Raw genomic sequence first — 114,453 nt, 5'->3', positions numbered from 1 at the left:
TGGGGAACGATGGAGTCGTTCCCCGGGCATCCTCCCCTTAATTATTCCGGATTCGTGCACTGATCCTACAGGCGACTCCATTTTTCCCCGCTCCGGGAATTTTCCACTACGACCTCCACGAAGCGCATACCGCGCAGACCGTCGTATACGGTGGGAAAATCGCGCTCGATGTCCGTGGGTTCGCGACCTCCCATACGGGCGCGCAGGGTGGCGGCGAAATTCTTGTAGATGTTGGCGAATGCCTCCAGGTAGCCTTCCGGGTGGCCGGGCGGCGGCACGCGCTGGGCAGCCAGGGCGGCGGGGTCCAGCTCACCCACGCCGGTGCGGTAGTGAATGGCGGGCTCTTCGTGCCGTTTGTAGATCAGGGTATTTGGTTCCTGCTGGTGCCATTCCAGTCCGCCGGTTTCGCCCCAAACGCGGATGTTTAGTCCGTTCTCCTCACCCACGGCGATCTGCGAGCAGTGCAGTACCCCTTTGGCCCCTTTCTCGAAGTGCAGGAGGATATTGGCGTCGTCGTCGAGGCGGCGGCCCTCCACATAGGAGGTGAGGTCGGCGCAGACCTCGGTAATTTTCAGCCCCGTAACGTATTCGGCCAGGTTTTCGGCGTGGGTGCCGATATCGCCCATGGCGCCGCCGAGACCGGATTTGCTGGGGTCGGTGCGCCAGCTGGCCTGTTTGTTGTCGGTTTCCTCCTTGGCGTTGGCGAGCCAGCCTTGGGGGTATTCCACTACGATCTTGCGGATCTTGCCCAGCTTGCCGTCGCGGATCATGGCCCGGGCCTGTTTGACCATCGGGTAGCCGGTATAATTATGGGTGAGGGCGAAGACCAGGCCGGACTTTTCCACCAGGTCGACGAGTTGGCGGGCCTCATCGACGTTGAAGGCGAGGGGTTTGTCACAAACCACGTGAAAACCGTTCTCTAGAGCGAGCTTGGCCGGGCCAAAATGGACGTGGTTGGGCGTCACGATGGTAATGAAGTCCATGCGCTCACCCTCCGGCAATTCCTTTTCGCGCAGGATCATTTCCTCGTAGGAGCCATAAACGCGGTCGGCGGGCAGAAAGAAATCTTCCCCCGACAGCCGCGATTTCTCCGGATCGGAGCTGAACGCGCCACAGACCAACTCGATCTGCTGATCGATCGCCGCCGCTATCCGGTGTACGCCGCCGATGAAGGCACCGCGGCCGCCACCTACCATTCCCATTCTTAATTTTCTAGCCATTTGTACTGATCATTTGCATGAGTGACAAGTATAGGGAAAAGATGTTCGTTGTCATCGGCGGCGGGGTTTCCCGGGGGGCGCTGCTCCGCGAGCTTCGCCTTGCGCCGTGACCCACCGTGTATGGCATTGTGCCGATGGCCCGGCACCTGCGGCCCCGCCCGTCTCAGCTGTGGGGAATAACGGATCGCCCAGACTACGGCCTTTCAATACACGATGAAGCCCCACCCGAGTGAACGGATGGGGCTTCACCTGGACTGTGGGAGGACAGCCGCTTACACGCTCACGGATGAATCTTCCGGGGTTTTTACCGAGCGGGCTTCCTGCTCGTCGGTCAGGTCGTAGACGATCGGCGTGGCGATGAAGATCGAGGAGTAAGTACCTACCATGATGCCTACCAGCAGGGCAAAGGAAAAGCCCTTGATGCTGGCACCACCGAAGAGGAAGAGCACGAACACCACGAGGATGGTGGTAAACGAGGTCATCATCGTACGGCTGATCGTACTGCTCACGGCGTTGTTGATCATTGTCCGCTTGTCCTGGCTGACGTGGTTGTTCAGGTACTCCCGGATGCGGTCGAAGACCACTACCGTGTCGTTGATGGAGTAACCGATCACGGTCAGCATGGCGGCGATAAAGGCCTGGTCGACTTCCATATTGAAACCGATCCATCCCCAGCAGGCGGCAAAGATGCCCATGGTGATGATGGTATCGTGGAAGAGGGCCACGACGGCTCCGGTCGAGAAGCGCTTGCCCTTGAAGCGGACGAGCAGGTACAGGAAGATACCCAGCAGGGCCAGGGTGCCGGCCCACAGAGCGGAACGTTTGATGTCGTCGGCGATGGTCGGTCCGACCTTGCTGACGCTGGTAATGTGGGTGCCGCCGTCGGCTTCAATGCTGCCGAACTGCTCGAGCGTCAGCCCGGAATCGCCGGTGGCTGCCACGACGCCTTCGTGGAGGGCGGCCAGCACCACGTCCTGCGGTTCCTGTCCGTCTACCTGGCCGGTTTCTTCCACCAGGTAGTTGGTAACGATGTTGTAGGTGTTGTCGCTGTCGACCGACTTGATCGTCGGGGTGCCATTCAGCGGGCCTTCCAGGGCGCTGCGCAGCTCCTGGGCCGTAACGTTTTTATCCAGGACGACGGTGTAGCTGTAGCCGCCTCTGAAATCCACGCCGAGGTCGAAACCCCGGACCACGATGGCGATCAGCGAAGCTACCACCAGCACGCTGCTGACGCCGTAGGCCATCTTGCGGAACTTGAGCCAGTCGACGTTCACGTCGGCAAAGAGGTTCTTGCTTGGGGAGGTCCAGAACGACATATCGCCCTTCTTCTCCACCCAGTAATCGACCATCAGGCGACCCACCAGAACGGCGGTGAAGACCGAAGCCAGTACACCTACGATCAGTACCACGGCGAATCCCTTGATGGGGCCGAGGCCGAACCAGGCGAGTACCGCGGCTACGATGATCGTGGTAACGTTGGCGTCAATGATGGTGGAATAGGAGTTGCTGAAGCCGTCGCGTACGGCATTGGCTACCGTCTTTCCAGCCCTCAGTTCCTCGCGGACCCGCTCGTAGATGATTACGTTAGCGTCGACCGCCATACCGATGGTAAGCAGGATACCGGCGATACCCGGGAGGGTCAGCACCGTGCCGAGGCTCGATAGGGTGCCGAAGATGAAGACCAGGTTGAGCAGCAGTGCTACGATGGACACTACGCCGGCCCCGCCGTAGTAGAAGAGCATGAAGCCCAGTACCAGCACGAATCCAATGATCAGCGCGGTCATGGAACTGCGGATGTTGGATTCGCCAAGCGAGGGGCCAACGATGCTTTCCTGAATAATCTCCGTGCGAGCGGGCAGGCGGCCTACTTGCAGGATATTGGCCAAGTCGGTCGCTTCCTGTACGGTGAAGTCGCCGGTGATGCTGGTGCTGCCGCCGGTGATGGGACCGTTAACCCGGGGTGCGGAGACTACCTGGCTGTCCAGCACGATGGCCACCTGACGGTTGCCGGCGTTGGCGGCCTCGGTGGTCATGCGGGCCCAGATGCGGCTGCCCTCGGAGTTCATACTGAGGTTGACGGCTACCTGACCGTTGGGGTCGGGGCCGGAACTGGCGCGGGTCACGTACTCACCCGTGAGGGGCGCTTCTCCGCCGCGCGGGACGGAGAGTTGGTACAGTTGGTACAGATCGCCGGGGGTGCCCGAAGCGTCCAGCTCCAAAGGCGCATCGGCCCAGCGGTAGATAGCGTTGCGGGGGAACAGGCGCGCCACTTCGGGGTCGCGGAGGTACTCCATCACCTGCTGCCGGTCGTTGCCCTGGGCGATACCCACTACGGCGGGACCGAAGTTGCCCTGGTTGGGGGTCAGGATGCTAAAGAGGGGGCCGGCCGTTTGCCGGGGCACTTCGCGCTCTTCGATGGAAGCAATGCTGTCGGTAAGCAGGTTGCCGTTTTCGTCGGTGGCGTAGATCGTGTCCAGTACGATCTCAGTGTCGGACAGTTCGGTGCTGTCGCCTCCCGCGGCGAGGGCCGCGCGGCGTTCCAGCAGCTGGTCGGCCTGGATGAGGGCGTTGACGGTAGCCTGGTCGATGTTAAGCACGTCGTAGAACTCCAGGTTGGCGGCGGCCTGCAGGAAGCTGCGGGCGCGCTCCGGGTTCTCTACGCCGGGCAGTTCGACGAGGATGAGGTCGCGTTCGGCGTCGAGGCTCACATTGGGCTGTACCACCCCGAGCTCGTCGATACGCCGGCGCAGCATGTCGTAGGTGAGGCGGACGGTCTCGTCGGCCTTTTCCCGCAGAATGCGGATTACCTCGGCGTCGCTGGTGTTGATGCCGATCTGGTCGCGCAGGGCGTCGTTGCGGCTGAAGATGGAGGCCAGCGACTTGTCGCCGGCGCGCTCGATCCACGCATCTCCGAAGAGGGAGATGAAATCGTCGTCGGCGTTTTGCTGAGCTTGGGAGGCTACATTGATGGCTTCTTCAAAGGTGGGGTCCTTGGTATTTCTGGCCAGGGTTCTCAGGAATTCCCGAAGGTCGACCTGGAGTACGACGGACATGCCGCCCTTGAGGTCGAGGCCGAGCGCGAGCTGCTGGGCCTTCAGGTCCTGGTAGGTGTACGATTTGATGAGCGGAAGCCGAAAGACTTCCTGTTCTGAAATGCTGTCCAGATAGGACGCGCGAGCAATGCGGTAAGCTTCTCCTGAGTCTTCGCCCGTGAGGTTCTGCGCGTAGTTGTCGGCATCGGCTTCCACGGCATTCGTGGGGATGACAAACATGTACTGCGCAACCGTCACGAAGATCATGACCACAAGGAAAAACTTAATAAGTCCCTTGCCTTGCATAGTAAAAAATTTAGGTTCCGGCGGTGCCGCCGTCGGAATCGGGCGGACCACCACGTTGAAGAAGAATGGTGGGAAAGAACTCCACGCCCGGGGCCTCCCAGACCCGGTTTCGTGAAGGGCCGCAAATATACGCCTCAACAAGGGAAAAAATGGTTCACCCCCCGACGAGGCTTTTATCGGATCGGGTTGCGTACGGACAAATACCGTTTCGGGCAGTGACCCGGATGCACTCATGCCGTCTACCTAGCGTTACACCCTTGAGCATAAAACTTTGATGATGCACCCAGCCACCCGGTATGATCGTCTTATCCGGCAATTTGTACTCCTCGCCTGTCTGCTGACCCTGACCCTAGGTGGCCTGCATGCCCAGTCTCCGCTGGACATCGGCTTCCATGTTTCCCCGCAACTGCGGTATGTCAGCTCCTCGGAAATTGAACCCGTGCCAACTACGGGAACCTACACCCGTGGCAAAGATGGATTATCTGTTGGTGCCGGGGTAGGGCTGTATTTGGAGTACGCCATAACGCCGTACTGGTTTGTGCGTAGTGGAGTTGACTTTTCTTATAAGCGCAACTACTACCAAGTTGAAAAGGTCGTTATTGAATCTGATACCATTTTAAAGGGACGGAATGCGATAATTTTTAGCAGCATTGAAATTCCTTTGTCGGTGGTGTACCGTTTTGATTACCTCAAGAACGGCGACAATTTCCTCATTGGCGTGGGCACTACCCTTAACCGGCGATTGAGCAATCCCCGGGCCTGGTCTACCTTCAACGGAAACGGCCGGGTCAAGAACAAGGTCGATTTTGCCCCGCAAACCGTCACGGTCTTTGCTGGCTACGAACGCGAGCTTTTCCCATACGTCTATACAAGCATTGAGCCCTATCTGACCTACGCGCCCACCAAATTCAATCTGGAGAGAGTTACGTCGGCAAAAGTTCAAATTGAGGCGGGCCTATCCCTCCGCTTCCGGCTCGATAACTGATACAACTCCGGCGGCCCAGTCCTGCCACTGAATCTTGCCCAGGCCCACCTTGCCGGCCAGGGCTACCGCTTCGTTCCGGACGCGGTCCAGCATCGCTGGATCGCTGTTGTTGGGCCGCTCATTGCGGCCGTGTACCTCCGCCTGGACGCATTGGCCCACCTTGCGGATCACGAAGGTGTTGCTCGCCCCCCGGGCGTAAAAATGCGCCACGGCCTCCTCGTCGCCCCGCGGGTCGGGACAGGGCTCGACGGTCATACTGGCGTAAGGTGCTTCGCCCTCTACTTCTTCCACACCGGTGATCCGCACCCAATCATAGCCGCCTCCGCTGGGACTGCCCGGCCCGGGCAGGTCGATACGTATGTAATCGCCGGGGCGCGGGGCCCTGTCCAGGGTGTCTCCACGGCCGTCGCAAAGCCGGAAGTCGGTGCGGATCGCCTTGTGTAGCGACCCCCATTCGTTGACCTTGAGCAGCCGGGATACCGCGAGCCGGTACGCCCCGTCGGCCGGGCCATCGTGGCAGTACATGCTCACCGTATCGTGGTGGGAGCCTTCCCGGCGGGGCGGGAATTTGGGACTATTCATGACGGGTAATTAAGTTGCCAGCATTTACCGGAGTACGAATACCGCCCCCGATGATGCCGGAACCGTGAGCCCAGCAGCGATGTTCTGCGCCGGTCCGTCGATGGGCGTGGCGGTGGTAGCTCCGGCGATCAATTCCCGGTAGCGCTCCGGATCCAGGGTGACGGGGGCGTCGTTTTTATTCAGGACCACCATCACGCGTTCGTTCTCGTCGTAGCGGCCGTAGACATAGGTGCCGTCCTCGGGCGCGTAATGAAGCGTGCGGCCGGTAGCGATCACGGGGTGGTCCTTGCGCCACTGCAGCAAGCGACGCAGGTGACCCTGTACCGCCACCTGGTCCGGGGAAAGGCCCGCGCCCGTAAAGGCGTTCACGCGGTCGCCGCCCCAACCGCCCGGCATGTCGCTGCGGATGACACCGTGGTCGCCGGGTGCCTCATCATTGTCGAGAAGCACTTCGCTGCCGTAGTAAAGTTGGGGGATGCCCCGCACGGTGAGGAGGTAGGTGAGGGCCATTCTGACGTGATCCACCCGGCCGGCGAGCTGGGTCGCCAGGCGGTCCATATCGTGGTTTTCGGCGAAGACCATGAGGTCGCGGGGCTCGGCGTACTGGTAATCGTTGGACAGGGCTTCGTACAGCTTGATCAGGCCGGAGTCCCAGCCCTCCTGTTCCTTGAAGGCACTCATGAGCGCGGCCTGCAGGGGAAAGTCCATCACGCTGGGCAGGCAGGAGACGTAACCGTCGGGATTTTCCTTCCCCCGCTGCCAATAAGCTACGGTGGCCGGGTTGTACGACCACTCCTCGCCGACGATAGAGAAGTTGGGGTATTCCTGCATGATCCGGCACGTCCAGCCGGTCAGGAAATCGGCGTCGGGGTAGGGGTAGGTGTCCTGCCGCACGCCACCCAGGCCCAGGGTCTCGATCCACCACAGGCTGTTCTGGATCAGGTAGCGGGCCAGGAAGGGGTTGCGCTGGTTGAGGTCGGGCATGGTGGAGACGAACCATCCGCCCGTCATGCGCTCGGCGTCTACGCGGGCGGCGTAGGGGTCCTGATGGATGCTCCGGCGGTGGTTGGTCATCTTGGGGTCGTCCTGGTAGTTGAGCCAGTTGTCGAAGGGCAGGTCGTCCATCCACCAGTGGCCGGAGCCGGAGTGGTTGACTACCTGGTCCATTATCAGCTTGATGCCGCGGGTCCGGGCGGCATCGGCCAGTTCCCGGTAATCGGCCAACGTGCCGAAGCGGGGGTCAACGGCGTAGTAGTCCGTAATGGCGTACCCGTGATAAGACCAGGCCGGCATATTGTTTTCCAGGACGGGGCTCGGCCAAATCGCGGTAAAGCCCATGGAGTCGATGTAGTCGAGGTGATCGGTGATGCCCCGCAGGTCACCGCCGTGGCGCGCAAACCCCGCGGCGCGGTCCAGGGCCGTTTCCCGGAGTGTGTCCACCAAGTCGTTCTCCGGGTCACCGTTGGCGAAGCGGTCCGGGGTGATCAGGTATATGACGTCGGAGGCATCGAAGCCTTCTACCTGGTCGGCTGGGCGTTCGCGTGGCCGCAGTTCATACGGCTGCTCGGCCACCGGCTGTCCGTCGCGGCGGAAGGTCAGGGTGACGGTTCCGGGTGTTGCATCCGGGCGAATGCTCAGGTCGGCAAAGAGGTAGTTGGGGCTGTCGGCGGGGTGCGTGCCCAGCAGAACCACGCCCGTACCGCTCACGCTGAGTTCCAGTGCACCCGCGTCCGCGCCATGAATGAGCAACTGCAGGGAAGTATCCTGCATCCCCGCCCACCAATTGGGGGGCTCGACGCGGAACGGCTGGGCCACGAGGGTGCCGAGGCCGGCAGAAAGGAAAACAGCAAAAAATAAGCGGGCGTTCATAGGCTTTGGATGTGGAGCGAATGTACGTCCGGGGCAGCGATACGACCCCGCTCCGCCACGGGGCTGCGCGCTTGCCTGGTCTTTAACCTGACCCAAATTTGACCTCCGCGGCACACTAGTATGGGGCGCGGCGATGTTGTAAGGGCCAGTTCTAGACTCCCCAAAACCAAATGTATGCGGACCAACCTGCTTCGGTCAAGCTGCCTTATGGTGGTCAGCCTCGCCTCCACTTTCCTCTGTTCGGCACTGTGGGCGCAGCAGCGCCTTGACGTGGGAGTACACCTGAGTCCGCACGTGCTGACGATTCACTCCGAAACGAAAACGCCCGTGCGGGAGGGCGGTCTGTCCTACACCGAAGGCGAAAATGGTGTGGAACTCGGATGGGCAGCCGGCGGCTACCTGGAATATGAGGTGGTATCGGGACTCTTCCTCCGCGCCGGCGTGGACGTATCGCGCAAGCGGTACCGCTATGCGGTGAATGCCCGCCGGGAAGACCCTTCCCTCGACGAGTCGGGCACCAACCGGGTAGTCTACATGGCCATCGAGCTTCCGGTTTCGGTCATTTACCGCTTCGATTACCTCCCGAACAACGACCGCTTCCTCGTGGGCGTCGGCGGGGTGGCCAACCGGTGGGTGGGTGATCCGCAGTTGGAAACGGCCTTTTATCGCGGCAGTTCCAATCGTCCGCCCCTCGATTACAACCGGCATTCCTTTACGGTCTTCGGCGGCTTTGAGCGCTTTTTATCCTCCCGCTTCGTCATGGGGATCGAGCCATTCGTGAGTTATTCTCCCTGGCCAACTGAATTTCGGCTCGAAACGCGTACCGACGCGGTGGCCGGACTCGAAGCCGGCGTTGCCCTGCGCCTGCGCTTCGATAACTGAGGGAATTTTCCTCCGCGAAAGTTGCCGGAGGGCGAACGGCGCGCGGGTGCCGTAAATCTTGGCAAGGCGGGCATCAGTGGTTTCCGGCCAATGGTGTAATTTCCCCCCATGAAGAACATTCTCCCCCTCCTATGCCTGCTGCTCTTCGTGAGTTGCAGCCGCCAGACCACCGACCTGTTCAACGGCGAAAGCCTCGCCGGATGGGAAGTCCACGGCACCGAGAAATGGTACGTCGATGACGGCGAATTGATCTGCGAAAGCGGGCCCGACGCGGAATACGGCTACCTGTCCACCGAGAAATTCTACGACGATTTCGAGCTTACCCTTGAATTCAAGCAGGAGGCCAACGGCAACAGCGGGGTGTTTATCCGCTCAACCTTCGATGGCACCAAGGTCAGCGGCTGGCAGGTCGAGGTAGCCCCCCCCGGCCACGATACCGGCGGCATATACGAATCCTACGGCCGCGGCTGGCTCATCAAGCCCGATAAGGCGAAGGATGACGTCCTGAAAATGGGCGACTGGAACAAACTCAAGATCCGCGCGGTAGGACCCAAGATCACCACCTGGCTGAACGGCGTCGAAATGGTCGAACTGGTGGACGAGAAGATCGGCGAAGGCGAAGGCGCCGTAGCCCTGCAGATCCACGACGGCGGCGGCATCAAGGTGCGGTGGCGTGACATCGAGATCAAGCCCCTGTAATGGCCGTCCGAATCCTCTCCATCCTCCCACTGATCCTGCTCCTGGGCTGTGCCACCCCCCGCACCGATGAAGCCCCCGTGCTCGGCGAGTGGGAAACCGTCGATACGGAAACCGAACCCGTAGCCCGGCACGAAGCGGCCTTCGTGGCCGTGGGCAACCGCTACTACCTCCTCGGAGGCCGCGGAATCCGCCCGGTGTCGATCTTTGATACCCGCACACGAACCTGGACGAAAGGCGCTCCGCCCCCGGTGGAGATTCACCATTTCCAGCCCGTGGTATACCAGGAAGAAATCTACCTCTTGGGCGCCATGACCGGCGGGTACCCCGGCGAGACGCCCCTGCCAAACGTCTACATCTACAATCCCGTAAGCGACGAGTGGCGCGAGGGCCACGAAATCCCCGAAGACCGTCGCCGCGGCGGGGCCGGTGCCGTGCTACACGACGGCATCATCTACCTGGTCTGCGGCATCCGCGACGGCCACCGGGGCGACCACAAGCAGTGGCTGGATGCCTACAACCCGGCCACCGGGGCGTGGACCCCCCTGCCCGACGCACCCCGCCCCCGCGATCACTTCCAGGCGGCGGTGGTGGACGGTAAGCTCTACGCCGCAGCGGGCCGCACAACGGTAGCCGCTACCAACCCCTTCGCCAATACCATCGGGCCGGTTGATGTATACGATTTTGAAGAGGAAGCCTGGACCACCCTGGAAACTGAAATTCCGACGCAGCGGGCGGGAACGGCGGCCATCGGTCTGGCCGACCGCCTCATCGTCATCGGCGGGGAATCCGACAGCCAGGAACCGGCGCACGCCGACGTAGAGGCGCTCGACGTCCAATCGGGTACCTGGAGCGCCCTGCCGCCGCTGGTACGTGGCCGTCACGGTACCGGGATCGTTCACGACGCCGACCACCTCTACATGGCCAGCGGCTGCGGACAGCGGGGCGGTGAACCCGAACTTTCGGATATGATACGGGCGCGGATTCGGTAAGCGTCTTTACAGGGCCACGGGTACGAAGTGCCACAGTCCCGCCGCCAGGGCGGCACCCAGCAGCGGCCCCACCACGGGTACCCAGGCGTAGGGCCAGTTGCTGTCGCCCTTGTGTTTGAGTGGCAGGACGGCGTGGGCGATCCGGGGGCCGAGATCACGGGCCGGATTGATGGCGTACCCGGTAGGACCGCCGAGCGACAGACCGATACCCAGCACCACCAGGGCCACCGGTAGGGCGTCGAGGGCACCCAGGCTGCCTGGGCTGTCGCCGATCTTCGGACCGGTGATGTACAGCACGGCGAAGACCAGCACGAAGGTGCCGATGGCCTCGGTCATCGTATTGGAAGAGGAGCGCGGGATGGCCGGGTCGGTGCTGAACGTAGCAAGGACAAGTCCGGAATCCTCCGTAACGCGGTAATGGTCGCGGTAGGCCAGCACGGCCACGCACTGACCGATGAAAGCACCGATGAGCTGGGCCACGAAATATCCGGGTACGAGGCCCCAGTCAAATTTGCCGGCGAGGGCCAGCCCCAGGGTAACCGCTGGGTTGAGGTGGGCCCCGGAAAGCGGGGCGGCGATGAATACGGCGGTGAAGACCGCGATGGCCCAGCCGAAAGTGATTACGATGAGGCCGCTGTCGTGCCCTTTCGTGCGGGTGAGTAGCACGTTGGCGACTACGCCGTTGCCGAGGAGGATAAGGATGGCGGTACCGATGATTTCACCGAGGTACGCAATGAGCTCTGTTGTCATGATCGCAGAAAACTAAGGTAAGTCTGTAGGCAAGCCGGCCGACACTTCGGCCGCCCCCCCATAATACGGACAATACCTTTTCTTTCTGCGCGCTACTGGCCCGGCAGGGAGTTCAGGGACCTACTTTCGGGGGCGTGGCTCCGGAATTACCGCCTTACCATCAATCGATTAGACCGGCAGGGAAAAGGGGGCAACCTAGATTTCTCCTTTCAGTTTTTTGTGGACCACCTCCATTTTGGAATTCACCTGCAGCTTGCGGTAAATATTTTTGATGTGATCGCGGACGGTTTCGATGCTGATGTCGAGACGTTCGCCGATCTCCCGGTAGCTGAGGTTGTCGACCAACCCCTGCACGATATCGAGCTGGCGGGTGGTGAGCTGATCGGCCGCGGATACGGTCGACTTCTTGCGTTGCTGGTTGTGGAAGGCCACTACCTGGCGCGCGATACTGGGACTCATGTAGCTGCCGCCGCGATTAACCGTATGTACGGCGTCGCGGATGATGCTCGGATTAACGCGCCGCTTCGAGATGTAACCGACGGCCCCGGCCTGCAGGGCACGGAAGATGTTGTCGCTTTCGTCGCTGTTGGTCAACATGATGATGTCCATCTCGGGCCACCGTTCCAGCAGCCGCGGAATTCCCGCTATCCCGTCCATGCCCGGCAGCATGATGTCCAGCAGCAACGTATTAAGCGGGCTGCTGGCCGGCAGGCGACTCAGGAATTGCTCCACGCTGGTCGTGGCCAGCTCAACGCGCACGTCGCGGTTGGCTTCAAAGCACTCTTCAATACTGGCGAGCATGATGGGCTCGTCTTCGATAATACCAAGGTGGATCATGGGAAAAGGCTTAGGTTTTGGGATGGGGCGGCTCCGGTTCCAATCGTCGGTTCCGGTAGGCAACAGCACCGCGGTAGACCAGCAGGCAGAAAATCAGTACGCCGATACCAAGGTAAACATAACTCAGTTCACCCACCTTCCCGTAAACGGCTGTGAATACGATGGTCACCAGAAAAAAAGTGGGAACCTCGTTCCAGAGCCGTAGTTGCCAGGCCGACAAAGGGCGCTCGCCGGCCTGCATCGGCAGCATAATCCGGCGCTTGGTGTAGAGTTGGTAGCCAACCAGGGCCACTACCGCAGACAGTTTTACGGCCAGCCAACCCGTCGTGCCGCTGACGAAGTAGCCGGGGTTGAGCACCACCATCAGCAAGCCACCTACCCAGGTGATCATCATGGCCGGATTCGTAATGATGCGGTACACCCGGTCTTCCATCCCGCTGTACTCCTCCTGCAGGATGGCCGCCCGCAGCTGGGCGTCGGCCGCCCCGGACCGGGCCACCGAATCCGTCTCGGCGTGGTTGACAAGCAAGCGGCCCAGAAAAAACAGCCCGGCAAACCAACTGACGAAGCCCACTACGTGGAGGGCCTTGGCGAACAGAATCAGATTCATGACGCTAAGGTAGGCCCACCCGATACCACCCATCCTCACCGGCCGGTCAAAAGAAGGGTTCGCGTGCCTAATAAGTTAAAGCAAAGAAAATTTGTTAAAAAATCGCACATTTTTCCCCCGGAGGCTATTTTAATGGTCGCATCGGACGATCCGCTGGCCGTCGTTTGGGTCTCTCGGGTCGTTCGGGCGCTTTACTGATACACTTCGCTCCGACAAGTGGCCAATATTTAAGGCTCTGACCGGGAGCTGTTTACCCGAGCACGCACACCTATTAAAATGAAATTTGACGACATTTGCGCCAAGCTATTCGTAGTTTTACTGCTGATAGCTCTCCTTTACGCCTGATTTGAATCGTCCCCCGACGCTTTCCATCGTTATCCCGGCCTTCAATGAAGGCCGAACCATCCATCGCATCCTTGACCGGGTGCGCGAGGTACAGTTGATCGGGGAACTTGCCAAGGAGGTTATCATCGTAAACGACTGCTCCACTGACGATACGGAGGAGGCCGTGCACCGCTATATCGCTTCGCACCCCAACTTGCCCATCCGCTACCACCGTCACCCCGTCAACCGGGGGAAAGGGGCGGCCCTGCACACCGGCATCGAGCAGGCTACCGGTGAGTACCTCATCGTACAGGATGCCGACCTGGAGTACGATCCCCGGGAGTACAACGAACTGCTTCAGCCAGTGCTTGACGGCTTCGCTGACGTGGTGTACGGCAGCCGCTTCCAGGGCAGTAAGCCCCACCGGATCCTCTTTTTCTGGCACACAATCGGCAACAAGTTCCTGACCACCCTCAGCAACGCCTTCAACAACCTCAACCTGACGGATATGGAAACCTGCTACAAGCTGTTCCGCACCGAAATGCTGCAGTCGCTGACCCTCCGGGAAGAGCGATTCGGCTTTGAGCCCGAAGTGACCGCCAAGATCAGCCGCGTTCCCGGCGTGCGCATCTACGAGGTGGGCATCAGCTACTACGGCCGCACCTACGCGGAGGGCAAGAAGATCGGATGGCGCGACGGAGTACGGGCCATCTACTGCATCGTGAAGTACGGTTTCTAGCCGCGGCACCCCCTAACCAAAAAAGGTCCGATCCATCGCGGAAGATGAATCGGACCTTTAACCTGAACAGTGGTTTTCAGACGCTAGTCCATCTCGAAGATGGTGGGATCCAGTTCTTCGTTCACGCTCAGTTCCTTGACTTCCAGGTCGATAGGAAAGGGTGCCATACCCTCCAGGCTGATCTTGCGGGGAAAAAGAATACCCTCGGTGGGCTGGTAATCGGAATAGGTCTGCGTCATCGTCTGCGGGCCCTGCTGGCGGACGGTCCGCAGTTTAAGCATGGTCGATGCGTCGTAGTATTCGCGGACGGTGCCGGCCGGCGTTTCTATGGCCAGTACAACGGCCCGCTTGCCGTCGATGGTTTCGGTCCCCTCAATGCTGATCTGGTCCAGACGGTCCAGGTAGTTACTTTCGGGGAAGATGACCGCCTGTTCGGCCATGGCCTGCACGGCCTCCTCGGGCAGGGGCATGTTCTGTCCCTGCTGCTTGACCTGCGCCTTACCGTCGGCGTAGCGCTGGTCGGCAACGGTCATGCCCATCATGTTCGTCTGGCTGCTCATGCGGCCGTCGTTGGTGGTGGTCATCGTCTGACGAATGACCTGACCCTGCACGTTGCCTTCCATAACCAAAGACACGTTCTGAAGGGCCTGTGCCTGTTCGCGTCCACCGATGGCCTCGAAGTATCCTTCGATAACTTGTTGCGGGGTGAGATCTGCCGGGGCGGACATCTCCGCTGCGTCCACGGGATTTCCGTTCACGTCAAAGTAGCGCACCTTGCCGTCGGTGGCGAAGCGGGCCAGCTTTTCCGCTTCCGACCGGTCGCCCACCACCACGATATGGGTGTTGGCGGGGGTGACGATGTCGCGGGCTACTTCGCTGATGTCGTTGATGCTGGTGTTCTGCACGACCTGGAGATACTCGGGGTAGAAATCGCGGTCTAGGTCGTAGCGAATGGTGTTCAGGGCGTAGCCCGCGATCCGCTGGGGGCTTTCCAGGGCGCGGCCGAAGGAACCCGCGATCTGCATTTGGGCGTTGGCCAGTTCGGCGGAATCCAGCGGCTCGCTGGCGATGCGGTTGAGCTCGTACATGAATTCCGTGATTGAGGAATCGGTCACCTCGTTACGCACGTTGGCGTAGGCCCGGAAGTTGCCCACCAGTGGGTCGTCGCTGATGCTGGAGTAGGCGCCGTAGGTGTAGCCTTTGTCTTCCCGCAGGTTGGCAAAGAGTCGGCCGTTGAAGCCGCTGCCCAGGGCGATGTTCAGCAGGTTGGCGCGGATGCTTTCCTTGGTTCCCGGTTCTAGTTCGATGGGGTGGGTCACGATGAGGTTCGACTGCACGGAGCCGGTACGGGGCACGAAATTGACCGTAACGCCCTCGGGCCGCTGCGGAGTAGGAAACTCGGGTACTGCCACCTCCTTGCGCTCCCAGTCGCTGAAATATTCGTTGGCCAGGCGGCGGGCTTCGTCGGGCGTCAGGTCGCCGACCATCACCAGATAGCTGCGGTTCGGCACGAAGTAATTCTCGTAGGCCGCCTTTACCACCTCCAGCGTGATGCTGTCGAGGGTAGCTTCCGTCATCAGTTCTCCGTACGGGTGGTTGGTGCCGTAGGTAATGGCCTGCCGCACCCGGCTGGCGATGGCTTCCGGGGTGCTCAGTTCCTGGGCCAGGGCGGCGCGGGTATCCTCCTTGACCTTGGCAAATTCACTTTCCGGAAATTCGGCGTTCAGGATTACGTCGGCCATCAGTTTCATCACCTCCTCCTTGTACTTGGTGATGGTGGAGGCGTAGGCACCCGTGCCGCTTGTGGCCAGGGTTGCACCGATGAAGTCGATGGCTTCGTCGATCTCCTCTTTGGTCATTTCAGTGGTGGCCCGGCGCAGCATGCTGCCCAACAACTGCTGGGTCCCGGCGTACTTACCCTCCAGGTGGGGGGGCACGTCGACGTAGAGTTGGTAGCTGACGCGGGGCAGTTTATGGTTTTCCACCAGCACGACCTTCAGGCCATTGTCCAGGGTGAAATCCTCAAAATCCCCCAACTTGATTTCGGGGGCGGGGCCGGGCTCCGGTGCCTGGGCACGGAAGTCGGCCTGGGCGGTGGCTTCCGGCTGAGGGGCGGGCGCGGGCGCGGGTGCCGGGGTTGGGGTGGTTGAAGCGGTAGTCTTTGGCGTGCCACAGGCGGTAACCAGTATCAAAAGGAGGGCCGCGAGGCTATAAAAGATGCGTTGCATGAATATCTTTTCTTTGGTGGGATAGGGGAGGTGAGGGGACCGCTAGCGGCTGGACGGCTGGGGCAGCCAGTACAGTACGACGCGGTTCTCCGGGGTGTAATACTCGCGGGCTACCCGGCGAATGTCTTCCTTGGTGACGTCGAGGTAGCGCTGGGTTTCGGTATTGATGAGGTTGGCGTCGCCCAGGAACATTTCGTTGTCGGCCAGGCTTTCGGCGATGCCGGCCACGCTGCCGTAACCCGCGATGGCGTCCACCTCGATCTGGTTGCGCAGTTTCTGCAGTTCACGGTCGGTGATCAGCTCGTTTTGCAGCCGCTCGATCTCCGCGTTGAAGGCTTGCTCCACCGGCTTCAGATCCGTGGTGCCGGGGCGGGCAATGGCGTAGGCGATGGCCAGTCCGGGATCCTGGTTGGAGGCCGGGAAGCTTCCGACCTGCACGGCCAGTTCCTTTTCGTCGACCAGCGATTTATTCAGCCGGCTACTCTGCCCCTGGCTGAGCACCTGGTTCATCACACTGATGGCGTAGTAGTCGGGGTTGCTGCGTTCGACCGTCCGGTAGCCCATGATCAGGGCGGGCAGGGGTACGTTGTCGTACACGGTATCGCGGACTTCCCCGCCCAGGGGGGCTTCCACTACCTCCACCCGTGGCGGCTCGGGGCCCCGTGGGATATCGCTAAAGTACTTCTCGACCAGTGCCTTGGTTTCCTCAATATCGATGTCGCCGGCAATGCTCAGAATGGCGTTGTTCGGGACGTAATAGGTTTTGTAGAAGCGCTGAAAGTCGGTCATCTCCGCGTTGTTCAGGTCTTCCATGTAGCCGATATTGGGGTCCTTGTAGGGGTGATCCCGGAAGGCACGCTTGTAGAGTTCCATGGAAAGGGTGCCGTAAGGGCGGTTGTCGTAGTTCTGCCGCCGCTCTTCCTTGACGACTTCCCGCTGGGTTTCTACTCCTTCCCGCTGGACGCGGGCGTGGAGCAGCCGCTCGCTCTCGATCCACAGGCCCAGGGCTAATTGGTTGCTGGGTAGGATTTCGTAATAGTAGGTGCGGTCCAGGCTCGTGTTGGCGTTCAGGGCACCGCCCGCGGCCTGTACGTAATCGTCGATCTCGCCCCGGCCCAGGTTTTCGCTGCCCTCGAAGAGGAGATGTTCAAAGAAATGAGCGAAACCCGTCCGCCCCTCAAAGCTGTCCTTGCCTCCTACTTCGTACATGATGGATACGGCGACAATGGGGGTGGAATTGTCTTGGTGCAATAACACCTTCAATCCGTTATCGAGCTCGTATTTCACGAAATCGATCTCCGGTGCCTGGGCGGACAATCCAAGGGATATACCAAGTAAAACTAACGGCAAAATCAGCCGGTGAGTAAAGGTGTGCATGGGTGGTTGCTTTTTTTTCGGTAAACGAAAAAATAGCGGTTTCGTTTGCTGCTATTTCAGCATCAGACCGCCCCTACATCCTTGCGTCGGCGCTCGAGTTCCTGCTGGATGATGCAGCGCAACCGTTTGCCCCGGTCGTGACAATTGAAGCGCCCCCGTACGTATGAGGTGGCCACGATCAGGAGCCCGGCGAGAAAGATCAGGGAGGCCAACGTACCGTAAACGACGGGCAGCCAACCGAATAAACCGGCCGCAGCCGCGACGAAGAGCATCAAGGGGATGCAGGCGGATAGGCGAAATATGGTGCGGCGAAGCTCACGCAGGCGCATACTTTCCAGGCGCAGACGGCGCAGCAGGTGGTGCAGTTCGTGGGTGGCGTAGGCGCTGGCTCCTCCCGTAAGGATGAGTAAAAAATCATTGTTCCCCGCTCGTTCGAGGCGGTTGATTTGCCGGTTCCAGAAACGATCAGCCATCTTGAAAGCTAAAATTATACACTGTCCCCCCAGGTTCAAAGGAAAGGAGATGTTTTTTAACTTTCAAACATCCTTGCTTTTTGTAAAACAAATTGTAATATTTGCCGGTCCCGCCACAAAGAGAATGAAATGACCTCCGCCAAGGCCCGCACGGCCCTTAAAAAGTACTTCGGTTACGATGAGTTCCGGCCGCTCCAGCAGTCGATCATCGAGCACGTGTACGCGGGTCACGACGGTATCGTCCTGATGCCCACCGGTGGCGGAAAATCGATGTGCTTCCAGATTCCCGCGGTGACCATGACCGGCACGGCCGTGGTGGTGAGCCCGCTGATCTCCCTGATGAAGGATCAGGTCGATGGGCTGAAGGCCGCAGGCATCCGTGCCGCCTACCTCAACAGCAGCCAGCGCGGAGCGGAAAGCCACGGCGTGGAACAGGCCTACGAGAACGGCGAACTGCACCTGCTGTATGTAAGCCCGGAAAAACTGCTCTCGTCCGGCTTCTTCACCTTCCTCAAGCGGCGGCGTGTTTGCCTCTTTGCCATCGACGAAGCCCACTGCATCTCCGCCTGGGGCCACGACTTCCGGCCGGAGTATACCATGCTCCGCCAACTGAAGTCGGCCTTCCCCGAAGTGCCCGTGCTGGCCCTCACGGCCACCGCCGACCGGCTGACGCGCAAGGACATGGCCGAGCAACTCGGCATACCCGACGCCAAACAGTTTATCGCCTCCTTCAACCGCCCCAACCTGAGTCTGGAGGTCCGCCCCGGGCAAAAGCGCCGGGAACAGATCGTGCGTTTCATCCGCGAGCGACCCAATCAGGCGGGCATCGTGTACTGTCTCAGCCGCAAGCAGACCGAACAACTCGCCGAAAAACTCCGGGAAGCGGGCTACAACGCCGAAGCCTACCATGCCGGCCTCAACGCCGACCGCCGGGCGGAGGTGCAGGCCGACTTCATCAACGACAAGACGCTCATCGTCTGCGCCACCATCGCTTTCGGCATGGGCATCGACAAGAGCAACGTCCGCTGGGTAATCCATTACACCATGCCCAAGAACCTGGAGAATTACTACCAGGAAATCGGCCGCGCCGGCCGTGACGGCACCAAGGCGGATACCCTCCTTTTCTACTCCTACAACGACTACACCACCCTCAAGGACATGATCACCGGGGGCGGAAACGCCGAGATCCAGTTGGCCAAGCTGGAGCGGATGAAGGAGTACGCCGAAAGCCTGGCCTGCCGCCGCCGCATCCTGCTCAACTACTTCAGTGAAGACCACGGCGACGACTGTGGTAATTGTGACGTCTGTGCCAATCCGCCCGAACGCTTCGATGGGACGGTCATCGCCCAAAAAGCCCTCAGCGCCGTGGCCCGCCTCAAACAGTCGGTCGCTATCGGCATGGCCATCGACGTGCTGCGCGGATCCTCCCGCCAGGATGTCCTGAAGCAGGGCTTCGACCAGGTAAAGACTTACGGGGCCGGCCGGGACATGTCGACCTACGACTGGAACCAGTACTTCAACCAACTGATCAGCCTGGGCTATCTGTACGTGGCGCACGAGGATTACAACAAGCTGCGCCTGGCACCCGCCGCCCGGCGCGTGCTCTTCGAAGGGGAAACCGTGGAGTTGGTGAAGTTCCAGACCATCCGCGACCGTAAAAAGCAGGAAGAAGGCAAAACCGCCAAACGCGCCGCCGCCCCCCGGACCCGCGGCAGCTTGTTCGATGCCCTGCGGGAACTGCGCCGCACCCTGGCCCGGGAGGCAGCCATCCCGCCCTACCTTATCTTCTCCGACAAGACCCTGGAAGAAATGGCCGCGGCCGAACCCACTACGCCCCGCGCCCTGTCGCGCATCTCCGGGGTGGGGGAGGTGAAGCTGGCCCGCTTCGGAGATCACTTCCTGCAGGCCATCAAGCAGTACGCCGGAACTTCCGACGCGGCGGCGGAAGAACCTACCCCGCGTGTCCGCGGGGGAGCATCCACCGACCCGACCCCTGACCACCTCGTAACCTACGCCGCCTACCGCAAAGGGAGCCCGGTTCGCGAGATCGCCCGGCAGCAGGGGATAAGCCCCGGCCTTGCCTACCGCCACCTGGCGCAGGCCTACCGGGAAGGACACGAACTCGATATAGCCGACCTGCTGCCCGAGCCAGCCATCGACTGGATCGACGAAGCCGTCCGGTCACTTCCGTCGGGGGCGGGCCGAAAGGATGTGCTGGCGTACATTGCCGAAAATCAACGGGAAGGAGTCGTCCGCTCGCATCACCTCGAACTGGCGGAAGCCTTCCGCATCCGTCACCCGCTACCCACCGCCCCATGAGCCGCGCTTCCGAATACCTTTTCGTCTACGGCACCCTCCGCAGCGATATCCCCTCCAGCATGAGCAAATTTCTCCGCCGCCGGGCTACCCTGGTGGGTAAGGCCACCGTCGAGGGCCGGCTCATCGACCTGGGCGGCTACCCCGGATTTATTGCCGGTGGTGGTACCACCAAGGGAGAACTCTACCGCATTAACGCGGATCAGGAGGCCGAAACCTGGCAGATGCTCGACGCCTACGAGGGCGTCTCCGGTTTGCCAAGCGAGGAATACCGCCGCATCGAACTGGAAGTCCGCGTGGGCGGCGGCGGCAAGTTTCACGCCCAAACCTACGAATACCAACTGCCGGCCGGCAATAAGCCGGAGATCCCCCACGGCGATTACCCCCCCTTCTACCGCAACAACCCCGATCACCGCAAATTCACCGGTAACGACTGATGCGCATCCTCCACACGGCAGACTGGCACCTCGGGCACCGGCTTTATAACCGCGACCGCACCCCCGAACACCGGGCCGCGCTGGACTGGCTGCTGCAGACCGTCGAATCGGAAGCAGTAGACGTGGTGATTATCGCCGGCGACGTCTTCGACGTCACCAATCCCTCCAACCAGGCGAAGGAGTTGTACTACGAGTTTCTGGCCAGATTGGTCAAGACCCGCTGCGCTTCGGCCGTCATCGTGGGCGGAAACCACGATTCCGCTTCCCTGCTCGATGCGCCCCGCGGACTGCTCAAGGCCCTGCAGCTGCACGTGGTAGGCTCCGCGCATACCGAAGCCCACGATCGGGTGCTCAAGATCCGCTGCGGCGAAGAGGAGGTGCTGGTCGCGGCCGTTCCCTACCTGCGTGAGCGCGACCTGCGCACGGCCCGCTTCGGCGAGGGTAGTACGGATCGCCTGCAGGCACTGCGGGAGGGGATTCGCCGCCACTTTACCGAAATCGCGGAAGCCGCCGAGACACTGCGGTCCGATCCCTCCGTTCCCCTGATCGCCACCGGTCACCTGTTCGCGGCGGGGGCCACCGACGACGACGAGAAGAAGTCCTACATCTACCAGGCCGACGAGAACAACATCGAGGCCGGCCACTTTCCGGCCTGCTTCGATTATGTGGCCCTCGGGCACGTACACCGCGCGCAGCACGTGGGTGAATACGCCCACATTCGCTACGCCGGCAGTCTGGTACCCCTCACCTTCGTAGAAGGGCAGGCGGCCCGTAGTGTATGCCTGGTGGACCTCGACCGGGCGGGCAAGCCGGTCCACTGCCGGAAAATCAAGGTGCCCGCCGCCCGCACCCTCCTCAGACTGCACGCGGAATTCCCGGATGTGAAGGAGGCCTTGCGCCGGGCGGTACAAGCCCTCGAAGCCCCCTCGCTTACCCCCTGGGTCGAAGTGCGGGTCAGGACCGACGTGCCCATACCCAACATGCGGGAGAAGCTGTACGATGTAATCCGAGAAGCCGGCACTGCCGCCGACGGACCGCCCGCCGTCGACATCCTGCGCATCAGTACCGAACGACTCACGGTAAGGGACGCCGCGACCCCAGCCGACGACCCCCGTCAACTCGACGAATTGCAGCCGACCGACGTATTCGACCAACTTTGTGAGCGGCAGCAACTCCCGGCCGACCACAGCGCCGTATTGCAGCAGGATTTCCGCGAGCTTTTCAGCTGGGTCAGCGAACAGGATGATCTATGAGGATACTGCGCATCGGAATCCTTAACCTGAACTCGCTGAAGGGCGAGCAGGTCATCGACTTCACCAAGCCGCCACTCGCCGACAACCCCCTCTACGCGATCGTGGGACCCACGGGCGCGGGGAAGACCACCATCCTGGACGCGATAACCCTGGCCCTGTACGGACAGACCGAGCGCAACAAAAAGGAAACCGACCGGGTGGATGGCGTCAACTCCGTCATGACTCACGGTACCGGAGAGTGCCGGGCGGAAGTGGAATACGAAACCCTCAGCGGCCGCTACCGAAACGTCTGGCGGCGGCACCGAGCCCACCGTAAGCCCACCGGTAACCTGGCGGCCAGCCAGCACGAGATCAGTCGGTATAACCCGACAACCGGCGACTACGATATCCTGGCCACGAAAAAGAAGAAGGTGGCCCGGCTTACCGAGGAATTCGTAGGCCTTAACTACGAGCGCTTCGTCCGCTCCGTGATGCTGACGCAGGGAGCGTTCGACCGCTTTCTGAAGTCGGACGCCGGCGATAAGTCTGCGATCCTCGAACAGATCACCGGCACCGAGATCTACCGCCAACTGAGCAAGGGTGCTTTCCAGCGACACAAAGTCGCCCGGGAAGCCTACGAACGGCTCGGCCAAACGGTCGACGACGCGCTCCCCCTTTCGGAAGAGGAGCGGGCGCAGCTTGACCAATCCATTGGCGAGCTGGCGGCAAAAATTGAGCGTGATACCACCCAGCTCACCCTCGTAAACACCCAACTGGCGCTTTACGAAAAGGCTGCGAAACTGGAAAGCCGCGCCGCGCAAGCCCTCGAGACGGTAGGGCAGGCCACGGACCGCTGGACCTCCCTGGCCGGAGAACGGGAACAACTAACGCGCAGCGAACGCCTTGATCCCTACCGTTCGGAGCTAGACCAGGAGCTTAAGCTCACCGCGGACCTTGTCGCCACCGAAGGACGCCTCACCGCCACCGTACGCGAGCGACAGGCCGCCGCTCCAGCTCTGGCTGCCGCCGCAGTCAAGGTAACGGAAGCGCACCATCGGCAGCAACAGTTTCAGGATGCGGCACCGGAAAGACAAAACAAGCTGGATCAGGCGGAAAAACTGGAAGCCAAACTGGCGACGCTGAACCACGACCGCCAGCGCGCAGCCGATGCCCAGGCATTGCACCAGCGGACGCGCCAACAACTGGAAGAGGAGCGCCGAAAAAGCCAGACAAAGATTGCAGACCTCACCCTTCGGCTGAACGGACGGGAAGCGGCCTCCATCGAAGCAACCCTGCAGGAACTGGAGCAGCGGCTACCGGAACTGCAGGCGGAGCACGGGGCAACCGAACGGTCACTGCAGTACCTGAAGCTCCAACACCAGCTCACCGCCAAACGGGAACTGCAAGTCAGTCTGCGCCATCAAATAACCACCGCTACCGCCGAAACGGCCCTTCTGGCAGAGCAGGAAAAAACAGCCGGAAAGCAGGTCGACCTGCTGCGCACCCAAGTGGAAAACGCCCGCCTGCGCGCCAGCCTGCAGGAGCACCGAAGGCACTTGTCTGAAGGGCAGCCCTGCCCCCTCTGCGGCGCCCACGACCACCCCTACCGCGATGAAGTGCCGGAGCCGGGCCTGGCCGACCGGCTTATGGTGGAGAGAACCCACGCCCAGAACGCGCTGACCGAAGTTGAAAACCGCCACGATGAGTCGAGGCAGCGCCTGCAGTCCCTGCAGGAAAAATTGCGGCACGAAACCAGCCGGATTAAGGACTTCGAGCGAGAGCTGCAGGAGACGGGCACCGCACCCGAGCACGATGAAGACCTTCTCAAGGCCCGGCGCGACGAACTGGCGGAACTGATGGAGCGCTCCGGTACCCAACTGCAGCAACTGCGACAGCTGCGGCCCCTGCTTCCGGAATTGCGGGCGGCACAGGTTGACCTGGGCCATCTGGAGAAACAACTGGCGGAAACCGGCGAGCAATGGTCCATCACCCAGACAACCCTGGAAGACCTGGACCGGCAAATCAGGTCAGCGACCGAACAGAAACAGCAACTGATCGGCGACCACGCGGTAGCGGAATGCCGTCGTCGGTTCCAGCAGCGGGAAAAGGAACTCCGTGACGCACTTTCGGCGGCCGAACAGAACCATCAGGCACTGGCCGGAACGATAGCCGCACACCGGGAGCGGGAGATGATGCTCGAAGAGCGCCGCGACAAGATCATCGACGAACGCAATATCCTACGCCAGCAACTCTCCTCGGCCCTGGCGCCCCTGCCCCTGGCCCAAGCCCGTCAACAACTGCTCTCTGTGGAAGTCGCCACGAGAATACGTCAGCGGGTGCACGAAGTCGATGGGGAGCGCAAAACGGCCACCGCGCTGGCCCAACAGGTGGAAGATGAACTGAGCGCGGCGCGGACCGCGTTTAATGACTTGCCCCGGGAGGAGAAACTGCGGGAGCAATACGAGCAGCTTACCGGCACCGTCAGCGCCGCCCGCGAGGAGTTGGGTGGGTTGCGGCTTCGACAACGACAGGACGACGAGAGAATCCACAAACTTGTGGACTTGCGCGCGCAACTCCACCAACTCGGGGAAGAGCGGGACCGCTGGGCACGCATGAATGAACTTATCGGCTCGGCCGACGGCAAGAAGTTCCGCAGTTTCGCCCAGAGCATCACCCTGCAGCGCCTCGTCCGGCTGGGTAACCGGCACCTCGAGACCATCAACCCCCGTTACCGGATGGTGTATAGTCCGCCGCCGCCCGGGGGTAAGGAAGAACTCGAACTCGAGATCATCGATACCTATATGGAAGACAACCGCCGGACGATGTCGACCCTCAGCGGCGGAGAAAGTTTCTTGGTAAGTTTGGCCCTCGCACTGGCCCTGGCCGACCTGGCGGGCGGCAAGCGACTGATCCAGTCGCTCTTCATCGACGAAGGTTTCGGTACACTTGATGGCAAGACCCTCGACCAGGCCATGGCAACCCTGGAACAACTCCAGGCCCAGGGAAAAACCATCGGCATCATCAGTCACGTGCAGCAGCTGCGCGAACGGATACACTGCCAGATCCGACTCGAACCGGTAGGCGACGGCTTCAGTCGAATCGAGCTAGCCAACTGAGGATGCCCTCGCGGAAGGCCACCGGCGCTTCGGCAAAGGAGACGTGGCCCACCCCCGGCAAGGAAAGAAATTCCCCGCGAGGCAAACGGGCGGCGTAGGCCCGCTGGTGCGCGTAGGGGATGATGGGATCGCGGTCGCCCGCCACAACCAGGGTGGGGGTCTGGATGTCGTCGATCTCATCCATCAGGTCCATATCCAGCAGGTAGCGGAACAGGGCCCGTTGGCCGCCGATGGAATGCCGCTGTACGTCGGGAAAAATGGCCTTCAGGGTAGGGTCGAGCGGTGCGTAACGCAACAACTGCCGCCACCGGCGGGCGTAGAAGAGGGTGGCCAGCTTGAGAAAAACGACGTGCCGCTGCATGATCCACCAGCTGGAGTAAAACAGGGCACGGCGCAGCAGATGACCCTGCGCGAAAAATTGCAGCACGCCCTCCAGTCCCCGGGCCCGGCCCGTCATAAAGCCGCCTACGCTGACCACCGAGGTTACCCGCTGCGGGTACTTGGCGGCGTAGTTCAGGCAGGCAAAGCCCCCGAGGGAGTAGCCCACGAGGTGGAATTTACCTTCCGGGAGTACGCTCTCGATGGAAAGCCGGACGAGCTCGGCCAAGAGATGCTCGTCGAGGCTGTCCGCCGTAAATTTTCCGTCGTAAATGCTGGGGTGATGGACGGGCAGGCTCACCGAGTACCAGGACCGCTCCCGCGCGATCTCGTCGTACATGCCACACTCCCAGAACCGCAGGCTGGCGGTCAGGCCATGTATCCAAACCACCGGCAGGCGGAGGGCCTCCGGGTTGGGGTAAGAGAGGGTGGCTATCCGGTGGCCGCCGTGAGTAATAAAGGAAAGTTGGTGGTCGGACATGTATATTAGGGCGAACGAAACCGGGGGCCGGGTGGTTAGACAGGGGCAGTGCGACGGCCCCTAGCCGCCGCAAGGTAGGCTTCCCTTAGCTTACGCATATTTCATCACCAAAACCAAGCAAGCATGCAGGTTCTCATCCACAAGTCTTCCGAGCTTTCCAACCCGACCATTGCGGTCATCACCGAAAAGGTGAACAAGCTCGAAACCTACTACGACCGCATTGAGCGGGCTGAGGTATTTATCAAGGAAGACGACGGCAGCGCCGCCAACGGGCACACCGTTGAAATTCGTCTGGCCATTCCCGGCAACGACCTTTTTGCCACCCACACCGACGAAAGCATCGAACGCGCTACTGCCGAGGTGACCGAAGCCCTTCGCCGACAGATCCGCAAACACAAGAACAAACACTCGCACCAGGCCTAGCGCTGGATGCATCTCAGGGAAAGGGCCCGGCCGTCTATCGGTCGGGCCTTTTTCGTGGGCGGCGGCGCGCCGGTGCCGGGCCGGGCCGAAGCCCCGTGCCTGCAGGCTCCCCCGCCAAGTTCCCCGTAAGCCACGCATGCACGGCCAAAACCCGTAATATTGCCGCAAATCCTCTTCCATGGCCGATGCCCTCCGCGAAACCCACTTCACCTTCGATCCGCCGGCGGAACTGTACCGCGGCAAGGTGCGCGACGTCTATCGCCGCGACGGCCAACTGCTGATGGTGGCCAGCGATCGGATCAGCTCCTTCGATCACGTGCTTCCGCGGGCCATCCCACACAAGGGGCAGATCCTGAACCAGATCGCGGCCCACTTCCTGGAAGCTACCCGCGACATCTGTCCGAACTGGCTCGAATCCAATCCCGATCCCAACGTAGCCATCGGCAAAGCTTGCGATCCGATCCCTATTGAAATGGTCATCCGCGGCTACCTGGTGGGCCACGGTTGGCGGGAGTACTCCGCCGGCAAGCGGGAGCTCTGCGGCGTACCCCTCCCGGAGGGAATGCGGGAGGCCGACCAGTTCCCGGAGCCCATCATCACCCCCGCCACGAAGGCCGAGGAGGGGCACGACGAAGACATCAGCCGCGAGGCCATCCTGCAGAGGGGGATCGTTGACGAGCGGACCTACCGCAAACTCGAAGACTACACCCTCCGCCTCTTCGCCCGGGGCACGGCCATGGCGGCCGAACGGGGACTAATCCTCGTCGATACCAAGTACGAGTTCGGGATCCGCGACGGGCAGGTGTACCTCATCGATGAAATCCATACCCCCGACTCCAGCCGGTACTTTTACGCCGAGGGTTACGCCGACCGTCAGGCCCGCGGCGAGCACCAGAAGCAACTCAGTAAGGAGTTCGTCCGCGAGTGGCTCATGGAACACGACTTCCGGGGCCTCGAAGGACAATCCATGCCCGAAATGCCCGACGCCTTCGTGGAAAGCGTAACCCAACGCTATACGGAACTGTACGAGCGGATCACCGGCAAATCCTTCGCGCCGGCCGATACCACCGACATCGAAAGCCGTATCCGCCGCAACCTGGCCGCCACCGCCTGGCGGGTGCGCGACTGACCGCCCGCCGTTTCTCCCTTTCGCCATCCCTAAAACAAACCGCGTTGAAACTAATCTGCATTGGCCGCAACTACGCCGCCCACGCCGCCGAACTGGGCAATGCCCGTCCCGACCAGCCCATCGTCTTCATGAAGCCGGGCTCGGCCATCCTGCCGAACAACAAGCCCTTCTATTACCCGGAATTCAGCAGCGATATTCACTACGAGGTCGAACTGGTGGTCAAGATTGCCAAGAACGGCCGCCACGTTGAGCCCCAGTTTGCCATGGACTACGTGGAGAGCATCGGCCTCGGTCTAGACCTCACCGCCCGCGACCTCCAGCAGGCCTGCAAGGAGAAAGGACACCCCTGGGAGATCGCCAAGGCCTTCGACCACTCCGCCCCGCTCTCGCCGGACTTCCTGGCACCCGCGTCCTTCGCCCAAATCGACGATATTGAATTCAGCCTTGAGAAGAACGGAGAGGAGGTGCAGCACGGCCACAGCCGCAATATGCTCTTTCCCATCCCGGAGCTAATCACCTACGTGAGCCAATACTTCCGCTTGCAGAAAGGCGACCTGATCTTCACCGGGACGCCCGAAGGTGTGGGACCCCTAACGCAGGGTGACGAACTGGTCGGCTATCTGTTCACCACCGAAGGAAAGCGGGAAATGCTGCGGACTCGGGTGCGGTAGGGTTCTCGCTATCGCTCGGGTTGCTGGTTGCTAGTTGTAGGTGCGGGAGTGCCCCCCGAGCAAGACGAGGGGAAGATGGAGGCCCGCAACCATGACCCAGCAACCAAAATTCTCCTCCACCCAAAACAACCCCCCACCTCAAGCGTTTACCACCCGAAGGTCGGCTCTCCCCGGAAAGCCGAGTCCCAACGGGGGCGTACCGGAATCGACAGGGAAGTAAGCTTTGTAGTAAGCATGCCGGAGCATGATTGGTTACTCCGTAAAAAATAACGATCTACCCTTTAGTTGGCACTCCCAGCTATGCTATGGCAGCCTAAACTCAGTTTAGCTGTCTAAATGTGCCGTGTGGTTGACGCCTGATACACACCGCGCCGCATATCATCACCCCCTCGGGCTGGCCCGTGACCCTGATCTGAGTCACGAGCGAGATTAAGGATCTAAGGCACCGAATGAGTGGGTTACCAGACTTACCCGGTGCTCGAAAATCTGATTGGTAAATAAGCATGTAGAAAGCTGCCTTGCGCTTTCGCTGGACGCGAGTTCGACTCTCGCCGCCTCCACACTTCCGGGCCGTTCGCGGTCCATGAAAAAGCCCCGACATTCTCACGAATGCCGGGGCTTTTCTGTTTCCGTATGGTACGGTTTACCGCACGATCACGGGACGGACGGCCGACTGCCTTCCCTCCGTAATCCGCACGAAGTAGGTACCCGCGGGCAATCCACTCAGCTCGGTCTGGAGCTGTTGCTGACCCGCCGGCAGGAAGCCACTGTGCAACTGGCGTACGGGCCGGCCCATCAGGTCGATCACCGTCACGCTGACCGTAGAGGGGCGCTCCAGGAAAAAGTAGGTTCGCAGCTGCCCGGCCGTAGGGTTAGGGCTGAGGGTAAAGGCCAGGCGGGCCACTGCCTCATCGTTGGTAGAGGTCAGGCGACCGCCGTTACGGTCCACGGGCTGCGACAGGAATACCCGGTACTCCCCGGGGCCCAGGTCGATGCTCGTATTGGCGGCGTCGAACTGCACCTCCGTTTGGTTGAAAAAGTCGAACCAGGTGCCCGAAGCGGGTACGGCCGTAGTAACCGTAGCGGGGGTCACCCCGAAGTTGCCGACGATGGCCGCCGGACCGTCTTCACTGTCCAGGAATACGTACTTCACCTCGCCGGCAAAGTTGGAGGCCGTAACCTCCCCGTGGAAGTACTCGAAATTGTTGCGGACGTACAGCAGGTCGGCAATGGTGTGGTACACGTCCTGCCGCGCGGGGTTGTCGCGGTATTCCCACACGATAGGCTTGGGGCCGGTGCGGCAGCCGTTGTTTACGGTTCCGTCGGTGCAGTAGTTGATGGGGTAGTCGTAGCCCAGTTCCCCAAACTGCCAGAGCATTTTCGGGCCGGGTAGGGTATAGAAGAAGGCGCTGGCCAGCTCAACCCGGTCCAGGGCGGTGCCCAATTCCTGGACGTTGTAGTTCCCGCTGCCGTTGCCGAACTGCAGGTTCTTGTACACCATCCGCTCCTCGTCGTGGCTTTCCATGTAGGCGATCAGACTGCGCTGGTCGAAGCCCCGGTTCTCGGCCAGTACAGAGCTGAAATTGGATCCGTTGCCGGCGTTATAGCCCATGGCCGCCTCCAGGTAAGCGTCGTGCGGCTGGTAGCCCGACCAGAAGTACATCCCTTGGCCGTACTGGGCCAGTTCGTTCTCCTCGCGGCTCTCGCCCAGGTGCTCCATGATCATGTAGGCGTCTTCGTTGACCGACCACACCAGGTCGGCGTATTCCTTCAGGATGGCGACCCGGGAGGCATCGTAGCGATTCCAGGTCCCGACGTCGTTGCTGAAGTTCTGCGTGAAGCCCTTGCTGAGGTCGAAGCGGAAGCCGTCGATCCGGAACTCCTCCAACCAGTACTGCAGGGTGGTCTTGACGTACTCCTGCGTCAGGGCACTTTCGTGGTTCAGGTCGTAGCCCACATTGAAGGGGTGACGGGCCGTCACGTTGGCGTAGGGGTTGTCGGCCCCGGGTGCGAAGGGTTGGTTGCCCGGCCACATGCGGATGAGGGAGCTTTCCCCGAAGGCGTGGTTGTAGACCACGTCCAGCACCACGGCCATGCCGCGGGCGTGGGCGGCATCCACGAATGCCTTGAGGGCTTCGGGCGAGCCGTAGTACTTGTCGAGGGCCATGTGGAAACTGGGATTGTAGCCCCAGCTGAGGTTGCCCTCGAATTCACTCACGGGCATCAGTTCGATGGTATTGACGCCGAGGCGGTCGAGGTAGTCGAGCGTATCGGTGAGCGTCTGGAAGTCGTGGGCAGCGATGAAGTCGCGCACCAGCAGTTCGTACACCACCATCTTTTCGGGGTCGGGGACGGTGTATTCCTCCGTCTCCCAGGAGTATTCCGGGGCGTCGAGGCGCAGCCAGGTTACGATTCCTTCCGCATCGGCGGAGGGGTAGTCGGGGATGCCGGCAAAGGTTTCCGGGCCGATAAAGGGATCGTCATCGGGGTCGAGTACCAGGGTACTGTAGGGGTCGGCAAAGCGCCCGTCACCGTCCACGGCGTATTGGTAAAGGAGGTCGCCCTCCGGCAGGTCTTCCGCGGGGATCTTGAGCCAGAAAGAGGTATCGTTCGGGGCCACTTTCATGCGGGAGGCGGCCACGGGGGTCCAGTCGTTGAAGTTGCCCACCACGAATACATCCGATTTTTGCGGCGCGCGCAGGTGCAGCAGTACGCCCCCATCGGCGGTACGCGTGGCTCCGGGCCGGGCGTCATCGGGTACGGCCGCTACTTCGGGGTCGCCGGTGATGAAGGTGACGGAGGTAGAAGCCGTTTCGCCGCGGTAGGTGGCGGTGACGGTATAGGTGGTCACCGGCGCGTCGGGCAGGTTCACCATCTCCGTGATCCGGTCGCTGGTGACGGTGGCGATCACCTCATCTTCCCGTTGCAGGCGCAGGGTGGCATCCACGTAGGAAAAGGCGCTGATGGTCACCGGCGTGCCGGGGCTGGAGTTGACGAGTGCCTCGGCGGGCAGGAAGCGTTCGACTACCAGCTGGCCGTCAATCTGGAAAGAATCCGCGGCTTCCTGACCGTCGGCGGAGGCGACGACCTTAAGGGTGTGCGATCCGGGCGTCAGAAGGCGGACGTCGTAGCTGAGTTCGGCACCCGTGGCGGTGGTCAGCAGGCTGTCGTTGTCGTACAGTTGCAGGGTGGCCGCAGTGGTGGCGCCCGCGGTCACCGACAGGGTCTTGCCGAGGGGATAGGTAGCACTGCCCGGGTCGCCGACCAGGTTTACGGCCAGGGAGCTGCCGGTATTGACGTCGACGAAGATGTCGGCACCCCCGGTGGCCTTGCCCTCGCGGTCGCCCGTGGCGTCCCGGAAAACCATGGCGATCTGCTTGATTTCAGTCCCCGCGGGCACGCCGAAATATTCCCGGATGGAGGGGGAGAAGGTGTAGGTAAACTTGTTGGGCTGGCCCGCTACCGGCTCCAGTTTCCAGGCGGGGTTGGCTTCCCCCCAGGTGGTCTTCACGAATTTCCAGTCGCTCGAAGAAGTACTGCCGTCGGTGATCACGCCGGTATGGAGATAGACCGCACAGTTGCAATCTTTCAGTCCGGCCGTACCCTGGGTAGCGTCGAAGGTGATCGTTAGTGGCTGTCCGGCAACGGGTGCCGCGGGGTCGGTGGTGACCAGCTGGGCGTGAAGCACCGAGGCCCCAGACCAGAGGAAAAGTAACAGGAGTAGATGTCTGAGCATGATGTGGTTTTAGCAATGCGGCGCCCAAGATATAATGAAAAAAGCCCCCCGGAATGACTTCCGGGGGGCTTTGTCGTTTGAGGGCCTTTCGGCTCTAGTCGTTGTAGTCGTTATGGCGCGTGTTACGGGGCCGACGGCTGCGCTCATCGCTGCGTCCGTAGCTTTCGTAGTCTTTGTCGCCGCCACGGTCGTAGCTGCCGCGATTGCCGCGGTCGTAACGTGAACCGGAGTCGCCGCCGCGATCGTAGCTGCCGCGCTCGTAGCCGCCGCCTCCGCCGCCGTAGCCGCCACGGTCGTAACCGCCACCGCCACCGCCGCGTCCGCCACGGTCATAGCCGCCGCCTCCGCCGCTTCCGCCGCGTCCGCCACGGTCGTAACCGCCGCCTCCGCCGCCGCGTCCGCCACGGTCATAGCCGCCGCCGCCGCCACCGCCTCCGCGGTAACCGCCGCCGCCGCCACCGCCACGGTAGCCGCCGCCGCCGCCACCGCCTCCGCGGTAACCGCCGCCGCCTCCGCCGCCGCTGTAGCCGCCACCGCCGCCGCCACCACCGCCTTTGCGGTCGTTTTCTTTGACGACAATAGTGCGACCGTCAAGGTCAGTTTGGTCCAGCGCTTCAATAGCAGCTTGCGCTTCATCGTCGTTTGGCATCTCAACGAAGCCAAATCCACGGGAACGACCGGTTTCCCGGTCAAGGATGATTTTTACCGACTCTACCTCACCGTAGCTGGTGAAAGTGTTCCGAAGCGTGTCTTCGTCGGTATCCCAGCTTAGCCGGGCCACAAATAAATTCATAATGAAAGAGAAAAGGGATAAAACAAATGGTATTGTTGGAGGCGATGCCTAAAAGGATAATGAATGCACAATCAAATAAACTAGCCTACTCCAAGACCGTGATATAATACGTAACAGTAACAACGTTGCGCCGTTAAGTTCCGACTTGCTGACAAAAATAACCCCGAAATCAATGCAAAACCTAACTTTTTACCTATTTCTGGCCATCCTCTTGACAACTTGTGCTTCCAATGACCCTCCCAAAAGCGAAATATCGGCGTGGGAGGAGCGGATCGCGGGAATAAAAAGCACCTACGCTCCGGACCGGCGCACCGATCGCGTCGAAGTGGTCGCGGAACGGCGGGGCGACAGTCTCGTGCTGGACGGTTATACAACGGTGCCGGCTGCCCTGAAACAACTCGAATCACTTGCAGCGAATCTGCCAGATACCTACAATCGGGTACGCCTGCTCGGCCAGCAGGACTCCTTCGGATTGATCCGCGTATCCGTAGCCAATATCCGCACCGAACCCGGCCATTCCCAGGAGCTTACCTCCCAGGCCCTGCTGGGTACGCCGGTGGAATTGCTGGACTACGATCACGGCTGGTACCTTATCCGTACGCCCGACCGTTACCTGGCCTGGCTCGAAACGGGAGCCATTCAGCCGGCCGACCGGGCCACGCTGGCCGGCTGGTTCACGGATGATCTCCGCACCTGCGTCCCCGCCCAGAGTGCCGTAATGAGCGCCCCGGATTCCCGCTCCATCGTCTCCGAACTCGTCGCCGGAAATCTTCTGCAAGTCACCGGAAATGAGCAGGGTGGTGCCCTGGAAGTGCGCCTGCCGGACGGACGAACCGGGTGGGTACCCACCTCAGACCTCGCGCCCTACACCGCACTGGCCACTCCCGACGCGGTGCGTATCGAATCGGTGCTGAGTACGGCCTTTGAACAGGTGGGACGGCCCTACCTCTGGGGCGGTACCAGTCCCAAGGCCATGGACTGCAGCGGCTTTACCAAAACGGCCTACTATCTGAACGGCTACGTGATTCCCCGCGATGCCAGTCAGCAGGTACACTCCGGCACCGACGTACCATTGGACGACGACTTCAGTGCGCTGCAACGTGGCGATTTACTGTTCTTCGGCAACTACCGCGACGACGGCAGCGAGCGGGTGACCCACGTGGGCTTCTATCTGGGGGAGGGCCGATTCCTGCACGCCGGGGCCGACAATGGCTACATCACCGAAAATTCCCTGCGGGAAGGGGAGAAGGATTACGCGGAACACCGCCGCAACAGCCTGCTACGGGCACGCCGGCTCCGGGAAGGATCGCCGGGAGTGGTGCCGGTGGCGGAGGCTTTCAGGGATGTTTATACGAGGTCTTCGTCGCGGTAGGGCCGCCGCTCCAGTTCACGCAGGTCGAGGGCTTCGTCTTCGAGGTCGGGCAGGGGAGTGCCGAGTTGCTCTTCCCGCGGGTGGACGTCCTCGGGGTCAGCCAGAGGGCCGTAGAGGCTCATCGCCTGCATGGATACGCCGATGCCCCAGCCGAGGATCGGCCAGATGGCCCAGCCGATGCTGCCAATGGTCAGCAGGTTGAGGGCGATGAAGAAGGCGCACATCACCAGGTAGGTACGCAGGTGACGCCGGAAGTCGATTTTCTTTTCCCGCAGGGTCTTGAGTTCGTACCGCTTTTTTTTCTTCCCCATGGCCGGATTTATTCCAGTTCGGCGATTACCGTCTTGTTGCCTTTGACCTTCTGGCCGATGTCGACCCGCAGTTGGGTGCCGAGGGGCAGGAAGAGGTCGACGCGGCTGCCGAACTTGATGAAGCCAAAGTCTTCACCCTGGACGACCTGCTGGCCCACCTCGAGGTAGTTCTTGATGCGTTTGGCCAGGGCCCCGGCGATCTGCCGCAGCAGGATCTCGGTTTCGCCGGTGTCGATCACCACCGTGGTGCGCTCATTCTCCGTGCTGCTCTTGGGGTGCCAGGCCACCAGGTATTTGCCGGGGTGGTATTTATTGTACTTCACCAGTCCGCTGACCGGATTGCGGTTAACGTGGACGTTCACCGGCGACATGAAGATGCTCACCTGCAGGCGATTGGCCTTGAAGTACTCCGGCTCGTAGGCTTCCTCGATCACGACCACCTTGCCGTCGGCGGGCGCGTACACGAGGTGGTCGGCCTCCTCCGGTACCATGCGGGTGGGGTTGCGGAAAAACTGCAGGATCGTGACGAAAAAGATACCGGACGCAATGGCCACCACGGGCAATTGAGCCGGGGCTTTCCAGTAGACCAGGGCACAAATAATGGCCAGGCCGATAAAAAGTAAGGCTAACATCCGGCGACCTTCCGGATGTATTCTCATTGGCTTGCGCAAGGCTGGGTGGTTTAAGTAGCTTGGCAAAGATCGGTCTTTGCCCCATATGATGTAGTGGGTTAACGTCGCAGAACGGGCAGGGTTCTGTTGCCCGGTCACTCCGGCTAAACGCCGATGCCCCGGCGCAGGGCTAACAATTCAATTCCGGTGGCCACCACCTGCTGCAGCATACGCTCCAGATCGGCGGTGGTGGTGAAGGCGTTCGTGAGGGTGCAGCGCAGGTATACCGCGCCGTCGATGGTGGTCTGTACGATGTAGGTCTGCCCGATTTCGGTCAGGTGGGCCCGGATCATTCCATTCAGACCGTTGACCGATGCGGTATCGAGGTCAGGTCGCCGGAAGCGGAAGCAGACGATGTTGATGTCGGGCGGGGTGAACAGTTCCAGTTCGGGGTGCTGGCGGATTAGCGTGGCGAGTTCCTGGCCGAGGTCGCCCACCCGGCGCACGTAATCGACGAAAAGCTGGGGGCCGTACTCGCTCAGCAGGGTGAAGATGCGCAGGCTAAGCATCCGTTTGGTGCATTCGAAGCTGCGCCGCGCCACGTTGGACCAGTCGCCCTCCCCGTCGGCGGCGTTGAGTAGGTAGTCGGCCCGCTGCTGGAAGGTGCGGTAGGCGTCGGTGCCACGGCGGAAGAACAGTCCGGTGGTAATGGCCGGGGCCATGAGCATCTTGTGGAAATCTAGGGTCAGACTATCGACCCGTTCCAGTCCGTCGACCCGGTGCCGCCGCGCGGGATCCAGCCGTACCGCGGCCCCGTGGGCCCCGTCGATGTGCAGCCAGAGGTTGTGCTTCTCCGCCGCATCGGCCAGGGCAGCGATCGGATCGTAGGTGCCGGTGGCCGTGGTGCAGGCACTGCCCACCAACGCGATGGGCGTGAGACCGCGTCCGCGCGCCTCGTCGATGAGTCCGTCGATCAGTTCGGTACGCATGCTGAGGTGGTCGTCGGTGGGCACGTGTACGATACCGTCTTCTCCCCAGCCCATGACCCGCACGGCCCGTTCGATGCAGTAGTGAGCGTGCTCATTCACCAGCAGGCAGTAGCGGCCGGGAGCCCCGTGTCGGGCGCGGGCCGCGAGCAGGGCCGTGAGGTTGGCCAGGCTTCCGCCGCTGGTGAGAAAGCCACCGCTGCCCGGATCGAGCTCCAGCAATTCGGCGAAGCGTTCGATGACCACGCGCTCCATCGCCGTGCCGGGCCGTCCCATCTCGAAGATGGCCATGCCGGTGTTAAGCAGACTAGAGGCTACGTCGGACAGGGCCGAAAGGGGCGCCGGGGGCACCACCTGGTGGCCCATGTAGTCGGGGTGGTGCAGGTGGACGCTGCGCTCGATGACGCGACCGAAGACTTCCTCCGGCGCGGCACCCCGGCCGAGGAGGGCCCGAAATTCTTCCAGGCTCTCTTCGGGGGTAGCGTAGGGATTGGCCGGATACCGTTCCACGTTTTCCAGGTAGTCGGCGAGCTGGTCGATCAGGGCGTGGCCGTGACGACGAAACTCGGCGGGGGAGTAGGCGCGGGCCAGCAGGTCGCTCATGTCGGTCGGCTTAGATGCCCATCTCGGCGCGTCCGGCGTCGAGGATCTTGCGGGTTTCCGCGGCGTCGGCGCCCTGGGCGTACACTCGCAGTACGGGCTCCGTGCCGCTGGGGCGGACCATCAGCCAACGGTCTTCGCCGTCGAGGTAGAACTTAGTGCCGTCTACGTGCTTCACGTCGGTCACCGTGTAGGGGCCGATCTTCTTGAAGGGATTGCTTTCTGCCTGCTTGACGATATCCCACTTGCGGTCGTTCTCAACGTGGACGTCGTCGCGGTCGCAGTTGAAGCTGCCCACCTTGTCGTAGACGTCCTGGATCAGATCGTTGAGCGACTTGCCGGTCTTGGCCATGTATTCGGCGATCATCAGGCCGATCCAGATGCCGTCGCGCTCGGGGATGTGGCCGCTTACGGCCAGTCCGCCGGATTCCTCACCGCCCACGATCACTTCGCGTTCGGCCATGATCTCGGCGATGTACTTGAAGCCGATACGGGTCACTTCGTATTCCAGTCCGTACTTCTCGGCGAGCTGCTTCAGCTTGTCGGTTACGGAAAAGGTCAGGATCACTTCCCCGTCCTTGATCCCCTTGTACTCGTACTGGTACATGAGCAAGAGCAGCAGGATATGGTGACTGTCTACGAAGTCGCCGTTCTCGTCGAAGAGCCCGATGCGGTCGGCGTCGCCGTCGTTGGCGATGCCCAGGGAAAGCTTGGGGTCCTTTTTGATGACGTCGCTGAGCTGCGTCAGGTTGCGGCCGATGGGTTCCGGGGCCTGGCCCATAAAGCTAGGGTTGTACTCACAGTGCAGGTGGCGGGCCTTGGGCAGCAGTTTGATCATGGCCGACTGCCCGGCGCCGTACATCGCGTCGTAGGCGATGCCGAAGTCGGCGTTGCGGATCAGTTCCATGTCAAAGTTGGCGTAGACGTGGTCGAGGTAGATCTGCTCGAAATCATGCTCCTCGATGAGGCCCTGCTCGCGCAGCTCGTCCATCTCTGGCAGGTCGGTGGGTACGGCGTCGGGGATGAGGTTTTCCACCGCGGTGACGTCGTCGGGGATGCTGGGCCCGCCCAGACGCGACTTCAGTTTAAAACCATTGTAGGACGGCGGGTTGTGACTGGCGGTGATGACGATGCCGAGGTCGGCTTCGGTCTTCACCACGCCCAGGCTCACCATGGGGGTGGAGATGAAGGAGGGGGCCAGCAGACTGGTGATGCCGTGTTTGCCGAGCACCCGGGCGGTGGTTTCCGTGAACAACTCCCCGCCGAAGCGGCAATCGTAGCCGATGACCACGCGGGATCCGCCCTGTTCCTTGAGCCAGCGCGCGGTGCCTTCCGCTACGCGCTTGACGTTGTCTACGGTGTATTCCTGGGCGATGATGGCGCGCCAGCCGTCGGTGCCAAATTTAATCTTGATGGGGTCCATGCTTGAAGTTTGGTGGGTAAGATCCGGGTGTCGGGGATGCGGACAATATTGCTAAATATTATTCGTCCGGCGTAATGCCGCCGGGAAATGTACGCAAAATACCACCGTGGCCTACCTTTGCGGCGTGGAACTACTCACCGCCGTGCTGATCGGCCTGGCCGCCGCGGCCGGGGCTACCTTTTTTCCGGGAATGCTCAATATGACCAGCGTAAACGTTAGCCTGCGTGCGGGCCGACGCGCCGGCTACGCATTCGCGGCGGGCATGGCCTTCACCTTTACGGCCCAGGCCGGGGTGGCCATCTTCTTCGCCAACTATTTCACGACGCACCCGGCCATCATCGGAATGCTCAAGCAATGGGCGGTTGTGGCCTTCCTTTTTTTGGCCGTCTTTTTCTTGTTCAAGGGATACCGCGCGCGGGTGGCAGAGGCCGCACCGGACGGCGGTCGGTACCGGGGCAGCCCCTTTCTGCGGGGCATCCTGCTGGCACTGATGAACCTCCTCACCGTGCCCTATTTCTTCGCCGTCGGCGGGTGGTTGCTCGCCGATGATCACCTGTCGGCAGATGCCCTCGGACGTCTGGGGTTCATGTTGGGCGCGGGCGCGGGTGCCATGCTGATCTTCGGGGCTTACGCCCGCCTGGCTGAGTGGATGCAACGGAAAGCCCTCTTCCTGACCCGCAACATCAATTTCCTGTTGGGCGGATTGCTGGCCATTCTGGCACTCGTGCAGAGCATACGCCTGTATGGGTAAGGGGAGCAGACGCTTGCCACGTTTCTAAATATTTTCCCTTCGCCCAAACACCGGCCTTCGGAAGGCGCTTTTGGTACCTAGATGTCCGTACCAATCTCCATCCAGTTCCCGCCGGTTGAGTCCGACCGCCTCCGCGCGCTGGTCGACCGCTTCACTACCTGGGCACCGTCGACCTACGCAGACGGTGGATTTCCCGAAAGGGAAATGGAAGAGCTGCGCCGCGCGGGCCTGCTGCGCATCACCCTGCCCGGTGAGGCCCTGGACCAGGAGCGCGGCCACACGGCCGGCGTGCTCCGGCTGCTGAAGGAAATCGGCCGGGGAAACCTCTCGGTCGGTCGCATCTATGAAGGCCACCTCAACGCCCTGCAACTGATCAAGATTTACGGCACGCCGGAACAGCGGAAGCGCTGGTACACCGACGCCCGTGCCGGCCACCTCTTTGGGGTATGGAATACCCAGATGGCTGATGGGGTGGAGCTGCACCGTAAGCACGACGGGGGCGTCCGGGTGGCGGGCAGCAAGAGTTTCTGCAGTGGGGCGGACCGGGTCACGAGACCCCTAATCACTGGAGTATTGCGCGGTGATGCACCTGAAGATGCAGGTTGGCAGATGGCCGTATTACCCTTGGATGAGCACCGGGTGAAGGTCGATCCCACTTTCTGGAATCCAGCCGGGATGCGGAACAGCGTCAGCTACAAGATCGATTTCAGCGGCATAGAACTTGGCGCGGACGACCTGCTCGGTGGCCCCGAAGATTACAATCGCCAACCCTACCTGAGCGGCGGCGCGGTGCGCTTTGCCGCCGTGCAACTGGGCGGCGCCGCGGCCCTGCTCGACGCCACCCGCGAATACCTGCGCGATCTGGGCCGTACGGAAGATCCTTACCAGCGTACCCGGGTGGGACAAATGGCCATCCTCGTCGAGAGCGGTCAACTCTGGCTCGACCGCGCCGGTCAGCTCAGCGATCACTCCGAGGATCCCGCCGCGGTCGTGCACTACGCCAATATGGTCCGGACGGCCATCGCCGGCTACTGCGAGCAGTGCCTGGAAATGGCCCAGCGTTCGGTGGGGGCTCGCGGCCTGCTCCATCCCCATCCCGTAGCCCGGCTGCACGCCGACCTGTCCATGTATCTCCGGCAACCCGCCCCCGACGCGGCTCTGGAAGCCGTAGGGCAATACCTACTCAATGGCCATGGTCCCGCTGCCCACTGATCCCGGTCACGTAGCGGGTCGTAAGGATGCCCTGTACGAGCAAGCCCCCGACCATCCCGTGGGCGACCTCGCCGCCTGGAGGTCGACCATAGTGTTCAGCCCCCATCCCGACGATGAATCGCTGGGCTGTGGCGGCCTCATTCTCCACCTCACCGACCGCGGGCAGGAGGTTAGGGTGGTCTTCGTGAGCGATGGCTCCATGTCGCACCCCAATTCCCAAAAGTTCAGTTCGGAGGAAAGGACCGCCCTGCGCGAACGCGAAGCCCTGGCCGCATGCAGTGTCCTCGGCGTTCCGGAAGACCGTGTACACTTCCTGCGGCTGCCCGACGGACGTGTGCCGGGTGAGGGGCACCCGGCCTTCGCCCCCGCGGTGGAATCCATGACCGAAATGGTCCGGCAGTGGTCCCCCGATACCTTTGTAGTACCCTGGCGCCGCGATCTCCACGAAGATCACCGCGCCACCTGGGACATCTGCCGCGCGGCGGTTAACCGGATCGGTCCGGGCATCCGCTGGGTGGAATACCCCGTCTGGATGTGGGAGGCGAAGAATACCGGAGATCTTCCCCGGCAAGAAGAAATGATCACCTGGTCGCTGGATATTGCCGATGTCGTGAACCGTAAAGTGGAGGCCATCCGGGCCCACGCCTCCCAGTGGAACGGGGTCATCGACGATGACGCCTCGGGCTTCCAGCTGTCGGAGTCCATGATTGGCCACTTCACCCGGCCCCGCGAGATCTACTTTGAACCCGCGGAGAAGCGCCACCGCAGTTTGGGTGGGGAGTATTTCGCGGCGATCTATCAGGGCAGCGAAGACCCCTGGCAATTCGAGACCAGTGAATACGAGCGCGGCAAGTACGCCGCCACCCTGGCCGCGCTTCCCCTCGGACGGTACGACCGCGCCCTCGAGATCGGCTGTTCCATCGGGGTACTGACGGAGCAGCTTGCCGAGCGCTGCGAGGAACTGCTGGCGGTGGACGTCAGCGAGGCGGCATTGGAGCGCGCTCGGGACCGATTGGCGAACCAAATCCACGTGGAATTACGCCGACTGTCCATCCCGCAGGAATTTCCGGAAGGTAGCTTCAACCTGGTGGTGCTGTCCGAAGTGGGCTACTACTGGAGCTACACCGACCTTGAGCGCGCCATTGACCTTATTCAGAATTCCCTACGGCCGGGGGGCGTGCTGCTGTTGGTGCATTATACTCCCTATGTCCCCGACTACCCGCTCACGGGCGATGAGGTACACGAAGCTTTCGCGCGCAAACTCACCGGCTTCGAACGGGTCAAGGGCAGTCGTGCAGACCGGTACCGCCTGGACGTGTGGAAGAAGAAAGGGCTGACCAGGTCGCACGGGTAAACCGCCGCAGGTCACGAATGGCCTCCGGGAACGGGCTGTCCGAAAAGGCATGCGTCCGCTCCAGCATCTGCCGGATCTCCAGGTAAAGCGCACCGAAGGTAGGTGCCTCCGCCACCCGTCGCTGCAATTCCCCGGAAGGCATGTCCAGATACGCCGCCAGGTCCACCAGGGCAGGGAGTCCAGCGATGCGACGCTCCTGAAAAGCCCGGCGCAGGGCTACTTTCCATTTGTAGAGATTGATGCAGTGTTGCAGGCCGAATACCACGGGCTGCCGGCCGGCAGACTGCATGCGTGTCCACTCGTCGAGGGCATGACTGAAGGCTACCCCCTCGACGCGCTCACTCCGGCGATCCGAGGTATAGACCTTCACCGCAGGATCATGGACGAACTGCACGTCGATCCGCTCCAGAGCCCAGGCGAAAGCGGCGTCCTCGATACACTTTACGGGAGGCATGCCGCCGCAGGCCCGGTAGTCCTCCACCCGCACCGCCAGACTGGGCCCGTAGTGCTGGAAGTGCCGAGGCCAGGGGTCTTCGTCGCTGGGGTCGATCATGTGTTCCACCAGCGCCTGCAGGCTTCGGTAGGTGACGTCCTGGAGATGGATCTTGCGGTAACCCGTACGGCCGCTCCGGGGAACGACGATGCGGCCACCCACGGCGTGGGCCCCGCGATCGAACGCCCGCAGGGTAGCGTACACCCAGTGGGGGTCCAACTGCGTATCGGCGTCGGTCATCGCTACGATCCCCCCGGGCGGGAGGCGGCGGGCGGCTTCGTCCATCATCAGTTTGCGGGCGACGCCGACGCAGGCCAGGTCTCCGGTCAGGGTGATTTCGGCGACGTGGAGGTGGAAATCCGGGTAGCGGGTGCCGTAGGCTCGTGCCACCTCCGCGGTAGCGTCCGAGCAGTTGTTGGCCAGGAGGATGACTTCGTAGGTGTCGGGGTCTAGGGGATTGCCCATAAAGTCGGTCTGCCGGCGCAGCGCCTCCAGGGTAGGCAGGATGTAATCGGCTTCATCCTTGGCCGGAACGGTTACGGATAACCGGCAGGCGGGGTGAATGGCGTCCGCCAGCGATAGCACGGGAAGGATAAGGACAGGTCGGTTGACCACAATTGACATTTGCGGTAAAAGCCGGTTTGGCCCGTTGATGTTTTACGCGGCCAGGCCGGCACACGAGCGGTGCCGGTCCGAAACCTCAGCATGATTGCATTTTGTCCTGCTCAGGCGGGAAACAGCTGGACCTCGCGTTCGATTTCTACGCCAAATTTGCCCTTCACTTCTCCACGTACCCGTTCGCTGAAGGAGAGGACGTCGCGGCCCGTCGCTCCACCGCGGTTCACCATCACCAGTGCCTGCCGCTCGTAGGTGCCGACCGTTTCGGTGCCCGCGCCGCGCAGGCCGGCCCGGTCAATCAGCCATCCGGCGGGAAGTTTCACGTGGTCGGCGTCGATGGGGTAGGCGGGCAAGTCGGGGTACTCGGTCTGCAGGGCGGTGTACTGACCGCGGGAAACCACCGGATTCTTGAAGAAGCTGCCGCTGTTGCCGTAGAAGAACCAGTCGGGCAGCTTGCTGCGCCGAATCCGGGTCACCGCATTCGCCACGTCGCGGGGCGTCGGGTCGGTGATGCCCTCGGCTTCCAACTCGGCGTTGATGGCTCCGTATTCCAGTTTAAGAGGTCGCCGCCGGCTCAGATCAAAATCCACGGCGGTGATCAGGTACCGGCCGGGCTCGCGTTTGAAGTGGCTGTCGCGGTAGCCGAAGGCGCAGTCCTCCGGCGACAACTCCACCATGCCGCGCCCGAACTCCCAGGCTTGGACGGCGGTGATGAATTCGGAAACCTCCGCGCCGTAGGCACCGATATTCTGTACGGGAGCGGCACCCACCGTGCCGGGGATGAGGATGAGGTTCTCCATCCCGGGAAAGCCGGTGTCGAGGGTATAGCGGACGAACTGATTCCAGTCGGTCCCTGCCAGCACGCGAAAGCGGCCGCGACCGTCGGACCAGGCGATGCCGCTCAGCAGGACGTGGACGGTGAGTCCGGGGATCTCTTCCAGCAGCAACAGGTTGCTGCCGCCACCGAGTACGAGGGTGGGGGATTGCCGGAACTCCGGACCTTCCAGTTGCGCTAGGTCGGTCAGGGGCAGGTAGCGTTCGGCCACGGCGGGCAGGCCGAAGGTGTTGCAGCGGCGCAGGTCGACATACTCCCTCATTCGGCCAGGTCGAATTGCAGGCGGGCGAGGGCGGAGTACGCACCGTGGGGGCGGCCGCTCAGTTCGTGGTGGGTGCCGGACTCGACGATGGTGCCGTTTTCGATCACGTATATGCGGTCGACGTCGCGGATGGTCGCCAGCCGGTGGGCGATGATGATGCTCGTGCGGCCTTCCATGAGGTTGTCCAGCGCTTCCTGTACTACGCGCTCACTTTCGGCGTCCAGGCTACTGGTGGCTTCATCGAGCAATAGGATCCGGGGGTCCTTCAGGATGGCGCGGGCAATGGCGACGCGCTGACGCTGTCCGCCGCTTAGCTGGATACCACGGTCGCCGACGAGTGTATCCATCCCTTCCGGGAAGCCGTCGATGAAGTCCAGGGCATTGGCCTTGCGGGCTGCCTCGCGGATCTGGGCCTCGGTGGCGGTCAGGTTGCCGTAGGTGATGTTCTCGCGGATGGTGCCGCCGAACAGCAGTACTTCCTGCGGCACGAGCGCGAGTTGGTCGCGGTAATCGTGCAGGTTGAAATCCTCAATGTTGCGGCCGTCGACGGTGATCACGCCCTGGGTAACGGGGTAGAAGCGGAGCAGAAGCTTCACCAGGGTAGACTTGCCGCTGCCGCTGGCGCCGACCAGGGCTACTTTCTCGCCCGGGGCTACCCGGAGGTCGATGTCCGAGAGTACGGTCACGTCGGGTCGGGTGGGGTAGGAGAAGCCGACGTTGCGGTAGTGGATGGCCCCGGCGAAGGAACCACCGGTTGTGGCGGCCAGCCGTGGACCCGGTACCTGCGTCCGCGCCACCTCTTCTGTTTCGTGGCTTTCCAGAATGTCGACCACCCGGTCGGAAGCGCCGAGGGCGGAGACGATCTCGCTGTAGAAATTGCCCAGACTGGCGATGCCCGCCCCGATGATGGCCGTAAAGACCACGAAGGAAAAGAGGTCGCCCACCGGCAGGTCACCGGCTTCAACCAGTAGTATGGCCCGGTAAATGATGAAGAACAGCGCGCCAAACATGACGGTGACGATGAAGGCCGAAAAGAGGCCGCGCACGTTGGCCGTGCGGATGGAGATGTCGACCGTCTCATCGATGCTGCGCGCGTAGCGTTCGAGCTCGAAGTCTTCGTTGGTGTAGGCCTTGACCGTGGCGATACTCTGGAGGGTCTCTTCTACGATCACGTTGGACTGGGCCAACTTCTCCTGCCGCTCCTTGGTCATGCGCCGCAGGTATTTGCCGAATACCATGGCCGCCACCACCACGGCCGGGAAGATGAGCAGGCTGACCAGCGCCAGCTTGTACATGGTGAAGAGGATGTAGGTGATCGCGCCGACCAGAATGATGATCTGGCGCGCGAACTCCGTCAGCGTAAGGCTGAAGATCCCCTGAATCTGCGTGATGTCGTTGGTGATGCGGCTGGTGAGCTCACCCACCCGGCTGCGCTCGAAGAAGGGGATGTTGAGGCGCAATATCTTGGAAAAGAGGTCCTTCCGCAGGGCCGCCATGGCCCGTTCGCTCACGATGGCCTGGATGCGGACGCGGAAAAAACTGAGCGGGGCCTGAACGATGATCAGGGCCGTGAGCAACAGGAAAATCTGGTCGATGGTCAGGCCGTAATTGCCCTTGCCCTGGTAGACGTTCAGGGCTTCCCCCGGCAACTGCAGGATCGTGAGGAAAACCAGGCTGCTGATGCCCAAAATCACAAAACTGAGCAGGAACAGCCAGCGGTACCGCCACACATAGTCGAAGATGCGCATCGACCGGTGCAGGCGATCCCTGGTGATCCGCGGCTTGGCTGCTTCGGGTTGTTGGGGGGTAGTAACCATGTTTCACAAAGGAAACGCATTCGGCGGCAAAAGGTGACGCGCGGCGGTTATTTTGAACATTCTGTGAAGAAGCGGGGTACTAACGGGTGAAATGTGTCGTGCAGCTTGCTGGCGGCAGTTATTCTTTCTGACTACACGATCGATTCCCCACGCCCCGTCGCTATCCGATGGAATGTGACCTTTTGCTTTGTGCCCTCGTCTCAGGGCTGCTACAATTTTAAGGTGCCCCGGAAAGTTTATTAGGCATCGCACCCTTTTGATCTTTTGCAACGAATTTGATTCCAATTACCCTCCAATGAAAACATCGATCTACTTCAGTCTCCTGTTGGCCCTGGGCCTGATGGTGTCTCCAAAGCTAGCGGCGCAGCAATATTTCGAACTCGGTGTCCAGGGGGGCGACATGCCCTATAACGGCGACCTGAGCGACCCGAACCTTGGTTTCCTCAAGGATTGGAACACTTTCGGCGGTTTCTACCTGCGGTACCGGCCCATCAGCCGCGTGGGTTTCCGTTTCAACGGCATCTTCGGTAATATCGCCGCGGAGCGGGAAACGGCGCTGCCCGACGAGACCGGCCAATCGATCACCTTCACGCGCGACTTCCGTTCCAAGATCCGGGAATTCAACCTGGCCGTGGAGCTCGACCTTTTCTACCTCGGCGATCCCGAAGACCGTTTCGTTGCCCCGTACATCATGGGTGGCATCGGGCGTACCTCCTTCAACCCCCAATCGCAAATCGACGGCGTGTACTACGACCTGCAGCCCCTGCGCACCGAAGCCCAGGGCGTGAGCGGCGGCAATTACGATCCCGTTCCCTACGAACTGGACATCACCACCATCCATGTGGGCGGCGGCGTACGCGCCAAGCTCGGTGAGCGTTTTGTGGTAGGCGGTGAGGTGAGCGGCCGCTTTACGGGTACCGATTACCTCGACGACGTCTCCGGCCGCCGCGTCAACTATATTGACGTACTCTCCAATCCGCTATCCAGCACGCAAGGCGCCTATTTCTCCAATCCGGTGGTGGATCCCGCCGAGGCACCCTCCGATCTGGTCTACGCCCGTGGGGGTGGGTCCAACGACTTCTACTTCCTCATCAACCTCACCCTGGGCATCCGCCTGGGCAACTGGGGTGGGGGCGGAAATGGCTGTTACTCCTTCTAGGAGCGCAAAAACACCGGTTCAGTAACAAACCTTGCCCGGCAAACCCGGTTTGTGGGAATGGCAATATTGCCGATACATAACTCCCACATTCCTATGAGCACACGCTACTTTACCCTCAGCTTGTTGCTGGTGACGATGTTCTTCGGCAGCCTTCAGGCCGCCATCGTCGTCCCCGGTCCGAATGCCCCGGCCGGCGAATCCGCCGCAACCACACCTACCGAAGCCGAAGCCCTGGAGGCCGCCCGCGAATACCGTGAATCGCTCAAGGAGATGAGCGGAAAGGAACGCCGTGAACTGAAGCGCGAGCAGCGCGATGCCGTCAAGCAAGCCCTGAACGACTACCAGGACGCCGACACCAACACCATTCTGCTGGTCATCCTCGCCATCCTGCTGCCCCCCGTGGCCGTACTGGTGCACCAGGGTGAACTCAACAGCAAATTCTGGATCGCCCTGCTGCTTACCCTGCTGTTCTACCTGCCCGGACTGATCTACGCCCTGCTGGTGATTTTCGGCAACGCTTAATCCTTTCGATCGATAATGGCCGCCGCCGCCCGCGCGGCCGCGCCACCCTCGCCGAGGGTGCGGCGCAGTTCGGCCAGATCCCGCAGTTGCCGGTCCCGTTTGGGGCCGGCAATTGTTTTTTGCAGCTCCTCCCGGAGCCGATGGGCCGTAAATTCCTGCTGGATCAGCTCGGGCACTACCTCGCGGTCCATGACCAGGTTTACCAGCGAAATGTACTTGATACGGCTGGCCACCAGGCGGCGCGCCAGCCAGTAGTTCAGCGGGTTGCCGCGGTAGCACACAACCTGCGGCACGCCGAAAAGCGCCGTTTCCAGGGTGGCGGTCCCGCTCGTGACGGCCGCCGCTTTTGCCCCGGACAGCACTTCGTAGGTGCGGCCGCTGACTAGTTCCAGTTGCGGGGGGCGCGCGGACTGCTCCATGATACGGGCGTACACTTCGCGGTCCTGGCTCGGCGCCCCGGCAATGACGTAACGCTGGTCGGGCAGTTCGGCCGCGGCGGCCAGCATGACGGGCAAACTGCGGCTGATTTCCTGCTTCCGTGAGCCGGGCAGCAAAGCAATATGGGTGGGCGTGCGGTGCTCCACTTCCCGGACCACGTCGAGCAGGGGGTGACCTACGAAGGTCGCTTTGACGCCGTACCGGGCGTAAAATTCTTCCTCAAAGGGCAGGATCACCAGCATGCGGTCCACGTTCGCCTTCACCTGGTGGACGCGGCTGGTGTGCCAGGCCCAGATCTGCGGACTGATGTAGTAGCTGATGTCGAAGCCCCGCGGGCGGGCCCACTTGGCGATGCGCAGGTTGAAACCGGGGTAGTCGATCAGTACGAGCCGGTCGGGTGCGAAGGCCTCAATATCGGCCTGGCACTCCCGGAAGTTGGCCATGATGGTGCGCAGGTTCATTACCACCTCCACGAAGCCCATAAAGGCCAGATCGCGGTAGTGCTTTACCACCTCCGCACCGGCCTCCCGCATCAGGTCGCCGCCCCAGGCCCGAATTTCCGCCTCCGGGTCTAGCTCGCGCAGGGCCGTCACCAGCCGGGCACCGTGGAGGTCGCCCGAGGCTTCACCGGCAATTATGTAGTAGCGCATGGGGCGGGGCGTTTGGGGTGTGAAGGGTTGCGGGCGCGTCCGCGGGTGCGGAGAAAACCCAAAGATAGCCGAGCCGTTTGGCTGCGACTCCCGATCTTGCCGCGAAAGTCTACTCCATGCCGGTCAACTGGAAGGTCTACACCTTTGACGAGCTCGACGTTCACCTGCTGTACGCCATCCTGGCCCTGCGGCAGGAAGTATTCGTGGTGGAACAGACCTGCTGGTACCTGGACGCCGATGGCAAGGACCAGGCCGCCCTGCACGTAGTTGGCACCCGGGAGGGAAAGGTGGTGGCCTACACCCGGATCCTGCAGAAGGGAATTTCGTACCCGGAGTACGCCAGCATCGGACGCGTCATCACCGCACCCTCGGCGCGCGGACAGGGGCTGGGCCGTCCACTCATGCAAGAGTCCATCAGGATACTGTACGAGCGCTACGGCGTGCAACCCATCAAGATCGGTGCCCAGGCACATCTGCAGTCGTTCTACGGCAGTCTGGGATTCGTAGGGGTAGGGGAGATCTACGATGAGGATGGGATACCCCACCGGTCGATGCTGCTGGATGCACCGGTGGCGGAGGAGGAAGGCGCCTGAGTCGTGTACACGGGTAGAGTTTGGGACATATCTCCGGCTTCTTAACTACTCCGAGTGCCCGTGCCCAGGTGACCAAGGGAACACTTCCTGCTTGACGTCCACGGGTTTATACCTCCCCGGGTGGGGCGGGCAGACGGCTCCTCTGAGTGGGTGGGAGAACCCACCCGACCGCCGCCGCGCCGACTCCCCCCTTTCGCCCATTCCACCGCCCACGCCGGTGGCCTTTCCGCACCGCGCATCTGGCGGGCGAAGGGAGGTTAACCGATAGACCCCCTCAACCGTCCGGTACCGGGATGCGGTGGGTGAAGCCATCTATGATGTAAATGCCCCGAAGGGGCGAGGAAACGGCAGGAGTGGAATAAGGGAGAAAACTCTGAATCGTTCGGGTAGCTGCCGGGGGAAAGATAGGTACTTAAAGTTTAAAAAACAAATTGTTTGTATTTTGCCTCCCCCGGTCGCTCCGCCCGCCCAAACAAAGCCGGTCCTTTCTCCTTTCTTTGCGTGACCGATGCCGGGTAGGTCCAGAATCCCAAACCGGTCTACCCCTCCCAACCCCCCCCTCCTATGCAGCCCCTTGCCGAACGAATGCGCCCCACCAATCTTGACGAGTACGTCGGCCAGCAGCACCTGGTCGGCAAAGGAGCCGTACTGCGCCGGGCCATTGAGACCGGCCGCCTGCCCAGCTTCATCCTGTGGGGTCCGCCGGGCGTCGGCAAGACCACCCTGGCGCGCATCGTAGCCAACCAACTCGAAGTGCCGTTCTACATGCTTTCGGCCATCAACAGTGGCGTGAAGGACGTCCGCGAAACGATCGATAAGGCCAAGCGCGGCAAGTTCTTCGAATCGGCCTCACCCATCCTGTTCATTGATGAGATCCACCGGTTCAGCAAGTCGCAGCAGGATAGCCTCCTCGGCGCGGTCGAAGCCGGCACGGTCACACTCATCGGCGCTACGACCGAGAATCCGAGCTTCGAGGTCATCCCCGCCCTCCTCTCCCGGGCCCAGGTGTACGTACTCCAGCCGCTGGGCCGGGAGGAATTGAAAGGTATGATCGACCGCGCCCTGGCGGAGGACGTCTACCTGCAGAAAATGCAGGTGGAAGTGGTAGATTACGATACGCTCATCCGCTTTTCCGGTGGCGACGGGCGCCGGCTCTACAACGTCCTGGAACTCGTGACCCACGAAGCCGCCAACGGCGACAAGGTCGTGCTCGATACCGCCTACATCACCAGCCGGGTCCAGGAGAACATGGCCCGCTACGACAAGACGGGCGAGCAGCACTACGACATCGCCTCGGCCCTGATCAAGAGTATTCGCGGAAGCGACCCGAACGGCGCCGTGTACTGGCTCGCCCGCATGATCGAGGGTGGGGAAGACCTGAAGTTTATCGCCCGCCGACTCGTCATTGCCGCCTCGGAAGACATCGGTCTGGCCAACCCCAACGCCCTCCTAATGGCCACCACGGCGGCACAGGCTGCGCAAATGGTCGGCTACCCGGAGGCGCGCATCATCCTCAGCCAGGCGACCGTGTACCTGGCCACGAGCCCCAAATCCAACAGCAGCTACCAGGCCATCGGCGCGGCACAGCAGGCCGTCCGCAAATCCGGCGACTTGCCCGTCCCATTGCACCTGCGCAACGCGCCCACCAAGTTGATGAAGCAACTGGACTACGGGAAGGACTACAACTATAGTCACGACAACCCCGGCAACTTCCGCGCACAGGAATACCTCCCCGACGAACTCGCGGGCACGGCCTTCTTCAAGCCACAATCCAACAACGCGACCGAAGTCAAGATCGCCGAGCGGCTGCAGCGGCTGTGGGGCAATAAATACGGAGGCTAAACCTCCTCCAGCAACATGTGGAGGTACCGCCGGAGCAGCTTCGGGGCGGTGTAAAGCAGATCGTGTTGCTTGTCGGGCACCATGTGGTGGATGAGCAGGGGGGCGTTGACCAGCTTTTCGCAGGCGTAGTAGGCATTGCGGGGGTAGATCAGCCAGTCGTCGGTACCGTGCAGGATGACCGTTTTGGCGTTGATGTGGTCCCATTCGTTGGCCATGTCCAGGAGTTCAGCTTCGTGGGCCAGCTTCTCGTGGTTGGCGGTATTGATGCCACTCGGCATCATCCAGGAGAGGGTCCAGTGACTGGTGGGGTGAGAGATCCAGTAGGTGTACTCCTGACGGGGGGCCAGGCTGGCCGATTGCAAGAGCAGTCCATCGACCAGTTCGGGAAAGTCCATCGCCAGTCGGGCACTCACTGTGCCTCCGTAACTGCTGCCGTGGATCACCACTTTTTGTCCCGGCAGCCGCCGCCGCTGGATGACCGCGGCTACGTTCTCAGCCTGCTCCTGCACGGAGGTCATGGGCCGGCCCAATCCACTGCCGCCGTAGCCCGGCCGGTCGATGGCCAGGAGGTTGGCGTCGGCGCGCAGGGAGCTGTCACGCATCATGCTCAGCCACCAGGCACTGGAAGACGGGGCCCCGTGGATGAATACCAACAGGGGTTTGGTAGAGTCCTGACCGATCTGCAGAAAACGCATGCGCCGGCTGCTCCCCTGTACGTACCCGATCTCGGCGTAGTCGATATTGGCCCGCAACAGCGTCGCGCTGAGCTGGTCGTCGTTCATCTGAATACGAACGTAAGGCTCTATCCGGTAAATGGCGTAGGTCATAAAAACCAGGACCGCCAGCAGCAGATACAGCCTTTTTTTCTTCAGTAACATGAACGTAGGGGTCTGATAAGTAGACGTTTGGAAGCCGATGCAGGTTGCCCTATTTCATTGCGAATTTCCACTACGGTACCGGCGAAAAGAATCCACCTATCGTAGATCGGCCAAACGGGCGTAACTTCTCTCTCCTGCAGGTGCGCCGACCGGCCCCCGGGCCGCTACGCAGGTTGGCCGGGCGGCATTTCGACCCTTGTGCGTCACAAACTTTTCACCTACATTTACAGTTGCGGTAACAACCGTTGTCTTAACAAATCTCACCATCATGCCCGCCACCGCTTCCAATGCCCCGGTTCAGAACTACCAGGCTTATACCTCGACCGATTACCGCATCTGGCGACTGTTGGCCCAGCGCCAAATGGCTGCGCTCAAGCCGGTTGCCGCTGCGGAGTACTTGCATTGCCTGCACCAGCTCTATCCAATCCTGTCCCCCGAGCACCCGCCCCGCTTCAGCGACCTCAACCGTGCGCTCAAGGAAGCCCACGGCTGGTGCATCGAAGTAGTAAAGGGCTTTTTGCCGGTGGATGAATTCTTTGAATTGCTTTCCCGCCGTCGCTTTTGCTCCAGCACCTGGCTGCGCAACGAAAAGCAGCTGGATTACCTCGAGGAGCCCGATATGTTCCACGATATTTTCGGGCACATCCCCCTCTACCTCAACAAGGACTACGCCGACTTTGCCCAGAAACTCGGCGCCCTCGGCGTGAGATACGCGGGCGACGAAGAGAAAATTACCCAACTTCAGCGGCTGTACTGGTTCACCATCGAATTCGGGGTCATCCGCCAAAACGGTGAACTGAAAGTCTACGGAGCCGGCATCTGCAGCAGTCCGCAGGAAACCAAGCACGTCTACGAGAACCCGGATGTGGAAATCCTGCCCTTCGAACTCGATCAGGTAATGCAACAGCAATTCGTGATCGACAAGGTACAGATGCGCTATTTCGCGATCGACAGCTTCGCCAGCCTCTTCGGTGCCGTGGACGAGCTGGAGCAGCGGTGGGGTGATGCTGAGTAGTTCGTTAGTGCTTTAGTCCTTTAGACTCAGCGAACTAAAGGACTAAAGCACTAACGAACTAACAAGTGCCCCGTAAAGGATTCGAACCTTTGACCTGAAATTTAGAAGATTCCTGCTCTATCCAACTGAGCTAACGGAGCTTAAGGCTGCAAAATTAAGCCCCCGACCCCAGACGACAAAGTAACGGAAGCGCGCAGCACTTTACCCCGCGGACTATCTACCTCAGCCCACCCGTTTTTACGGTCCTACTTCCCCAGTTCGCCCTGGGTAACCCGCACCGGCGCACCGCGGAAATTCACCACCAGCCGGTATTCCGGTCCGATATTGGCGACCAGTGGCCCGAACATGGTATCCATGAGTTGCTGGGCCTGCGTTTTCGCGCGTTCCATGACGTTGCTCTCGAGGGCATCCTCACGGAAGTTTTCGCGCAGCGCATTGACCCCTTCGTTGATGTTCACGCCTTCCACCTCGCGCAGCCAGCCGATGTCGAGTTTTTCTACCTTGGGCAGTACTTCGTGACTGAGGATGACGGGTTCCGGCAGGGTGATATTGACTGTCTTGTTCTGCTCGTCGAGCTGCAGGTCGAAGTACTCATTGAGCCGGAAGCCGACCTTCAGGATGGACAGGGCTGTGATCTCCACGTCGGTTTCCGATACGTTCATACCCCAGATAGTGGTCTGCAGGTTCTTGTTGATCCCCTTTTTGTCGCGGATCTCAATGGTGGCCAGTTCGCCGATGACGTTCTCCACTTTCTCCTGAAACAGCCCCTTGCTCCTGCTAAAGTCTTCGATCGCCGCCCGTTCCCGCATGCGGGCCAGTAGCGGTTGCAAGGCTTCGCCCATGGCAATGGAGCAGGGATTCTGCACGTCGGCCCCCCGCGCGAGGATGTTTCCGTTGCGGGTACGGATCACCGCGGCCAGCACCTTGTTGAGCATAAAGCAGGTGTAGTTGCTGGCCACCTCCTCGAAGATTTCGGTCACTTTTTGTCCGCCCTCATCGTACCACGTCTCGTACAACGCGGCGCTGGTGTCCCGCAGCCGCATGAAGTCGTTGTAGTACAGATCCACAAACTGCGGGTGCTGCAGTTCGTACTCCTCCAGGACGGCCTGCTGCAGACTGTCGTTCAGCCCCAGGCGGTTGCTGACGTGGCGCAGGATGTCGGTATTGATATCGTGTACCAGTTCGTTGAACTCCCGCCGATACCGCCGCGGGTTCTGCAGGATGGCCAGGGCCGTCTCGTTATCGATGTTGTAGCTGAAATCGGCCGGCCGGTACTGCAGTTCGTATTCCGCGGGCCCGGCCAGAAATCCGCCCGGTGAATTTCGCAGCGCCTTGTACCCCAGCAGTCCCAGAATCCCCATGATCGCTACCGCTATCACAATCTGGACGGTACCGATTCCTTTCTTTTCGGGGGCGGTGGTTTGGGGCATGGGCATTACGACTTGGACTACTGAAAACACGGTTCAGGAGGCAAAGTTGGTTGCCCGTTCTCGACCAGCAAGGCCTTAACCCCATACCGCCTCACTCACCCACCACCGGTGTTTCCCCGAGGAGGCGCCACAGTTTTACCACTTCCACACCCTCTTTGACGTCGTGGACCCGCAGGATGGAAGCGCCCTGCTGTAGTGCATACAGGTTGACGGCCGCCGTGGCGGCCAGGCTTCCCTCGGGGGTGGTTTTGAGGGGTTTGTAGAGCATTCCCTTGCGGCTCATGCCGGCCAGCACCGGGGCGCCGAGGTGGCGGAAGGTGTGGAGGTTCTTGAGCAGTTCGTAGTTCTGCGACTGTGACTTGCCGAAGCCGAAACCGGGGTCCAGGATGATGTCCTTCATCCCCATCTCGCGCAGTTCTGCCAGCCGGTTGGCCAGGAAGTCCCAGATGTGTGTCACCACCTTGTCGCCGTAGCTTTCCGTAAACTTCTGCATGGTGGCCGGCGTGGCCCCCGGCGGCAGGTGCATGAGCACGTAGGGCACATTGAGCTCCGCCACCGTGGGCAGGAGTGCCTCGTCGAATTGCCCCGCACTGATGTCGTTGATCATGCCCGCACCTGCCGCCACGGCCGCCCGGGCGGTAGCCGCATAGACCGTATCGCAGCTGATGACCAGTTTCGGCGCCGCTTCCCGTACGGCTTCGATGACGGGAATGACCCGCTCGATCTCTTCGTCGGCCTCGATCAGCTCCGCGCCCGGCCTGGAGGACATGCCCCCGATATCCACGAAGGTGGCACCCGCTTCCTGCATGGCACCCGCGGCCGCGCCCGCTGCCTGCACGTCCGTTCGGCTGTCCGCGTGGAAGCTGTCTGGCGTAGCGTTGAGGATGCCCATCACCTGGGGGCGTTCGACCGTCAGCAGACGGCCATTGCAGTTGAGGGAGAAGGGCTGGAAGGTCAAGGGAGGAGCAAGTTATCTGCGAATTACCGCATTATGTGCGACTTTTGCCAACAGATGCCCTATTCCGAACAGCAGATCCGCGGCCTCGCCATCAATTTTCTGCGGTTTCACTACAAGCTGCGGCCCCGGTACGGCGGCAGTGGCACCCACATCGTAGACAAGCCGCACTACTACCAGGGGGTGCTCATCGACGCCCGGCTGGCCTACCAGCGACCCGACCGAACCTTTTTCACCGCCACGGTGGAAGCCACGAGTCTGGACCGCCGCGAAGAGATTCTCTACCGCGTCAACTACTGGCGCATTGGCATTCACGCCTTCGTCCTGTCGTGCGTCCTGGCCGCCGCTTTTGTCTGGCTGGGCGGCGGCGCGCGGGTGCCGGAGCGCAACCTCTATATGCTGTTCGGTAGCCCGCAAGTCTACGCGGTCCTCCTGCTGTCCTTCACGGCCCTCGTGCTGGCCGTGGGTGCCCTGCTGAGTCGCATGAAGGCCTATCGCTATATCTACGCCGTCGACCAGTTCAAGCACTTCTACGCCGACGCGCAGTGGGTGGCTTACGACAGCGAGATCTTCGCCGCCGACACCTGGCGGACGCGCCGGCAGTACCGGGAGCTGGAGCGACAGTGCGTCAAGTACGGCTTCGGCATGCTGGCCGTGGAAGCCGACAAGGTGGTCCGCAACGTCATGAGCCCCAGCCGCGTGGACCAGTTCGGCGGCGACCGCATCCGCCTGCCGCGGTGGCTGGCCCGGGCCGAGACCACCCCGCCCCCGCCGCAACTCCCCCCGGCCCCGCCGGGGACGATCGACCCGCTGGCGCTCGCTCCCCCCGCGCAGGCACTGGTGCCCGCCCGCCCGGGCCGTCCGGCTCTGCTGCGGCAACCCCGCCGCCGCATGCTGCTCTTGCGGGCCCGGCTGCGCCGCCTGTACCGGAGTTTCTTTCCGGACGAGTTGCGCCGCCGCCCCGGCTACTACAAATTGGGCTGGTGGGTATTCATCGTGGGCATCCCTGCCGTGGGCATGCTGGGGTGGGGGCTTTACTGGCACGCCATCTACAATCCGCTGGCGGTGGAGGGCGGCCGATACGCCGAACCCGATCTCGACAACCTGGAATCGGCCTCCGCCCCCGCCCCGCCGCTGGAGCTGGAGCCGGGTGAGTACCGCCACGTCCTCGATTCCGTGCCCGCCGCGGACCCCACCGTCAACGTACCCGAGGAGGCGCTCGTCGCCACCGACCGGATAGAAGACCTGGGTCTCCTGCGCCGGTACCAACTGGACGAGCGGGGCGGTGCCGTGGTGGAGTACGATTGTCTTCCACTCTACGAACGCGATGGGCCCGTGTTCCTGTTGCTGTTCGGTCGGTACGAATCCTTCGAAGCGGCGCGGTCCTGGGCCCTCGAACTCAACCGCCTGTACGGGTCGGCGGTTACCGTAGCGGCGTCCGACTGCGTAGAGCCCGAAGGGGAGGGGTATCTGCTGTACCTCGACCAACCGACCACCGACGAAGGGACGGCCAACTATATTGCGCGCTCTTTCATCCGGGAGTCCGGGCTGGAGGTGGAGATCATCGAAATTGACTGAGTAGGCGTTGGACGGTTTTAGCCGTTGGACGGTTAGTACGAAAAAAATATGGAAGTAAAAAACAACATCCTCGAGACCATCGGCAACACGCCGCTCGTGCAACTCCACAAAGTGGTAAAGGGGCTGCCCTGCCGCGTCCTGATGAAAGTGGAAACTTTCAACCCGGGGCACTCCATCAAGGACCGCATGGCCCTGAAGATGGTCGAGGACGCCGAAGCGGACGGCCGCCTCAAGCCCGGCGGCACCATCATCGAGTGTACCTCCGGCAACACGGGTATGGGACTGGCCCTGGCCGGCTGCGTTAAGGGCTACCGCTGCATTTTCACCACCAGCGACAAGCAAAGCAAGGAAAAGCTGGACATCCTGCGTGCCATGGGCGCGGAAGTGATTGTCTGCCCCACAAACGTATCGGCCGACGACCCCCGCAGCTACTACTCCGTAGCCGAACGACTCAGCGAGGAGATCCCCAACAGCTTCTGGTTCAACCAGTACGATAACCTCAGCAACCGGAAGGCCCACTACGAAAGCACCGGCCCCGAGATCTGGAAACAGACCGACGGCAAGATCACCCACCTCGTCGTGGGGGTAGGCACCGGTGGCACCATCAGCGGTACCGGTCTGTACCTCAAGGAGCAAAACCCCGACGTGCAGGTCTGGGGCGTCGATACCTACGGCTCGGTCTTCAAGAAATACCACGAAACCGGGGAGTTCGACGAGAAGGAGATCTACCCCTACATCACCGAAGGTATCGGCGAGGACATCCTGCCCAAAAATGTCGACTTCAAGGTGATCGACCTGTTCGAGAAAGTGTCGGACAAGGACGGTGCCGTCATGGCCCGGCGCCTGGCGCGGGAGGAAGGTCTACTCCTAGGCTATTCCGCCGGCAGCGCGGTGGCCGGTCTTCTGCAGCTGAAGGACAAGCTCAAGCCCGACGACCTGGTAGTAGTGGTAATCCACGACCACGGCAGCCGCTACATCGGCAAGATTTACAACGACGACTGGATGCGCGATCGGGGCTTCCTGGATACCGAACTGCGCGTCCGCGATCTGCTCAGCCACAAGAAGGAGGCCTCCTTTACTGGCATCGGCAAGGCGGAGTCCGTCCGCGCCGCGCTGAAAAGCATGAAAGACCACGAGTACAGTCAGATGCCGGTGCTGGACGGCGAGGAAGTAGTGGGGGCGATCACCGAAACGGACGTCCTGAACTTCCTGCTCCAAAACCCGATGGACCATGCCGAGCGTCCCATTAGTGAGATCATGCGCCGGCCTTTCCCCGAGGTGGGTACTGACCTTACGCTTTCCGAACTGGGTCGGCACATCACCAAGGAGAACCCCGCGGTGGTGGCCACCGACCGCAGCGGGCGGAAGCACCTGATTGCGCAGTACGATATTTTGCAGGCGATTTAGGGGGTGGCAGACGTCGGACGTGTCAGTGCTGACTTTTTGGCAGACGTCGGACGTGTCAGGTGCTTAGTCTGCGGTTTTGTATGATATTTCGTGGATTATTGGGAATTTGGTCCTAGCGCAGGACCAACTTTCAAGCATTTCCTGGCTTTGTCAATTTGGCAGACGTCCGACGTCTGCCAAATTGCCCGACCTGACACGTCCGACGTCTAAATCCCCCCCCGAGCCTCAAAAACCGCCTTCCCGGTATCCAGATTCAGCGCCGTCAGGTATCCCATGCCCGGATAGTGCATGGCGCACCCGGAGTCCAGGCACACCATCTGTCGCAAAGACATATCCTGCACCTCCCGCTGCATGATCTCCATGGGGCGGGGCGTATGCCCGTACAGCAGGATGCGCTCACCCAGCCAATCGCGGTCGAGGGTATCCTCCCAATCGCGGATCCAGAGCATCGCCTCCTCATCGGCCAGCGGATCGTCAATCTCGAAGTTCAGACCGGCGTGCACCAGGAAGTAGCCCGGCGTTTCGTGGTAAAACGGCAGGTACTCCATCCAGTGCATCGTCTGTTGTCGCTCCCGCCGGTGCGGTAGGTAATCCCACGGCGCCCGCCCCTCCCGCAGCGCGTCGAGCAACATCTGCTCGTGGTTCCCGCGCAGACAAACCACCTGGTACCCCTCACCCTGCAACCGCCAGATATGGTGCAGCACCCCCCGACTGTCCGGCCCCCGGTCGATGTAGTCGCCCAGCAAGAACAACTCATCGTTCCGCCCAAAGTCGATGCGCTGCAACAAGTTCGCAAAGGTCGACGCGCAACCGTGTATGTCTGAAATGGCGTATCTGGACAAGGGGTAAGGGAGTTAGGTGGTCAGGGGTAAAGGGGTAAGGATGTAGAGGGGATAAAGGGGTTAGGAGTGGCGTGGACTAATCTTCGGTCAGGTGGAATCCTGTTTTCTTAGATTCGAAAAGCAGCACATTGTTTTCAACTTTCTGATCCGTGTGGTCAGCATCATTGCGCAGTCGCAGGCCATTAGCAATATCAGGAGCGCTAACAAACCAAAGCCCGGCAGCCCAAAATCGAAATTAATGGCCCACCAGAAGTGAATAAGGCACCCCCCTTAACCCCTTGACCCCTTTACTGAGAAAGCCGAACCCACCCCTGCTCAGCATTGCTCCGCAAGATCGCGTCGCAAAGCACCAGTTCCTGGTGTCCGTCGGTAAAGGTTGCGTAGAGCTCCTCGCCGGCTGCGGTATCGCCGAGGACGGCGTCGTAAAAGGCGCGGAAGCATTGCTTGAAGGTGTCGGGGAAGCCCTCGTTGTGGCCCCCGGGATAGTTGATGTAGGGTGCGGCGGTGCCGGTCATCAGGCCGGGGTCCTTCATCAGCACCTGGTTAAGGTCGCCGCGGCGGCCGATCGAGAGCTCGTTGGGGCGCTCGCTGTTCCATTCGTAGGCGGCATCCTGGGTGGCGATGTCGTACTTGAGCTGGTTCTTGTGGCCGGCGCTGACCTGGCTCACGAAGAGTTGGCCGCGGGCCCCGCCCTTGAATTTGAACAGGATGCTGGCGCAGTCGTCGGTGGTCACGTCGATGGTCTCGGTGGCCTGCGCCTTTTCGGAGTCCTTGGTGAAGCTGGAGACTTCGCCGATCGGCCGCTTGCGCTGGGGGTGCACGGTGGTCAGGTCGGCTAGCACGGCCTCGGCTTCCAGTCCGGTGACGAAGTGTACCAGGTCGAGCCAGTGGGTGCCGATGTCGGATACGGCCCGCAGGGCACCGCCCTGGTCGGCCAGCACGCGCCAGTTGTAGTCGGTGTCGTAGAGGAGCCAGTCCTGCTGGTAGCTGCCCGTCACGGAGAAGATGCGGCTGCCCGACTGCGCCAGCCGATCGCGCACCTCCAGGTTGATGGGGTAGAAGCGCAGGTTATAGTTCACGCCGGTTTTGAGGTTGCTCTGGCGGGCCAGTTCCACGAGTTCGGCGCCCTCCTCGGAGGTCATGGCCAGGGGCTTCTCGCACATCACGTGCTTGCCGGCGGCCAGGGCCTTTTTGACCATACTGTAGTGCAGGACGTTGGGTACGGCCAGGTGGACGGCGTCGACTTCCTCGTCGGCCAGCAGGTCTTCGTAGGTGGCGTAAGGGTGCTCGAGGTTGAGCTTTTTACAGGCGTCGGTGGATTCCTGGAGGTCCTTCCCGAGGAGTCCCTTAACCCGGATGCCCAGGCGGCGCAGCCCTTCGACGTGAACGGGACCGATGAATCCGGCGCCGGCCACGGCCACGGTAATGGAGTTATACATAGGTTGAATAAATTGGAAGTGTGTACGAACCGCCAAGATAGAAAAAGCAATGGGCTAGCCGGAAAGCCTTCCTGTTCGGGATTTACGGGCGCTACACGCGGGTGCCGGGCCAATCCCCGAGATGCAATACCCGTGGGCCGGCCAACTTATCTTGCCCCGAAAACCACCCATATGCACTATCTCTCGATGCTGCTGCTCCTGCTTTTGCCCTTCCAGGTCGTGGCCCAGGTTCCGGAAGACCCCCACGCCGCGGTCACCCCCGTCCAGACCCAGCTGGATGCCTACAACGCCGGCGACCTGGAACTCTTTCTCAGCGCCTACGCCGACGACGTGCGCATCTACAACTTCCCCGACGAACTCCGCTATGAAGGCAAAGAGCGGATGCGCACTACCTACGGACCCATGTTCGCCGACTCGCCCGATCTCCAGTGCCGACTCATCAGCCGTATCGTCATGGGCAACCGCGTGCTCGACCACGAGAGCGTGATCTTCGATCCCGAAGCGCCCCCGGTGCAGGTAGTGGCCATGTACCTCGTTGAGGACGGACTGATCCGCGAGGTGCGTTTCCTGCGCTAAGCACCGCACCAAAAGGACCGCTTTCCGTACCTTCGGAACATGTACCACCTCGGCCCACTGCTCCTCCTGCTGACCCTCCTCGCCTGCAACGACGAGCGGCCCATCAGCTCCGTGGACCCCACCAACTGGGCAATCCGCCGGGCGGCCCTGCCCCTCGAGGACTCGCTCACCAGTGGCGCCACCTACCTGAGCAGTTATTCCCAGATCTACACCGAAACGGAACACCACACCTTCGACCTGACCGGCACCATTAGTATCCGCAACATCAACCCGCGCGACTCGATCTACATCCTCAACGCCGCCTATTACGGCACCGGGGGTGAACTCGTGCGCACCTACTTCACGGAGCCTATCGTGCTGAAGCCCATGGAAACGGTGGCCATCATCATCGATACGCACGATCGGGTGGGCGGCACGGGCGATAACTTCTACTTCGAGTGGAGCACCCCGCCAGGCATTCACGAACCCCTTTTTGAGGGGATTTTCATCTCCACCTACGGACAGCAGGGCATCTCCTTCACCACTCGCGGCGTCCGGGTAGAGTAAGGGCGTGGCACGACATATGAAAACTCCGTCATGTTTTCATGTGTTGACCTCATAAACCCGCCCGTGATGCCCGACCAACTCAGCAGCGAACAAGTACAGCGGCACTTCCCCACCTTCGTCGAGCCAGAACTGCAGCAGGCCATCGCCGAGCAGGGAAGGCTGCACACGATCGAGGCCGGCGGTATGCTGATGGACTTCGGCAACTTCGTCCGCACCATCCCCCTGATCATAAGCGGCGCGGTCAAGGTCAGCCGCCTCGGCGACGACGGCTCCGAGCTGTTCCTATACTACCTGCGGGCGGGCGAAAGCTGCGTCATGACCTTCACCTGCTGCGTCTCCGACAAACGCAGCCAGATCCGGGCCGTAGCCGAGGAAGACACCACCATCCTGGCCCTGCCGAAGCAGACGCTCGACCAGTGGATGATGCGCTACAAGAGCTGGAAAAACTTCGTCATGACCGCCTACGACCAGCGGATGGAAGAAATGGTGCAAACCATCGACCAGATCGCCTTCCGGCAATTGGACGAGCGCCTGTACGATTACGTGATCAAACGGGCGGGACTGCGCGACGACGGCACCATCCAGGCCACCCATCAGGAGATCGCCGACGACCTAAACGTAAGCCGCGAGGCCATTTCCCGCCTGCTCAAGACCCTCGAAAAACGGGGCAGCATCGAGCTCGGTCGCAACCGCATCCGGGTACTGGTGGAGCACTAGGCGACCTCGCCACCGACCCCGGCACCCGCGTGCGCGCCCACGATCACATGTTTTTACGGTGTGTGATGCACATCACTGACCGCTCGGCCGGCGGCCCCTAGTTTTGCCCTATCAACCTCAACAAGAAATTAATAATCAATATGTTAGAATGGATCAGCCAACCCTGGCACTGGTCGGTGAGCGGAGCGGCCATCGCCGCCGTCATGTTCCTCCTGCTGTACGCCGGCAAGGAATTCGGCGTCTCCTCCAACCTGCGCACCATGTGTACCATCGCCGGGGCGGGGCGGAAGTACGACTTCTTCCGCATCGACTGGCGGGCGCAGCGCTGGAACCTCACCTTCGTGGCCGGTTCCGTACTGGGCGGCTTCCTGGCCTTTTACGTGCTGCCCTCGAGTGAGCCGGTCACGGTCTCGGCCGAGACGGTAACTTACCTGCAGTCGGTGGGCCTCAGTGCCCCCGGTGCGGGCGAGCTGCATTCCTCCTTCGTGCCCGGCGAGCTGTTTGCCGTCGACCAGCTGTTCACCCTGCGCACCCTCCTCGTGGTCATCCTCGGGGGCTTTCTGGTCGGCTTCGGGGCGCGGTGGGCCGGCGGTTGCACGAGCGGACACGCCATCAGCGGCCTGTCCAACCTCCAGCTGCCTTCCCTCATCGCCGTGGTCGGCTTCTTCATCGGCGGGCTCTTCATGAGCTGGGTCCTGCTTCCCTTCATCCTGCAACTCTAACCCCATGAGATTTCTGGTATACCTTTTCATCGGCACCTTCTTCGGCTTCGTCATGACCAAGTCGGAAGCCATCTCCTGGTACCGTATCCTTGAGATGTTCCGCTTCGAGAGCTTCCACATGTACGGCATCATCGGCACGGCCGTCGTACTGGGCGCCATCGGCGTGGCCCTGGCCAAGCGCTTTGGTTGGACCGCCTCCGACGGACAGGCGCTGAAGCTCAATCCCAAAAACTTCAGCGTCCCGCGCTACCTCTACGGGGGCACGCTCTTCGGTCTCGGCTGGGCCCTTACCGGAGCTTGTCCCGGACCCATGTTCACCCTGCTCGGACAGGGCATCTGGCTCATCGGGCTGGTAATCCTCAGCGCCACGGTGGGCACCTTCAGCTACGGGGTGGTCCGCCACCGGCTGCCGCACTAACTCCCTTATTGGGCGGGTTCGCGGGTTCCGTGTCCATTCCCAATCGCAATAACATATCTACGCATGCATATCCATCAATTCTTCGACGACGGCCTGGCCCACGCTTCTTACGCCATCATCTCCAACGGAGCCGCGGCCCTGATAGATCCGGCCCGCGACGTGGGTCCCTACCTCGAATACCTCCGCAAGCACCACGCCAAACTGGAGGCAATCGTTGAGACCCACCCCCATGCCGACTTCGTGTCCGGCCACCTGGAGCTTCACGAATTCCTGGGCGCGCCCATCTACGTCAGCGATAAAGTAGGCGCTGAATATCCGCACACACCCTTCTTCGACGGCGGGGAGATCAAACTCGGCAACCATACCCTGAAGGCCCTGGACACGCCCGGCCACTCGCCCGACAGCATCTCGGTGCTGCTCTCCGACGCCGACGGCAAACAGCTGGCGGTCTTCACCGGCGATACCCTCTTCGTCGGCGACGTTGGCCGGCCGGACCTCCGCGAAGGCGACGGCAGTGAGGTCCAGAGCAAGCGTCGGGAACTCGCCCGCGCCCTGTACCACAGCCTGCACGACCAGCTTGCGCCGCTCGGCGCGGACGTTACCGTCTATCCCGCCCACGGCGCCGGTAGCCTCTGCGGTAAGGGGATGAGCGACGAGCGTTCGAGCACTATCGGCAAGGAACTGCGTACCAATCCGGCCTTCCAGCAGGAGTCGGTAGAGCAGTTCATCGACTGGCTGCTGGCCGACCTGCCCTTCGTACCCAAATACTTCCCCTACGACGTGGCCCTCAACAAGCGCGGGGCTCCGGCCTTCGAGGATGGACTCGGCGGGGTGCCGCGACTCGACCGGAATTTCGAACCCACGGAAGACGCCGTGGTCATTGACACCCGCGACGAAGCCACATTTAAGCAGGGCTACCACCCCGGCGCGCTGAACATCCAGAACGGCGGTAAATTCGAGACCTGGCTCGGTGCCCTGGTGGCGCCCAAGACCGAATTTTACCTCGTGGCCGGCTCCCAAGAGGCGCTGGAGGACGTAATCGGCAAGTCAGCCAAGATCGGCTATGAGTCCTTCATTCGCGGCGCTTTCGTTATGGACGCCGGAGCTGGATCGGCCCAGCTGGACGCCATCGACGTGGACCACTTCCGGGACCACCCCGCGGAGTACACCATCGTGGACGTCCGCAACGCCTCCGAGCTGGAGCAGTCGGGAAAGAAATTTGCCTCGGCGGTGAATATCCCCCTGCCCGAGCTTCCCGAGCGGACCAACGAGATCCCCCGCGGCAAACCCATCGTAGTGCACTGCGCCGGCGGCTTCCGCTCGGCCATCGCGGCCAGCGTTGTGGCCGGTGACCTCGACGGCGCGGCCCGGGTGCTGGACCTTAGCGACGCTGTTAAGGAATTCTAAACGGCGTGCCTGTGTGATCTGGATCACGGTACGGAGCGCTGGGGCCGGATACCTTGGCGACCAGAACCGCTAACCCACAGAAACTATGCAACTTACCGTCACGAAGCAATCCGTACTCATCCTGCGCGTCATGCTCAGCGGCATCTTCCTCGTGGCCGGTGCGAACCACCTGCTCCACGTTGATCAGACGGTAGCGCGGATGGATCGCGCCAACCTCAGGAATTTCGCCCTTTACTTCGGTGAGCCCGATGCCCTGGTCATTATTTCGGGGATCGTGATGCTTGGTGCCGGACTGACCTTTATGTCCGGCTACCTCACCCGCTATGCGGCCGCCGTCCTTCTGCTGGTCCTTATCCCGATCACAATTACAGTCCAGGTCGGGCAGGCAACCACCCTCGGGCCGTTGTTCAAGAATGTAGCCATTGCCGGCGGACTCCTCTTCTTTATCCTGAACTCCTTCACCCCTTCAAAACCAACCCATGAAACGACTGATGCTCGGACTTCTCGTCCTCACCCTGACCACCTTATTCACTCATAAACTGTCCGCCCAGGACCAGAGCCGCGTTACGCCCCACCATACGGAGCAGAACAACTACGTGGTCCTGACCCGCAAGATTCCCCAGCTCAAACCCATCCTGCTCACCGCCGAGCACTTCAAGCAGGAGGATGGGGCCGCCTTCGGCGACTTCCGCGTCATCGTCTGCGGACAGGACGTAGACCAGCTCACCGATGCAGCCACCATGGATCCCTTCCTGAAGCAGGCCAAAGCCCTGGGGGTAAAGATCGTCGCCTGCGGTTTCTCCCTCAATAAATTTGGGGTTGACCGCGCCAAGGTGCCTGCAGGCGTAGAGATTGTCGAGAACGGCATTCAGTACAACTTTACCCTGCAGAAGAAGGGGTACTACTCCATCAGCCTGTGAGTCACGCCACCAAAAAAGACCTCGCCTTCTACGGCATTACCGGAGCGATAGCCCTTTTGCTGTACGCTACCGGTCTGCATACCCAGACCATTGCGTACGTGCAGCAGGCAATCCTGACTACGGGCCTGATCCGGCCGGATACCGATGGGCTCGGCCGCTTAGGGGAGAATACGGCACCGGCGTCCGCGCAAAACCTGAACTTCCGAATGGTGGACGTGAACGGACGCGCGGTGGAGGCCGATGATCTGGAGGGTAAGTGGTGTTTGTGAACTTTTGGGCGGAATGGTGTCCGCCGTGCCTGGCCGAGATGCCGGGAATCGACCGGCTGTACCGCGACTTTGCTGACGACGAGCGGGTGGCCTTTCTGCTGGTGAACGTGGACGCGGACTTCCGAAAGGGGAGGGAATGGGTCGAACGTCGCGGCTTCGCCTTCCCGATTTATCACCTGCGCGGCCCGTTGCCGGGGGAGCTGGAGGCTACGTCGCTGCCCACTACGTACGTGCTCGGGCCGGCGGGGGAGGTGCTGCTGGTGCACCGCGGCATGGCCGACTACGATACCCGGGAGTTTCGCGAACGGCTTGATCATCTGGCGGATGAGGTGGCCGGGGCGCGTTGAGCCGACACTTGGCGCGGGAGCCTTACATTTAAGGCGCGGCGAATATCGAAAGTACCTATTTTCGCACCGTCGTGGACCAAAAACCCATCACCGCGACCCCTCAATGATCCATCCCAACACCCGCCTGGAATTCATCAGTGACACCATCGGCTACGGCGTTTTCGCTACCGCCGACATTCCCGAAGGGACCATCGTCTACGTCAAGGACAGCCTGGAGCTGATCATTTCCCCCACCGAGTACCTGGGCCACGGCCCCGAGATGCGGGAGGTGGTCGACAAGTACTCCTACATCGACGAGCACGGCAACCGCATCGTGAGCTGGGACTTCGCCAAGTACGTCAACCACTGCTGCGACTGCAACACCATCAGCACGGGCTACGGCTTCGAGATGGCCCTGCGCACCATCCGCGCCGGCGAGCAGATCACGGACGAGTACGGCATCTTCAACCTGGACATCGAGATGCAGCTGGAGTGCAACAAACCCGGCTGCCGCAAGCGCATCGGTCCGGGCGACTTCGACCGCCACTACCGGGAGTGGGACCGCAAAATCCGCGCCTCCATCCCCCGTCTGTTTGAAGTGGAACAGCCCCTGATGCCTTTCCTCGCCCCCGACACCCGCACCGAGCTGGACGCTTACCACCAGGATCCGGAGCGGTATAAGTCGGTCTACGCCCTCAAGTTCCACGGCCCTGAGGGCCGGGACTGAGGATTGCCTGCCTTTAAAGGTTTTTGAACCGCAGATTACACGGATTCTTGCGCTGATTTGGGCGCGGATTTTTCGCTCGCTCAGCTCGCGGGTTCTAAGTCAGGAAAGATCAATCTGCGCCTTACTCTGCGCCTCAATCAGCGGAATCTGCGGTAAGTTTTTTTAGCGCCTTTGGCGCTTCGAGGTTTTTAACCGCGGATTACACAGAATCTTGCGCGGATTTGGGCGCAGATTTTCTCGCTCGCTCAGCTCGCCGGTTCTAAGTCAGAAAAGATCAATCTGCGCCATAATCTGCGCCTCAATCAGCGGAATCTGCGGTAAGTTTTTTATAGCGCCTTTGGGGCTTCAAGGTTTTAACCGCGGATTACACAGATTCTTGCGCTGATTTGGGCGTAGATTTTTCGCTCGCGCTGCTCGCGGATTAACGCAGATCGTCCGCCTACGGCGGCGCAAACGCGAAGTGCATTCTCTTTTCGTCGCATACCGAGAGGTACGAATCATCTGTAGGCGCCGAAACGTGGTGCGAACTGCCTTTGACCCTATCAGATGAGGACAATAAACATATCTGCCCGGGGCAGGGTAGTATCTCCTCAACAACCCTTAGCCATGCTACGCTACCTGTTACTCCTCGCCTGTTTGCTACTGCTGCGGATGGTCGCCATCGCGCAACCCGTTAACCGAGCGGTTGACGACGATGCGGATAAGGTGTACCGGGTAAAGCCCCTGCGCGAGCTCGGTGCCGCGGCGATTGGACTGGGCGTGACCATCTACTCCTTTCAAAAGATCAACGGGAAGGACGATTTCGACGCCCTGGCCCTCGACCGCGACGACGTGCCCGGCTACGACCGCTGGATCTTCCCCGAAAATACCAATCGCGTATCCCGGGCCAGCGGGGCCAGCGACATCGGTTTTTATACCGGTATCGGACTGCCCTTTGCCCTCTTTCTTGATCCCGACATCCGCCAGGACTGGTTCGACATCACCACCATGTACTTCAACGCCCAGGCTGCCAACGGGGTACTGTACGCCGCTACGCCCCTCGGTCCGAGCGTGGTGGATCGCGCGCGACCCTCCGCCTACTATCCCGAAGCTTTTGAAGACGGTACCGCTCCCGGTAAGGACCTGAACGCCTTCTTCAGTGGCCACGTCAGTACCACGGCTACCGGAACCTTCTTCGCCGCCAAGGTGCTTTCCGATTACCATCCCGACTGGTCCGGCGGACAGCGCGCCCTGCTGTACGGCGCAGCCAGCATTCCGCCGCTTTACGTGGCCGTCCAGCGCGTACGGGCCCTGCGCCACTTCCCTACCGACACCGTAGTGGGCTTCGGCCTCGGAGCTGCAGTGGGCATTCTCACGCCCCACATCCACAAGCGCTGGCAGGAGAAGCACCGCTCCTCACTGGGCCTTAGCGCTTCCTTTTCCGGCGAGGCTGGGGGGGTTGGTCTTGGGCTTGTATTTTGATGCTACTTTGGATTTTTCGTTACCTTAGGTAATGGGTTTTACCAGCTCGGCAATTTGCTGGCCAGAGGCATGGAATTATTAGTGGTCCTCGTCATCGTATGCGATAAGGACGTACTCCGATAAAGTACCGCATTGAACACAACCAGGACCAAGACCAGTATTCATTGTACGAAACTGAACGGCATTTGCTGTACGTTGCCTGCACCCGCGCCCGCGACCAACTTTGGATCAGCTGTGCCCGTACGGCCAGCGAGTTCATTGATGATCTGGTGATAGAACCTGTGAACCTTGGGTAGTTTTATTCAAGACGTCACTTCCCCAACACGGCAATAAACTCCCCAATGACCCGCATTTCAGAGGCAGATTCCTCGTTTAATTCAAGAGGTTGAAAGGAGGGGTCATGCGAACGGGGATGGAGTGAAATCTTGCGGTGCTGCCAGTTCTCGTCGTTCAGGTTCTTTTCACTCCGGTATTCCTTGACCGTATAGGCAGATCCCGCCTCCGCGTCTGTAAAGGCATTCAGTTCAACCAGAAAGATTTTTCCGCTCCGGGATCCACCTTTATACCGGCGAAATAAACAAACGCTGCCATTCGGGATGACCCGATTCATAGATTCACCCACCACCCGGCAGGCAAAACAGTCGGAGTCCAGGGCATATCGGGTGGGCACAGTGATCCAGTCTTCCTTCTCAACTACTTCAACCAGACCGAATCCTCCCGCGGCGGCTTGCATGCTATACAGGGGAACACTGTTTTCAAATGGGACAACCTGATGAGCAGGAAGGGGATGAATGGTTTTTTCAACGGGGGCTTCGGACGTAGCCAACGGAATGTACCTGGACATGTATTCCCGCAAAGCAGGGTCGCAGACATAAATGTAAGTGCCCCGGATGCCGCGAAGCAGGATGGTTTTGTAGATGTTAAGAATGTAACCCTTAAGCCTCTCGGGACATTTGATCGTTGCTTTTCCATTACGATCGTGGTAGTGTTCTGCGCGAACAACGATCTTCTGGGTTTCCGGATCGAAACCAACTTCTTTCCCGAAAATAATACCGGTAAAGTTGAGGTCGTATCCCTGGGTGGTATGAATGCATCCTACCTCCTCAATGGAATGTGGAGTATTGATCCAGTCGATGTTTGTAGAATTCCACCGCAGGCGTAAACCATCCTCTTCAATATCGTGTGGCTGATATTTCTTGTTCTTGGGGCTTTTGGATAGCCATGGCCAACTGTATCCGGCAATCAACCGGGAAAGTCCGTGGTCCTCATTCTTGTCTTTGATTTTGGCAACCATATCCGCCAATGAATCGAAGAGCTTCAATTCGTAATTTTTGTGGAGGAACTTTGGATAGTCGTCGGGTAGCTGCTGCTGTAACAGACCATCAATGAATGCCACATAATCATTTCCCCCCTGTGCCCGGAATTGCGATTGCAGTGAGTGAATTTTGGTTGCCGGATTCCTCTTGAGGGATTCAAATGCTGCTGAGCTGACGTCTGAAGGCTTGATAGATTGATCAGTATCGTAGAAGAATAAGGCCCGGTCAGACTGCTGCAATATCCAGTCAAGCTCGGTGTGCTTCATCTTGTCCAGACCCAGCTTTTCGCTTGCCTTATCGAAGCTTCGAAAATAAGCTCCCAGGTTTACCCGCTGCCGTAACCGGTGGGCTTCATCTACAATCAGTAAATCGTACCGGCGATTTGCGACGTCGGCGGGACCAATCACCATGTTAGGGCTTAAGCCGCCGACACCAGAGAAGATGTTCTGCAGGGTTTTTCGAAACGATGACATGGGAACAACGAGCCCCATGCTGAGGTCACCATAGTGCGATTTAATAAGATCAACCAGATCGCCGATTTCAGCTTCTTGCTCCCCGAACTCCTTGAAGTTTAAGTCCTGCAAAGAGGAGTTTAGCAGTTTGAAGAGGAAAATGGCCAAAATCGTTTTACCTGTTCCCGCCCCGCCCTGGATGACGATATTTCTGCCATCATCAAATGCCAGTGATCGCAGAATTTTGACCAGTCCAGCGTTCTGTTCCCGGGATAGAGACTTGTACGGAGAGTACTTGAACAAGTCGGAGTTGTCAATATGGTCCAAAGAGTGCTTGGCCAAGCCGAAACCTTGCAGATTGTCCCATATTGACGTGAATACCCCCCAATATGCCTGCTTTTGATAGTAAGTATGGTTAGCAATCCCAAGGTTTGCATTCATTAATTCAAACTGCCCGTCAGCAGCCATATATTGAATAAGATTTGACTCTATATCCAGGGTGGCCGACTTGTTAAAAAAGCTACTTGAAATCAGGTGGACCGTCGTTAATTTCTGCTTTTTTTCGTGCTTTTGGTGGGCATCCAAACGTGACAATACGTCAGCGGTTTCACCTACATATGCCTGTTTTCTGTGTCCATTGCTCAAAATGTAAACAAGTGGCCACAAGTCATTCGCTTCTCTCTTTGATAATAACTCCTCACGGATCGAAGTGGTGAAATCGTATTGGGCAATATCAAAGGAATAAGGCAGCGTCATAGTTCGTCGTACTTCTTGGCCGATCCCCTAGCCTTATTTACTGGATATTTCTCTCCATTGCGTTTGACCTTTTCAGTGACAATTTCCGAAACATCGAGTCCATACTTTTCAGCAATTAGCAGGGCGTACGCGAGCACATCGGCGAGCTCTTCTGCTACTCTCTTCTTATCAGCTTCCTCGGGATTTTTCCAAAGGAACAGTTCCAATAATTCTGCCGACTCGATGTTAAGTGCAACGGCGAGGTCTTTAGCATTATGGAATTGGTCCCAGTCTCTGTCGTCTCGAAAATTAAGTAGCAGCCGTATGAGCCTTTGGGTTTCAGTCATTATAGATCGTTCTGATGTAAAAATAAGGAATGAATAACCAAGGCCTACTATTTCCGACCTGTCGATGACCATTTGATGCGAGGCACGCAGTCTTTTGATGACCTCTACCACAGAATTTGAAATATGCTGGACATTCTCGCCAACGTTCGATTCCAGGATTGCTAATACCACTAATTCTCACGCCAGGGCCGGCTTTTGGCTACCTATCTAAGAGGTCTTCTCGTGCTACGCGATAATCTTATATTGCTTCCCCATTGGCAAGTTTTAGCTTCGACCAAATTCAATGATTACCCTAAATTCAAGCCCAGTAGAGGCACCGTAGCCGGCACTTCCAAAACGTATTGTCTTTACTCAGTACATGGATGCCAACTTCAATGATCCCCCCCATTCCCATAAAACCAGTGGCCAAACTCGTGGCCGATCACCCCACTGTAGTGGTAGAGCAGATTGCCGACGACTCCCAGCAGGAGGATGAGTAGAATAATCTTCATGATATCTTTAGGTGAATCCAGATTCATTGTTCCTTTGGTTCATGTGAAAAAATAGCACGTCCCCGAAAGAGGACGTGCAATATACTTAATCGATGACGTGATCTTCTTCATTACCGTACCACCAGTGTCCGAAGTGGTGGCCGAGGTCTCGTCCGATTTCGTAGAGCAGGCCCCAGGGGGTCCAGCTTCCGGCGGAGGGCGTTTCGCCGCCGGTTATGGTGGAGATTTCGTGCGGAGGTAAGCTTTTCATGGTGCGATATTTGAAGTTAGCATTCAGGAGTGGCAGCGGTAGCCGGGTCTTCTTCCTTGGCCGTGGTTTCGTAGCGGGAATCGTTGCAGCCGTCGATAAATCCGGCGACTATGATACCGACGCCGAATACGACAAGCCAGGGTATTCCCCCTTCGATGGTAGTAGTTTCTTTAAAGGATAAGGGTTGCATAGACTGTAATTTGATTGTTTTAAGGATGAAAGCCGTTAATACCCGCACCCGCGTGGGGGGTGGGCCATGGCTCCTCGTTGATTCATAGCGCAATTATCCAACCCACCACTCTACCCCAGGTGGAGTGGTGTTAAATCTTCGGGATACCGCAAAAAATTACCCCCTCCCCACAGCTACGTGGAACTAAAGGAGGCAGGCAGCTGCCAAATTTGCCTCGGATGCGCGCCAGCTCGTGCTCATAGCCGGACCGTCCGCAATAATCCCTGTCACCGCCTTACACCACAAAATCTGAATGCTGAAAGGGCGTATCATTGAACCACATGCCACGTAAGACTCCACCGACCCCCGGCATCTACCTGCAGGATCTTTACCACCCCCGACGGTGCATCAGCCACGCGTATTTTTCCGCCTTTACCCTGTTGCTGGCCGTTATGCCGGTGTTGCTGTTCTTTGGGGTGCCTACGGTGCTGGCTGTTTGGGAAGCTTTGGGAAGAGGGCCTAGCGACGGACTCCTGTTCGGTCACCCGCCGATCACCTACGCTCCCTACATTTATCCGTGGGTATTTTTACTCTACATTTACGTGGTCGCTACGGTATGCGTTAATCGGATGCGCGCTACCGGCCGCTCTCTTTTGGTATTGCTCGTTCCTGGGTACAATCTTTACGTGCTTTTTTTGGTGGCTGATCGGCTGCCTGGGAAAGACGAATAGATAACTGAGATAATCAATTATTAGCGCGGTCTGAGACCGCATCCTGCTGGCGCGGTCGGAGACCGCGTTCTACTGGCGCGGTTGGAAACCGCGTCTTAACTGGCGCGGTCCGAGACCGCATTTTGCCTGCGCGGCCTGAGGCCGCGTTTTACTGGCGCGGCCTGAGGCCGCATTGTACTGGCGCGGTTGGAAACCGCGTTGTGCTGGGCCATCAATCCAAACCGAGCAGGTCGGGGACGCCACCTTCCGCTTTGACATCGAGTGGCTGAACAACAGCAAGTATTCGATCACCGACCGCGAGGGTAACCCCATCCGCCTGGGCCCGCCCCTGGTGGTCAACGTCTACGAGATCGACGGCAACGAATTCAAGTACATCTGGGTGAATCCCGACGGCACCTACGGCAAGGACCGCCTGATCAAAACCCGTTACACCTCCTACGCCCAGGAGATCAAGGCCTTCCGCTGGGGACTCAACGAGCAGTACCTCAGTCCGAGCACCTCCCCCCTGCCCGAGGCCGAACGCGAGGCCTTTGCCGCGGGCGAGGGCCACGCCTTCTACCCGGTGGATGAGGACCTCCGCATCACCGCGCGCTTCGTGCCCGACACTTCCTTTACCCGTCTGACCATGGCTACCAGCGCCGCCGATTCCGTCACCTACACCGTCTCCGGCCGTGCGTACTTTGAGCTGGGCGGCGGCGCGCAGGTGCTGACCCTCTACCGCAACAGCGATGCCGACGACCCCGCCACCGGACGCTTGTTCCTGCCCTTTCGCGACGCAACCTCCGGCACCACCACCTACGGCGGCGGCCGGTACCTCAACGTGGAAGCCCCGCGCGCCGGCACCGTAATCCTGGATTTCAACCAGGCGTACAATCCCTATTGCGCGTACACGGAAGGTTACGCCTGTCCCGTCCCGCCGGCCGAAAACGATCTGACCGTACCCATCGCCGCGGGCACCAAACTTCCGGCGGGTTAAGAGCTTGTTTGGGCTTCATTATTCGACCTGCAAACGGTCCCTTTTCGCCTGTCCTTCTTTGCTGAAAATGGCTTCGGCTTCACCGCAGGGCCCCTGCCCCGCGCTTCGCGTGCTTACGATCCACTTTCAGCGCCTCGGCCACTCAAAAAGTGACTCGCTTTCGGTCAGAAAAGCAAAACCCAATCAAGCTCTAAGAAACCGACCGCCCACCCACTGCGTTCTCTCCCTTTACCCCGTTTGAAACCAACCTATTGTTATGGCCAGTCCGAATACGCCCGAAGTAAGCACCCCACTTGTCCACCCCGAAATTGAGAAGGTAGAACTGAAGTACCTCACCATCCGGGAATACAAGCAGTTGCGGGCCATTATGGAGAAGGCCTACGCCATGCTGCCCGACGCGGCCTGGTCGCGGGGCGAAATCCAGCAGCTGATCGAGCGGTTTCCGGAGGGGCAGGTCGCCATCCACATCAACGGTCAGCTGGCCGGGTGCGCGCTGTCGATCATCGTCGACTACAAGAAATTTAACGACAACCACACCTACGAGGAAATCACCGGTAAGTACACCTTCGATACCCACGATCCGGAGGGGAATATCCTTTACGGCGTGGACGTCTTCGTGGCACCGCAGTTTCGCGGACTCCGCCTCGGCCGACGGATGTACGACTACCGAAAGGAACTCTGCGAGGAGTGGAACCTGGAAGGCATCATGTTCGGCGGCCGCCTGCCGAAGTACCACGAGTACGCCGATGAGCTGACGCCCAAGCAGTACATCGACCGGGTGAAGTCGAAGGACATTCACGACCCCGTCCTGAATTTCCAGTTCGCCAACGACTTCGTGGTCAAGAAGATCATGAAGAACTACCTCGAGGGCGACCACGAAAGCAAGGAGTACGCCGCCCTGCTGATGTGGAACAACGTGCTCTACTCGCCCCCGACGCGCAAGGTGGGCGTCGACAAGAGCGTGGTTCGCCTCGGCCTCGTGCAGTGGCAGATGCGGCCCTACAAAAGCATTGAGGAACTGCTTGAGCACGCGGAGTACTTCGTGGACGCGGTGGCGGCCTACCGCTCTGATTTCGCGCTCTTCCCGGAATTCTTCAACGCGCCGTTGATGGCCGACTACAACGATCTGCCCGAGCCGGAGGCCATCCGTAAGTTGGCGGAGTTCACCGAGCCCCTGGTCAAGAAGTTCTCCGAGTTCAGCATCTCCTATAACATCAACATTATCACCGGATCGATGCCCTCCGTGGAGGATGGACAGCTCTTCAACGTAGGCTACCTCTGCAAGCGCGACGGTACGGTGGAGAAGTTCTACAAGCTGCACGTCACCCCGGACGAGGCCAAGGTATGGGGCATGGTCGGCGGCACCCAGTTGCGCGCCTTCGATACCGACTGCGGCAAGATCGGCATCCTGATCTGCTACGACGTCGAGTTCCCCGAACTGCCGCGCCTTCTGGCCGAGCAGGACGTCGACATCCTGTTCGTCCCCTTCCTCACCGACACCCAGAACGGCTACAGCCGTGTGCGCCACTGCGCGCAGGCCCGCGCCATCGAAAACGAATGCTACGTGGCCATCGCCGGCTCCGTCGGCAACCTCCCCAAGGTCCACAACATGGATATCCAGTACGCGCAGTCGATGGTCTTTACGCCCTGCGATTTCGCCTTCCCAAGCAATGGTGTAAAAGCGGAAGCCACTCCCAATACCGAGATGATCCTGGTCGCGGACGTAGACCTTGATCTGCTGAAGGAGTTGCACGAGCACGGTAGCGTACATAATCTGCGCGACCGGCGTACTGATGTTTATTCTTTGAAGCTTCGGTAGGTTGTTATTTGTCCTTTTGTCTAGCTAAAAAAGGACCAAACCACGAGGCTAGCGGCGGGGAACCCTGGACGAAGTTTTTACCTCGCATTAATCGGGCGCCCGGGCTATCTGGAGGGCGGTCCGCGCAAGAATCCGCGAAATTCGCGGTTCAAAAAGCGTTAAAAGCTCACCGCAGATTCCGCTGATTGGGGCACAGATTAAGGCGCAGATTACTCTCCCTTGACTTCTATGAAGCCAGTCGGCCGACCGAAAAAATCTGCGCCCAAATCTGCGCAAGAATCTGTGTGATCTGCGTTTCAAAAATGCTTAGAGCGCCAGAGACGCTAAAAAAGGTTACCGCAGATTTCGCTGATTGGGGCACAGATTAAGGCGCAGATTAATCCCCCTTAACTTCTGGCAGGCCAGCTGTGCGAGTGAGAAAATTCTTAGAATCGGAGGTTAAGACAATTCCTTCGTCCTTTTGTCTAGCTACAAAAGGACCAAAAAAGCACGCCTGTGATATCGCCTTAATCGGTCGTCGGAACCCAAAAGGGCGGAATGCTGCAAACTCGCTGCACGATCCGTTCTCTGCTGCCAGCCTATCGATAATTCCCCATCTGCTATCCAATCCGAATCTTCAGCCCGCTCAAACAGTGCAGCCTTCTTTTTCGCCCTTCTGCGCCCCGCCGCCCGGGCGATCTCAAGGGCGGTACACACTACGTTTCGGTGCCTACCAGTAATTCGTATTCCTTGGTATGCGACGAAAAAAGAGTACACTTCGCGTTCGAGCCGCCGAAGGCGGAATAATCTGCGAAATCCGCGAGCAGCGCGAGCGAAAAAATCTGCGCCTAAATCCGCGCAAGAATCTGTGTGATCTGCGTTTCAAAAATGCTTAGAGCGCCAGAGACGCTTAAATGCTTACCGCAGATTTCGCGGATTGGGGCGCTGATTGGGGCGCAGATTACTCTCCCTTGACTTCTATGAAGCCAGCCGAGGAGCCACAAAAACCTAAACATCCGTGGTAGAAAAATCTCACAAGGCCTACAGCAAACGCGTACCCCCGCTCTCGGTAAGTGCCCGGAACAACCCCTGCACTCGCTCCAGTACCGATTCCGAATGTTTGTTGATGATCTCGCGGCCATCGATCGCGCGGACGCGCGTAAGCTCACCCATCGTGCCCGTGGTAAATACCTCATCGGCGACGTAAAATTCGCTGGGGGAGAGGCGCGCCTCCTCGCAGGGGATCCCATTGTCGCGGCAGAGCTGCAGCACGGTAGCGCGGGTGATACCCGGCAGACAGTAGTCCGCCCAGGGGGTACGCACCTTGCCGCGACGGATCAGGAAGACATTTACGCCATTGGCTTCCGACACGAATCCGTCCTTGTCAAGCATCAGGCCGGCGTCGGCACCCGCGTGGTTGGCTTCGATCTTGGCCATGATGTTGTTGATCAGGTTATTGTGGTGGATCTTGCTGTCTACGCTCATCGGACTGTTGCGGCGCACCGAGCTCGTGGCCAAGGTGATCGATTCCGGGTACACGGGAGGCTTGTGCTCGGCCAGGACAATGAGGGTGCAGCCCCGCTGGTTGAGGCGAGGGTCCATGCCGGAGGTGATCTTCTCGCCGCGGGTAAGGGTGAGGCGGATGTGCACGTCGTTGTGCATGTCGTTGGTGACTAGGGTTTGCCGGATGGCGTCCACTACGGTTTCCCGGCTGGGGACGTTCTGAAACCAGAGCGCGTGCGCCGAATCGAAAAGCCGGTCGAGATGAGCGTCGAGGCAGAATACCCGTCCGTCGTACACCCGCAAGCCTTCCCACACGGCGTCGCCGCCCTGTACGCTGCTGTCGAAGACGCTGACCTTGGCCTCGGCGCGCGGCAGCAGCTGTCCGTCGATGTAAACCTTGATATTTTCGTTGGCGGGGTTGAATCCTTGGAGCATGGGTGGGGTTTCAAAGGGCGTGTTTCAGCAGGCGCTGGTAGATGGGGGAGCATTGGTCGGCCACGGCGGCGAGGGCGGGTGAAAGTTCGATCACCTTCCGGGGGCGGGGCTCGAAGCCGGTACTTTGGTGGACACCCGCGTACCAGTGCTCGGCCCAGACGCCGTCGTAGGGCTTCGGACCGGCTTCCCACTGCAGCATGGCGGGGTCGTAGTCGATGTCCAGTCGCCGGCACAGCCGCTCGATCACGCCGGCCGGATCGTCGAGCAGGCGGCCGGCGTCGACCACCGCCGAGAGGCTGCCGGTGACGGTGAGGCGGTTGAACAGTTCGCCCTGCTGGGGCAGGCCGACGTCTTCGGCGGTCACCCCCCGCTCGATCACCTTGCCGAAGGAAGCCAGAATTTCGTGGGGGTCGCGGATGAGCAGCACGTTGGTCATGGGGTAGAGGAAGTCCGGCTCCAGGTTCACCAGGTGGTGCGTCATTTGCTTGAAGACCACGTTCTCGGTGCCGTAGTCGTGCTCGCGCAGCGTATCGACCACCTTCGCGCCGTCGTTCTCCTGCGCGGCGAGCACCGCCTCCCGGCCGGGGTGGTGGGCCTCGGTGGGTTGGTGGGTGAGGTAATGGGCGTAAAGGGGCTCGTCAACCACCGTAGTATCCCCGCGCTGGGCGAAGGCATACATCAGGGCGGTACTAATATTACGCGGCGATGACCACAGGTTGATGCGTCGGCGGGTTCTCATGGTATGGGCAAGAAAGACAAACAATCCAAGAAAAAGGACAAAGGCAAGAAAAAGAAATGCTGCGAGAAGTACATCAAAAAGGGCAAATACTGCAAGCGCTGCCCCTTGGCACCCGACTGAAGCTGCGCCGAATGCGTGAATCCGGTTTGTAAAACCACCGGCGAACCCCTAGCTTTGAAGGAACCTTAATATGTGTCAATACCACTACGGTGTGAATGAAGGATTTTCAGTGGTAATCCACCCCCGACCGGTCCGGTCGGGGGTTTTCCTTTTTTACCGGTCGCTGTCGGGCCGTTCCGACAACCAAAGTCCGGCCCGGCCTATTTACCCAGCATGTACGCTTCCCTCCGCGCCGCCGCCGACGATCTCGAGCGCACCGGCCAGCTCCTCCGCATCCCCGAAGAAGTAGATCCCGACCTGGAAATGGCCGAAATTCACCGGCAGGTGTTCGACCGCCAGGGCCCGGCCATCCTCTTCGAGCGCGTCAAGGGCAGCCCCTTCCAGGCGATCTCCAACCTCTACGGCACCACGGAGCGCACCGACTTCCTCTTCCGCAATACCCTGCCCGCCGTCAAGAAGGTGGTGGAGCTCAAGGCCGACCCCGCCAACTTCGCCAAAAACCCCCTGCGCTACGTCGGGAGCCCGCTCACCGCGCTTTCCGCCCTGCCGCGCCGGCACCTGCGCCCCGCCGTCAAATACGCCCAGACGACGATCGACCAGCTCCCCCTCGTGAAGTCGTGGCCCATGGACGGCGGTGCCTTCGTGACCCTGCCCCAGGTGTGCACCCTGCCGCCCGACAGCCGCAAGCCCATGGACAGCAACATCGGCATGTACCGCATCCAGCTCACCGGCAACGACTACCGCCTGAACCAGGAGATCGGACTCCACTACCAACTGCACCGCGGCATCGGCATCCACCACACCCAATACAACCGCTCGGACGCCCCCTTCCGCTGCTCCATTTTCGTGGGCGGCCCTCCCAGCCACGCTTTCTGCGCCATCATGCCCCTGCCGGAGGGACTGACCGAAATGACCTTTGCCGGCATGCTGGCCGGTCGGCGCTTCGGCTACGCCTGGGACCGCGACTGGCTCCTCTCCGCCGATGCCGACTTCGTCATCACGGGCACCATCCGCAAGGGAGAGAAGAAACCGGAAGGGCCCTTCGGCGACCACCTGGGCTACTACTCCCTGCAACACGACTTTCCGGTCATGGACGTCGAGACCGTCTGGCACCGTAAGGACCCCCTCTGGCACTTCACGGTGGTGGGGCGTCCGCCGGCCGAGGATTCCAGCTTCGGCTACCTCATTCACAAGATCGTCAAGGAGCTCACGCCGGGCGAGTTCCCCGGCATCCGACAGATCAACGCCGTCGACGAGGCCGGCGTCCACCCCCTGCTGCTGGCCATCGGCTCGGAGCGCTACATGCCCTTCCGCGAGCGGGTGCCGGAGGAGATCATCACCCAGGCCAACCGCATCCTGGGCAGCGGGCAGACGAGCCTCGCCAAGTACTGCCTGATCGCCGCCGACGAGGACGACCCCTCCCTCGACGCCGACGACCAGCCGGGCTTCTTCCGCCACCTGCTCGAACGTTTTGACCCCACGCGCGACCTCCACTTCCAGACGCGCACCACCATCGATACCCTCGACTATAGCGGCTCCGGCTGGAACGCGGGCTCCAAACTCATCTGGGCCTGCCGGGGCGACCGTCGCCGCGAACTTTCATCTAAGGTCCCCGCCTCCCTTGAGCTCCCCGAGGGCTTTCAGCGGCCGAGGACGGTCGCGCCGGGTATTCTGGCGGTCACGGGCCCCGGCTTCACCCAAGAAGACGGCTACGCTTCCCTGCAACCCTTTTTGCGGCAGCGCGCGGGTGCCGAACTGCTGGACCGGGTGCCGCTGATCGTGGTTTGCGACGACAGCGACTTCCTGGCGGCTTCCTTCCCCAACTTCGTCTGGGCCACCTTCACGCGCAGCAACCCCAGTCACGACATCCACGGCATCGACGCCTTCACCGTGCACAAGCACTGGGGCTGTCGCGGCCCGGTGGTCATCGACGCGCGCATCAAACCCTGGCACGCACCCGGACTAGTGCCCGACCCCGCGGTACAGGAACGGGCCGCGCAGATTCTCGACCGCTATTTGCCCTAGCGCGGTCAACCCAGAGGCGCTCACGTCCGTATTCCTGCTATCATGATCGACTATTCCACCGCTCTGGACCTCGTGCTGCAGCAATCCTTCGATTGGGGGGTAGAACGCGTAGCCCTGGCGCGCGCCGGAGGGCGCGTACTCCGACAGCAGGTCTACGCCGACCGCGACCAGCCGCCCTTCGACCGCGTGGCCATGGACGGGATCGCTTTCGACTTCGCCGCGTACGCCACGGGGCAGCGCCGCTTCCCGGTTTCCCACCTGGCCCCCGCCGGTCGCGCACCTGAGCCCCTGCGGGATGCAAAGCAGTGCGTGGAGGTCATGACCGGCGCGCCGCTCCCCCCGGGAACCACTACGGTCGTGCGCTACGAGGACCTGAAAAAGGACGGCGAAACCTTCACCGTACCGGACGGTGTGGAAGACGGCCGTAGCATTCACCGGCGTGGAAGCGACGCTCTTTCCGGCGCGTTGATGATGGAGCCGGGGCGGGTGATCGGTCCGGCGGAAATGGCCGTGCTAGCTACCTACGGCGTGGCGAAAGTGGCGGTGAGCCGGCGCCCCCGCGTAGCCATTGCCTCCACGGGTGACGAGGTGGTCGACGTCGACGCTCAGCCCCTGAACCACCAGATCCGCAGTTCCAACGTCCACCAGCTCGCGGGCCTTTTTCGCGCGGTCAACATCGAGCCCACCCTGGGTCACCTGCCCGACGCACCCGATCGGGGCCGGGCCACGCTGCGCGATCTCCTCAAAAACCACGACCTCCTGCTCCTAAGCGGCGGGGTCTCAAAGGGTAAGCTCGACCACGTGCCCGAGTGGCTGGCCGCCGCCGGCGTGGAGTGCCTGTTCCACCGGGTGGCCCAGCGGCCCGGCAAGCCCCTCTGGGTGGGGCGGACCAGCGGCACGATGGTCTTTGCGCTGCCCGGTAACCCCGTTTCCAGTCTGGTTGGCGCGGTGGCCTACGTAGGCCCCTGGCTGCGCCACCGTCTGGGTGTCCCGGAACCCCGAGCGGAAGTGAAACTCACCGAAGCGGTCGAGTTTACCCCGCCCCTGACGCTGTTCCGCGCCGCTTCCGTCACTGCCGCGGCGGGAGAGCTGCGGGCGCAGCCGGTCCGCAACGGGGGCAGCGGCGACCTCGTGAGCCTGCTGCGTACCGACGGCTTTGCCGTCCTGCCGGCCGACCGCGACACCTTCGCCGCCGGGGAGTGTTTTCCCTATTTGCCCTTACGCCTCTAAAAAAAAGTCATGCACCACAAGCACCCCAAAATCGCCCGCCCCGCCATCGGCCGGTACGCCCGCACGGAATTTGCCCTGGTAGGTTCCACCTGCGCGCGGATGGAGCAGCTGATGCGCGAATGGATGCGCGAGTTGTCCGGTTCGTACCGCTGTCTGACCGTCACCGGTGAGCACCAGGAGCCGGAAGTGCCGGCAGCGGCGCGCTACGGTCGCAAGGCTTTTGCTTCCGATCACCTTTCCTGGACCAATTTTGACGACCGGCTGCTCGGTGGCGGGTACGACCTGGCCCTCGTCAATGGCAACCACTATCCGGCCGCCCGACAGATCGTTTTCATCGACGCCGAAAAGGCGGGCACGCTGGAGCGCCGCCGCGAGCAGTTGACGGACGTGGTGGCGGTGATCCACGTGAATGGTGATCTGCCCGATTGGCTGCCGGAAGCGCCCGTGTTGCCACTGGATAGGGTAGGGGAGGTGCCGGCCCTGATTGCCGAGGCCCTTGGTGAAGCGGTGCCCCCCTTACGTGCGCTCATCCTGGCCGGTGGCCGGAGCCAGCGCATGGGGGAAGACAAGAGCCGCATCGTGTACCGCGACGGTCAGACCGAAGTCGAGAGACTCGCCGGTCTCTGCGTGGCGCTCGGCGTACCCGCTTCCGTGTCCGTCCGCTCGGAACAGGACGGGGAAGGCTTTTCCCTGCCCCTGGTCACCGACCGCTTTGTGGGGCTGGGCCCAGCCGGCGCGATCTGCTCGGCCTTCCTGTCCGACCCGGATGCTGCCTGGCTCGTGCTGGCCTGCGACCTGCCCCTGCTGGACGAATCCACGCTACGCCGGCTCATCGACGCGCGCCGGCCCGAGCGGGTGGCCACAGCCGTGCGCGGTCCGGAGCAGGAATGGCCCGAACCCTTGGTCGCCATCTACGAGCCGCGGGCCTACCAGCGCCTGCTCCGCTTCCTGTCGCTGGGTTATGCGTGTCCGCGCAAGCTCCTCATCAACAGCGATACTGAGGTGCTAACGTTGCGCGAGGCCCTGCCGATCACGAATGCCAATACGCCCGAGGAGCGCCGCCGGGTCCAGAATATGTTGGGATAAGGAGTCTGGGCAGGTCGCCTGTCACGGATATTTTGAATAGTCCTACCTTGTCAGCATGGATCGTTTGCTGCAGGATACCGGCCGGACAGCCGCCCCGGTCATCGGGGCCGGGGGAAATGCGCTGCGTAAAGGGGTGGTGATCACCCCTACCAGGGAGGACCACCCGGGGGTAGACCAAAGTTCGGTATACGTCACCGGCAGTCTCCGGAATTCACTAATGCATGGGTAACCCTTTTCCTTTACCTCCACGCGGTTCCCGCGGCCCACACCTGCTGGCAATCTTTCTGATTGCGGTGTTACTGGTGGTTGAAACGGTGCTCGTGGATGGTTATCTGATGGAGCAACGGCGGGACGCGGAAATCATCAACGTAGCCGGCCGGCAGCGAATGCTCAGTCAGCGCATCGCCAAACTGGTGGCTCTGGATTACCCGGAAGTAGGATCCGACATCAGCGAATGGCGCGCCCGCCACGATTGGCTGAAGGACGACCTGGCCGGCCGGCCCGTTCACGCGCGGCTGCTGGCGTTGGACAGCCTGGTATATGCCCTGTCCGCCGCCGCCCGGGCTCCGGCACAAAGTGTTGAGCGGGGCCGGGAGGTGAATCAGCTTGCGGACGAGTTCCTGCTCGCCATGGACGCCATAGTAGACGAACTGAGCCTGGCCGCAACCAACCGGGCCGACCAGCAACGGCACCTTGATTATTGGCTGACGGGACTTGCGCTGGGCATCTTGCTCCTTGATCTGATCCTGATGTTCCGGCCGTGGCGAAGGGTTTCATAGCCGGATATCTATGCGAAGTGTCGCGCTGAGTATCCTTCCGACTGAATTTAAACAATTTGGCTACCCGGAGGGGTTTATTTTTATCGCCTCGTTACCCTCCTTATTCTACGCCCCTTGGCCACTCACATTATTCACCCCCGACAGTTTCTTGAACCGGAAAACCTGGATGCGTTTCTGGAGCGGGGCTGGCGCCCAACGGGACAGTCGATCTACACCTCGGATTATTTGCGGACGGACGACGACGAGCTGCACGGTTGCCTGCAGATTCGGCTGCCACTGAAGAATTTTTCCTTCAAGAAGCGACACCGCAAATTGCTGCGCAAGAACAAAAAACGCTTCCGGGTACAACACCAGCGGGCACGACAGCCCGACGAGGAGCTGCTCCGCGTAAACCGCCTGTATATGGCCGAACACCCGGACAAGACCCGCGAGGACCTGGAGTACAACGTCTTCAGCGATACCGGGCAGCAGGTGCTCGACACCCGCGTCCTGCGGATATACGAAGGGGAGCGGCTGGTGGCCTTCAGCTATTTCGACGTGGGCCGCCGGGTGATGTACACCAAGGCCGGCATTTATGATCCCGCCTATTCGAGCGCCAGCCTGGGACTCTACACCATGCTGCTGGAGGTGGAGATGAGTCTGCACCTCGGCCTGTCGCATTATTACCCGGGCTATTATTCGCCGACCTTTCCGGCCTTCGATTACAAACTGCGGCTCGGGGCCATGGAATACCGCGACATTCCCACGGGGACGTGGCGACCCCATAGTATCGGTTCCGGTCACGATCCCGCCGATCCCCTGGTCATCAACCGGCAGCGGCTGCAGGAAGCCCAGCAGGCCCTGACCGAGGTGGGCGTACGGGCCCAGTTCCGGGAATATCCCTCCTTTACCGGCCGTTTCCGCCCCGTGCAGCAGGGGGAAAACGTAATGTTGGATGCTCCGCAGTTGCTGCTGATCGGTCGGCCGCTGCCCCTGGAATTTTATTTTGTTCTGACCTACGACAACGAGGCGCAGCGGTACCGCTACGACGTGGTGCGCACCGCCAATCTCTACGATATGCGGGTGCAGGTGCTCAGCAAGGGGGGTACGCCCCGCTTCACCACGCCCGTGGTGGTCCACAACCGCATCGTGGAATCGGACAGTCTGCCGCTGATCGTCCAGAAAGTCTGTGAACGGGTGGAGGGCAGCTCAAAACCCTAACCATTACCTTTGGCGCTCATACGTAAACGAAAGCTATATGAGCCCCCAACTTCTAGCCGGTAAACGCGGCGTCATCTTCGGAGCCCTTGACAACCAAAGCATCGCCTGGCAAGTCGCCGAGGTATGTGCGGAAATGGGCGCCACCTTCACCCTGACCAACGCCCCCGTGGCGCTGCGCTTCGGCAGCCTCAACGAGCTGGCCGAAAAGCTGAACGCCGAGGTCATTCCGGCTGACGCCACGAGTCTGGAGGACCTGCAGCATCTTTTCACCCGCTCCGAGGAGGTCCTGGGAGGAAAGATCGACTTCGTGCTCCACGCCATCGGAATGTCGCTCAATGTTCGCAAGGGGAAGGAATACACCGACCTGAAGCACGACTGGATGCTCAAGACCTTCGACATCAGTGCGGTGAGCTTTCACAAGATGTGCCAGGTCCTCTACAACGGCAATCACATGGCCGACTGGGGCAGCATCCTGGGCCTCACCTATATTGCCGCCCAGCGCACCTTCCCCGACTACAGCGAGATGGCGGAATCCAAGGCCCTGCTGGAAAGCTTCGCCCGCAGCTTCGGCTACCACTTCGGCGAGAAGAACAACGTTCGGGTCAACACCGTAAGCCAGTCGCCGACCATGACCACCGCCGGTAAGGGCGTGAAGGGATTCGATGAGTTCTTCGGCTATGCCGACAATATGTCGCCCCTCGGCAACGCCCCCGCCCGCGCTTGCGGCGAGTACTGTGCCACCCTGTTCAGCGACCTGACCCGCTACGTCACCATGCAGAATCTTTTCCACGACGGCGGATTTAGCAACATGGGCATGAACCCCAAGGCGCTGAAGTAAAGCTCCTCAGCGTCCGGCCCCGCCGAATCGATCCCCCCCGGCCCGCGCCCCGCGCGGACCGGGGGGGATCGATTCGGGAATGATTTTCGTTTGATTGCGTATGAGAAGGAACCTGAGCCACTGTTGCCTGCTCCTGCTGCTGTTGCTCGGCACCGGCGTCCGCGCCCAGATCCTGGATCCGAGTGATACGGGAGAGCTGGACCCCGACGACCCGGACTACGACGCCGCCTCGGCCCGCCGCGGCTCCCCGCAGGACCAACGGATCATCGCGCCCGATACTTTCGGCATCTTCCTGTACCGCGTCGACAACCCGAACCGCGAAGTGCGCTTCGCGGATAGTCTCCTCAACGGCTTCCAGCAGTACGCCCCGGATCAGGCCGTGCCCTTCGACTACGCCACGCTGGGGCAACTCGGCTCGGCGGCCTATCCCCTCCGCTACACGCCCGACTACCGGCGCGGGCTGGAGGTGGGCTTCCGGCAATTTGACCTGTATAAGGTAGACGCCAATAACCTGGATTTTTACCGCCTCGAGCGTCCCTTCACTTACCTGCGCTACCTGCGCGGCAGCGAACAGAACGACGGCATGCTGACGGCGCGGTTCAGCCGGAACTTCGCCGATGGGGTAAACCTGCTACTTAACTACGAGCGAATCTTCCAGGTGGGCGACCAGGACCAGTACCCGGGCGCGCGCGTCCGCAACACCCAGGTGGCGGTGGGCGTATCGGTGCGGCCGGTGGGGAGCCGTTACAATAGCTTCTTCAGCTACGCGGCCAATACCTTCGAATCCGAACAAAACGGAGGGATCGCCGACTTCGGGACCGCCGCCGACCTCGGAGAGATCGACAACCTGGCCCAGCTGCGGCCTTTCCTGGAAAGCACCTTCCTGCGGCACGCCTACCGGGAGTTTGCCGCCACCCAGTACCTGCAATTCGGCGCCGCCCGGGATACGCTGACGGGCCGCGAACGGCGAGCCTTCACCCTTCAGCATCAAATAAAAATCGACCAGCAGCAGTACCGCATGAGCAGTCTGCGCGCCGAGAACGATACCAGCTTTTACCGCCTCAATCCGCTCCTCGACCTGGATGCAAGGGGCGTGCGGAACCTCATCACCCACGACCTCGTCAGCAATGAACTGGGCTTCTCCACCTACCGCCGCGGAAGCTCGGCCAGCCGGGAGACCGTGCAGCGTGATGTATTGGAGGCAAGTCTTACGCACCAGTGGCACCGCGTGGGCGGCGACCGCGGCGACAGTACCGTCAACTTCCTACTGGCTAACGCCAGCATCGGCCTGCGCCCCAGCGACCGGGTTCAGCTCTTGGTTGAGGGACAATTGAACCTCATCGGCCAAATCGGCGACTACCGGGTCGCGGCCACGGGCGAGCTGGACCTCGGCGCGGCCGGAAAGCTGGAGGTAGGGGCGGTCAATCAGCTCTATTCCCCGGATCTGGTACAGCGTACCTACCGGCTGAATGATGTCTTGCTCTACGACCGCGACTTCGGCAAGACCCTCGAACTGCGCCTGGAAGGGGCCTACACCCTGCCCTTCGTGGGCGTGCGCGCGGGCATGGCCTACAGCCTGCTGACGAACTACATTTACTTTGACGAGGCTGGCTTGCCGCAGCAGAGCGACGGTCCGCACAGCATCCTGCAACTAACCGCCGAGCGGAACTTCACCCTGGGCAGCTACCGCTTTGACAATCGACTGCTGCTGCAGCAAGCCGACGAGGCCGTGTTTCGCCTGCCGCAGCTTTACGGCGAGCACAGTCTGTACTACGCTGGCAAATGGTTTGGCGTACTCAATGTAAATCTCGGCGTCGATGTACGGGTGGTGAGCGGCTGGCGGCCCCGGTACTACAATCCGCTACTGCAGCAATTCCAGTTGCAGGACCGGCAGCAGACCGACCTGTACGTCCAAGTGGACCCCTTCTTCAGCCTGCGCGTCACGCGGTTCCGTTTTTTTGTAAGGTATATCCAGGCGCAGACCATCTTGAACGATCGTTTGCTTTACCTGACGGCGGAGCATCCCTACCCGGATCACGCCCTGCGGCTGGGGGCGAGCTGGCGACTGCTGGATTGATTCGTGCGGTTTGATGGGGCCATAAATCCACCAGTAAAAACCGGGAATAGACCCCAAAAAAAGAACCTCCTGGCCCGCATAATGGGGTCGGAGGCTCACTTTACACTCACTAGTATATATGAAACTTAATCAACTACCTGCCTAACTACGGCAGATCGCCTTTTGTTACAAAAAGGCACACATTTTTTGTTCTCTTTAACATATGCATCATTTACGCGCTACGGCCGGTACCTGGCCGGTTTTCGTGCGGAAGAGTTTCCACCAGAAAGTCGGCTTCACCAGTTGCTTCCGGAGTTCGAAGTCGGTGTACATTCTACAGAGCAGTTCGATGACCTTAGGGTTGGCTGCCACGATGCCCGTAAGCAAATTTGTTATCCATTTGTACTGCATAATTTGCTGCATCCGGTAGCTCAGGCGCAGTTCCGTGCGTAGTACCCGTTCGATCCGCACGTCGTAGGCCGCCAGGAATTCGGCGTCAAAGCGGTTTTCGGCCAGACACTTCTCGGCCAGTTCGGCGGCGATGAAGCCGGAGTAGACCGCATTGCCGATCCCTTCCCCGGTCAGGGGGTCAATCAGATGGCCGGCGTCGCCCGTGAGCAGGTAGTGGTCGCCGGATAGGGTACGGTCCTTGGAGCCCAGGGGCAGGCCGTACCCGACGGTCGGATCGATCTGTTCCGCGTCGCGGAAGCGGTCGCGAAACTGCTCGGAGGCGACGATGACGTCGAGTTCCTTACGCAGGTTAAGCCCCTTCTTTTTCACGATATCGGAGCGCATGCCCAGTCCCACATTGGCCTCCCCGTTGGGCAGGGGGAAGATCCAGAAGTAGCCGGGGTTGTAGGCGTCCAGAAAGTGGAGTTCGATGAAGTTGTCGGGGTGGAAGCCGGTCACGCCCCGGTAATAGGCCCGCACCGCCGCGGCGTGGTGGTCCTTGTCGGTCTCCTGTCCGGCCTCGTGCCGGCTGAACCTGCTGTGGGCCCCGCTGCCGTCGATGAGCAGTCGGCATTGCCATTCCCGGCCGTCTTTGGCGCGGAGGAGGTACCCTTCTTGCGTACGTTCGGTGGTCTTGATCTCGGTGTTGAGGATCAGGTCGATATCCGGCCGGCGGCGCACCTCCTCGATCAGGAAGGCGTCGAAGTCTATCCGCTTGCTCACGTAGCCCGGCGCCTCATCGGGGATGCGTTCGTAGCCCACCTTGAAGGGTAACTCGATCAGCTTCTTGCTGGGGGGGTAAAAGCGGATCCCCCAAACGTCGGCCGGCGAGAACCGCTTGCGGAAGCGGTCCATGATGGCGGGGTCCAGCCGGTTGAGCAGGGTAGGCACCTTGCCGGAGATCGCGTCGCCGCAGACCTTGTCGCGGGGAAAGGTGGCCTTGTCGATCAGCGTACTGGGGATGCCGAGGTAGGAAAGTCGCAGGGCCGTGGCCGCGCCGGCAGGTCCGGCACCGATAATGACAATGGGCGTGGGGGTCATGGCGGCAAAGGTAAGGTAAGCCGCGAAGGCGTTCGCTTTTGCGCGCGGGGCGGCGGCGCGCAGGTGCGGTGCAATGGGCCAAGACCGTGCTTTGCGGGTGCTACCGCAACCTGGCCTGAAACTCCTGGAAGCTTTCCACGTCGGCGGTGGCGGTACTGCAGTTCTTTTCGTCGGCCCGCTCGTTGATGGCTTCCACCCGGTTGTCGGGATTGGGGTGGGTGCTGAGGAATTCCGGCGGACTGGAGCCGTCCTGAATCGACATAAAGAATCCTGCGGCTCCATTGGCGGCGTACCGGGTATTGCAGAGGTAGTCTACCGAGCGGGCGTCGGCTTCGGACTCGTCGCCCCGGCTGAAACTGAGGGTGAGCAGGCTGCCGGCCACCTGGCTGAGCAAGCCCGGATCGGCATTGCCGGTTATCAGGCTAAGCAGGGTGGACAGGCCAAACTGCTGCGTCAGCTGATCGGTGGAATGGCGTTCGGCGGAGTGGGCGATCTCGTGTGCCAGCACCCCGGCCAACTCGTCGCCGGAGTCGAGGGTCTGGATCAGGCCGGTGTATACGTACAGGAACCCACCCGGGGTGGCGAAGGCGTTCTCTACGTCCTGATTGATGATCGCTACCTCGTAGGGAAAGATATCGCGGTAGGGTACCATGCCCTGGTTAACGATCTCGTCGACCATGCCCTGCAGGTAGGCGTACGCCTGCGGGTGGTCGGCGGGGTCCAGAATGGGGAAATCCGAAGGTTTGCTGCGGATCTCGGCGTCGGCTCGCCGGCCAAGTTCGAGATCCTGTTCCACGGAGAAGACGTTGATGTCGCCATCTTCGGAGCAAGCGGAGAAGGTGGACAGCAAGAGGAGCAACGACAGGAGGAAAACGGAGCTTTTCACGGTAGGCTTTTCCACCCAAACCCGGTCGGCAGGCGGTCAGGTTCGGTGGCGGACGGGAGATTAGCGGTACTGTTCCCGGCACCCGCGCGCCGCCGCCCGGACGGGGCAAGGACTAACAAACATCTGACGCATTTAGGTGTTGCCCAACTAGTAATTCAGAAACCCACATATCCGATGCGCCAGTTATGCGCACCGATCGCTCAAAGGGGGCGGTCGCATTGATACCTTACATGTCTAACAAAAATACGAAGAGCGGCAAGCTCAAAGCCCGCGATTTGGAGCGTGTCCTGTACCAGGAATTCAAAGCCAACGCGCGCAAACAACTTAACCCCAAGCAACTCCAGCGGAAATTAAAGGTCAAAAACAGCCGCGAGAGCATACAATCGGCCCTCGACAAGATGGTCGAAGCCGGCAAGATCAAACAGAACGGCGACCACCAATACCAGTTCAACCGCAGCGAATCGACCAAGCGCAGTAGCCAATACGCCGAGGGACGGGTCGACATGACCCGCAGCGGCGCCGCATACATCATCATGGACGGTGAGGCCCTCGACATTTTTGTGTCGCAGAACCGCCTCGGCAACGCCCAGGACGGCGACAAGGTCAAGGTACGCTACTGGACGCCCGGCGGCCGCCGCAAGCCGGAAGGAGAGGTCGCGGAGGTGCTGGAGCGCAGCGTGACCCACTTCGTGGGCACCCTCAAGATTCACGAAAAATTTGCTGAGGTCGTCGTCGACGGGCCCGGTGGCAAAACGATCAGCGTGGCCGTACACCGTGCCGAACTGATCGGCGCAAAGAGCGGGGAAAAGGTAGTCGTGCAGATCGTCGACTGGGAAGAGAACCGCTTCGGCCAAATCAGCGGTAAGATTACCGCCGTACTGGGCGAGCCCGGTACGAGCAATATCGAGATGCAGGCCATCCTGATCAATAACGGCTTCCAGATCACCTTCTCCGATGCCGTACTGGCTGAGAGCGAGGCGCTGCCCGGAGAGATTACGCCCCAGGAAATCAACATCCGCCGCGACATGCGGGAGGTGACCACCTTCACGATCGACCCCCTGACCGCGAAAGACTTTGACGATGCGCTGTCGATCCAGACCCTGGAGGACGGCCAAATAGAGGTTGGTATTCACATCGCCGACGTGAGCCACTACGTGAAGCCCGGCAGTGCCCTGGATGAAGAAGCGGCCAGCCGGACTACCAGTGTGTACCTGGTGGATCGGGTGTGCCCCATGCTGCCCGAGCGGATCAGTAACGAGCTTTGCTCGCTGCGGCCCAATGAGGACAAACTGACCTTCAGTGCCATCTTCAAGTTCGACCCAAAGAGCTTCAAGGTAACCGACCGCTGGTTCGGCCGCACGGTCATCCACTCCAACCGCCGCTTTACCTACGAGGAAGCGCAAGAGGTGCTGGACAGTGGGGAAGGGGACTTCGTCGACGAACTGGATCTGCTCGACCGGATTTCGGATAAGCTGCGCAAGCGCCGCTTCAAGGAGGGTTCGATCGACTTCAACACCAACGAAGTACGCTTCCGCCTGGATGAGAACGGCAAACCCCTGGAGGTCTACATCAAGGATCGCATCGACACCAATATGTTGATCGAGGACTTCATGCTGCTGGCCAACCGGGAAGTGGCCGGGTTTATTAAAAAGAAAGAGGAGCGGCTGAAGCAGAATATCCCCTTCGTGTACCGCGTGCACGACGAGCCGGACATGGACAAGGTGGCCGAACTGGCCAACTTCGCCGCCGCGCTGGGATACGAGATGGACCTGAGGTCGCCCAAGGCCGTGGCCCAGAGCTACAACAAGCTACTGGCGAAGGCGGATGAGGATCCGCTGGTCAAAATGCTGTCGCCCATCGCGATCCGTACGATGTCGAAGGCGGTCTATACCACCCAGAACATCGGTCACTACGGACTGGGCTTTGAAAACTACACGCACTTCACCTCCCCGATCCGCCGCTACGCCGACGTGCTGGTGCACCGCCTGCTGGAGAAGAACCTGGAAGAGGGCAGTCTCTATAAGGCGAATCCGGAAAAGCTGGAAGAAACCTGCAAGCACATCAGCAGTCAGGAGCGCAAGGCCGTGACCGCCGAACGGGAAAGCATCAAATACAAGCAGACTGAGTTCATGCTCGATAACGTCGGAGCGGAATACGACGGCGTGATCAATGGTCTGGCCGACTTCGGCGTATTCATCGAATTGGTGGAGAACTTCGTGGAGGGCATGATCCCCTTCGACAAGATGGACGAGCCGTACGACCTGAGTGCCGGCAAGCTTTCCATCGTGGGCAAGAAGTCGGGCAAGAAACTCAAGATGGGCGACCTCGTCCGCGTCCGCATCGAGGACGTCGACCTGGACCGCCGCCGCATCGACATGTCGCTCGTCGAGGTGCTCAAAGTGCACGGGGAACCGGAAAAGAAAAAGCAGGATAAACCGAAGGGTCGGGGGAAGCGTCGGAAGATGCGTAGCTGATTATTTGGTGGCCCTTCCCGGTGATCGTATTTCGCTGGGGGCGCTGGAGGCTTCGCTTCGCTACTCCCCCAGCTTACGGGTCTGGGTGCCCTCCGGGCCCAGTTCGTCCATGATTTTGTGGTTGTGGTAGGGATGTAAGGCATCGCAGCGCTGGGGCTTTGCATCTCTGTTCCCCCAGCTGACTGGTCTAGGTGCCCTCCGGGTCCGGTCCACCTATATCATTCGGGCGGCCCTGGAAGGGACGCATTGGAATAGGGAAGGGAACCAGAGTCCTGCAGGGACGAGGTGGCCCTTCCCGGTGATCGAATTCGCTGGAGGCGCTGAGGGCGCTGGGGGCTTCGCTTTGCTACTCCCCCAGCTTACGAGTCTGGGTGCCCTCCGGGTCCGGTTCGTCCATGATTTTGTGGCTGTGGTAGGGATGTAAGGCATCGCAGCGCTGGGGTTTCGCTTCGCTACTCCCCCAGCTTACGGGTCTGGGTGCCCTCCGGGCCCAGATGGTCTTGGCAATTGGACTTTGGTTCGGAAGGAAAAAGGTATTGGGGATCGTAGTCCAGATCGAATTCGCGGAGAAATTTCAGCATTTCGGCCTCGAAGGTCAGACGGGCGGTCATTCGATAGTTTTCCTGACTGCCGTAGTGATGTTCCTTTTGGCGCTCCACGTAGCGTATGATGCCGTCCACTTTGCGATAATCTACGGAGTGACAACCGTAGCCGTTCTGCCACCAAAAATCCGGATACCCGTTCTTGCCCATCCACCGGGAGCTTTGCGACTTGATGTCTTCCAGGACCTTAGCTATGGAGATTGTGCGGGGCAAACCGTGGACGATATGGACATGATCCAGTGTCCCACCGATGGCGTACACCCGGCACCCCATAAGCTGGAGGCGACGCGAAAGGTAGCTGTACAACTCCTGCTCTACGCGCGGATGGATGGTAGGCCGGCGATACTTGGTGCTGAAAACCGTGTGGAGGACGATGCGGAGGTAGGATTGTGGCATTTTAGGCGTAAATAAAACAAATAATTTTAAAACCTTCGATTTCGTCGAGGGCTCCGCTTCGCTACTCCCTCGGCTTACGTGTGTGCGTGCCCTCCGGGCCCGGTCCGGCCATGATTCTGCGGCCCTGGAAGGGACGACATACCCTTTCCGAGAATGATTTCGCTGCGGGCTTCGCTTCGCTGCTCCCCCGACTTATGGTTCTGCGTGCCCTCCGGGCCCGGTCCGGCCATGATTCTGCGGCCCTGGAAGGGACGACATACCCTTGCTGAAAATGATTTCGCCGCGGGCTTCACTCCGCTGCTCCCCCGGCTTATGAGTCTGCGTGCCCTCCGGGCCCGGTCCGGCCATGGTTGTGCGGCCCTGGAAAGGACGACATACCCTTGCTGAAAATGGTTTCGCCGCGGGCTTCGCTTCGCTACTCCCCCGGCTTATGGGTCTGCGTGCCCTCCGGGCCCGGTCCGGCCATGATTGTGCGGCCCTGGAAGGGACGACATACCCTTGCTGAAAATGATTTCGCCGCAGGCTCCGCTTCGCTGCTCCCTCGGCTTATGGGTCTGCATGCTCTCCGGGCCTGGTCCGGCCATGGTTGTGCGGCCCTGGAAGGGACGCAGCGAAGTAGGGAAGGGAACCAGAGTCCTGAAAGGACGATGTGGCCCTTCCCTACCCGGAAAGGACGATGTTGCCCTTCCCTACCCGGAAAGGACGATGCCGCCCTTCCCCACCCGGAAAGGACAATGTGCCCCTCCCCGGTGAAAACAATTACCCCCAAACCACGAAAAGGCAGCCCACAGCCCCAAGACCAAAACCGCCCAGCCGTTAATATTAGGTTAAACAGGCCCCGTCCCGACAGCGGAAATGAGCCGATAAGGGTTTGGTAAGCAAGGAATTACGCGAATGATCGGAGAATTAAAACTTCCTTATCGAAGTAACTTCAAGTGTCTTTATGCGTCTATTCCTTAGCAGATCGGCACGTGCCTCTGTACTTTTGTCATCCAAAATTTACCTCCATGCGTTTTCGCAACTATTTGATGGTCGCCATTTTGGCCTTTGCCGGCTTTGGCGCCCAGTTGTCCGCCCAAAAGATCGCCTCCATCGATATGGAGCGCATCCTCACGAGCATTACCGAATACCAGGAGGCCCAGGAACAGCTCGATCAACTCGCCGCCAAGTGGCAGCAGGAGATCAACCAGGAGTATGACGCCATCAAGGGAATGTACAATAAGTACCAGGCCGAGCAGGTGCTCATGACCGACGAGCAGCGCCAGAGCGAAGAGCAGGCCATCATCGATCGGGAAACCCAGGTCCGCAACATGCAGCGCGATCGCTTCGGCCCGGAAGGTGCCCTTTTCCAGCGCCGCCAGGAACTGGTCAAGCCCATCCAGGACGCCGTATACGAGGCCGTAGAAACCTACGCCACCCAGAATAACTACGACTTTATCTTCGATCGCGCCGGCGCCGCCGGAATCATCTTCTCAAGTGATCAGTACGACAAGACGGACGAAATCCTGCGCGCATTGCGCAACTAACCCCCCGTGAAGGTCCAGAAGTACTAACCCCTAAATTTCAACCATGCACCAAGTATTCAAATTCACCTTTGTTGCGCTCCTCCTTCTGGTAGCGACCTCCGTGGCCACCGCCCAGAAATTCGGTTTCGTGAATTCGGCCGAGATCCTCGCCGATCTTCCCGCCATGAAAGCCGCCGAGTCCAATCTGGAAGGACTGCAGAAGCAACTCCAGAAGAAAGGCCAGGCCATGGTGGAGAGCTTCCAGACCGACTACCAGGCACTCCAGGCCCAGGCCCAGCAGGGTACCATGAGCCCCAAGCAACAGCAGGAAGAAGCCGCCAAGCTCCAGAAACGCGAGGAGGAAATCGGCAACTTCGAGCAGACCATGATGACCGACCTGCAGAAGAAGCGGCAGGAACTGCTGGAACCGATCTACAAATCCGTCAACGACGCCATCAAGGCCGTAGCGGAAGAGAACGGCTACCAGTTCATCTTCGATCAGCAGGTCCTCCTGTACGGTCAGGACAGCCAGGACGTCAGCGCGCTCGTTCGCGCCAAGCTCGGCCTCTAACCGCTGCAGTGTACCTGCCTCCCCATAACGGATCTATTGGAGTCTTCGACTCCGGCATTGGCGGCCTTTCGGTCGCCAATGCTATTTGTGGGCTACTCCCCCGCGATTCCCTCCTGTACGTATCCGATAACCACCACGCACCCTACGGGGCGCGCACCGATCGCGAGGTGCTCGCGTTCAGTCGCCAGATCACCGATTTCCTGCTGTCCGCCGGCGTAAAGTTGGTAGTAGTCGCCTGCAATACCGCCACGAGCATCGCCATCGACGGCTTGCGGGAAGCTTATCCGGACGTGCCCTTTGTCGGACTCGAGCCGGCCGTGAAACCCGCGGCCGACGGGCGGCACATCGGCGTGATGGCCACGGCCGTTACCCTGCGCAGCAGCCGGTACCAGTCCCTCAAGGAGCGTTACCTCACCGACCGCCCCGTCTGGGAAAGCCCCTGTACCGGCCTGGTGGAACGCATCGAGGCATTCGGGGCGGGCTCACCGGCAGTACGCGACTATTTAGCTGAACTGTTCCGGGAGGCCGATTCCCTGGATACCGTAGTCCTCGGATGCACCCATTACCCCCTGGTCATTGAGGACATACGTGCGGCCCTCCCCCCTGGCGTAAATGTGATCGATCCATCGGGGGCGGCGGCGCGACAGGTGCAACGCCTGCTGGAAAAGCGGGGCTTGCTGGTTTCGGAACCGACGGACCCGGCACGCTACGACTTCTACTGCACCGGCGGAAGCGCCCCCCTGCAACGGACCCTGCACGCCCTGCCCGCGCTGAATACCGGTCGGCGGTGGGTGGTACCTTACCTTGGCTTGAAATAAGCCATCGCGTATGAATGCAAGCCTTACCCTCGCCCTGCAATACCACGAGCAGATCAGGAAAAATATCCTGGCCCTCACGGAAAGCATGAGCCTGTCGCAGCTCAACCAGGTGCCCGAAGGAATGAATAACAACCTGATCTGGAATGCGGGGCACGTCATTGCCACCCAGGAATTGCTCGTCTTTGCCCTGGGCGGGCACCGGACCCCCAGCGGAAAAGATTTCATCAACCGCTACCGCAAGGGTACGCGACCGGAAGGCGAAGCCGGGGCCGAGGAATACGGTTTAATTCGCGCAGAATTACTGGACGGCCACCGCAGGTTGCGGGAGGCCTGCACGGACCTGGACTGGTCGGCATACAACCCGTACGAAACCAGTTTTGGCATCACGCTGTCCGGCCTGGAGGAGGCGGTGGAATTCAACAACCTGCATGAAGCGATGCACTTCGGTACCATGATTGCCCTGCGCCGGTTGGTTTGAACTAGCCGAAATGGCGATTGAGCAAAGCAGTGATCTTTTCCTGGGTCAGGGGCTTGGCCTCGTGGCCGTCGACCACGCTGTAGGCGCGATACCGCTCGTGTTCGGGATCCCCGGCGGAGGAGGTAAGCATGGCGATGGTCACCCGGGCGCGATCCTCTTCACGGAGGTGCTGGTATTCATCCAGGAAACCCCAGCCGTCCATTACGGGCATGTTGATGTCGAGAAAGAGCAGGTCGGGGCGGGTAGGGCGACTTCCGTCGGGCAGTCGACTAGTGAAGTACTGCAGGCCTTCCCTTCCATTGGCGCGGACGACAATCTCTTTTGCGACCCCCATTTTGTTGAGGCGCCGCGTGTGAATGAAATTATCAGCGTCTGAATCGTCAATGAGTAGTACGCACCCTAATTTCTTCTTGGTCATAACTCCTTGGAATACTAACGGTAAAGGTACTTCCACTGCCCGGTTGACTGTCCACCGTGATCGTACCGTGGTGTAATTGTACGATTTTTTGGCAGAATGCCAATCCTATTCCCTGCCCGTCGTAGTCTTCCGGACGATTTAAGCGGGTAAACAGCTCGAATATCTTCTGCTGGTCCGCGTGGCTCATCCCAATGCCGAAGTCCTGCACGGAAACACAGGTTTGGTCCTGAGATTCCTCGCCGGAAATGATGATCCTCGGCGGGGTGCCGGGAGAGTGAAACTTCAGAGCATTGGAGATGAGGTTCTGGAAAAGCTGTCGCATCGCCACCGGATAACCCACCAACTCCGGCAGGGGTCCCACCTGGATGGAAGCCTCGGTTTCCTCGATCCGGCCCTCCAGGTTTTCTATGGCTTCTTCAACGGAGCGGGAAAGGTCGAGGCGCGTAGGTTCTTCGGTGCGGCCGACGCGACCGAACTGGAGCAGGGTCTCAATGAGGTTGCTCATCCGCTGCGTGGCCCGGTAGATGACCGACAGGTGGGAACGACCGGCCTCGTCGAACTGGTGATCGTAGTCTTCCTTCAACACTTCCACGTAGTTGCTCACGGTACGCAGGGGCTCGCGCAGGTCGTGGGAAGCGATGTAGGCGAACTGGTCGAGTTCGCGATTTTTGAGGTTGAGGCTGTGGATCAGGTCGGTATTCATCTTTTCCACCCGCCGACGTTCGACGATCTCGTCCGAAAGCTTCTTATTGGAGGCGCTGATGCTGGAGACCAGGGGCTGCAGCTGATTATAGATGTAATAGAGCACCGTGGCCAGGCCGAGGGCTCCCAGAAAGCGGAGGATGGTCGTAACCGTACTGAGGTTATCCAGTTGGCTTTGCCGGACGCGTACGTCGCGGTATTCGGCTTGCCGGAGCAATTCTACGTTGCGCCGGACGCTGTCCATGTAGGTCCGCCCGCGCTCGGAGCGTAGTATCTGGTTAAGGGTGGCGGTATCGCCCGTGTACTGTAGTTCGAGGGTTTCCTGGATATCCCTGAACTTGAGGTCAGTGAAGTAGCGCAGGCGTTCGGCGCGGTCAAGCTGCAGGGAATCGCGCCTTACCTCTTCGAGGATGCGGCCGGTAATGGCGGCTACGGAGTCACGCGTTCCGGCGGCGTAAGGAGCAAGGTAGCGGTATTCCTTGGTGAGGAGATAACCGCGCTGACCGGTCTCCGCATCCTGCACGGTGGTGAGCAGCATGCCCAGGTCGCGCTCGAGCCGGAGCGCGTGGTTGAGTTTCTTGCGCACGTCGATCGCCGCGATCTCCGTGACAATGGAAGCCAGGACAATAAGCGTGAGCAGGCTTAACCCCATAAAGAGGATGCGGAAAAGGCGATGGCTTTTCCCCGATACGTGATCGGCCTGCTGATTATTGGATGGTGTAGACAAGGGAAGGTGGGAAAAGGCGAATGATTGAAATCGAGCAAGTGCTCCCGCGGTGCAGGCTTACGGGCAACAATTGCTACGAATTCAGTTTCACGAATCTACGCCCTGGAGAGGGACTAGCAATGGTTAATTTCTCTTATTGACCGGCCCGTCGGGCGCGTAACATGGAATTTCCGTCCGGACCGAAAAGTTTCGTATATTCGCCGCGATACAAAATGACTAAATGAACTGCCGCGACAGTGCGGTATCCGTCGGTCTCCAGCGACCCCCGGCGGGAATGAGCAACATTCGTGGTGATCAACCACGTTCCACGGCTGGTTTTCAGTGCCGCCCGGCACCCGCGGACCCGCCCTCACCCCCTTCCGCTTTGGTGTTTTGTGTCAATGCTCCCGTACCGTCTCGGCGGTGGGGGGGTCAACGAACGCATATTATCATTTAAAGTCCAATCAATAATGGGTAATCAAACCCCAATGTCGGTGAACTTCGAACTGCCCAACGGGCGGGAAGTCACCATCGAGACCGGCAAACTGGCCACACAGGCCGACGGCTCAGTCGTAGTCAAGTGTGGCAAGACCATGCTATTCTGTTCCGCCGTTTCCAGCACCAGCGTGCGCGAAGGCCAGAACTTCTTCCCCCTCAGCGTGGATTACCAGGAGAAGTTTGCCGCCGCCGGCCGGATCCCCGGTAACTTCTTCCGCCGCGAGGCACGACTGAACGACTACGAGATCCTGATCTCGCGCCTGGTCGACCGCGCCATCCGTCCGCTGTTCCCCAAAGGGTACATGTTTGACACCCAGATCATCATCAACCTCATCTCCCTGGATGAAGAGGTGATGCCCGATGCCCTGGCCGGTCTGGCCGCTTCGGCCGCCCTGACCTGCTCGAATATTCCGTTTGAAGGCCCCATCTCCGAATGCCGCGTTGCCCGGATCAACGGCGAGTACGTGGTGAACCCCGACCGTACCCAACTGGTGGATGCCGACCTCGACCTGATCGTCGCGGCCGACCGTTCCAACATCATGATGGTGGAAGGCGAAGGCAAGGAAGTTGAGGAAAGCGCCATCCTGGAGGCTCTCAAGGTGGGCCACGATGCCATCCGTACCATGTGTGACGCGCAACTGCGCCTCCGGGAAATGGTGGGCGACAAAGCCACCACCCGCGAAGTGGAGACCCACGAGATCGACGCCGAGGTACTCAGCTACGTGGAAGGGAAGGTGAAGGAGGAAATCCTCCGCGTATCCCGTAGCGCCTCCAACAAGGCCGACCGCAAGAAGGCCTTCAAGGAAGTAAAGGATAACTTCAAGGAAGCCGCCCTGGAAGAGAAAGGCGAGGAGTGGATGGAAGAGCACAAGGAGGACGTAAGCGCCGCCTACGACAAGGTGCAGAAGAACACTATCCGCAATATGATGCTCGACGAGAAGAAGCGCCTCGATGGCCGCGCCTTCGACGAAGTACGCCCCATCTGGACGGAGGTAGATTACCTGCCCGCCGCCCACGGTTCCGCCATCTTCAACCGCGGAGAGACGCAGTCGCTGACCAGCCTGACGCTGGGTACCAAGACCGACCAGGCGATGGTCGACGTTGCCCACAGCAACACCTACGACAACTTCATCCTGCACTACAACTTCCCGGCCTTCTCGGTAGGGGAGACCAAGCCCATGCGCGGCCCCGGCCGCCGCGAGGTAGGTCACGCCAACCTGGCCGGCCGCTCCATCCGGCAGGTACTGCCCGATGACATGACCCACACCATTCGACTGGTGTCCGATATCCTGGAATCCAACGGATCGAGCTCTATGGCTACCGTCTGTGCCGGATCTCTGGCCCTGATGGACGGCGGTGTACAGATCAAGCGCCCCGTAGCCGGCATCGCCATGGGTATGGTAGCCGAAGGCGACAAGATTGCCATCCTCAGTGATATCCTCGGCGACGAGGACGCGCTGGGTGATATGGACTTCAAGGTCACCGGTACCACCAAAGGTATCACCGCCTGCCAGATGGACATCAAGATCGACGGACTGCCCTACGAGCAACTCGAGCAGGCACTGGAGCAAGCCCGCGTCGGCCGTCTCCACATCCTCGGAGAGATGGACAAGACCCTCAGCGAGCCCCGCGAGGACATCAAGCCCCACGCTCCCCGGATTGTCAAGCTCATCATCGAGAAGAGCTACATCGGTGCCGTTATCGGACCCGGTGGTAAGATCATCCAGGAACTGCAGGAGCTTACCGGCACCAACATCAACATCGACGAGATCGACGGCAAGGGCCACGTGTCCATCGCCAGTTCGGATAAGGCCGCCATCGACGATGCCGTAGCCCGGATCAAGAAGATCACCTTCACCCCCGAAGTGGGTGGTGTGTACGAAGGTACCGTCAAGACGATCATGCCGTACGGCGTGTTTGTCGGCTTCGAAGGAGGCCGCGACGGACTCCTCCACGTAAGCGAAATGAGCCACAGCCGCATCGAAAGCGTCGAAGACGAGTTCGAGGAAGGCGACAAGGTGAAGTTCAAGATCGTGGACGTCGATGAGCGTACCGGTAAACTGCGCCTGAGCCGCAAGGCCATCATGCCCCGTGCCGATGGCACCATTCCCACCGACGAGGAGCTCGAAGAGGAACGGAAGGCATCGAAATCGCGCGGACGTGGTGATCGTGGCGACCGCGGCGATCGCCGTGGCGGCGGTGGCGGACGTGACCGCGGAGAGCGCCGCAACGGAGGCGGAGGCCGCCGGGGCGGACGTGATCGCGACGATCGCGACTAACCCTCTGGGTCCACCAAACGTTTGACGGGCGCCCGGCAGCAACTGCTGTCGGGCGCTTTGTCTTTTGGTGCCACCTTCTTCAGGTTGAAAACCTTATGGCTGAGCCGTCTGTAGTAACCCCATGGAACCCAAGCAGCCGCGGTCGGAAGTACCAGCGGAAAAATCCTCCGCCACCAAGGCCCTTACCGACCGGGCGGCCGAAACCTATCAGTGGTGGGACAACCTGGCCACGATCAATGCCGAAGACCCCTTTCTGGTGGGCGCGGTCAAGATCGGCGTCCGCCTGCTTGGCGTGGTGATTCTGCTGGCCCTCTCGCCCGTAATCCTGCTGGGCATCATCATCGCCTTCCTCGCCGTTTTATGAAAGTGCTGCTCAATCCCTGGTTCTGGCTCGTGGTGGTTGCCTTTCTGGTCCATCTTGTACTGAATCGGGTAGGGGGCCTCCAACTGGGGCTGGTCGATCATTACCTGGATCCTTTCTGTGCGGCCCCGATCCTGCTGGGACTCTGGAGCCTGGAACGCAACCTGGTATTCCGACGACCGCGGATCAGTGCGGTTGAAACGGCGGTGGCTACGCTGTTGCTGGCCCTGATTTTTGAGGAGGTGTTTCCGCGTTACGGAGAGGGCTTTCGCCACGACCTGCTGGATTACCTGTTTTACGGGCTGGGGGGCGTGTACTTCTATTTTCTGGTGAATGGCGGAGATAGGAGTGAGCCCACGGGGTGATGCTTGTCGGATTTTGACGGCGGGACTTACATTGTGGTAGCCCACCTCCACAACCGATTTTCCGTATGCGTCTATCCCTGTCCGTATTCCTGCTCTTCCTCTCTGTCGGACTTATTGGTCAGGTCAACGTGCAAACCGCGAAACCCTGGACCTACTGGTGGTGGATGGGCAGTGCCGTGGAACGCGAGGAGATCAGCCGGCAACTGGGCGAAATGGCGGAAAGCGGCCTGGGCGGGGTGCACATTATTCCGATCTACGGCGCCAAGGGGTACGAAGACAAGTTCCTTCCCTTTCTCTCGGAAGAGTGGATGGCGGCGGTGGAATTCACCATTGCCGAAGCGGAAGCCCTGGATCTGGGCGTCGACCTGACCCTCGGCACCGGGTGGCCCTACGGCGGTCCGTGGATCACCCCTGAATTTGCCGCACAACGGCTTGTGGTCACCGAAGGTGGCTATACCGTGGAACCGACCGGGCAAAACGTGAAACGCGCCGCCCCGGGTGGGGAAGGGCAGGTGATGGATTACTTCTCCGGCACCGCGGTCGACCACTATCTCGCCCACTTTGACTCCGTTTTCGCCCGGACGGCACACCCGATTGAGCCCCGGGCGCTGTACCACGATTCTTACGAGGTATACGGTGCCGACTGGACGACGGACTTCCCGGCCGCCTTCGCCAACCGGAACGGGTATGCAGTGGAGGACCAACTGCACCTGCTGCGCGATACACTGCACCCCGAGCGCCCGTTTTTGTTGCACGACATCCGCGCCACGCTGGCTGACTTGCTGTACACGGAATTCGCGAAGACGTGGACGGACTTCAGCCGCAGTCGCGGTTTCCTGACCCGGCTGCAGGCCCACGGGTCTCCAGGCAACATCCTTGACCTTTACGGCCTGGCGGACATCCCCGAGACCGAATCCTTTGGCTGCAGCGTCTTCGGCATTCCGGGACTGGCCTGCGACCCCGACTACAGTGAGGACAATTTCGGACGGCCGAGTGCCCTCATGATGAAGTTCGCCAGTTCACCCGCCCACCTGATGGGCAAGCCGCTGGTCAGCTCCGAAACGGCGACCTGGCTGGGGAACCACTTCAAGGTCTCGCTGCGGCAGGTAAAACCCCAGATCGATCAACTCTTCGCGGCCGGGATCAACCACGTCTTCTTCCACGGAACTACCTATTCGCCCACGGCAGCCGGCTATCCGGGCTGGCGGTTCTATGCTTCCACCAATTTTGGCTCGACGTCCCACTTCTACGAAGAACTCCCGCTGTTGAACCGGTATATCCAAAACTGCCAGACGAAACTGCAGGCGGCGGCGAGCGACAACGACGTGCTGCTATACTTTCCCGTCCACGACCTGTGGACGAAGCAACCTACCCCGGTGACGGTCTTCCTGGACGTCCACCACTACGATAAGTGGTTCGGCGAGACAGCCTTCGGACAAACGGCCCGGTACCTGGAAGAGGAGGGGTTTGCTTTTGATTACGTATCCGATCAACAACTCTCGCAGCTGCGGGGCACCTCCTCCGGCGAGGTCCATTACCCGGGAAAGCAGGGGGGCAGGTACCGCACCATCGTGGTGCCCCCGGTCGATTACATCCCCTTCGAAACCGTGCGCGAACTCCGCCGGCTGGCGCGCGAAGGGGTGAGCATCGTTTTCGAGGGAGGACTGCCCGCCGCATTCGCCGGACGCAAATACCTGGAAGACGCACAGCAGCCGGCCGACTTACTGGGCGGCGACAACCTGCCCGACCGGATGGTGATCACCGACAACCTGCCGCGCAGTCTCCAGGAACTCGGCGCGAGACAGGAGGAGCTGAAAAAGCTGGGACTGGATTTTATCCGCAAACGGACCGCTACGGGGCAACTGTACTTCGTCACCAACCTGGGAAGTGAGGCGAACGCCGACGCGCTGCGATTAAACGCCGAATACCGCTACGTGACCATCACCGACCCCCTAAGCGAGAGGAGCGGTTACCTGAATACCCAGGACCGCTTTACGCTGGAGATTCGGCCAGGGCAGTCGTACTTTCTCGAAACCAGCGCCCAACGCCCCGATGCGCCGCTCTGGGACAACCCGGTGGCTGTGGATACGGTAGAACTGGTGCGCCCCTGGTCGGTTGATTTTGCTTCTGCGCGTACCGACGCTCCCCAACAGGCTTTCTTACGGGATACCCTGACTTCGTGGACCGGCTGGGGCACCGACACGCTGGAATACTTCACCGGAAAGGCTACCTACCGGACTACCTTTTCCGTAGAGAATCCCGAAGAGGCTAGGGCCTACCGGCTTGCGTTCGACCGAATCCACGAATCCGCGGAAGTAATCCTGAACGGGGTGCCGCAGGGCACGATCTGGTCGTTCCCGAATAGTCTGGAGCTGCGGCCCGAAGATCTGAAATCGGAAAACGAATTACGGGTGGTAGTACAGAATGTATCCGCGAACTACCTGCGGAAATACGACCGGGAGCATCCCGGGTGGAAGAACTTCTACGACATCAACTTCGTGGACATTACCTATCGCCCCTTCGCGGCGGCGGACTGGCCGCTGCACCCTTCCGGGCTGGAAGGTGGGGTGCGATTAGTGAAATTTCGCTGACGGCGGGGAGATACGTATTTTAGCTCGAACTAATTTGTAGGTACCTTAATTATAGGTACATAGGTGACTATTTCTTATTAGCGGTGGTCGTCGAGGCTATTTACACATTCAATTTGACACTATGAACTTCCCCCCAATTTCAAACCTTATTTCATTCGAAGGTAAATTCGTTGCAGTTACCGGGGCCTGCTCGGACATCGGCCAGCGTACGGCTATGCGCTTCGCCGAATCAGGTGCCCGGGTAATCCTGCTGGATTCCGACGAAGATGAACTTTCCCGGCTGTCGGACAAGATCATTGCCCAGGGCTACCGGGCCCACGGGCACCCGCTGGACATTACCGACCTGGATCGCATAAGAGACGTCGCCGATCACATCGACCGGGAACACGGGCACCTGGACGTATGGTGCACGGTCGCCAATATCTTTCCCTGCGCGCCCGTCCTCGAGATGGACGGGACCAGCTTTCAGCGGATGGTCGACCTTAACCTGAAAGGCACCTTCTTTTGCGCACAGCAGGCGGCCCGCGTCATGATTGAAGCCGGTACCGGCGGAACCATCATCAACGTCATCGCTCCCGCCCAGCGAAAAACCTCCACCCATCAGGGGTCGTACCTGTCCACGAAGGGAGCTATGCACGGTTTTACGCGCGCCCTGGCGGTGGAACTGGCCGAGCGAAATATCCGGGTGCTGGCGGTCGACCCTACGCTGGAGCACGTCTCCAGCCCGGATGAAGTGGCACGGCTGGTCTTCTTCGCCGCGTCCGACCTGGCCACCATTATGAGCGGGAGTTCCCTCCAGACCGCGTCTTTCTGATCAGTCCACCTCGGGGTTTAGTCCTCAAATTCCTGCAGCAGCCGGTCGAGCACGCGACGCTCTACGCGCAGTACGGTCCCGTGCCGCGTCCCGTCGGGAAACCGTAACTGATCGGAGATATCCGTCCAGTCGACCAGGTCCGAAGAGCGTACGGCACCCATGGCGTGATTGGTGTAGCGATCGAAATAAACGACCCACCCTTGTTCCGTCCGCGTGGCGGTCGGGCCCTCTACCCAGTTATCCGTTATTGGCTCGGAGGCCGGGGAGTAAGGGCCCGTGAGTTCGTCTCCGTAGGCGATGCGGATGTTCTTTTCCGCCCGGGGCAGCTTGGTTTCGTCTTTGAGGAACATCACGAATCGGTCGTCGATCCGCTGGATGGTGGCGTCAATGACGTTAAAACCCTGGTCGTAGAGCAGGCGAGTATCGGAGAACGTCTCAAAGTCCTCCGTCACAGTATAGTACATCCGGTGGTTTAGCCCGTTGTCGCCGCTGGAGTCGGTCTCGGGAAACCGTCCGGGAATCGTAGTGGCCCAGTAGATCATATACCGCTCGTAGGGGGCATCGTAGAAGATTTCCGGGGCCCAGCAGTTGCCGGCCTCCGGTTCGTCTTCCATCACGGGGAGGTATTGCTGCTCCGACCAATGGATCAGATCCTCGGAATGCGCGTACCCGATGCCGCGTTCGTGCCAGCTGACGGTCCATACCATGTGAAACCGGCCGTCACCACCCCGAATGATACAGGGGTCGCGCATGAGCCGGTCGTCACTGACCTGGGGTGTCAGCAGGGAGGCATTTCCGTTCAGCGGGGTCCACGCCAGGCCATCTTCGCTGTAGGCGAGGTGAAGTCCGTCTTCCCCGTTACCCTGGAAGTAGGAGAACAGATATACTTCCTCGTTTTGGGCGGCAAGCGGAGCCGCCAGGAGGGTCAGCCAAACAGCAAGGCGGAAGTGGAAGGTCATACGCACAGTTTGGTGGGAAGGTAAGCCGTGCGCGGGTATACCAGCTTGTGGTGGGCCCGGGCTACCGCGGAAACAGGCTGGCGTAATCCAGCCAGTAGACCACCTTCAGTGAAACGGAGCCGGAAAGCGGCGTGTCGGGTCCCCAGAGATCGGAAAAACTGTCGGCGTAGGTGTCCGAGACCCGCCGGTCGAAGTCGGTGATGCTGGATTTGTACACCATGAAGATGTCACTTCCCGGCGCGAAGCGCCAGCGGTAGACGACGTCGACGTTGAAGGCGTCGAAATCCTGGTCGTGGCTGCCGGAGTAATCGGTCACGATAAGTTGGCCGTCGGTATCGAGCAGGTGGAAACGGGAATAGCCTACCCCGCTCCAGTAGTGGCGTACGCGCAGGTTCAGGGTCATGCGGGCGGAGAAGCTGTACTTGCCGCTCAAGCCGGCCTCTACGCTGTTGCGGTCGCGGGTACCGAAATAGACGTCGGTATATTCCCGCTGGCCGTCGAGGAAGGTCTCGCGGTTGACGTAGCCCACATCGTTATAGTCGTTGCCGCGGCGGGCGAAAGCACTCATGCTCAGGCGATCGCTGAAGCGGTAGCGGGTATTCAGATTGAAGTTCAGGGAGTAGCGGTTCGTGTCGTCCCACCAGCGCGTCAGGTTGAAATTGGTACTGAGGCGCAGTTTCTTGCGGTTGTCGGTACCGATCCAGCCGCCCAGGTTGCTGCTACCGGGTACGCGCCAGAATCGCCCCGCTACCCGGGGTTCGAAGAAATCGAACTGGTCGCCGACGTCGTGCTCGGTCCACAGGTTGATGTTCCAGAAGCCCTGGGTGGTGGCGTACACGTAGGCTTCCACGTTGGTGCCGACGTAGCGGCTCGGGGCATACAGCCGGCGGTAATCGATATCGACGCCCCCGCCCCCGTTGAGGAAGAAGCCGTTGAAGAAGGCCTCGGGCTGCCGGTAGTTGAGTTCCGCGCTCCAGAACCGGGAGTTGTTGGCGCGCATGATACCCAGGTCGTTGACGTCGTAGGTGTCGCTCTCCTCTCCGTAACTCGCCTCCCAGGTCCACTGACCGGAGATACGGGCTATTTCCAGGTCGAGGGCGTGGCCGGTCTCGGAATGTTCGGCTTCGTACTGTCGGCTGTGCTTGAACTCGCCGCGTACGGCGTAGGCGTTGGCGCGGTTGTGGATGTCGAACAGCAGTGCGGTGACGTTGGCGTCCCGGGCCGAGCCCTCCCGCATTACGTTGGTATTGATGAGGGTGGCCGAGGAGTTGTTCGGCAGGTTCTGGTCGACGGTCAGGATATTGTAGTTCGTAAGGGGGTTGGTAAGTACCTGCCGCTCATCACCGTCCGCGCTCCGAATGGTCGCGTAGTTTTCCTGTTCCACGGCGTTGAAAATGCCGACGCCCGTGCCCCGCGCCGTTCGGCCGCTGATTTTGGTGGCGTTGTAGAGCTTGGCCCGCTGTGGGTTATTGACGATCTCATCGCCGTCCTCGAGCGCGTCGTAGACCCGCTGCTGGAAGAAGTTGCTGCCCCCCACCCGCCGACTGTAGAACAGCCTGCCCTTGGTGAACAGCTCCGTACCCTCCGTGAAGAAGGCCCGTTGCTCGTCGAAGCGCTGCTCGAAGGGGCCGAGGTTGAGGATCTGGTCGTCGCTCCGCGCCTCCCCGAAGTCGGGGATCAGGGTCATGTCCAGGGTGAAGGCATCGTTGAGACCCAGCTTAACGTCCATGCCCCCGGTCACGCTGGCCCCGTAGGTGGCCTTTTCGTTGGGTTCGCGGCCCTGGAGCCCGTACACCGCCACAAAGGGGGTGGCCTGCAGGCGCAGGGGAGCTTTAATATCGTAGAGGCCGGTGAGGGTGCCGGATTGGTTGAGGAATCCGTCGACGTTGGGGTCGATCTCGGACCAGAAGCTTTGCTCGTTTTTGCGGCGCAGGGTGCGCGCGAAGTTGATCGTCCAGGTTTGCTCGGCCGTGGCGGGGAAGCGCAGGGCGGAGTAGGGGAGGAAGATCTCGGCGGTCCAACCCTCGTCCGTCCGTTCGGTTTGGCTTTCCCAAACGGCGTCCCAGTCGGGATCTTCCCTGCCGTCGTTCTGTTTGGCGTCAAACTGTACGTTGGCGGGCGTGACGAGGAAGGTGAAGCCATTAATTCCGCTTTGGTAGGGGTCGAGGACCAGTCCGAAGATGTCGGTGTTTCCCAGGTCGTCCCGCTCGGTCAGTTCGGCCAGGATGCTGTCGGGACGCGTGTCGAGCATTTTGGCTCCGACGAAGATGCCCCGATTATCGTAGAGGACGCGGACCTCTGTGGTCTGGCTGGCCGGCAGTCCGGGATTAGGGCGCAGGGTGACAAAGTCGCTCGCCACCGGTGCCTCCGACCAGGCGGCCTCGTCGAGCCGCCCGTCGATCGTGATCGTCGTTTCGATGCGATGCGCCTCCAGGGTGGGCTTGTCCTGCGCGCCCACGGGGGGTACCAGAAAGAGCAACAGGATAAGCAGGAAAAGAGGCATGCAGGGGGGACTGGGTGTTTTGGCGGACTTGATTCTCTGAACGACGAGCGGCTGCGGGAGGGGGGTTGCACAGATCGGGCACGGCCCGACCACATAAGATAAGGGATTTTTGCGAATGGCCACCTGGCCATGACGCATGGTAGGTCAGGGTAACGGATGGGGGTTCAATTCAATCCAGAACTTTGGAGTGGGGCGCGGCCGCGGGTGCCGGGGGCGGTCCCGCGAGCCAGGTGTTAGGGTACCCGCCGGACAACGGGCCAGCGGGCTACGATGGCACCGATCACGGCGAATAGTATCACGTGGTAACTGCCGTCGATTACGGTTAGGATGGCCGGGTTCATGGCGAAGAGATTGCCCGTGCCGTGGCTGGCGGCAACGACCAGTCCGACCAGCAGGCCCAACAGGGCGCCCTCGCCGAGGGTGGTGCGTTTGGTGCGCTGCATGAGCCAGGACAGGAACAGCGCGTAGGCGGCCATTACGAAGGCGTTGATCAGCATGGGCATGACGGGGTCCAGGGTGACCGCTTCACCGTACTTCCGGAAGTTGACGTCGTCCTCGGTGGTGAGCCCCACCGCCTCCGTCCAGGCGGCATTAAACAGGGCTCCGTAAAAAAGAAAACCGACGAACATGCCGCCGACGGTAGCTCCGAGAATGGCCCACCAATTGATGGATCTTGTCATGGTAAGTGCAAATTTGGTCCGATCAAGGTACAGTTTTCACGGGGCTTGGCGGCCGCCGCGTTGTGAACCACCGCCGGACAGCCGCCGCGCCGCGTCGTCCTACCAGTACGGCACCCGCGAACCCGCCCGAATGGAGAAACGGAGAAAAACGCGGAAAGAAATTGGGCATAATGGGGTGTGAGATGACGTTCGGTCCCCGCACAGACGCACGAACTGTTTGAATTTGTGGACATTGTGATCTTCTTAATGAGGCCCTCCCCGAATACAATCTCCTTCAATTACCTTTGTCCTGTGATGCCACCCACCCCGGAAAACGAAGCGCAACGCCTGGCGAACCTGCGCAAGTACGCCATCCTGGACAGTTTGCCCGAAGATGAGTTTGACGATCTGACCGCCATTGCCGCCCAGATCTGTGGTACTCCCGTATCCCTGATCACGCTCGTTGATGAGGATCGCCAGTGGTTCAAGTCTGCCTTGGGTGCGCCCGAGGGCATGACCGGTTCGCCGCGTGACATTGCGCTGTGCGCCTACAATATACTGGAGCCCGAAACCACCATGGTGGTGCCGGATGCACGCCTGGACCCCCGCTTTGCCAACAATGAACTGGTGATCAAGGACCCCAACGTTGTTTTTTACGCCGGGGTGCCCCTGATCAGCCGGGAGGGTTACGCCCTGGGCAGCCTCTGCGTGATTGACCACGAACCCCGGCAGCTGGCCGACAGCCAATTGCGGGCCCTGGAACAGCTCGCGCGACAGGTGATCAAACTGTTCGAACTCCGCCACGCCCTGGCTGAGGCTGAGCAAAACTCCCGGGACCGCGAGCAGGCCTATCGGATACTGCGCGACTTCAGTCACGTCATCGCCCATGACCTCAAGGCCCCCCTGCGCAACATCCGCCAGGCCGGCGAACTGCTTGAAGAGGACTACCTGAAGCTCCTGCCCGAAGACGGCGCCGAACTGCTGCGGATGATCCAGGAACGGGCGGTGGATGCCTCCATGATGATCGATGGGGTGCTGCGGTACAGCCAGGTGACGCGCAGTCTGCAGGATGCACACGAAGAGGTTGTCGTACAGCACTGCATCGACCAGGCGCTGCGGCAACTGGGGAAACCCGCGGAATGCAAGGTGGAATACGTGGGGGAGGTAAAGCAATTGTACACTTCCTCGATCGCGCTGCTGCAAACGGTACAGAACCTGATCGGGAATGCCGTCAAGTTCAACGACAAGGAAGATTGCCGCATCGTAATCGACTGCGTACACGAGCCCGGGCAATGGTACACGTTTACCGTTGAGGACAACGGCCCGGGCATCCCGCCGCAGAACCTGAATCTGATCTTTCGCCTGTTCCACAGCGCGGGTGCGGGCAAGACGCAAAGCCACGGGGTGGGGCTGTCCATCGTGAAGCGCCTCATCGAGGCCATCGGGGGCAGTATCACCGTCGCCTCCACCGTGGGTGAGGGTACGAAATTTACCTTCAAGATTCCCGACCGCAAATAGGTCAGGATCAAGGGCGTGCGAAATTTTTACTGTTTTTCAGCGACTTATAAAGGTTGGATCGGAAAATAAGCTTAAAAATGCTTGTTTCTGTTTTCCCTTACGCGTACCTTTGCGTCCGCTTTCGTGGCGGCGTTCCGTTGGGGCGCTTTCGTCCCGCAGTACTGCGCGACATTGAATCAGTAAAATCAAGTATTTCCAGTGAATACATTATCCTACAAAACGCAGTCGGCCAACGTCAATACCGTTGAGCGCAAGTGGCACGTGATCGACGTAGAAGGCGAGGTCGTCGGTCGCATTGCCAGCCGGATTGCCCGTGTACTTCGTGGCAAGCACAAGCCCGACTACACCCCCCATTTCGACAACGGCGACCACGTAATTGTCATCAACGCCGAGAAGGTCCGCTTTACCGGTCAGAAGACCAACAATAAGGTATACCTGCGCCACACCGGCTACCCCGGTGGCCAGCGGAAGGCTACGCCCCGCCAATTGCTGGCGCGCAAGCCCGAGCTCGTGCTGGAGCACGCCATCAAAGGCATGATGCCCAAGACCAAACTCGGTCGCGCCCAGTACCGTAAACTTCACGTTTACGTCGGTGCCGAGCATCCCCACACCGCCCAGCAACCGCAGGAACTCAAATAGTCAGTTGGTGCGGCCGGGAGTTGCTTTACAAGCGGTTTTCCGCCCCCCGGTACTCAGGCAACTCAACAAGCGCACCACCGCAACAAAGCAAAATAATCCATGGAACAAATCAATGCCATTGGTCGCCGCAAGGCCGCCGTCGCCCGCATCTACCTCATGCAGGGTAAGGGTAATATCACCGTTAACGGTAAGGACTACAAGGCTTACTTCCCCCAGACGCACGTCCAGGGTAAGATCGTGCAGCCTTTTGAGGTCATCGAAGTCGACAACAGCATCTACGATGTGAAGGTCAACGTAGACGGTGGTGGCTACAAGGGACAGGCCGAGGCCATCCGCATGGCGATCAGCCGCGCGCTGGTAAAGTTGAACGAAGACTTCCGCAGCCCCCTCAAGAGCAACAAGCTGCTGACCCGCGACGCCCGCGTGGTAGAGCGTAAGAAGTACGGTAAGCCCAAGGCCCGTAAGAGCTTCCAGTTCTCCAAGCGGTAGACGGATCACCGTGTGGTACTGTGGTACGTCCGTACCGTCGTACGCACGCTCTGCTACCGGACTATTCTACTGCCGTATCGCGGTACTTAAAAAACCATTCAGGCTCATACCCTGGATTCAACTATAAAAAAACCATGGCTAAGCCAACCCATCAGCAGCTCCTGGACGCCGGCGTACATTTCGGTCACCTGCGCCGCAAGTGGAACCCCAAGATGTCGCCTTACATCTTCAGCGAGAAGAACGGCATCCACCTCATCGACCTTAACCGTACGCTCGAGAACCTCGACCGCGCCGGAAACGCCATGCGGCAGATCGCCCGGGCCGGTAAGAAGATTCTCTTCGTAGCGACCAAGAAGCAGGCCCGTGACATCGTCACCGCCGCCGCGCAGGAAGTGAATATGCCCTACGTCACCGACCGGTGGCAGGGTGGTATGCTGACTAACTTCAACACCATCCGCCGCTCGATCCGCAAGATGCAGAACATCGAACGGATGCTCAACGACGGTACCCTCGACAGCGTAACCAAGAAGGAGCGCCTTACCCTGACCCGTGAGCACGAGAAGATGAACAAGGTACTGGGTGGTATCGCTGATATGCAGCGGATCCCCAACGCCATCTTCGTGGTCGATATCGTACACGAACACCTGGCCATCGCCGAAGCCAAAAAGCTCGGTATGCGCACCTTCGGTATCGTTGATACCAACGCCGACCCCACAAGTGTCGACTACGCCATCCCCGGCAACGACGACGCCAGCAAGGCCGTAGGCGTGATCACCAACTACCTCGTCGAGTGCATCAAAGAAGGCCTGGCCGAGCGCAGCGAAGAGAAGGAGGAGAAAGCCAGCAGCGGAGAAGAGCAGACCGCCAGCGCAGAGTAACAATTCAGTGTGGTAGTACGGCAGTACGGCAGTTCCTGACTGCTGTACTGCCGTACTGCTATGCTCCTCCAACCAGATTATAACAGAAAAAAACATCCATACAAATGGCTATATCGGCTAAAGACGTAAAGAAACTGCGGGACATGACCGGTTCCGGTATGATGGACTGCAAGAAAGCCCTGGCGGAAGCCGAAGGCGATTTTGACAAGGCCATCGAGATCCTGCGCAAGCGCGGCGAAAAGGTAGCGGCCAAGCGCGGCGACCGGGAAGCCAACGAAGGCGTAGTGATCGCCCAGGTAAACGACGCCAATGACTACGGGGTGGTCGTGCGCCTGAGCAGCGAGACCGACTTCGTGGCCAAGAACGACGACTTCGTGGCTTTCGCCCAGAAGATCGCCGACCTGGCCCTCGAAAACCGGCCCGCCGATCTCGATGCCCTCAACGCCCTCAACATGGAAGGCAAGCTCACCATCGGAGAGAAGGTAACCGAGATGGTAGGTAAGATCAACGAGAAGATCAGCATCACCGCCTACGAGCAACTCAGTGCCCCCCTGGTGGCCCCCTACATTCACAGCGGATACCGCGCCGGTGTGCTGGTAGCCCTGAACAAGAATGACGAAGCCGCCTTCGACGCCGGCCGCGACGTTGCCATGCAGGTTGCCGCCATGAAGCCGATCGCCGTCAATAAGGAGGGCATCGACCAGGCAACCGTCGATCAGGAACTCGACATCGCGATGGATCTGGCCCGCCAGGAAGGTAAGCCCGAGGCTATGCTAGAGAAGATCGGACAGGGACGCCTCAACAAGTTCTACAAGGAGAATACCCTGGAAGCCCAGGCCTTCGTGAAGAGCGACAAGCAGACCGTGGCCCAGTACCTCGACAGCGTGGAGAAGGGACTGAAAGTCACCGACTTCAAGCACGTCGCCCTCGGGTAACCAACCCGGCAAGACCGATTAAAATGGGTCATCTTCCGGCTGGAAGGTGACCCATTTTTGTTCAGGCGGTGTTCTGTGACCGTAATTGACCATAATCACCCATGACTGCTACGCTTAAGTCCTTTACCACAAACATCAACTGCGGCAGCTGCGTACGCAGTGTCACGCCCTTCCTCGACGAGCTAGAAGGCGTCACCATCTGGCGCGTTGACGTGGAAGACGAACGCAAACTTCTGACCGTGGAAGGCACCGCCTCCGAAGCCGAAATCATGCAGGTGGTCGAGGAAGCCGGCTACGACATCAAACCACTGGCCTGATACCGCCCCTTCCCGCCAGTCCGCTGGAGCGCCTGCATCACCCCGCGGCCGAAGCGGCGGGCGTGCAGCTCTTCGTCAAGCGCGACGACCACTATTCCTGGGAGCCCCTGGATCCCCTGCAGGGCAACAAGGTGCGCAAGCTGGCGCCCTTACTGGCCCGCGATGACCTTCGCGGCCGCATGGTAGTCTCCTTCGGCGGGGCTTACAGCAACCACGTAGCCGCCCTGAG

The 114,453-nt window shown here is 60.5% G+C and carries 103 protein-coding genes, 1 tRNA gene and 1 other RNA gene (1 of these 105 running past the window's edge); 64 read left to right on the top strand and 41 right to left on the bottom strand.

Annotation, left to right across the window (positions count from 1 at the left end; all coding sequences use genetic code 11):
- Positions 1 to 65: 65 nt before the first annotated feature.
- Together E4021_RS07630 and secDF are read right to left on the bottom strand one after the other, a co-directional pair.
- Positions 66 to 1,220: a Gfo/Idh/MocA family protein gene (locus E4021_RS07630; RefSeq protein ID WP_168797515.1), complete on the bottom strand. Its 1,155-nt coding sequence runs from the start codon at positions 1,218 to 1,220 to the stop codon at positions 66 to 68.
- 272 nt (positions 1,221 to 1,492) lie between these two features.
- Complete coding sequence (gene secDF, locus E4021_RS07625) at positions 1,493 to 4,558, bottom strand: protein translocase subunit SecDF (protein ID WP_136458003.1); 3,066 nt, start codon at positions 4,556 to 4,558, stop codon at positions 1,493 to 1,495.
- Positions 4,559 to 4,835: 277 nt separating this feature from the next.
- Here secDF and E4021_RS07620 point away from each other — a divergent pair, with 277 nt between their 5' ends.
- The gene (locus E4021_RS07620) at positions 4,836 to 5,543 is read left to right on the top strand and encodes a hypothetical protein (protein WP_136458001.1); all 708 of its coding nucleotides are present in this window, start codon (positions 4,836 to 4,838) and stop codon (positions 5,541 to 5,543) included.
- On the opposite strand, the gene E4021_RS07615 is transcribed toward E4021_RS07620, so the two are convergent.
- Both E4021_RS07615 and E4021_RS07610 read right to left on the bottom strand, forming a co-directional pair.
- Positions 5,514 to 6,125 (bottom strand): hypothetical protein, encoded by a 612-nt coding sequence (locus E4021_RS07615; protein ID WP_136457999.1) that lies wholly within the window; start codon positions 6,123 to 6,125, stop codon positions 5,514 to 5,516. The genes E4021_RS07620 and E4021_RS07615 overlap by 30 nt on opposite strands.
- Positions 6,126 to 6,149: 24 nt before the next feature.
- Positions 6,150 to 7,994 (bottom strand): glycoside hydrolase family 13 protein, encoded by a 1,845-nt coding sequence (locus E4021_RS07610; protein ID WP_136457997.1) that lies wholly within the window; start codon positions 7,992 to 7,994, stop codon positions 6,150 to 6,152.
- Between the two features lie 174 nt (positions 7,995 to 8,168).
- Between E4021_RS07610 and E4021_RS07605 the strand changes: the two genes are divergently transcribed.
- The 3 genes from E4021_RS07605 (at position 8,169) to E4021_RS07595 (ending at position 10,564) form a co-directional block, all read left to right on the top strand.
- Entirely contained in the window at positions 8,169 to 8,876 is a 708-nt protein-coding gene (locus tag E4021_RS07605; RefSeq protein ID WP_136457995.1) for a hypothetical protein, read from the top strand.
- Positions 8,877 to 8,984: 108 nt separating this feature from the next.
- Positions 8,985 to 9,575, top strand: coding sequence for a 3-keto-disaccharide hydrolase (locus E4021_RS07600; RefSeq protein ID WP_136457993.1), 591 nt, complete (start codon positions 8,985 to 8,987; stop codon positions 9,573 to 9,575).
- Positions 9,575 to 10,564, top strand: coding sequence for a Kelch repeat-containing protein (locus E4021_RS07595; protein ID WP_136457991.1), 990 nt, complete (start codon positions 9,575 to 9,577; stop codon positions 10,562 to 10,564). Before E4021_RS07600 ends, E4021_RS07595 begins: the two co-directional genes overlap by 1 nt.
- Before the next feature lie 6 nt (positions 10,565 to 10,570).
- Here the strand turns inward: E4021_RS07595 and E4021_RS07590 are convergent, their stop codons facing one another.
- The 3 genes from E4021_RS07590 to E4021_RS07580 all read right to left on the bottom strand — a co-directional run bounded on the left by E4021_RS07590 (position 10,571) and on the right by E4021_RS07580 (position 12,761).
- Positions 10,571 to 11,314, bottom strand: coding sequence for an MIP/aquaporin family protein (locus tag E4021_RS07590; protein ID WP_136457989.1), 744 nt, complete (start codon positions 11,312 to 11,314; stop codon positions 10,571 to 10,573).
- Between the two features lie 195 nt (positions 11,315 to 11,509).
- A complete protein-coding gene (locus E4021_RS07585; RefSeq protein WP_136457987.1) occupies positions 11,510 to 12,151 on the bottom strand; it encodes a response regulator transcription factor in 642 nt (213 codons plus the stop codon).
- Positions 12,152 to 12,161: 10 nt separating this feature from the next.
- Positions 12,162 to 12,761 carry a CopD family protein gene (locus tag E4021_RS07580; protein WP_136457985.1) on the bottom strand — a complete coding sequence of 200 codons (600 nt, stop codon included), beginning with the start codon at positions 12,759 to 12,761 and terminating at the stop codon, positions 12,162 to 12,164.
- 346 nt (positions 12,762 to 13,107) lie between these two features.
- Between E4021_RS07580 and E4021_RS07575 the strand changes: the two genes are divergently transcribed.
- Positions 13,108 to 13,824, top strand: a complete 717-nt coding sequence (locus E4021_RS07575) for a glycosyltransferase family 2 protein (protein ID WP_136457983.1) — start codon at positions 13,108 to 13,110, stop codon at positions 13,822 to 13,824.
- 83 nt (positions 13,825 to 13,907) lie between these two features.
- Here the strand turns inward: E4021_RS07575 and E4021_RS07570 are convergent, their stop codons facing one another.
- The 3 genes from E4021_RS07570 to E4021_RS07560 form a co-directional block, all read right to left on the bottom strand.
- Positions 13,908 to 16,052: a M16 family metallopeptidase gene (locus E4021_RS07570; protein ID WP_136457981.1), complete on the bottom strand. Its 2,145-nt coding sequence runs from the start codon at positions 16,050 to 16,052 to the stop codon at positions 13,908 to 13,910.
- A 42-nt stretch (positions 16,053 to 16,094) separates the two neighbouring features.
- Positions 16,095 to 17,369 carry a M16 family metallopeptidase gene (locus E4021_RS07565; protein ID WP_246050250.1) on the bottom strand — a complete coding sequence of 425 codons (1,275 nt, stop codon included), beginning with the start codon at positions 17,367 to 17,369 and terminating at the stop codon, positions 16,095 to 16,097.
- 122 nt (positions 17,370 to 17,491) lie between these two features.
- Positions 17,492 to 17,902 (bottom strand): hypothetical protein, encoded by a 411-nt coding sequence (locus E4021_RS07560; RefSeq protein WP_136457977.1) that lies wholly within the window; start codon positions 17,900 to 17,902, stop codon positions 17,492 to 17,494.
- A gap of 129 nt (positions 17,903 to 18,031) precedes the next feature.
- Between E4021_RS07560 and recQ the strand changes: the two genes are divergently transcribed.
- From recQ to E4021_RS07540, 4 genes are read left to right on the top strand one after another with little or no spacing between them, the layout of a single operon-like run.
- Positions 18,032 to 20,221, top strand: coding sequence for a DNA helicase RecQ (gene recQ / locus E4021_RS07555; RefSeq protein ID WP_136457975.1), 2,190 nt, complete (start codon positions 18,032 to 18,034; stop codon positions 20,219 to 20,221).
- Positions 20,218 to 20,655, top strand: a complete 438-nt coding sequence (locus E4021_RS07550; RefSeq protein WP_136457973.1) for a gamma-glutamylcyclotransferase family protein — start codon at positions 20,218 to 20,220, stop codon at positions 20,653 to 20,655. Before recQ ends, E4021_RS07550 begins: the two co-directional genes overlap by 4 nt.
- A complete protein-coding gene (locus E4021_RS07545; protein WP_136457971.1) occupies positions 20,655 to 21,908 on the top strand; it encodes an exonuclease SbcCD subunit D C-terminal domain-containing protein in 1,254 nt (417 codons plus the stop codon). Before E4021_RS07550 ends, E4021_RS07545 begins: the two co-directional genes overlap by 1 nt.
- Complete coding sequence (locus E4021_RS07540; protein WP_136457969.1) at positions 21,905 to 25,003, top strand: AAA family ATPase; 3,099 nt, start codon at positions 21,905 to 21,907, stop codon at positions 25,001 to 25,003. Before E4021_RS07545 ends, E4021_RS07540 begins: the two co-directional genes overlap by 4 nt.
- On the opposite strand, the gene E4021_RS07535 is transcribed toward E4021_RS07540, so the two are convergent.
- A complete protein-coding gene (locus E4021_RS07535) occupies positions 24,978 to 25,862 on the bottom strand; it encodes an alpha/beta fold hydrolase (RefSeq protein ID WP_136457967.1) in 885 nt (294 codons plus the stop codon). The genes E4021_RS07540 and E4021_RS07535 overlap by 26 nt on opposite strands.
- Positions 25,863 to 25,985: 123 nt before the next feature.
- On the opposite strand from E4021_RS07535, the gene E4021_RS07530 reads away from it, so the two are divergent.
- From E4021_RS07530 to ssrA, 4 genes are all read left to right on the top strand, one after another.
- Complete coding sequence (locus E4021_RS07530) at positions 25,986 to 26,285, top strand: HPF/RaiA family ribosome-associated protein (protein ID WP_136457965.1); 300 nt, start codon at positions 25,986 to 25,988, stop codon at positions 26,283 to 26,285.
- Between the two features lie 178 nt (positions 26,286 to 26,463).
- Positions 26,464 to 27,414: a phosphoribosylaminoimidazolesuccinocarboxamide synthase gene (locus E4021_RS07525; protein WP_136457963.1), complete on the top strand. Its 951-nt coding sequence runs from the start codon at positions 26,464 to 26,466 to the stop codon at positions 27,412 to 27,414.
- 44 nt (positions 27,415 to 27,458) lie between these two features.
- Positions 27,459 to 28,085 carry a fumarylacetoacetate hydrolase family protein gene (locus E4021_RS07520; protein WP_136457961.1) on the top strand — a complete coding sequence of 209 codons (627 nt, stop codon included), beginning with the start codon at positions 27,459 to 27,461 and terminating at the stop codon, positions 28,083 to 28,085.
- Positions 28,086 to 28,275: 190 nt separating this feature from the next.
- Positions 28,276 to 28,648, top strand: a transfer-messenger RNA (tmRNA) gene (gene ssrA, locus E4021_RS07515).
- Positions 28,649 to 28,728: 80 nt separating this feature from the next.
- On the opposite strand, the gene E4021_RS07510 is transcribed toward ssrA, so the two are convergent.
- Complete coding sequence (locus tag E4021_RS07510) at positions 28,729 to 31,821, bottom strand: alpha-amylase family glycosyl hydrolase (protein ID WP_136457959.1); 3,093 nt, start codon at positions 31,819 to 31,821, stop codon at positions 28,729 to 28,731.
- A 94-nt stretch (positions 31,822 to 31,915) separates the two neighbouring features.
- On the bottom strand, positions 31,916 to 32,614 hold the full coding sequence (locus E4021_RS07505) for an RNA recognition motif domain-containing protein (protein WP_136457957.1): 699 nt from the start codon (positions 32,612 to 32,614) through the stop codon (positions 31,916 to 31,918).
- Between the two features lie 172 nt (positions 32,615 to 32,786).
- Here E4021_RS07505 and E4021_RS07500 point away from each other — a divergent pair, with 172 nt between their 5' ends.
- Positions 32,787 to 33,986: a C40 family peptidase gene (locus E4021_RS07500; RefSeq protein WP_136457955.1), complete on the top strand. Its 1,200-nt coding sequence runs from the start codon at positions 32,787 to 32,789 to the stop codon at positions 33,984 to 33,986.
- Here E4021_RS07500 and E4021_RS07495 read toward each other — a convergent pair.
- The 4 genes from E4021_RS07495 to E4021_RS07480 all read right to left on the bottom strand — a co-directional run bounded on the left by E4021_RS07495 (position 33,962) and on the right by E4021_RS07480 (position 37,917).
- Positions 33,962 to 34,297, bottom strand: a complete 336-nt coding sequence (locus tag E4021_RS07495; RefSeq protein ID WP_136457953.1) for a 2TM domain-containing protein — start codon at positions 34,295 to 34,297, stop codon at positions 33,962 to 33,964. The genes E4021_RS07500 and E4021_RS07495 overlap by 25 nt on opposite strands.
- Positions 34,298 to 34,305: 8 nt before the next feature.
- On the bottom strand, positions 34,306 to 34,956 hold the full coding sequence (locus E4021_RS07490) for a phosphatidylserine decarboxylase family protein (protein ID WP_136458289.1): 651 nt from the start codon (positions 34,954 to 34,956) through the stop codon (positions 34,306 to 34,308).
- Between the two features lie 116 nt (positions 34,957 to 35,072).
- A complete protein-coding gene (locus E4021_RS07485; RefSeq protein ID WP_136457951.1) occupies positions 35,073 to 36,497 on the bottom strand; it encodes a pyridoxal phosphate-dependent decarboxylase family protein in 1,425 nt (474 codons plus the stop codon).
- A 10-nt stretch (positions 36,498 to 36,507) separates the two neighbouring features.
- Positions 36,508 to 37,917 carry a phosphohexomutase domain-containing protein gene (locus E4021_RS07480; protein ID WP_136457949.1) on the bottom strand — a complete coding sequence of 470 codons (1,410 nt, stop codon included), beginning with the start codon at positions 37,915 to 37,917 and terminating at the stop codon, positions 36,508 to 36,510.
- Between the two features lie 124 nt (positions 37,918 to 38,041).
- Between E4021_RS07480 and E4021_RS07475 the strand changes: the two genes are divergently transcribed.
- From E4021_RS07475 to E4021_RS07465, 3 genes are all read left to right on the top strand, one after another.
- Positions 38,042 to 38,668, top strand: coding sequence for a LysE family transporter (locus E4021_RS07475; protein WP_136457947.1), 627 nt, complete (start codon positions 38,042 to 38,044; stop codon positions 38,666 to 38,668).
- A gap of 81 nt (positions 38,669 to 38,749) precedes the next feature.
- The gene (locus tag E4021_RS07470; RefSeq protein WP_136457945.1) at positions 38,750 to 39,880 is read left to right on the top strand and encodes an acyl-CoA dehydrogenase; all 1,131 of its coding nucleotides are present in this window, start codon (positions 38,750 to 38,752) and stop codon (positions 39,878 to 39,880) included.
- Positions 39,861 to 41,234: a PIG-L family deacetylase gene (locus E4021_RS07465; protein ID WP_168797514.1), complete on the top strand. Its 1,374-nt coding sequence runs from the start codon at positions 39,861 to 39,863 to the stop codon at positions 41,232 to 41,234. Before E4021_RS07470 ends, E4021_RS07465 begins: the two co-directional genes overlap by 20 nt.
- On the opposite strand, the gene E4021_RS07460 is transcribed toward E4021_RS07465, so the two are convergent.
- From E4021_RS07460 to E4021_RS07450, 3 genes are all read right to left on the bottom strand, one after another.
- Positions 41,161 to 42,342 carry a glycosyltransferase gene (locus E4021_RS07460; protein ID WP_168797513.1) on the bottom strand — a complete coding sequence of 394 codons (1,182 nt, stop codon included), beginning with the start codon at positions 42,340 to 42,342 and terminating at the stop codon, positions 41,161 to 41,163. The two genes, E4021_RS07465 and E4021_RS07460, sit on opposite strands and share 74 nt — an antisense overlap.
- Before the next feature lie 110 nt (positions 42,343 to 42,452).
- Positions 42,453 to 43,442 carry a UDP-N-acetylmuramate dehydrogenase gene (gene murB / locus E4021_RS07455; protein ID WP_136457939.1) on the bottom strand — a complete coding sequence of 330 codons (990 nt, stop codon included), beginning with the start codon at positions 43,440 to 43,442 and terminating at the stop codon, positions 42,453 to 42,455.
- Positions 43,439 to 45,259 (bottom strand): ABC transporter ATP-binding protein, encoded by a 1,821-nt coding sequence (locus tag E4021_RS07450; protein ID WP_136457937.1) that lies wholly within the window; start codon positions 45,257 to 45,259, stop codon positions 43,439 to 43,441. Before E4021_RS07450 ends, murB begins: the two co-directional genes overlap by 4 nt.
- Before the next feature lie 295 nt (positions 45,260 to 45,554).
- Here E4021_RS07450 and E4021_RS07445 point away from each other — a divergent pair, with 295 nt between their 5' ends.
- Entirely contained in the window at positions 45,555 to 46,418 is an 864-nt protein-coding gene (locus tag E4021_RS07445) for a DUF6089 family protein (protein WP_136457935.1), read from the top strand.
- A gap of 93 nt (positions 46,419 to 46,511) precedes the next feature.
- Positions 46,512 to 46,940, top strand: coding sequence for a YqaE/Pmp3 family membrane protein (locus E4021_RS18275; protein WP_211096986.1), 429 nt, complete (start codon positions 46,512 to 46,514; stop codon positions 46,938 to 46,940).
- Here the strand turns inward: E4021_RS18275 and lpxB are convergent.
- Positions 46,937 to 48,028, bottom strand: a complete 1,092-nt coding sequence (gene lpxB / locus E4021_RS07435) for a lipid-A-disaccharide synthase (RefSeq protein ID WP_136457933.1) — start codon at positions 48,026 to 48,028, stop codon at positions 46,937 to 46,939. The two genes, E4021_RS18275 and lpxB, sit on opposite strands and share 4 nt — an antisense overlap.
- A gap of 116 nt (positions 48,029 to 48,144) precedes the next feature.
- Between lpxB and E4021_RS07430 the strand changes: the two genes are divergently transcribed.
- Both E4021_RS07430 and E4021_RS07425 read left to right on the top strand, forming a co-directional pair.
- A complete protein-coding gene (locus tag E4021_RS07430; protein ID WP_136457931.1) occupies positions 48,145 to 48,621 on the top strand; it encodes a GNAT family N-acetyltransferase in 477 nt (158 codons plus the stop codon).
- Between the two features lie 564 nt (positions 48,622 to 49,185).
- The gene (locus E4021_RS07425; protein ID WP_136457929.1) at positions 49,186 to 50,463 is read left to right on the top strand and encodes a replication-associated recombination protein A; all 1,278 of its coding nucleotides are present in this window, start codon (positions 49,186 to 49,188) and stop codon (positions 50,461 to 50,463) included.
- On the opposite strand, the gene E4021_RS07420 is transcribed toward E4021_RS07425, so the two are convergent.
- Positions 50,460 to 51,341, bottom strand: coding sequence for an alpha/beta fold hydrolase (locus tag E4021_RS07420; protein WP_136457927.1), 882 nt, complete (start codon positions 51,339 to 51,341; stop codon positions 50,460 to 50,462). The two genes, E4021_RS07425 and E4021_RS07420, sit on opposite strands and share 4 nt — an antisense overlap.
- A gap of 268 nt (positions 51,342 to 51,609) precedes the next feature.
- On the opposite strand from E4021_RS07420, the gene E4021_RS07415 reads away from it, so the two are divergent.
- Positions 51,610 to 52,356, top strand: coding sequence for a phenylalanine 4-monooxygenase (locus E4021_RS07415; RefSeq protein ID WP_136457925.1), 747 nt, complete (start codon positions 51,610 to 51,612; stop codon positions 52,354 to 52,356).
- A gap of 66 nt (positions 52,357 to 52,422) precedes the next feature.
- Here the strand turns inward: E4021_RS07415 and E4021_RS07410 are convergent.
- The 3 genes from E4021_RS07410 to folP all read right to left on the bottom strand — a co-directional run bounded on the left by E4021_RS07410 (position 52,423) and on the right by folP (position 54,744).
- A tRNA-Arg gene (locus tag E4021_RS07410) sits at positions 52,423 to 52,496 on the bottom strand.
- Between the two features lie 105 nt (positions 52,497 to 52,601).
- Positions 52,602 to 53,786: a DUF4230 domain-containing protein gene (locus E4021_RS07405; protein WP_246050248.1), complete on the bottom strand. Its 1,185-nt coding sequence runs from the start codon at positions 53,784 to 53,786 to the stop codon at positions 52,602 to 52,604.
- A 91-nt stretch (positions 53,787 to 53,877) separates the two neighbouring features.
- Positions 53,878 to 54,744: a dihydropteroate synthase gene (folP, locus tag E4021_RS07400; protein WP_246050247.1), complete on the bottom strand. Its 867-nt coding sequence runs from the start codon at positions 54,742 to 54,744 to the stop codon at positions 53,878 to 53,880.
- 54 nt (positions 54,745 to 54,798) lie between these two features.
- Here folP and E4021_RS07395 point away from each other — a divergent pair, with 54 nt between their 5' ends.
- Both E4021_RS07395 and E4021_RS07390 read left to right on the top strand, forming a co-directional pair.
- On the top strand, positions 54,799 to 56,319 hold the full coding sequence (locus E4021_RS07395; RefSeq protein WP_136457921.1) for a hypothetical protein: 1,521 nt from the start codon (positions 54,799 to 54,801) through the stop codon (positions 56,317 to 56,319).
- Positions 56,320 to 56,367: 48 nt separating this feature from the next.
- Entirely contained in the window at positions 56,368 to 57,726 is a 1,359-nt protein-coding gene (locus E4021_RS07390; protein ID WP_136457919.1) for a pyridoxal-phosphate dependent enzyme, read from the top strand.
- Between the two features lie 206 nt (positions 57,727 to 57,932).
- Here the strand turns inward: E4021_RS07390 and E4021_RS07385 are convergent, their stop codons facing one another.
- Positions 57,933 to 58,568, bottom strand: coding sequence for a metallophosphoesterase family protein (locus E4021_RS07385; RefSeq protein WP_136457917.1), 636 nt, complete (start codon positions 58,566 to 58,568; stop codon positions 57,933 to 57,935).
- Positions 58,569 to 58,855: 287 nt separating this feature from the next.
- Positions 58,856 to 60,007 carry a Gfo/Idh/MocA family protein gene (locus tag E4021_RS07380; RefSeq protein ID WP_136457915.1) on the bottom strand — a complete coding sequence of 384 codons (1,152 nt, stop codon included), beginning with the start codon at positions 60,005 to 60,007 and terminating at the stop codon, positions 58,856 to 58,858.
- A gap of 171 nt (positions 60,008 to 60,178) precedes the next feature.
- Here E4021_RS07380 and E4021_RS07375 point away from each other — a divergent pair, with 171 nt between their 5' ends.
- The 13 genes from E4021_RS07375 (at position 60,179) to E4021_RS18550 (ending at position 68,392) form a co-directional block, all read left to right on the top strand.
- Positions 60,179 to 60,583, top strand: coding sequence for a nuclear transport factor 2 family protein (locus E4021_RS07375; protein ID WP_136457913.1), 405 nt, complete (start codon positions 60,179 to 60,181; stop codon positions 60,581 to 60,583).
- Between the two features lie 39 nt (positions 60,584 to 60,622).
- Positions 60,623 to 61,129: a DUF3124 domain-containing protein gene (locus E4021_RS07370; protein WP_136457911.1), complete on the top strand. Its 507-nt coding sequence runs from the start codon at positions 60,623 to 60,625 to the stop codon at positions 61,127 to 61,129.
- 66 nt (positions 61,130 to 61,195) lie between these two features.
- Positions 61,196 to 61,846, top strand: a complete 651-nt coding sequence (locus tag E4021_RS07365; RefSeq protein ID WP_136457909.1) for a Crp/Fnr family transcriptional regulator — start codon at positions 61,196 to 61,198, stop codon at positions 61,844 to 61,846.
- Between the two features lie 140 nt (positions 61,847 to 61,986).
- A complete protein-coding gene (locus E4021_RS07360) occupies positions 61,987 to 62,568 on the top strand; it encodes a YeeE/YedE family protein (protein WP_136457907.1) in 582 nt (193 codons plus the stop codon).
- Between the two features lie 4 nt (positions 62,569 to 62,572).
- Positions 62,573 to 62,986 carry a DUF6691 family protein gene (locus E4021_RS07355; RefSeq protein ID WP_136457905.1) on the top strand — a complete coding sequence of 138 codons (414 nt, stop codon included), beginning with the start codon at positions 62,573 to 62,575 and terminating at the stop codon, positions 62,984 to 62,986.
- A 63-nt stretch (positions 62,987 to 63,049) separates the two neighbouring features.
- The gene (locus E4021_RS07350; protein ID WP_136457903.1) at positions 63,050 to 64,393 is read left to right on the top strand and encodes an MBL fold metallo-hydrolase; all 1,344 of its coding nucleotides are present in this window, start codon (positions 63,050 to 63,052) and stop codon (positions 64,391 to 64,393) included.
- Between the two features lie 85 nt (positions 64,394 to 64,478).
- Positions 64,479 to 64,931 carry a DoxX family protein gene (locus E4021_RS07345; protein WP_136457901.1) on the top strand — a complete coding sequence of 151 codons (453 nt, stop codon included), beginning with the start codon at positions 64,479 to 64,481 and terminating at the stop codon, positions 64,929 to 64,931.
- A complete protein-coding gene (locus tag E4021_RS07340; protein ID WP_136457899.1) occupies positions 64,873 to 65,313 on the top strand; it encodes a sulfur reduction protein DsrE in 441 nt (146 codons plus the stop codon). The genes E4021_RS07345 and E4021_RS07340 overlap by 59 nt, the downstream gene beginning before the upstream one ends.
- The gene (locus tag E4021_RS07335; protein WP_136457897.1) at positions 65,310 to 65,582 is read left to right on the top strand and encodes a hypothetical protein; all 273 of its coding nucleotides are present in this window, start codon (positions 65,310 to 65,312) and stop codon (positions 65,580 to 65,582) included. Before E4021_RS07340 ends, E4021_RS07335 begins: the two co-directional genes overlap by 4 nt.
- A 38-nt stretch (positions 65,583 to 65,620) precedes the next feature.
- On the top strand, positions 65,621 to 65,929 hold the full coding sequence (locus tag E4021_RS07330; RefSeq protein WP_246050245.1) for a TlpA family protein disulfide reductase: 309 nt from the start codon (positions 65,621 to 65,623) through the stop codon (positions 65,927 to 65,929).
- Positions 65,930 to 66,032: 103 nt separating this feature from the next.
- Positions 66,033 to 66,635 (top strand): SET domain-containing protein, encoded by a 603-nt coding sequence (locus E4021_RS07325; protein WP_136457893.1) that lies wholly within the window; start codon positions 66,033 to 66,035, stop codon positions 66,633 to 66,635.
- A 606-nt stretch (positions 66,636 to 67,241) separates the two neighbouring features.
- The gene (locus E4021_RS07320; RefSeq protein WP_168797511.1) at positions 67,242 to 68,096 is read left to right on the top strand and encodes a phosphatase PAP2 family protein; all 855 of its coding nucleotides are present in this window, start codon (positions 67,242 to 67,244) and stop codon (positions 68,094 to 68,096) included.
- Positions 68,097 to 68,260: 164 nt separating this feature from the next.
- On the top strand, positions 68,261 to 68,392 hold the full coding sequence (locus E4021_RS18550; protein WP_406603358.1) for a hypothetical protein: 132 nt from the start codon (positions 68,261 to 68,263) through the stop codon (positions 68,390 to 68,392).
- Positions 68,393 to 68,406: 14 nt separating this feature from the next.
- Here the strand turns inward: E4021_RS18550 and E4021_RS07310 are convergent, their stop codons facing one another.
- From E4021_RS07310 to E4021_RS18040, 4 genes are all read right to left on the bottom strand, one after another.
- Positions 68,407 to 70,620: a DNA/RNA helicase domain-containing protein gene (locus tag E4021_RS07310; protein WP_136457889.1), complete on the bottom strand. Its 2,214-nt coding sequence runs from the start codon at positions 70,618 to 70,620 to the stop codon at positions 68,407 to 68,409.
- Entirely contained in the window at positions 70,617 to 70,946 is a 330-nt protein-coding gene (locus E4021_RS07305; RefSeq protein WP_136458283.1) for a nucleotide pyrophosphohydrolase, read from the bottom strand. The genes E4021_RS07310 and E4021_RS07305 overlap by 4 nt, the downstream gene beginning before the upstream one ends.
- Positions 70,947 to 71,522: 576 nt before the next feature.
- Entirely contained in the window at positions 71,523 to 71,687 is a 165-nt protein-coding gene (locus tag E4021_RS18045; protein ID WP_168797509.1) for a hypothetical protein, read from the bottom strand.
- Between the two features lie 16 nt (positions 71,688 to 71,703).
- Positions 71,704 to 71,877, bottom strand: coding sequence for a hypothetical protein (locus E4021_RS18040; RefSeq protein WP_168797508.1), 174 nt, complete (start codon positions 71,875 to 71,877; stop codon positions 71,704 to 71,706).
- A gap of 320 nt (positions 71,878 to 72,197) precedes the next feature.
- On the opposite strand from E4021_RS18040, the gene E4021_RS07300 reads away from it, so the two are divergent.
- From E4021_RS07300 to E4021_RS07290, 3 genes are all read left to right on the top strand, one after another.
- Positions 72,198 to 72,587, top strand: a complete 390-nt coding sequence (locus E4021_RS07300) for a hypothetical protein (protein WP_136457887.1) — start codon at positions 72,198 to 72,200, stop codon at positions 72,585 to 72,587.
- A 172-nt stretch (positions 72,588 to 72,759) separates the two neighbouring features.
- A complete protein-coding gene (locus tag E4021_RS07295; RefSeq protein WP_211096984.1) occupies positions 72,760 to 73,563 on the top strand; it encodes a DUF1684 domain-containing protein in 804 nt (267 codons plus the stop codon).
- A gap of 256 nt (positions 73,564 to 73,819) precedes the next feature.
- Positions 73,820 to 75,382, top strand: a complete 1,563-nt coding sequence (locus E4021_RS07290) for a carbon-nitrogen hydrolase family protein (protein WP_136457883.1) — start codon at positions 73,820 to 73,822, stop codon at positions 75,380 to 75,382.
- A gap of 1,020 nt (positions 75,383 to 76,402) precedes the next feature.
- Here E4021_RS07290 and E4021_RS07285 read toward each other — a convergent pair.
- Together E4021_RS07285 and E4021_RS07280 are read right to left on the bottom strand one after the other, a co-directional pair.
- Positions 76,403 to 77,299, bottom strand: a complete 897-nt coding sequence (locus E4021_RS07285; RefSeq protein ID WP_136457881.1) for an aminotransferase class IV — start codon at positions 77,297 to 77,299, stop codon at positions 76,403 to 76,405.
- 10 nt (positions 77,300 to 77,309) lie between these two features.
- Positions 77,310 to 78,038, bottom strand: coding sequence for a sulfotransferase-like domain-containing protein (locus E4021_RS07280; RefSeq protein WP_246050244.1), 729 nt, complete (start codon positions 78,036 to 78,038; stop codon positions 77,310 to 77,312).
- Between the two features lie 333 nt (positions 78,039 to 78,371).
- On the opposite strand from E4021_RS07280, the gene E4021_RS07275 reads away from it, so the two are divergent.
- The 7 genes from E4021_RS07275 to E4021_RS07245 all read left to right on the top strand — a co-directional run bounded on the left by E4021_RS07275 (position 78,372) and on the right by E4021_RS07245 (position 87,393).
- Positions 78,372 to 80,183, top strand: coding sequence for a UbiD family decarboxylase (locus tag E4021_RS07275; RefSeq protein ID WP_136457879.1), 1,812 nt, complete (start codon positions 78,372 to 78,374; stop codon positions 80,181 to 80,183).
- Positions 80,184 to 80,225: 42 nt separating this feature from the next.
- Positions 80,226 to 81,413: a molybdopterin molybdotransferase MoeA gene (locus E4021_RS07270; protein WP_136457877.1), complete on the top strand. Its 1,188-nt coding sequence runs from the start codon at positions 80,226 to 80,228 to the stop codon at positions 81,411 to 81,413.
- A 9-nt stretch (positions 81,414 to 81,422) separates the two neighbouring features.
- Positions 81,423 to 82,499 (top strand): NTP transferase domain-containing protein, encoded by a 1,077-nt coding sequence (locus E4021_RS07265; protein WP_136457875.1) that lies wholly within the window; start codon positions 81,423 to 81,425, stop codon positions 82,497 to 82,499.
- A gap of 221 nt (positions 82,500 to 82,720) precedes the next feature.
- Complete coding sequence (locus tag E4021_RS07260; RefSeq protein ID WP_136457873.1) at positions 82,721 to 83,278, top strand: type IV pili methyl-accepting chemotaxis transducer N-terminal domain-containing protein; 558 nt, start codon at positions 82,721 to 82,723, stop codon at positions 83,276 to 83,278.
- Positions 83,279 to 83,392: 114 nt separating this feature from the next.
- Complete coding sequence (locus E4021_RS07255; protein WP_168797507.1) at positions 83,393 to 84,478, top strand: GNAT family N-acetyltransferase; 1,086 nt, start codon at positions 83,393 to 83,395, stop codon at positions 84,476 to 84,478.
- A gap of 37 nt (positions 84,479 to 84,515) precedes the next feature.
- A complete protein-coding gene (locus E4021_RS07250; protein ID WP_136457869.1) occupies positions 84,516 to 85,316 on the top strand; it encodes an enoyl-ACP reductase FabI in 801 nt (266 codons plus the stop codon).
- Between the two features lie 100 nt (positions 85,317 to 85,416).
- Complete coding sequence (locus E4021_RS07245; protein WP_136457867.1) at positions 85,417 to 87,393, top strand: putative porin; 1,977 nt, start codon at positions 85,417 to 85,419, stop codon at positions 87,391 to 87,393.
- 207 nt (positions 87,394 to 87,600) lie between these two features.
- Here the strand turns inward: E4021_RS07245 and E4021_RS07240 are convergent, their stop codons facing one another.
- Together E4021_RS07240 and E4021_RS07235 are read right to left on the bottom strand one after the other, a co-directional pair.
- Positions 87,601 to 88,863 carry an NAD(P)/FAD-dependent oxidoreductase gene (locus tag E4021_RS07240; protein ID WP_136457865.1) on the bottom strand — a complete coding sequence of 421 codons (1,263 nt, stop codon included), beginning with the start codon at positions 88,861 to 88,863 and terminating at the stop codon, positions 87,601 to 87,603.
- A gap of 100 nt (positions 88,864 to 88,963) precedes the next feature.
- Positions 88,964 to 89,749 (bottom strand): M48 family metalloprotease, encoded by a 786-nt coding sequence (locus E4021_RS07235; protein ID WP_136457863.1) that lies wholly within the window; start codon positions 89,747 to 89,749, stop codon positions 88,964 to 88,966.
- A 230-nt stretch (positions 89,750 to 89,979) separates the two neighbouring features.
- Between E4021_RS07235 and rnr the strand changes: the two genes are divergently transcribed.
- Positions 89,980 to 92,223 carry a ribonuclease R gene (rnr, locus tag E4021_RS07230; protein ID WP_136457862.1) on the top strand — a complete coding sequence of 748 codons (2,244 nt, stop codon included), beginning with the start codon at positions 89,980 to 89,982 and terminating at the stop codon, positions 92,221 to 92,223.
- 452 nt (positions 92,224 to 92,675) lie between these two features.
- On the opposite strand, the gene tnpA is transcribed toward rnr, so the two are convergent.
- Positions 92,676 to 93,221: an IS200/IS605 family transposase gene (tnpA, locus tag E4021_RS07225; RefSeq protein WP_136457860.1), complete on the bottom strand. Its 546-nt coding sequence runs from the start codon at positions 93,219 to 93,221 to the stop codon at positions 92,676 to 92,678.
- Between the two features lie 1,007 nt (positions 93,222 to 94,228).
- Here tnpA and E4021_RS07220 point away from each other — a divergent pair.
- The 4 genes from E4021_RS07220 to E4021_RS07205 are packed head-to-tail and all read left to right on the top strand — an operon-like array spanning position 94,229 to position 96,593.
- Positions 94,229 to 94,747, top strand: a complete 519-nt coding sequence (locus tag E4021_RS07220) for an OmpH family outer membrane protein (protein ID WP_136457858.1) — start codon at positions 94,229 to 94,231, stop codon at positions 94,745 to 94,747.
- Between the two features lie 43 nt (positions 94,748 to 94,790).
- A complete protein-coding gene (locus E4021_RS07215) occupies positions 94,791 to 95,297 on the top strand; it encodes an OmpH family outer membrane protein (RefSeq protein WP_136457856.1) in 507 nt (168 codons plus the stop codon).
- An 8-nt stretch (positions 95,298 to 95,305) separates the two neighbouring features.
- Complete coding sequence (murI, locus tag E4021_RS07210) at positions 95,306 to 96,115, top strand: glutamate racemase (protein ID WP_136457854.1); 810 nt, start codon at positions 95,306 to 95,308, stop codon at positions 96,113 to 96,115.
- A gap of 10 nt (positions 96,116 to 96,125) precedes the next feature.
- Positions 96,126 to 96,593 (top strand): DinB family protein, encoded by a 468-nt coding sequence (locus tag E4021_RS07205; RefSeq protein WP_136457852.1) that lies wholly within the window; start codon positions 96,126 to 96,128, stop codon positions 96,591 to 96,593.
- A 1-nt stretch (position 96,594) separates the two neighbouring features.
- Here E4021_RS07205 and E4021_RS07200 read toward each other — a convergent pair whose 3' ends face one another.
- A complete protein-coding gene (locus E4021_RS07200) occupies positions 96,595 to 96,927 on the bottom strand; it encodes a response regulator (RefSeq protein WP_246050243.1) in 333 nt (110 codons plus the stop codon).
- Positions 96,928 to 96,973: 46 nt separating this feature from the next.
- Entirely contained in the window at positions 96,974 to 98,440 is a 1,467-nt protein-coding gene (locus tag E4021_RS07195; RefSeq protein WP_136457848.1) for a sensor histidine kinase, read from the bottom strand.
- A 449-nt stretch (positions 98,441 to 98,889) separates the two neighbouring features.
- On the opposite strand from E4021_RS07195, the gene pnp reads away from it, so the two are divergent.
- From pnp to E4021_RS07170, 5 genes are all read left to right on the top strand, one after another.
- Positions 98,890 to 101,196, top strand: a complete 2,307-nt coding sequence (pnp, locus tag E4021_RS07190; RefSeq protein ID WP_136457846.1) for a polyribonucleotide nucleotidyltransferase — start codon at positions 98,890 to 98,892, stop codon at positions 101,194 to 101,196.
- Between the two features lie 121 nt (positions 101,197 to 101,317).
- The gene (locus E4021_RS07185) at positions 101,318 to 101,560 is read left to right on the top strand and encodes a hypothetical protein (protein WP_136457844.1); all 243 of its coding nucleotides are present in this window, start codon (positions 101,318 to 101,320) and stop codon (positions 101,558 to 101,560) included.
- Positions 101,557 to 101,922 (top strand): hypothetical protein, encoded by a 366-nt coding sequence (locus E4021_RS07180; protein WP_136457842.1) that lies wholly within the window; start codon positions 101,557 to 101,559, stop codon positions 101,920 to 101,922. The genes E4021_RS07185 and E4021_RS07180 overlap by 4 nt, the downstream gene beginning before the upstream one ends.
- A 65-nt stretch (positions 101,923 to 101,987) precedes the next feature.
- On the top strand, positions 101,988 to 104,513 hold the full coding sequence (locus tag E4021_RS07175) for a glycosyl hydrolase (RefSeq protein WP_136457840.1): 2,526 nt from the start codon (positions 101,988 to 101,990) through the stop codon (positions 104,511 to 104,513).
- Positions 104,514 to 104,634: 121 nt separating this feature from the next.
- Entirely contained in the window at positions 104,635 to 105,327 is a 693-nt protein-coding gene (locus tag E4021_RS07170; protein ID WP_136457838.1) for an SDR family NAD(P)-dependent oxidoreductase, read from the top strand.
- Between the two features lie 17 nt (positions 105,328 to 105,344).
- Here E4021_RS07170 and E4021_RS07165 read toward each other — a convergent pair whose 3' ends face one another.
- From E4021_RS07165 to E4021_RS07155, 3 genes are all read right to left on the bottom strand, one after another.
- Positions 105,345 to 106,286, bottom strand: coding sequence for a glycoside hydrolase family 43 protein (locus E4021_RS07165; protein WP_136457836.1), 942 nt, complete (start codon positions 106,284 to 106,286; stop codon positions 105,345 to 105,347).
- Positions 106,287 to 106,347: 61 nt separating this feature from the next.
- Entirely contained in the window at positions 106,348 to 108,789 is a 2,442-nt protein-coding gene (locus E4021_RS07160) for a DUF5916 domain-containing protein (RefSeq protein WP_168797506.1), read from the bottom strand.
- 233 nt (positions 108,790 to 109,022) lie between these two features.
- Complete coding sequence (locus E4021_RS07155) at positions 109,023 to 109,469, bottom strand: DUF1761 domain-containing protein (protein ID WP_136457833.1); 447 nt, start codon at positions 109,467 to 109,469, stop codon at positions 109,023 to 109,025.
- A 294-nt stretch (positions 109,470 to 109,763) separates the two neighbouring features.
- On the opposite strand from E4021_RS07155, the gene E4021_RS07150 reads away from it, so the two are divergent.
- The 7 genes from E4021_RS07150 to E4021_RS07120 all read left to right on the top strand — a co-directional run.
- On the top strand, positions 109,764 to 110,966 hold the full coding sequence (locus E4021_RS07150; protein ID WP_246050254.1) for a sensor histidine kinase: 1,203 nt from the start codon (positions 109,764 to 109,766) through the stop codon (positions 110,964 to 110,966).
- A gap of 198 nt (positions 110,967 to 111,164) precedes the next feature.
- Positions 111,165 to 111,605 carry a 50S ribosomal protein L13 gene (gene rplM, locus E4021_RS07145; RefSeq protein WP_136457829.1) on the top strand — a complete coding sequence of 147 codons (441 nt, stop codon included), beginning with the start codon at positions 111,165 to 111,167 and terminating at the stop codon, positions 111,603 to 111,605.
- A 99-nt stretch (positions 111,606 to 111,704) separates the two neighbouring features.
- On the top strand, positions 111,705 to 112,094 hold the full coding sequence (rpsI, locus tag E4021_RS07140) for a 30S ribosomal protein S9 (RefSeq protein WP_136457827.1): 390 nt from the start codon (positions 111,705 to 111,707) through the stop codon (positions 112,092 to 112,094).
- Positions 112,095 to 112,228: 134 nt separating this feature from the next.
- Positions 112,229 to 112,972 (top strand): 30S ribosomal protein S2, encoded by a 744-nt coding sequence (rpsB, locus tag E4021_RS07135; RefSeq protein ID WP_136457825.1) that lies wholly within the window; start codon positions 112,229 to 112,231, stop codon positions 112,970 to 112,972.
- Between the two features lie 104 nt (positions 112,973 to 113,076).
- Positions 113,077 to 113,907 carry a translation elongation factor Ts gene (tsf, locus tag E4021_RS07130; RefSeq protein WP_136457823.1) on the top strand — a complete coding sequence of 277 codons (831 nt, stop codon included), beginning with the start codon at positions 113,077 to 113,079 and terminating at the stop codon, positions 113,905 to 113,907.
- A gap of 101 nt (positions 113,908 to 114,008) precedes the next feature.
- A complete protein-coding gene (locus E4021_RS07125; protein WP_136457821.1) occupies positions 114,009 to 114,224 on the top strand; it encodes a heavy-metal-associated domain-containing protein in 216 nt (71 codons plus the stop codon).
- Positions 114,221 to 114,453: the start of a 1-aminocyclopropane-1-carboxylate deaminase/D-cysteine desulfhydrase gene (locus E4021_RS07120; RefSeq protein WP_136457819.1), read on the top strand. Its footprint extends 673 nt past the window's final position; the window shows 233 of its 906 coding nt (coding positions 1-233); the start codon lies at positions 114,221 to 114,223; its stop codon lies off the right edge, out of view. The genes E4021_RS07125 and E4021_RS07120 overlap by 4 nt, the downstream gene beginning before the upstream one ends.

This window comes from Neolewinella litorea (genome assembly GCF_004803465.1).
In the GTDB taxonomy this organism is placed as follows: domain Bacteria; phylum Bacteroidota; class Bacteroidia; order Chitinophagales; family Saprospiraceae; genus Neolewinella; species Neolewinella litorea.
The sequence above is the reverse complement of the archived record's forward strand: the minus strand, read 5'-3'. Positions and strand labels throughout refer to the sequence as shown.

Excerpts from the sequence above, each read along its gene's own strand:
- E4021_RS07630 (WP_168797515.1), bottom strand. The coding sequence starts at position 1,220 with ATGGCTAGAAAATTAAGAATGGGAATGGTAGGTGGCGGCCGCGGTGCC.
- secDF (WP_136458003.1), bottom strand. The coding sequence starts at position 4,558 with ATGCAAGGCAAGGGACTTATTAAGTTTTTCCTTGTGGTCATGATCTTC.
- E4021_RS07620 (WP_136458001.1), top strand. The coding sequence starts at position 4,836 with ATGCACCCAGCCACCCGGTATGATCGTCTTATCCGGCAATTTGTACTC.
- E4021_RS07615 (WP_136457999.1), bottom strand. The coding sequence starts at position 6,125 with ATGAATAGTCCCAAATTCCCGCCCCGCCGGGAAGGCTCCCACCACGAT.
- E4021_RS07610 (WP_136457997.1), bottom strand. The coding sequence starts at position 7,994 with ATGAACGCCCGCTTATTTTTTGCTGTTTTCCTTTCTGCCGGCCTCGGC.
- E4021_RS07605 (WP_136457995.1), top strand. The coding sequence starts at position 8,169 with ATGCGGACCAACCTGCTTCGGTCAAGCTGCCTTATGGTGGTCAGCCTC.
- E4021_RS07600 (WP_136457993.1), top strand. The coding sequence starts at position 8,985 with ATGAAGAACATTCTCCCCCTCCTATGCCTGCTGCTCTTCGTGAGTTGC.
- E4021_RS07595 (WP_136457991.1), top strand. The coding sequence starts at position 9,575 with ATGGCCGTCCGAATCCTCTCCATCCTCCCACTGATCCTGCTCCTGGGC.
- E4021_RS07590 (WP_136457989.1), bottom strand. The coding sequence starts at position 11,314 with ATGACAACAGAGCTCATTGCGTACCTCGGTGAAATCATCGGTACCGCC.
- E4021_RS07585 (WP_136457987.1), bottom strand. The coding sequence starts at position 12,151 with ATGATCCACCTTGGTATTATCGAAGACGAGCCCATCATGCTCGCCAGT.
- E4021_RS07580 (WP_136457985.1), bottom strand. The coding sequence starts at position 12,761 with ATGAATCTGATTCTGTTCGCCAAGGCCCTCCACGTAGTGGGCTTCGTC.
- E4021_RS07570 (WP_136457981.1), bottom strand. The coding sequence starts at position 16,052 with ATGCAACGCATCTTTTATAGCCTCGCGGCCCTCCTTTTGATACTGGTT.
- E4021_RS07560 (WP_136457977.1), bottom strand. The coding sequence starts at position 17,902 with ATGGCTGATCGTTTCTGGAACCGGCAAATCAACCGCCTCGAACGAGCG.
- recQ (WP_136457975.1), top strand. The coding sequence starts at position 18,032 with ATGACCTCCGCCAAGGCCCGCACGGCCCTTAAAAAGTACTTCGGTTAC.
- E4021_RS07550 (WP_136457973.1), top strand. The coding sequence starts at position 20,218 with ATGAGCCGCGCTTCCGAATACCTTTTCGTCTACGGCACCCTCCGCAGC.
- E4021_RS07545 (WP_136457971.1), top strand. The coding sequence starts at position 20,655 with ATGCGCATCCTCCACACGGCAGACTGGCACCTCGGGCACCGGCTTTAT.
- E4021_RS07540 (WP_136457969.1), top strand. The coding sequence starts at position 21,905 with ATGAGGATACTGCGCATCGGAATCCTTAACCTGAACTCGCTGAAGGGC.
- E4021_RS07535 (WP_136457967.1), bottom strand. The coding sequence starts at position 25,862 with ATGTCCGACCACCAACTTTCCTTTATTACTCACGGCGGCCACCGGATA.
- E4021_RS07530 (WP_136457965.1), top strand. The coding sequence starts at position 25,986 with ATGCAGGTTCTCATCCACAAGTCTTCCGAGCTTTCCAACCCGACCATT.
- E4021_RS07525 (WP_136457963.1), top strand. The coding sequence starts at position 26,464 with ATGGCCGATGCCCTCCGCGAAACCCACTTCACCTTCGATCCGCCGGCG.
- E4021_RS07510 (WP_136457959.1), bottom strand. The coding sequence starts at position 31,821 with ATGCTCAGACATCTACTCCTGTTACTTTTCCTCTGGTCTGGGGCCTCG.
- E4021_RS07505 (WP_136457957.1), bottom strand. The coding sequence starts at position 32,614 with ATGAATTTATTTGTGGCCCGGCTAAGCTGGGATACCGACGAAGACACG.
- E4021_RS07500 (WP_136457955.1), top strand. The coding sequence starts at position 32,787 with ATGCAAAACCTAACTTTTTACCTATTTCTGGCCATCCTCTTGACAACT.
- E4021_RS07495 (WP_136457953.1), bottom strand. The coding sequence starts at position 34,297 with ATGGGGAAGAAAAAAAAGCGGTACGAACTCAAGACCCTGCGGGAAAAG.
- E4021_RS07490 (WP_136458289.1), bottom strand. The coding sequence starts at position 34,956 with ATGAGAATACATCCGGAAGGTCGCCGGATGTTAGCCTTACTTTTTATC.
- E4021_RS07485 (WP_136457951.1), bottom strand. The coding sequence starts at position 36,497 with ATGAGCGACCTGCTGGCCCGCGCCTACTCCCCCGCCGAGTTTCGTCGT.
- E4021_RS07480 (WP_136457949.1), bottom strand. The coding sequence starts at position 37,917 with ATGGACCCCATCAAGATTAAATTTGGCACCGACGGCTGGCGCGCCATC.
- E4021_RS07470 (WP_136457945.1), top strand. The coding sequence starts at position 38,750 with ATGTCCGTACCAATCTCCATCCAGTTCCCGCCGGTTGAGTCCGACCGC.
- E4021_RS07465 (WP_168797514.1), top strand. The coding sequence starts at position 39,861 with ATGGTCCCGCTGCCCACTGATCCCGGTCACGTAGCGGGTCGTAAGGAT.
- murB (WP_136457939.1), bottom strand. The coding sequence starts at position 43,442 with ATGAGGGAGTATGTCGACCTGCGCCGCTGCAACACCTTCGGCCTGCCC.
- E4021_RS07450 (WP_136457937.1), bottom strand. The coding sequence starts at position 45,259 with ATGGTTACTACCCCCCAACAACCCGAAGCAGCCAAGCCGCGGATCACC.
- E4021_RS07445 (WP_136457935.1), top strand. The coding sequence starts at position 45,555 with ATGAAAACATCGATCTACTTCAGTCTCCTGTTGGCCCTGGGCCTGATG.
- E4021_RS18275 (WP_211096986.1), top strand. The coding sequence starts at position 46,512 with ATGAGCACACGCTACTTTACCCTCAGCTTGTTGCTGGTGACGATGTTC.
- lpxB (WP_136457933.1), bottom strand. The coding sequence starts at position 48,028 with ATGCGCTACTACATAATTGCCGGTGAAGCCTCGGGCGACCTCCACGGT.
- E4021_RS07430 (WP_136457931.1), top strand. The coding sequence starts at position 48,145 with ATGCCGGTCAACTGGAAGGTCTACACCTTTGACGAGCTCGACGTTCAC.
- E4021_RS07425 (WP_136457929.1), top strand. The coding sequence starts at position 49,186 with ATGCAGCCCCTTGCCGAACGAATGCGCCCCACCAATCTTGACGAGTAC.
- E4021_RS07420 (WP_136457927.1), bottom strand. The coding sequence starts at position 51,341 with ATGTTACTGAAGAAAAAAAGGCTGTATCTGCTGCTGGCGGTCCTGGTT.
- E4021_RS07415 (WP_136457925.1), top strand. The coding sequence starts at position 51,610 with ATGCCCGCCACCGCTTCCAATGCCCCGGTTCAGAACTACCAGGCTTAT.
- E4021_RS07405 (WP_246050248.1), bottom strand. The coding sequence starts at position 53,786 with ATGCCCCAAACCACCGCCCCCGAAAAGAAAGGAATCGGTACCGTCCAG.
- E4021_RS07395 (WP_136457921.1), top strand. The coding sequence starts at position 54,799 with ATGCCCTATTCCGAACAGCAGATCCGCGGCCTCGCCATCAATTTTCTG.
- E4021_RS07390 (WP_136457919.1), top strand. The coding sequence starts at position 56,368 with ATGGAAGTAAAAAACAACATCCTCGAGACCATCGGCAACACGCCGCTC.
- E4021_RS07380 (WP_136457915.1), bottom strand. The coding sequence starts at position 60,007 with ATGTATAACTCCATTACCGTGGCCGTGGCCGGCGCCGGATTCATCGGT.
- E4021_RS07375 (WP_136457913.1), top strand. The coding sequence starts at position 60,179 with ATGCACTATCTCTCGATGCTGCTGCTCCTGCTTTTGCCCTTCCAGGTC.
- E4021_RS07370 (WP_136457911.1), top strand. The coding sequence starts at position 60,623 with ATGTACCACCTCGGCCCACTGCTCCTCCTGCTGACCCTCCTCGCCTGC.
- E4021_RS07365 (WP_136457909.1), top strand. The coding sequence starts at position 61,196 with ATGCCCGACCAACTCAGCAGCGAACAAGTACAGCGGCACTTCCCCACC.
- E4021_RS07360 (WP_136457907.1), top strand. The coding sequence starts at position 61,987 with ATGTTAGAATGGATCAGCCAACCCTGGCACTGGTCGGTGAGCGGAGCG.
- E4021_RS07355 (WP_136457905.1), top strand. The coding sequence starts at position 62,573 with ATGAGATTTCTGGTATACCTTTTCATCGGCACCTTCTTCGGCTTCGTC.
- E4021_RS07350 (WP_136457903.1), top strand. The coding sequence starts at position 63,050 with ATGCATATCCATCAATTCTTCGACGACGGCCTGGCCCACGCTTCTTAC.
- E4021_RS07345 (WP_136457901.1), top strand. The coding sequence starts at position 64,479 with ATGCAACTTACCGTCACGAAGCAATCCGTACTCATCCTGCGCGTCATG.
- E4021_RS07340 (WP_136457899.1), top strand. The coding sequence starts at position 64,873 with ATGAAACGACTGATGCTCGGACTTCTCGTCCTCACCCTGACCACCTTA.
- E4021_RS07330 (WP_246050245.1), top strand. The coding sequence starts at position 65,621 with ATGCCGGGAATCGACCGGCTGTACCGCGACTTTGCTGACGACGAGCGG.
- E4021_RS07325 (WP_136457893.1), top strand. The coding sequence starts at position 66,033 with ATGATCCATCCCAACACCCGCCTGGAATTCATCAGTGACACCATCGGC.
- E4021_RS07320 (WP_168797511.1), top strand. The coding sequence starts at position 67,242 with ATGCTACGCTACCTGTTACTCCTCGCCTGTTTGCTACTGCTGCGGATG.
- E4021_RS07310 (WP_136457889.1), bottom strand. The coding sequence starts at position 70,620 with ATGACGCTGCCTTATTCCTTTGATATTGCCCAATACGATTTCACCACT.
- E4021_RS07305 (WP_136458283.1), bottom strand. The coding sequence starts at position 70,946 with ATGACTGAAACCCAAAGGCTCATACGGCTGCTACTTAATTTTCGAGAC.
- E4021_RS18045 (WP_168797509.1), bottom strand. The coding sequence starts at position 71,687 with ATGAAAAGCTTACCTCCGCACGAAATCTCCACCATAACCGGCGGCGAA.
- E4021_RS18040 (WP_168797508.1), bottom strand. The coding sequence starts at position 71,877 with ATGCAACCCTTATCCTTTAAAGAAACTACTACCATCGAAGGGGGAATA.
- E4021_RS07300 (WP_136457887.1), top strand. The coding sequence starts at position 72,198 with ATGCCACGTAAGACTCCACCGACCCCCGGCATCTACCTGCAGGATCTT.
- E4021_RS07290 (WP_136457883.1), top strand. The coding sequence starts at position 73,820 with ATGGCCAGTCCGAATACGCCCGAAGTAAGCACCCCACTTGTCCACCCC.
- E4021_RS07285 (WP_136457881.1), bottom strand. The coding sequence starts at position 77,299 with ATGCTCCAAGGATTCAACCCCGCCAACGAAAATATCAAGGTTTACATC.
- E4021_RS07280 (WP_246050244.1), bottom strand. The coding sequence starts at position 78,038 with ATGAGAACCCGCCGACGCATCAACCTGTGGTCATCGCCGCGTAATATT.
- E4021_RS07275 (WP_136457879.1), top strand. The coding sequence starts at position 78,372 with ATGTACGCTTCCCTCCGCGCCGCCGCCGACGATCTCGAGCGCACCGGC.
- E4021_RS07270 (WP_136457877.1), top strand. The coding sequence starts at position 80,226 with ATGATCGACTATTCCACCGCTCTGGACCTCGTGCTGCAGCAATCCTTC.
- E4021_RS07265 (WP_136457875.1), top strand. The coding sequence starts at position 81,423 with ATGCACCACAAGCACCCCAAAATCGCCCGCCCCGCCATCGGCCGGTAC.
- E4021_RS07260 (WP_136457873.1), top strand. The coding sequence starts at position 82,721 with ATGGGTAACCCTTTTCCTTTACCTCCACGCGGTTCCCGCGGCCCACAC.
- E4021_RS07250 (WP_136457869.1), top strand. The coding sequence starts at position 84,516 with ATGAGCCCCCAACTTCTAGCCGGTAAACGCGGCGTCATCTTCGGAGCC.
- E4021_RS07245 (WP_136457867.1), top strand. The coding sequence starts at position 85,417 with ATGAGAAGGAACCTGAGCCACTGTTGCCTGCTCCTGCTGCTGTTGCTC.
- E4021_RS07240 (WP_136457865.1), bottom strand. The coding sequence starts at position 88,863 with ATGACCCCCACGCCCATTGTCATTATCGGTGCCGGACCTGCCGGCGCG.
- rnr (WP_136457862.1), top strand. The coding sequence starts at position 89,980 with ATGTCTAACAAAAATACGAAGAGCGGCAAGCTCAAAGCCCGCGATTTG.
- tnpA (WP_136457860.1), bottom strand. The coding sequence starts at position 93,221 with ATGCCACAATCCTACCTCCGCATCGTCCTCCACACGGTTTTCAGCACC.
- E4021_RS07220 (WP_136457858.1), top strand. The coding sequence starts at position 94,229 with ATGCGTTTTCGCAACTATTTGATGGTCGCCATTTTGGCCTTTGCCGGC.
- E4021_RS07215 (WP_136457856.1), top strand. The coding sequence starts at position 94,791 with ATGCACCAAGTATTCAAATTCACCTTTGTTGCGCTCCTCCTTCTGGTA.
- E4021_RS07205 (WP_136457852.1), top strand. The coding sequence starts at position 96,126 with ATGAATGCAAGCCTTACCCTCGCCCTGCAATACCACGAGCAGATCAGG.
- E4021_RS07200 (WP_246050243.1), bottom strand. The coding sequence starts at position 96,927 with ATGGGGGTCGCAAAAGAGATTGTCGTCCGCGCCAATGGAAGGGAAGGC.
- pnp (WP_136457846.1), top strand. The coding sequence starts at position 98,890 with ATGGGTAATCAAACCCCAATGTCGGTGAACTTCGAACTGCCCAACGGG.
- E4021_RS07185 (WP_136457844.1), top strand. The coding sequence starts at position 101,318 with ATGGAACCCAAGCAGCCGCGGTCGGAAGTACCAGCGGAAAAATCCTCC.
- E4021_RS07180 (WP_136457842.1), top strand. The coding sequence starts at position 101,557 with ATGAAAGTGCTGCTCAATCCCTGGTTCTGGCTCGTGGTGGTTGCCTTT.
- E4021_RS07175 (WP_136457840.1), top strand. The coding sequence starts at position 101,988 with ATGCGTCTATCCCTGTCCGTATTCCTGCTCTTCCTCTCTGTCGGACTT.
- E4021_RS07170 (WP_136457838.1), top strand. The coding sequence starts at position 104,635 with ATGAACTTCCCCCCAATTTCAAACCTTATTTCATTCGAAGGTAAATTC.
- E4021_RS07165 (WP_136457836.1), bottom strand. The coding sequence starts at position 106,286 with ATGACCTTCCACTTCCGCCTTGCTGTTTGGCTGACCCTCCTGGCGGCT.
- E4021_RS07160 (WP_168797506.1), bottom strand. The coding sequence starts at position 108,789 with ATGCCTCTTTTCCTGCTTATCCTGTTGCTCTTTCTGGTACCCCCCGTG.
- E4021_RS07155 (WP_136457833.1), bottom strand. The coding sequence starts at position 109,469 with ATGACAAGATCCATCAATTGGTGGGCCATTCTCGGAGCTACCGTCGGC.
- E4021_RS07150 (WP_246050254.1), top strand. The coding sequence starts at position 109,764 with ATGCCACCCACCCCGGAAAACGAAGCGCAACGCCTGGCGAACCTGCGC.
- rpsI (WP_136457827.1), top strand. The coding sequence starts at position 111,705 with ATGGAACAAATCAATGCCATTGGTCGCCGCAAGGCCGCCGTCGCCCGC.
- rpsB (WP_136457825.1), top strand. The coding sequence starts at position 112,229 with ATGGCTAAGCCAACCCATCAGCAGCTCCTGGACGCCGGCGTACATTTC.
- tsf (WP_136457823.1), top strand. The coding sequence starts at position 113,077 with ATGGCTATATCGGCTAAAGACGTAAAGAAACTGCGGGACATGACCGGT.
- E4021_RS07125 (WP_136457821.1), top strand. The coding sequence starts at position 114,009 with ATGACTGCTACGCTTAAGTCCTTTACCACAAACATCAACTGCGGCAGC.